General features: G+C 51.5%; 92 protein-coding genes, 2 tRNA genes and 1 other RNA gene (1 of these 95 running past the window's edge). 43 read left to right on the top strand and 52 right to left on the bottom strand.

The window, feature by feature from the left end:
- The 10 genes from EYB48_RS08955 to EYB48_RS08910 form a co-directional block, all read right to left on the bottom strand.
- Positions 1 to 483, bottom strand: partial view of a putative adenosine monophosphate-protein transferase Fic gene (locus tag EYB48_RS08955; protein WP_162020009.1) — the 5' portion only. The gene continues 111 nt to the left of window position 1, outside the view; 483 of the gene's 594 nt are visible here — the first part of the coding sequence; its start codon is at positions 481 to 483; its stop codon lies beyond the left edge, outside the window.
- The gene (locus EYB48_RS08950; protein WP_162020008.1) at positions 473 to 628 is read right to left on the bottom strand and encodes a YhfG family protein; all 156 of its coding nucleotides are present in this window, start codon (positions 626 to 628) and stop codon (positions 473 to 475) included. Before EYB48_RS08950 ends, EYB48_RS08955 begins: the two co-directional genes overlap by 11 nt.
- A gap of 1,310 nt (positions 629 to 1,938) precedes the next feature.
- Entirely contained in the window at positions 1,939 to 3,138 is a 1,200-nt protein-coding gene (locus tag EYB48_RS08945; RefSeq protein WP_162020007.1) for an acetate/propionate family kinase, read from the bottom strand.
- Complete coding sequence (locus EYB48_RS08940; protein ID WP_162020006.1) at positions 3,135 to 4,559, bottom strand: bifunctional enoyl-CoA hydratase/phosphate acetyltransferase; 1,425 nt, start codon at positions 4,557 to 4,559, stop codon at positions 3,135 to 3,137. Before EYB48_RS08940 ends, EYB48_RS08945 begins: the two co-directional genes overlap by 4 nt.
- A gap of 9 nt (positions 4,560 to 4,568) precedes the next feature.
- The gene (gene fabI, locus EYB48_RS08935; RefSeq protein WP_162020005.1) at positions 4,569 to 5,348 is read right to left on the bottom strand and encodes an enoyl-ACP reductase FabI; all 780 of its coding nucleotides are present in this window, start codon (positions 5,346 to 5,348) and stop codon (positions 4,569 to 4,571) included.
- Between the two features lie 49 nt (positions 5,349 to 5,397).
- A complete protein-coding gene (locus tag EYB48_RS08930) occupies positions 5,398 to 6,558 on the bottom strand; it encodes an ABC transporter permease (protein WP_202927740.1) in 1,161 nt (386 codons plus the stop codon).
- Between the two features lie 12 nt (positions 6,559 to 6,570).
- Positions 6,571 to 7,725 carry an ABC transporter permease gene (locus tag EYB48_RS08925; protein ID WP_162020004.1) on the bottom strand — a complete coding sequence of 385 codons (1,155 nt, stop codon included), beginning with the start codon at positions 7,723 to 7,725 and terminating at the stop codon, positions 6,571 to 6,573.
- Positions 7,722 to 9,812: an ATP-binding cassette domain-containing protein gene (locus tag EYB48_RS08920; RefSeq protein ID WP_162020003.1), complete on the bottom strand. Its 2,091-nt coding sequence runs from the start codon at positions 9,810 to 9,812 to the stop codon at positions 7,722 to 7,724. The genes EYB48_RS08925 and EYB48_RS08920 overlap by 4 nt, the downstream gene beginning before the upstream one ends.
- A 4-nt stretch (positions 9,813 to 9,816) precedes the next feature.
- The gene (locus tag EYB48_RS08915; protein ID WP_162020002.1) at positions 9,817 to 10,929 is read right to left on the bottom strand and encodes an HlyD family secretion protein; all 1,113 of its coding nucleotides are present in this window, start codon (positions 10,927 to 10,929) and stop codon (positions 9,817 to 9,819) included.
- Positions 10,930 to 10,946: 17 nt separating this feature from the next.
- Positions 10,947 to 12,389 (bottom strand): TolC family protein, encoded by a 1,443-nt coding sequence (locus tag EYB48_RS08910; RefSeq protein WP_162020001.1) that lies wholly within the window; start codon positions 12,387 to 12,389, stop codon positions 10,947 to 10,949.
- Between the two features lie 124 nt (positions 12,390 to 12,513).
- Between EYB48_RS08910 and EYB48_RS08905 the strand changes: the two genes are divergently transcribed.
- Positions 12,514 to 14,310: a PHA/PHB synthase family protein gene (locus tag EYB48_RS08905; protein ID WP_162020000.1), complete on the top strand. Its 1,797-nt coding sequence runs from the start codon at positions 12,514 to 12,516 to the stop codon at positions 14,308 to 14,310.
- Positions 14,311 to 14,411: 101 nt separating this feature from the next.
- Here EYB48_RS08905 and EYB48_RS08900 read toward each other — a convergent pair whose 3' ends face one another.
- From EYB48_RS08900 to dnaE, 7 genes are all read right to left on the bottom strand, one after another.
- Complete coding sequence (locus EYB48_RS08900) at positions 14,412 to 15,356, bottom strand: DUF808 domain-containing protein (RefSeq protein WP_162019999.1); 945 nt, start codon at positions 15,354 to 15,356, stop codon at positions 14,412 to 14,414.
- A gap of 103 nt (positions 15,357 to 15,459) precedes the next feature.
- Positions 15,460 to 17,520, bottom strand: coding sequence for an ABC transporter substrate-binding protein (locus EYB48_RS08895; protein WP_162019998.1), 2,061 nt, complete (start codon positions 17,518 to 17,520; stop codon positions 15,460 to 15,462).
- Between the two features lie 139 nt (positions 17,521 to 17,659).
- Entirely contained in the window at positions 17,660 to 18,253 is a 594-nt protein-coding gene (locus EYB48_RS08890) for a Crp/Fnr family transcriptional regulator (protein ID WP_162019997.1), read from the bottom strand.
- Positions 18,246 to 19,298 (bottom strand): lipopolysaccharide heptosyltransferase II, encoded by a 1,053-nt coding sequence (gene waaF / locus EYB48_RS08885; RefSeq protein WP_162019996.1) that lies wholly within the window; start codon positions 19,296 to 19,298, stop codon positions 18,246 to 18,248. The genes EYB48_RS08890 and waaF overlap by 8 nt, the downstream gene beginning before the upstream one ends.
- Positions 19,299 to 19,376: 78 nt before the next feature.
- Entirely contained in the window at positions 19,377 to 21,125 is a 1,749-nt protein-coding gene (gene msbA, locus EYB48_RS08880; RefSeq protein WP_162019995.1) for a lipid A export permease/ATP-binding protein MsbA, read from the bottom strand.
- Between the two features lie 204 nt (positions 21,126 to 21,329).
- On the bottom strand, positions 21,330 to 22,634 hold the full coding sequence (locus EYB48_RS08875) for an O-antigen ligase family protein (RefSeq protein ID WP_162019994.1): 1,305 nt from the start codon (positions 22,632 to 22,634) through the stop codon (positions 21,330 to 21,332).
- A complete protein-coding gene (gene dnaE / locus EYB48_RS08870) occupies positions 22,627 to 26,145 on the bottom strand; it encodes a DNA polymerase III subunit alpha (RefSeq protein ID WP_162019993.1) in 3,519 nt (1,172 codons plus the stop codon). The genes EYB48_RS08875 and dnaE overlap by 8 nt, the downstream gene beginning before the upstream one ends.
- A gap of 456 nt (positions 26,146 to 26,601) precedes the next feature.
- Here dnaE and EYB48_RS08865 point away from each other — a divergent pair, with 456 nt between their 5' ends.
- On the top strand, positions 26,602 to 28,347 hold the full coding sequence (locus EYB48_RS08865; protein ID WP_162019992.1) for a glutamine--tRNA ligase/YqeY domain fusion protein: 1,746 nt from the start codon (positions 26,602 to 26,604) through the stop codon (positions 28,345 to 28,347).
- A 484-nt stretch (positions 28,348 to 28,831) separates the two neighbouring features.
- Here EYB48_RS08865 and EYB48_RS08860 read toward each other — a convergent pair whose 3' ends face one another.
- Positions 28,832 to 29,068 (bottom strand): hypothetical protein, encoded by a 237-nt coding sequence (locus tag EYB48_RS08860; protein WP_162019991.1) that lies wholly within the window; start codon positions 29,066 to 29,068, stop codon positions 28,832 to 28,834.
- Positions 29,069 to 29,222: 154 nt separating this feature from the next.
- Between EYB48_RS08860 and EYB48_RS08855 the strand changes: the two genes are divergently transcribed.
- The 9 genes from EYB48_RS08855 to EYB48_RS08815 all read left to right on the top strand — a co-directional run bounded on the left by EYB48_RS08855 (position 29,223) and on the right by EYB48_RS08815 (position 45,206).
- Positions 29,223 to 33,212 carry an FAD-dependent oxidoreductase gene (locus tag EYB48_RS08855; RefSeq protein ID WP_162019990.1) on the top strand — a complete coding sequence of 1,330 codons (3,990 nt, stop codon included), beginning with the start codon at positions 29,223 to 29,225 and terminating at the stop codon, positions 33,210 to 33,212.
- A gap of 472 nt (positions 33,213 to 33,684) precedes the next feature.
- The gene (locus EYB48_RS08850) at positions 33,685 to 35,841 is read left to right on the top strand and encodes a multicopper oxidase family protein (RefSeq protein WP_162019989.1); all 2,157 of its coding nucleotides are present in this window, start codon (positions 33,685 to 33,687) and stop codon (positions 35,839 to 35,841) included.
- 118 nt (positions 35,842 to 35,959) lie between these two features.
- Positions 35,960 to 37,615 carry a tyrosinase family protein gene (locus EYB48_RS08845; RefSeq protein WP_162019988.1) on the top strand — a complete coding sequence of 552 codons (1,656 nt, stop codon included), beginning with the start codon at positions 35,960 to 35,962 and terminating at the stop codon, positions 37,613 to 37,615.
- Positions 37,616 to 37,640: 25 nt separating this feature from the next.
- A complete protein-coding gene (locus tag EYB48_RS08840; RefSeq protein ID WP_162019987.1) occupies positions 37,641 to 37,991 on the top strand; it encodes a hypothetical protein in 351 nt (116 codons plus the stop codon).
- A 48-nt stretch (positions 37,992 to 38,039) separates the two neighbouring features.
- Positions 38,040 to 40,193, top strand: a complete 2,154-nt coding sequence (locus EYB48_RS08835) for a LodA/GoxA family CTQ-dependent oxidase (RefSeq protein WP_162019986.1) — start codon at positions 38,040 to 38,042, stop codon at positions 40,191 to 40,193.
- A 5-nt stretch (positions 40,194 to 40,198) separates the two neighbouring features.
- On the top strand, positions 40,199 to 41,347 hold the full coding sequence (locus EYB48_RS08830; protein WP_162019985.1) for a tryptophan 7-halogenase: 1,149 nt from the start codon (positions 40,199 to 40,201) through the stop codon (positions 41,345 to 41,347).
- A 226-nt stretch (positions 41,348 to 41,573) separates the two neighbouring features.
- A complete protein-coding gene (locus EYB48_RS08825) occupies positions 41,574 to 42,923 on the top strand; it encodes a sulfatase family protein (RefSeq protein ID WP_235935040.1) in 1,350 nt (449 codons plus the stop codon).
- A 267-nt stretch (positions 42,924 to 43,190) separates the two neighbouring features.
- Positions 43,191 to 43,526 carry an energy transducer TonB gene (locus EYB48_RS08820; RefSeq protein ID WP_162019983.1) on the top strand — a complete coding sequence of 112 codons (336 nt, stop codon included), beginning with the start codon at positions 43,191 to 43,193 and terminating at the stop codon, positions 43,524 to 43,526.
- A gap of 204 nt (positions 43,527 to 43,730) precedes the next feature.
- Positions 43,731 to 45,206, top strand: a complete 1,476-nt coding sequence (locus EYB48_RS08815) for an aminoacyl-histidine dipeptidase (protein WP_162019982.1) — start codon at positions 43,731 to 43,733, stop codon at positions 45,204 to 45,206.
- An 82-nt stretch (positions 45,207 to 45,288) separates the two neighbouring features.
- Here EYB48_RS08815 and EYB48_RS08810 read toward each other — a convergent pair whose 3' ends face one another.
- Complete coding sequence (locus tag EYB48_RS08810; protein ID WP_162019981.1) at positions 45,289 to 45,462, bottom strand: hypothetical protein; 174 nt, start codon at positions 45,460 to 45,462, stop codon at positions 45,289 to 45,291.
- A 132-nt stretch (positions 45,463 to 45,594) separates the two neighbouring features.
- Here EYB48_RS08810 and EYB48_RS08805 point away from each other — a divergent pair, with 132 nt between their 5' ends.
- On the top strand, positions 45,595 to 45,978 hold the full coding sequence (locus EYB48_RS08805; protein WP_408058276.1) for a c-type cytochrome: 384 nt from the start codon (positions 45,595 to 45,597) through the stop codon (positions 45,976 to 45,978).
- 92 nt (positions 45,979 to 46,070) lie between these two features.
- Positions 46,071 to 46,574 (top strand): hypothetical protein, encoded by a 504-nt coding sequence (locus EYB48_RS08800; protein WP_162019980.1) that lies wholly within the window; start codon positions 46,071 to 46,073, stop codon positions 46,572 to 46,574.
- Positions 46,575 to 46,675: 101 nt separating this feature from the next.
- Here the strand turns inward: EYB48_RS08800 and EYB48_RS08795 are convergent, their stop codons facing one another.
- The gene (locus EYB48_RS08795; protein WP_162019979.1) at positions 46,676 to 47,263 is read right to left on the bottom strand and encodes an outer membrane beta-barrel protein; all 588 of its coding nucleotides are present in this window, start codon (positions 47,261 to 47,263) and stop codon (positions 46,676 to 46,678) included.
- A gap of 432 nt (positions 47,264 to 47,695) precedes the next feature.
- On the opposite strand from EYB48_RS08795, the gene EYB48_RS08790 reads away from it, so the two are divergent.
- From EYB48_RS08790 to EYB48_RS08780, 3 genes are all read left to right on the top strand, one after another.
- On the top strand, positions 47,696 to 48,448 hold the full coding sequence (locus EYB48_RS08790; protein ID WP_162019978.1) for an ATP-binding response regulator: 753 nt from the start codon (positions 47,696 to 47,698) through the stop codon (positions 48,446 to 48,448).
- Between the two features lie 361 nt (positions 48,449 to 48,809).
- Entirely contained in the window at positions 48,810 to 49,421 is a 612-nt protein-coding gene (locus tag EYB48_RS08785; RefSeq protein WP_162019977.1) for a TonB family protein, read from the top strand.
- 338 nt (positions 49,422 to 49,759) lie between these two features.
- Positions 49,760 to 51,022 (top strand): MFS transporter, encoded by a 1,263-nt coding sequence (locus EYB48_RS08780; RefSeq protein ID WP_162019976.1) that lies wholly within the window; start codon positions 49,760 to 49,762, stop codon positions 51,020 to 51,022.
- 19 nt (positions 51,023 to 51,041) lie between these two features.
- Here the strand turns inward: EYB48_RS08780 and EYB48_RS08775 are convergent, their stop codons facing one another.
- Positions 51,042 to 51,446 (bottom strand): PilZ domain-containing protein, encoded by a 405-nt coding sequence (locus EYB48_RS08775; protein ID WP_162019975.1) that lies wholly within the window; start codon positions 51,444 to 51,446, stop codon positions 51,042 to 51,044.
- Between the two features lie 188 nt (positions 51,447 to 51,634).
- On the opposite strand from EYB48_RS08775, the gene EYB48_RS08770 reads away from it, so the two are divergent.
- A complete protein-coding gene (locus tag EYB48_RS08770; RefSeq protein ID WP_162019974.1) occupies positions 51,635 to 52,081 on the top strand; it encodes a hypothetical protein in 447 nt (148 codons plus the stop codon).
- On the opposite strand, the gene EYB48_RS08765 is transcribed toward EYB48_RS08770, so the two are convergent.
- Positions 52,069 to 52,452, bottom strand: a complete 384-nt coding sequence (locus tag EYB48_RS08765) for a nucleotide pyrophosphohydrolase (RefSeq protein ID WP_328823325.1) — start codon at positions 52,450 to 52,452, stop codon at positions 52,069 to 52,071. The two genes, EYB48_RS08770 and EYB48_RS08765, sit on opposite strands and share 13 nt — an antisense overlap.
- Positions 52,453 to 52,664: 212 nt before the next feature.
- Here EYB48_RS08765 and EYB48_RS08760 point away from each other — a divergent pair, with 212 nt between their 5' ends.
- The 8 genes from EYB48_RS08760 to EYB48_RS08725 all read left to right on the top strand — a co-directional run bounded on the left by EYB48_RS08760 (position 52,665) and on the right by EYB48_RS08725 (position 59,639).
- Positions 52,665 to 53,717 carry a phasin family protein gene (locus tag EYB48_RS08760; protein ID WP_162019972.1) on the top strand — a complete coding sequence of 351 codons (1,053 nt, stop codon included), beginning with the start codon at positions 52,665 to 52,667 and terminating at the stop codon, positions 53,715 to 53,717.
- A gap of 234 nt (positions 53,718 to 53,951) precedes the next feature.
- Positions 53,952 to 54,839, top strand: coding sequence for a plasmid replication/partition related protein (locus tag EYB48_RS08755; protein ID WP_162019971.1), 888 nt, complete (start codon positions 53,952 to 53,954; stop codon positions 54,837 to 54,839).
- Positions 54,840 to 54,860: 21 nt separating this feature from the next.
- The gene (locus tag EYB48_RS08750) at positions 54,861 to 55,790 is read left to right on the top strand and encodes a fused MFS/spermidine synthase (RefSeq protein ID WP_162019970.1); all 930 of its coding nucleotides are present in this window, start codon (positions 54,861 to 54,863) and stop codon (positions 55,788 to 55,790) included.
- Between the two features lie 21 nt (positions 55,791 to 55,811).
- Positions 55,812 to 56,303, top strand: coding sequence for a hypothetical protein (locus EYB48_RS08745; protein WP_162019969.1), 492 nt, complete (start codon positions 55,812 to 55,814; stop codon positions 56,301 to 56,303).
- A gap of 262 nt (positions 56,304 to 56,565) precedes the next feature.
- On the top strand, positions 56,566 to 56,922 hold the full coding sequence (locus tag EYB48_RS08740) for a LiaF transmembrane domain-containing protein (protein ID WP_162019968.1): 357 nt from the start codon (positions 56,566 to 56,568) through the stop codon (positions 56,920 to 56,922).
- A gap of 60 nt (positions 56,923 to 56,982) precedes the next feature.
- Entirely contained in the window at positions 56,983 to 57,675 is a 693-nt protein-coding gene (locus EYB48_RS08735) for a LiaI-LiaF-like domain-containing protein (RefSeq protein ID WP_162019967.1), read from the top strand.
- Positions 57,676 to 57,814: 139 nt separating this feature from the next.
- Positions 57,815 to 58,879 carry a sensor histidine kinase gene (locus EYB48_RS08730; protein ID WP_162019966.1) on the top strand — a complete coding sequence of 355 codons (1,065 nt, stop codon included), beginning with the start codon at positions 57,815 to 57,817 and terminating at the stop codon, positions 58,877 to 58,879.
- The gene (locus tag EYB48_RS08725) at positions 58,872 to 59,639 is read left to right on the top strand and encodes a LytR/AlgR family response regulator transcription factor (protein WP_162019965.1); all 768 of its coding nucleotides are present in this window, start codon (positions 58,872 to 58,874) and stop codon (positions 59,637 to 59,639) included. Before EYB48_RS08730 ends, EYB48_RS08725 begins: the two co-directional genes overlap by 8 nt.
- Positions 59,640 to 59,678: 39 nt before the next feature.
- Here the strand turns inward: EYB48_RS08725 and EYB48_RS08720 are convergent, their stop codons facing one another.
- Complete coding sequence (locus EYB48_RS08720) at positions 59,679 to 60,530, bottom strand: HDOD domain-containing protein (RefSeq protein ID WP_162019964.1); 852 nt, start codon at positions 60,528 to 60,530, stop codon at positions 59,679 to 59,681.
- Positions 60,531 to 60,736: 206 nt separating this feature from the next.
- On the opposite strand from EYB48_RS08720, the gene EYB48_RS08715 reads away from it, so the two are divergent.
- Positions 60,737 to 61,012 (top strand): hypothetical protein, encoded by a 276-nt coding sequence (locus tag EYB48_RS08715; RefSeq protein ID WP_162019963.1) that lies wholly within the window; start codon positions 60,737 to 60,739, stop codon positions 61,010 to 61,012.
- Positions 61,013 to 61,017: 5 nt separating this feature from the next.
- Here EYB48_RS08715 and pyrF read toward each other — a convergent pair whose 3' ends face one another.
- Positions 61,018 to 61,845 (bottom strand): orotidine-5'-phosphate decarboxylase, encoded by an 828-nt coding sequence (gene pyrF, locus EYB48_RS08710; RefSeq protein WP_162019962.1) that lies wholly within the window; start codon positions 61,843 to 61,845, stop codon positions 61,018 to 61,020.
- 191 nt (positions 61,846 to 62,036) lie between these two features.
- Here pyrF and EYB48_RS08705 point away from each other — a divergent pair, with 191 nt between their 5' ends.
- Positions 62,037 to 62,498 (top strand): MarR family winged helix-turn-helix transcriptional regulator, encoded by a 462-nt coding sequence (locus tag EYB48_RS08705; protein ID WP_162019961.1) that lies wholly within the window; start codon positions 62,037 to 62,039, stop codon positions 62,496 to 62,498.
- A gap of 225 nt (positions 62,499 to 62,723) precedes the next feature.
- Positions 62,724 to 63,143, top strand: a complete 420-nt coding sequence (locus EYB48_RS08700) for an organic hydroperoxide resistance protein (RefSeq protein WP_162019960.1) — start codon at positions 62,724 to 62,726, stop codon at positions 63,141 to 63,143.
- Positions 63,144 to 63,267: 124 nt separating this feature from the next.
- On the opposite strand, the gene EYB48_RS08695 is transcribed toward EYB48_RS08700, so the two are convergent.
- The 7 genes from EYB48_RS08695 to EYB48_RS08665 all read right to left on the bottom strand — a co-directional run bounded on the left by EYB48_RS08695 (position 63,268) and on the right by EYB48_RS08665 (position 72,215).
- The gene (locus EYB48_RS08695) at positions 63,268 to 64,731 is read right to left on the bottom strand and encodes a DEAD/DEAH box helicase (RefSeq protein WP_162019959.1); all 1,464 of its coding nucleotides are present in this window, start codon (positions 64,729 to 64,731) and stop codon (positions 63,268 to 63,270) included.
- Between the two features lie 6 nt (positions 64,732 to 64,737).
- Positions 64,738 to 64,815 (bottom strand) — tRNA-Ile (locus EYB48_RS08690).
- A gap of 170 nt (positions 64,816 to 64,985) precedes the next feature.
- Complete coding sequence (gene rpoD, locus EYB48_RS08685) at positions 64,986 to 67,745, bottom strand: RNA polymerase sigma factor RpoD (protein ID WP_408058275.1); 2,760 nt, start codon at positions 67,743 to 67,745, stop codon at positions 64,986 to 64,988.
- A 416-nt stretch (positions 67,746 to 68,161) separates the two neighbouring features.
- Positions 68,162 to 69,958 carry a DNA primase gene (gene dnaG / locus EYB48_RS08680; protein ID WP_162019958.1) on the bottom strand — a complete coding sequence of 599 codons (1,797 nt, stop codon included), beginning with the start codon at positions 69,956 to 69,958 and terminating at the stop codon, positions 68,162 to 68,164.
- A 35-nt stretch (positions 69,959 to 69,993) separates the two neighbouring features.
- Complete coding sequence (locus EYB48_RS08675; protein ID WP_162019957.1) at positions 69,994 to 70,440, bottom strand: GatB/YqeY domain-containing protein; 447 nt, start codon at positions 70,438 to 70,440, stop codon at positions 69,994 to 69,996.
- 124 nt (positions 70,441 to 70,564) lie between these two features.
- Positions 70,565 to 70,777: a 30S ribosomal protein S21 gene (gene rpsU / locus EYB48_RS08670; RefSeq protein WP_005877634.1), complete on the bottom strand. Its 213-nt coding sequence runs from the start codon at positions 70,775 to 70,777 to the stop codon at positions 70,565 to 70,567.
- Between the two features lie 238 nt (positions 70,778 to 71,015).
- Positions 71,016 to 72,215, bottom strand: coding sequence for a BaiN/RdsA family NAD(P)/FAD-dependent oxidoreductase (locus EYB48_RS08665; RefSeq protein WP_162019956.1), 1,200 nt, complete (start codon positions 72,213 to 72,215; stop codon positions 71,016 to 71,018).
- Between the two features lie 399 nt (positions 72,216 to 72,614).
- On the opposite strand from EYB48_RS08665, the gene EYB48_RS08660 reads away from it, so the two are divergent.
- Positions 72,615 to 74,885, top strand: a complete 2,271-nt coding sequence (locus EYB48_RS08660) for a TonB-dependent receptor (protein WP_162019955.1) — start codon at positions 72,615 to 72,617, stop codon at positions 74,883 to 74,885.
- 134 nt (positions 74,886 to 75,019) lie between these two features.
- Here the strand turns inward: EYB48_RS08660 and ybiB are convergent, their stop codons facing one another.
- The 5 genes from ybiB to EYB48_RS08635 form a co-directional block, all read right to left on the bottom strand.
- Positions 75,020 to 76,030 (bottom strand): DNA-binding protein YbiB, encoded by a 1,011-nt coding sequence (gene ybiB, locus EYB48_RS08655; RefSeq protein ID WP_162019954.1) that lies wholly within the window; start codon positions 76,028 to 76,030, stop codon positions 75,020 to 75,022.
- Between the two features lie 7 nt (positions 76,031 to 76,037).
- Complete coding sequence (locus tag EYB48_RS08650; protein ID WP_162019953.1) at positions 76,038 to 76,496, bottom strand: EVE domain-containing protein; 459 nt, start codon at positions 76,494 to 76,496, stop codon at positions 76,038 to 76,040.
- Between the two features lie 179 nt (positions 76,497 to 76,675).
- A non-coding RNA gene (ssrS, locus tag EYB48_RS08645) (6S RNA) lies at positions 76,676 to 76,855 on the bottom strand.
- A gap of 67 nt (positions 76,856 to 76,922) precedes the next feature.
- A complete protein-coding gene (locus tag EYB48_RS08640; protein ID WP_162019952.1) occupies positions 76,923 to 77,249 on the bottom strand; it encodes a cell division protein ZapA in 327 nt (108 codons plus the stop codon).
- Positions 77,246 to 77,476 carry a DUF904 domain-containing protein gene (locus EYB48_RS08635; protein WP_230403723.1) on the bottom strand — a complete coding sequence of 77 codons (231 nt, stop codon included), beginning with the start codon at positions 77,474 to 77,476 and terminating at the stop codon, positions 77,246 to 77,248. Before EYB48_RS08635 ends, EYB48_RS08640 begins: the two co-directional genes overlap by 4 nt.
- A gap of 504 nt (positions 77,477 to 77,980) precedes the next feature.
- Between EYB48_RS08635 and trxA the strand changes: the two genes are divergently transcribed.
- Both trxA and rho read left to right on the top strand, forming a co-directional pair.
- Positions 77,981 to 78,307, top strand: coding sequence for a thioredoxin TrxA (trxA, locus tag EYB48_RS08630; RefSeq protein ID WP_162019951.1), 327 nt, complete (start codon positions 77,981 to 77,983; stop codon positions 78,305 to 78,307).
- A 215-nt stretch (positions 78,308 to 78,522) separates the two neighbouring features.
- Complete coding sequence (gene rho / locus EYB48_RS08625; RefSeq protein WP_162019950.1) at positions 78,523 to 79,785, top strand: transcription termination factor Rho; 1,263 nt, start codon at positions 78,523 to 78,525, stop codon at positions 79,783 to 79,785.
- Positions 79,786 to 79,884: 99 nt separating this feature from the next.
- On the opposite strand, the gene EYB48_RS08620 is transcribed toward rho, so the two are convergent.
- The 5 genes from EYB48_RS08620 to EYB48_RS08600 form a co-directional block, all read right to left on the bottom strand.
- A complete protein-coding gene (locus EYB48_RS08620; protein ID WP_162019949.1) occupies positions 79,885 to 81,513 on the bottom strand; it encodes a hypothetical protein in 1,629 nt (542 codons plus the stop codon).
- Positions 81,514 to 81,562: 49 nt separating this feature from the next.
- Positions 81,563 to 83,278, bottom strand: coding sequence for a PAT1 family protein (locus EYB48_RS08615; RefSeq protein ID WP_162019948.1), 1,716 nt, complete (start codon positions 83,276 to 83,278; stop codon positions 81,563 to 81,565).
- 282 nt (positions 83,279 to 83,560) lie between these two features.
- On the bottom strand, positions 83,561 to 85,009 hold the full coding sequence (locus tag EYB48_RS08610; protein ID WP_162019947.1) for an efflux transporter outer membrane subunit: 1,449 nt from the start codon (positions 85,007 to 85,009) through the stop codon (positions 83,561 to 83,563).
- Positions 85,010 to 85,011: 2 nt separating this feature from the next.
- Positions 85,012 to 88,170, bottom strand: coding sequence for an efflux RND transporter permease subunit (locus EYB48_RS08605; protein WP_162019946.1), 3,159 nt, complete (start codon positions 88,168 to 88,170; stop codon positions 85,012 to 85,014).
- A 91-nt stretch (positions 88,171 to 88,261) separates the two neighbouring features.
- Positions 88,262 to 89,599 carry an efflux RND transporter periplasmic adaptor subunit gene (locus EYB48_RS08600; RefSeq protein ID WP_162019945.1) on the bottom strand — a complete coding sequence of 446 codons (1,338 nt, stop codon included), beginning with the start codon at positions 89,597 to 89,599 and terminating at the stop codon, positions 88,262 to 88,264.
- A 432-nt stretch (positions 89,600 to 90,031) separates the two neighbouring features.
- On the opposite strand from EYB48_RS08600, the gene EYB48_RS08595 reads away from it, so the two are divergent.
- Complete coding sequence (locus EYB48_RS08595) at positions 90,032 to 90,673, top strand: TetR family transcriptional regulator (protein WP_162019944.1); 642 nt, start codon at positions 90,032 to 90,034, stop codon at positions 90,671 to 90,673.
- A gap of 33 nt (positions 90,674 to 90,706) precedes the next feature.
- On the opposite strand, the gene EYB48_RS08590 is transcribed toward EYB48_RS08595, so the two are convergent.
- Positions 90,707 to 91,336 carry a trimeric intracellular cation channel family protein gene (locus tag EYB48_RS08590; RefSeq protein WP_230403721.1) on the bottom strand — a complete coding sequence of 210 codons (630 nt, stop codon included), beginning with the start codon at positions 91,334 to 91,336 and terminating at the stop codon, positions 90,707 to 90,709.
- 316 nt (positions 91,337 to 91,652) lie between these two features.
- On the opposite strand from EYB48_RS08590, the gene EYB48_RS08585 reads away from it, so the two are divergent.
- From EYB48_RS08585 to EYB48_RS08550, 8 genes are all read left to right on the top strand, one after another.
- On the top strand, positions 91,653 to 91,919 hold the full coding sequence (locus EYB48_RS08585) for a type B 50S ribosomal protein L31 (RefSeq protein WP_162019943.1): 267 nt from the start codon (positions 91,653 to 91,655) through the stop codon (positions 91,917 to 91,919).
- 113 nt (positions 91,920 to 92,032) lie between these two features.
- A complete protein-coding gene (locus tag EYB48_RS08580; protein ID WP_162019942.1) occupies positions 92,033 to 93,754 on the top strand; it encodes an ArnT family glycosyltransferase in 1,722 nt (573 codons plus the stop codon).
- Entirely contained in the window at positions 93,751 to 95,136 is a 1,386-nt protein-coding gene (locus tag EYB48_RS08575; protein WP_162019941.1) for an MATE family efflux transporter, read from the top strand. The genes EYB48_RS08580 and EYB48_RS08575 overlap by 4 nt, the downstream gene beginning before the upstream one ends.
- Positions 95,137 to 95,224: 88 nt before the next feature.
- A tRNA-Leu gene (locus tag EYB48_RS08570) sits at positions 95,225 to 95,309 on the top strand.
- An 833-nt stretch (positions 95,310 to 96,142) separates the two neighbouring features.
- Positions 96,143 to 96,847, top strand: coding sequence for a hypothetical protein (locus tag EYB48_RS08565; RefSeq protein ID WP_162019940.1), 705 nt, complete (start codon positions 96,143 to 96,145; stop codon positions 96,845 to 96,847).
- A complete protein-coding gene (locus EYB48_RS08560) occupies positions 96,844 to 97,386 on the top strand; it encodes a GTP-binding protein (protein WP_162019939.1) in 543 nt (180 codons plus the stop codon). Before EYB48_RS08565 ends, EYB48_RS08560 begins: the two co-directional genes overlap by 4 nt.
- Positions 97,383 to 97,790: a roadblock/LC7 domain-containing protein gene (locus EYB48_RS08555; protein WP_162019938.1), complete on the top strand. Its 408-nt coding sequence runs from the start codon at positions 97,383 to 97,385 to the stop codon at positions 97,788 to 97,790. The genes EYB48_RS08560 and EYB48_RS08555 overlap by 4 nt, the downstream gene beginning before the upstream one ends.
- Before the next feature lie 79 nt (positions 97,791 to 97,869).
- Positions 97,870 to 98,229 (top strand): hypothetical protein, encoded by a 360-nt coding sequence (locus EYB48_RS08550; RefSeq protein ID WP_162019937.1) that lies wholly within the window; start codon positions 97,870 to 97,872, stop codon positions 98,227 to 98,229.
- A 549-nt stretch (positions 98,230 to 98,778) separates the two neighbouring features.
- Here the strand turns inward: EYB48_RS08550 and EYB48_RS08545 are convergent.
- From EYB48_RS08545 to EYB48_RS08520, 6 genes are all read right to left on the bottom strand, one after another.
- Positions 98,779 to 100,617: an AAA family ATPase gene (locus tag EYB48_RS08545; RefSeq protein WP_162019936.1), complete on the bottom strand. Its 1,839-nt coding sequence runs from the start codon at positions 100,615 to 100,617 to the stop codon at positions 98,779 to 98,781.
- Between the two features lie 559 nt (positions 100,618 to 101,176).
- Complete coding sequence (gene arsH, locus EYB48_RS08540; protein WP_162019935.1) at positions 101,177 to 101,899, bottom strand: arsenical resistance protein ArsH; 723 nt, start codon at positions 101,897 to 101,899, stop codon at positions 101,177 to 101,179.
- A gap of 39 nt (positions 101,900 to 101,938) precedes the next feature.
- On the bottom strand, positions 101,939 to 102,625 hold the full coding sequence (locus EYB48_RS08535; protein WP_162019934.1) for an aquaporin: 687 nt from the start codon (positions 102,623 to 102,625) through the stop codon (positions 101,939 to 101,941).
- Positions 102,626 to 102,654: 29 nt separating this feature from the next.
- A complete protein-coding gene (locus EYB48_RS08530; RefSeq protein WP_162019933.1) occupies positions 102,655 to 103,137 on the bottom strand; it encodes an arsenate reductase ArsC in 483 nt (160 codons plus the stop codon).
- 120 nt (positions 103,138 to 103,257) lie between these two features.
- Positions 103,258 to 103,587 (bottom strand): ArsR/SmtB family transcription factor, encoded by a 330-nt coding sequence (locus EYB48_RS08525; RefSeq protein ID WP_162019932.1) that lies wholly within the window; start codon positions 103,585 to 103,587, stop codon positions 103,258 to 103,260.
- Between the two features lie 118 nt (positions 103,588 to 103,705).
- Positions 103,706 to 104,827: a questin oxidase family protein gene (locus EYB48_RS08520; RefSeq protein WP_162019931.1), complete on the bottom strand. Its 1,122-nt coding sequence runs from the start codon at positions 104,825 to 104,827 to the stop codon at positions 103,706 to 103,708.
- Between the two features lie 99 nt (positions 104,828 to 104,926).
- Between EYB48_RS08520 and soxR the strand changes: the two genes are divergently transcribed.
- Positions 104,927 to 105,409: a redox-sensitive transcriptional activator SoxR gene (gene soxR / locus EYB48_RS08515; RefSeq protein ID WP_162019930.1), complete on the top strand. Its 483-nt coding sequence runs from the start codon at positions 104,927 to 104,929 to the stop codon at positions 105,407 to 105,409.
- A gap of 138 nt (positions 105,410 to 105,547) precedes the next feature.
- Here soxR and EYB48_RS08510 read toward each other — a convergent pair whose 3' ends face one another.
- The 4 genes from EYB48_RS08510 to EYB48_RS08495 all read right to left on the bottom strand — a co-directional run bounded on the left by EYB48_RS08510 (position 105,548) and on the right by EYB48_RS08495 (position 111,938).
- A complete protein-coding gene (locus EYB48_RS08510) occupies positions 105,548 to 106,858 on the bottom strand; it encodes a diguanylate cyclase (RefSeq protein WP_162019929.1) in 1,311 nt (436 codons plus the stop codon).
- A gap of 800 nt (positions 106,859 to 107,658) precedes the next feature.
- Positions 107,659 to 108,120 carry a GNAT family N-acetyltransferase gene (locus EYB48_RS08505; RefSeq protein ID WP_162019928.1) on the bottom strand — a complete coding sequence of 154 codons (462 nt, stop codon included), beginning with the start codon at positions 108,118 to 108,120 and terminating at the stop codon, positions 107,659 to 107,661.
- A gap of 174 nt (positions 108,121 to 108,294) precedes the next feature.
- Complete coding sequence (locus EYB48_RS08500; protein ID WP_162019927.1) at positions 108,295 to 109,497, bottom strand: hemin-degrading factor; 1,203 nt, start codon at positions 109,495 to 109,497, stop codon at positions 108,295 to 108,297.
- A 50-nt stretch (positions 109,498 to 109,547) separates the two neighbouring features.
- A complete protein-coding gene (locus EYB48_RS08495; RefSeq protein WP_162019926.1) occupies positions 109,548 to 111,938 on the bottom strand; it encodes a TonB-dependent receptor domain-containing protein in 2,391 nt (796 codons plus the stop codon).
- A gap of 362 nt (positions 111,939 to 112,300) precedes the next feature.
- Between EYB48_RS08495 and ccoG the strand changes: the two genes are divergently transcribed.
- Positions 112,301 to 113,728 carry a cytochrome c oxidase accessory protein CcoG gene (gene ccoG / locus EYB48_RS08490; protein ID WP_162019925.1) on the top strand — a complete coding sequence of 476 codons (1,428 nt, stop codon included), beginning with the start codon at positions 112,301 to 112,303 and terminating at the stop codon, positions 113,726 to 113,728.
- Positions 113,729 to 113,795: 67 nt separating this feature from the next.
- The gene (locus EYB48_RS08485; protein WP_162019924.1) at positions 113,796 to 115,211 is read left to right on the top strand and encodes an aminotransferase-like domain-containing protein; all 1,416 of its coding nucleotides are present in this window, start codon (positions 113,796 to 113,798) and stop codon (positions 115,209 to 115,211) included.
- Positions 115,212 to 115,343 lie beyond the last annotated feature (132 nt).

Genomic DNA, 115,343 nt, shown 5'->3' with positions numbered 1-115,343 from the left:
CAACGCATAGCCAGCATTGATACTGATGACCTCAAACAGCAAGCGCTGGGCACGTCCGTTTCCATCGCGGAATGGATGGATCACATTGAGTTCGCCGTAGTAGTGGGCCAAACGGGTAAGGAATTGATTGCGCGGCAAGTCGATAAGATAGTCTTCTTGTGCCAGAAGCCTAAAGAGCTTCTCCGCCTCCGGTTCGATCCGGCTGATGCTGGCGAACCGTGTGCTACCTTTACTGATGTCAACCGTGCGCAGTTCTCCTGCCCAGTCGTAGATATCCTGGAATATGTGGAAATGGATGGCGCGCAGAGCCGACAAGGAAATATCGTCGAAATCAGGCAAGAATTGTTCAATGCATGCCTGCGTGTGTTCGATTTCGGCCGCTTCCAAGCTATCCCCGTCCATCAAGCCAAGCTTATTGATTAAGACATCGGAATTGGGATAGCAGTACTGTTTGTCATGGCCTGTCCCGTATTTATCGGACATGCTTGGATTTGAGCACCACCGGTTTTGTCGTTGATTTAGTGGTGCTGACCGTGCGCGGTTCCAACCCTTCGAGACGCAAGCTGGCGCGATAATTCTCGGTACGTAACTTCAGGAACACCTGGCGCTTCATTTCATTTGTCAGCATCGCAATACTCCTAGATGATTAGTGAGCTTGTGCCTGTATTGTAACGTAACTCACTTGCTCCCTATTGTGTATACGAAATTAGGACGGCTATTTTGCTGAGACCTTAGCACGTAGGGCAATGGAATGGACTTCTCCTCGATGAACTGACTTGTTTGGCGATTCATCAGTTTGGCATAGTTGATGCCATAGGGGGAGGTGCCCATGCCATTGCCTTACTTGTGCGGGTTACGGCCCTTAATACACTTAACTATTACCCACCACCCAGCCATCAGTACCGTAATAGTGGCGAAAATTATTCGTATCACCTGATTCACCAACAACCATCGCAGCCATTTCGATTCAGCTGAGGATGCCGCTGCATATGTACCATTCTGCTTACATACTTCGACAGCATCAGGACAATAATCTGCATCTTCAGGCCACAATCCATCTTTGGGAATGCAACTTGGCAATTGTTGACTCACTCGTTGCAAGCAGTTCGTTAACAATTGATTGGATTCTAATACTTCTCGCTCGGCTAATTCACTCATGATTTGTATGAAATAGAGAGTCAAACCTGAAGTCAGAAAAAAAACTGCTATCCATCGATTTACAGGATTCCAAGTCATTTTTGTTTTTCTTTATGTGAGCTTATTTCCTCTTTCGGGAATAAACGTTTGATACATAACGCTTCCTGTTTAATCATTATGATCGAGGCCGATATTGTGTCCCGCTTCATGAGTAACTATAGAGGAAGAAAATGCAATCTAGAAATATCACAATTTGGAATATAGTATGCACACTGAGTTTCCCCAGAAATTTAAGGCCGTAAGGCGTTAGCCTTTGGTAGGGCGCATCAAGATGCGCCGTATGGAGGCCTGAGTAATATGTGAGACGTTTAAATTCCTGCTGATCTTCTTTGTTTTTTTTTGTTATGGTTTCCTCTTCAGCTGCTGAAGAGGAAACAGCACGAAAGGCGCATTGCAATGTGCCGCATGCATTAGCTATTGTCATCAAGTTTTTTCAAACCACAGCCCGCCCTGTCGTAAGGAAAAACGCCAGCTTCCACTCAACAATGAAAACCCGAATAAAGCCGATCTGAAACGCTATCGACTCAGTCATGTGTAACTGGGTGGCTGTAAACTTCATCCTCATACGGCGCATCCTGATGCGCCCTACCTCAGGATTGCACCTTACCGCGTTGGTGTTTTCTGGTGTCATGATCATTGACCTATTCGATAAAGACAAAGTGCGCAAAATCTAAGTGTTATCACATAACACCAGATTTTATTTCTTTAACTGAGAAACATGTTCACGCTCCTCAAAACGACTCAGACACCTGCCAACAACTGTGCCGCATCCTGCGCCGCAATGCGGCCTTCGTCGGTAGGGATGACCCAGATTTCTGCGCTGCTGTCGGGGCTATGGATGGCGCAGATCGCGTTGCCGTCGGCGGCGTGGTTTGCAGCAGGGTCAAGTCGCAGGCCCAGGTAATGCAGACCGGCGATGACGTCGGCGCGTAGCTGTACGTCATGCTCGCCGATGCCACCGGTGAAGGCGATGGCATCGATACCGCCGAGTACCGCAGTCAGTGCGCCGCATTCACGCAGGATGCGGTAGGCGAACATGCGTATTGCGAGCGCGGCGCGTGGATCGGATGAGGCGCGCAGGGTGCGCATATCGGCCGAGATGCCGGATACACCGAGCAAACCGGATTGCGTGTACAGCGTGTTTTCTATGCGTTTGGCATCCCAGCCATCCTGTAGCAAATGCAGCAGCACGCCGGGGTCGAGCGCGCCGCAGCGGCTGCCCATCATCAAGCCATCCAGTGCAGAAAATCCCATGGTGGTGGCGATGCTGATACCCTGCTGCATGGCGCACAGGCTGGCACCATTGCCCAGATGCGCCATGATCACGCGCTGACCGGCACGCGCCGAAACCTGCGCCAGATGGCTGGCGACATAACGGTAAGACAAACCATGAAATCCATAGCGTCGTATGCCCTGCTGACTCAGTTCTGCAGGCAAGGCAAAGCGGTATTCCAGCTCCGGCATTTGCGCATGAAAGCCGGTATCAAAACAGGCCACGTGCAGACAATCGGGAAAGGCGGTGCGAAAGGCTTCGACACCGTCCAGATTATGCGGCTGATGCAGCGGCGCCAGATGGTGCAGGCTGCGCAGATAAGTCAGCATCGCCTCATCCACCACCACTGAATCGGCGCAGCGTTCACCACCATGCACTACGCGGTGCGCCACCGCGACGATTTGCGCACCATCGCTGTGTAAGCCTATCTGTTCACGCAGCAGTGTCAGCATGGCGTGAAAAGCATCGCCCGTAACCGGTACTGCGACCAGCGTCAGCGCATGTTGTTCGCCTTCATAACGCAGGGTGGCACGTGGCTGTCCGCCCGGCTCCAGACCTTCGGCCAGACCAGACAATATCACCTCGCCGAGTTCCTGCTGCACTAACTGATATAGCGCGAATTTAATACTGGAGGAACCCGAATTCACCGCCAGAATTGCGCGACTCATGGCGCTTTTTTCCGGTATTGATGGGCCAGTAATTTGACCAGCGCAGCCGATGCGACTCGCGCACTGGCGCCATCGGCACGACTGGTCAGCGCAATCGGCACTCTGGCGCCAAGCACGATGCCGCAGGTGGCGGCACCAGCCAGATATTCAAATTGTTTTGCCATCATATTGCCCGACTCCAGATCCGGCACCATCAGAATATCGACGTCCCCTGCAACTGGCGACTGTATACCCTTGATACGCGCAGCCTCAGCAGAGATCGCATTATCAAAAGCCAGTGGGCCATCGATCAATGCGCCTGTGATTTGCTTGCGGTCTGCCATTTTGCACAGCGCGGCAGCATCGAGCGTGGATTGCATTTTAGCGTTCACACTTTCCACTGCGGCCAGCAAAGCGACTTTGGGCTGACTGATCTGCAATGCGTGTGCCAGTTCTATCGCATTCTGCAGGATGTCGGCTTTTTCATTGAGACCGGGTGCGATATTCAGCGCCGCATCGGTCAGCAATAAAACCTTATGGTACATAGGTACATCCAGATGGAATACATGCGACAGCCGGCGCTTGGTACGCATGGCCGTGCATTGCACGACTGCCGACATCAGCTCATCGGTATGCAGGCTGCCCTTCATCAGCGACTCGACCTCGCCATTGGCTGCCATCTGTACCGCTGTTTCTGCGGCTGCGTGACTGTGCGGCACATCGACGACACGTATGCCATCCAATGACAGCCCGGCTTCACTGGCCAATTGCTGCAACCTGGCGGCAGGCGCCACCAATACCGGAATGATCAAACCCTGACGCGCCGCATCGATTGCGCCTTTGAGCGATTCTGCATCGCAGGGATGAACCACGGCGCACAGCACCGGCGCCAGATCGGCCACGCTGTGTATCAATGCTTGCTGACGTGCCCCCAGGTCGAACATAGCCAGGGTCGGCAAATGCGCGCGCGGACGTGCGACCGCCAGCGTTGGTGCGATCACCAGCGCGGTGCCAGACACCACGGTCACACCTTTTTGATTCAGAATTTCACACGCGAGAGTGACGCGCTTTTTTTCATCATCTTTCGCGGTCACCGTCACAGACACCGTGAGCGCATCACCGATATGCACAGGCTTACAGAAATGCAGATTCTGTTCCAGATAAATCGTACCTGGCCCCGGCAACTGAGTACCAAGTACCGCCGAGATCAGCGCACCACCCCACATGCCATGTGCAATCACGCCATGGAACAGCGTGGCATCTGCATATTCCGCATCCAGATGCGCCGGATTGACATCGCCCGAGACAGTAGCGAAGGCCTGGATATCAGCATGCGTCAGGGTTCTTTCGGTACTGGCACGTTGTCCGATGTAGAGATCGTCATACACCACATTCACTATCTGTTGCTGGTCGCTGGCGACCGGATACACAGGATCATTCATCTTTTTTCCTCAATTCACGATGTGATAGCCGCCATCGACATACAGGGTCTGACCCGTCATGCCGGACGCTGCATCGCTGACAAGAAACGCCGCCAGCTGACCAATTTCATCCAATGTCACCAGACGACGCAAAGGTGCGCGCTGTCTGGCCTTGTCCATCAAGCCGTCAAAATCCTGCAAACCAGATGCGGCGCGGGTTGGTACCGGGCCAGGCGAGACCGCATGCACACGGGTTCCGGCCGGGCCCATCTCACTGGCCAGATAACGTACCAGCGATTCCAGCGCCGCCTTGACCGGCCCCATCAGGCCATAATGATCGACCGCTTCCGCCGCGCCCAGATAAGTCATGGTAATCAGGCTGGCCGATGGGCTCAGATGTGGTTCGCATAGCTTAGCCAGACGTGCGAAGGAATGACAAGAAATATCCATCGCACGGCAAAAACCTGTGGCAGAACTGTCGATCACGCGTCCGTGCAAATCGTCCAACGGTGCCCAGGCGATAGAGTGAATCACAAAGTTGATGCGCTGTCCGTCTGCTGTCGCCTGTTGCACCAGGTTTGCCAGTGCATCTTCCTGCTCCACATTACATACGATCAGCGGTGCCTCAACTTGCTGCGCCAGCGGCGCGACAAACTGCGCTGCTTTTTCATTCACACAACTGAGCACCAGTTGCGCCCCCAGGGCATGCGCCACTTTTGCGCAACCCCAGGCGATACTGTGCTCGTTGGCCAGCCCGATAATCAAACCACGTTTGCCTTGCAGGGACATTGGAGCGGAATTTTGATGCATAGCTTATCCTTTTTCTGTCAAAAAGCCTTGTGCAGTTTTTTTGCAGCGATCATTGAAATTGTTTTTTAAAGCGCAGCATGGTCACACTGCGTACCAGCAAACCAATTACGACTATGCCCGCGAACATGGGCCATAACACGGTCATACCCGCGCCCTTCATCAGGATGCCGTAACTGGCATTGATGTAGTAATACAGCGGCGACACATACATCCCCCAGCGCATGACGGCGGGCATGGCTTCCGGCGGCGTCCAGGCACCGGATAAAAACATCATCGGTGCCAGTATCAGGATCACCATCATGCCAGCCTGCGCCATATTGCGGGTGACGGTTGCAATGCCTATACCTATACCTGCCAGCGTACTCACATAAACCGTGGTCAGTGCAAAAAACAGCAGCAAACTGCCTGCCACCGGTATAGCAAACACCGGTACCAGTACACCAAACAGACCCAGTGCAGTACCGCCCAGGATCACCGCTACCATCGCAATAACCTTAGGCAGCATGATTTGCAGCGGCGACAGCGGCGACACCAGCAATTGCTCTATCGTGCCGCGTTCTTTTTCCCTGACCATGGCGGCCGCTGGCAACAGCATGGAAAACAGGGTCACGACATTCAGCAATTCAGAAATCCCCATAAACCAGGCATCGTTCTGATTCGGATTAAACCAGACCCGGGTGTGATTGCTAATCACCGGTCCGGTAGCCAGGCCAGCATCGAGGTCGACACCGAGCCGGCTGGCGCTTTGCTCCAGTCCATAGCGCGCAATGATCTGGGTCGCATCCACCGCTGCCAGAAAACCCTGTACCGAATTTGAAGCATCAATCTGCATCTGCACAGCAGTGCCATCACCTCGCGCGAGTGCAGCACCGAAGCCAGGCGGTATATCCAGCACCGCCATCGCCTTGCCATCATCCAGCATTTGCTGCCCCTGTTCAGGATGCGTCATGGCTCCGGCCCAGCGAAATTCCGGCGGCATGAAGCGCGCCGCCAGCTCACGCGAAGCAGCTGTGCGATCACTATCCGATAAGACTAATGCCGCATTATTTAACTGGAATGACACACCGGACGCTGCGTTATAAATATCGGCAGTAAATGCATACAGCACGAATACCAGTAAGACCGGATCGCGCAGCAATTGCAATAACTCTTTCCAGGTCATCGCCTGCACCCGACGCCACCAGACCCGGTTCAAAAAAAATAAAGTCACCGTGCTACTCCCTTAATTTGCAGGACGTTTATGGAAGGCCAGAAAACCCGCACTGAACAAGCCAAACGAATACAGGACCAGGATCAGCATATCCGGCCACAGAGCAGCAAAACCCACGCCTTTCAGGAAACTGCCAATTGCAATCTCGGCGTAGTACATGCCGGGCAAGGCATGCGCAATCACGCTGGCCACTGCCGACAATGAAGGGATAGGAATAATCATGCCGGAGTACAGCACCGCAGGCACCACCGTCACGATGGCCGTGCCTACCATAGCCGCGACCTGGGTATTGACCATCACCGACACCAGCAAACCTATGCCCGTGGTACAGACCACATACAGGATGGTGGCGAGCAGGAAAAACAGCAGATTCCCCTTGAACGGCGCACCAAACAGGAATAAGGCAAAAGCGGTCAGCAGACAGGCGTTCACCACTGAAATCGCGACATAGGGTAAGAGTTTGCCAACCAGGTATTCACCGCGCGACAGCGTGGACGAATAGACGTTGTAAATCGCGCCCGATTCTTTTTCCCTGACCACGCCGAGTGCGGTCAGAAACGGCGGTGACAGCATCAGGATCACCATAATCAGCTTGGGTGCGATAGACCAGATACTTTTGACTTCCTGGTTATACAAATAGCGTATTTCCACCTTAACCGGCTGAAACGCAGCGCGCAGCGTGGCTTGTGGAATCCCGCTGAGTGCAGATAAATGCGCGGATAACTGTTCGATATTGGCCGCTGCATTGATAGCGCTGACATAGCCCTTGGCGGTCAGTGCGCGGAATGGGAAAGTACCATCGATCCAGGTTTGCACATCGGCTGGCTGACCGGCTTTCAGGCGGACGCCAAACTGCGGTGGAATAATAATCACGGCGCGTATGCTGTTATCCATCACCAGTTTTTCGAGTTCGGATTCACGCTGACTGTAGGCCTGAAAAGCGAAGTAACGTGAATCACTGAACTGATGTGCATATTCGCGCGAGCTGACCGACTGATCGTAGTCGACGATTGCCAGCGGTATATGCTCCACATCGAGTGACAAGCCGTAGCCAAACAACAGCATCAGCAGTGAAGGTACCACAAACGCCAGCGTGAAGAACAAACGGTCACGCACAATTTCGCGCCACTCTTTATACGCGACGACACGGATACGACGCAGGTTCATGAGCTGCCTTTCTGATGTTGGGCATCCTGTTGTTCCAGGCTGGTCACGATATGAACAAACACATCTTCCATGGACAGGCGACGCGGCCTGAGTGCGCTCACCTCAAACGCCTGCAGACTGGTGCGCACACGCTGGCTGTCAGTCTCCGGGTCTTTCAGCAGCACATGCAGCTTAGGGCCAAACAGACTGGCGCTGGCAAAACCGGCTTGCTGTAATACCTGTAAGGCTTGCGGCGCATCTGTGCAATCGACTTCCACTAACTGACCGGCTTCCTGCTCCAGACGGTTTTTTAATTGTTCCGGCGAGGCATCCGCCACCACCCGCCCTGCATACATCAGTGCGATATGATCGCAATGCTCGGCTTCCGACATATAGTGGGTGGTGACCAGTATCGTTACATGTTCTTCACGCGACAAACGGAACAGCACATCCCAGAATGCGCGCCGTCCCAGCGGATCAACGCCTGAAGTCGGTTCATCTAAAAATAAAACCTGAGGCCGGTGTATCAGCGCGCAACCCAGCGCCAGCCGCTGCCGCAAACCCATAGGCAGGCTGGCGGTCAGCGCATGACCAAAGGGACGCAAGCCAGCCATATCGAGTATCCAGTCCATGCGCTCGGCAGTCTGTTGCCGGCTCAGTCCATAGATACCCGCATACAGCCGTATATTTTCCAGTACGCTCAGATCCAGATACAGGGAAAATGCCTGCGACATATAGCCTATGCGTTCGCGTATCTGCAAACCCGCAGTCCGCATATCGGCACCGGCCACCATGCCTTGCCCGCTACTCTGGGTCAGGATGCCGGTCAACATTTTGATGACCGTGCTTTTGCCCGCACCATTCGCCCCCAGCAGACCAAAAATCTCACCCTGCGGCACTTGAAAACTGACCTGATCGACGGCTTTGAATTCGCCGAAATGGCGACTCAGTTCACGCGCCTCTATCGCCAGCTGCTGCGTTGCTGGCTGCGCCACAGAGACGACAGCAGCGGTATTTGCAACCGTAGCAACGACAGGCTCAGCTACATTCGCATCCGCAGCGGCGCGCTGTCTGAGCAAAGCGATAAACACATCTTCCAGCTCCGCATCCAGCACCTCAGTCTGCGCCTGGGCAATCGCGGGAGTCTGCTGCAAAGTCTGCAGCACTTGCTGACGCGCCGCGTCGGCATCGGCATCGGCACTATCCACAAATACGCGGATTTCCTGGCCCAGTGCTTCCAGTTGTGGAAAGCGCTGGGTCAGACGCTGTACCGCTGCCATCTGCTGCTGCGCATCCGCACAGATGGTGCTGACGATGCAACCGGCCGCCAGATCCTTCATGCGTGCGGGTTCGCCCGAGGCCAGGATTTTCCCTTCATGCATCAGCGACACGCGGTGAAAGCGGCTGGCTTCATCCATATACGCAGTCGAGACCAGCGCGGTAATGCCTTTTTCCTGCAACAGACGTGACAAGATGCTCCAGAATTCACGGCGCGATACCGGGTCCACGCCGGTAGTCGGCTCGTCCAGGATGACTAATTTGGGTTCGTGGATCAGCGTGCAAACCAGACCCAACTTTTGCTTCATGCCACCCGACAGATTTTTCATAGGGCGATCACGAAAACGTTCCAGGCGCGTGCTTTTCAGCAGCGCCTCTTTACGCTCGCGCAAAGCCTCAGCGCTCAGCAAACGCAGGCCACCGAAATAATCGATGTTTTCTTCGACCGACAAATCGCCATACAGATTCTGTCCCAGCCCTTGCGGCATCAGGCCTATTCTGTCCTTGATCAGTTCACTGTCGGCCTCATTGCGTATCAGTTGCGAAAACACGCGCAGCTCGCCCTCATCATGCGCCAGCACACCGGCAACCGCTTTTAGCAGACTGCTTTTGCCAGCGCCATCGGGACCGATCAGGCCATAGATTTCACCGGGCCGCACTTGCAGGCTGATGTGATCCAGCGCCAGATGAGCGCCATAACGTTTGACCAGATGATTCGCTTCGACCAGCCAGGGCTGAGGCGCACCGGGCACTTCAGCTGCAGCGGTGGCGGCGGTGGCAGTGCTGGCATTGGTCGCAGCAGCGCCATCCTTGTTAAATAACAGCGGCATAGGCTTATTTCCAGCGCGGTTTTTGCCACGCCACGTCCTGCTTCCAGCGTATCACTGCATCGGCTGGTATGCCCGGTGTCAGCTGATGTTCAGGATTGTTGGTGATGCGCAGTTTGACTGCATACACCAGCTTGGTGCGTTCATCGGTAGTCTGGACTTCTTTCGGTGTGAATTCAGCGCGTGCAGCGATATAGCTGACCGTCGCGTCAAAGAACTTGTCGCCAGCCGCATCGGTGTAGACGCGCACTGGCAAGCCCAGTTTAACTTGTCCGATTTTGGATTCCGGCACATAGACTTTGAGGTAGAGCCGGTCCAGATTCACCATTTCCAGTATCGCGCCGCCCGGCATCACGACTTCACCCGGTTCGCGCAAACGGCTCAGCACCACGCCGCTGTCGGGGGCGGTGATTTGCAAATCTTTGAGTACAGTTCCGGCTTCGCTGACGCCAGCTGCTGCCCGTTCACGCTGCGCACCTAAGGCATTCACCTCCTGTTGACGGGCGCGGATTTTTTCATTGCCCAGATTCGCTTGTGCCACACCCTGCGCGGCGCGCTTCACCGCTTCTTCAGCCGCATGCACATCAGTACGCGCGACCTGCCAGGCCAGATCCGCCTGTTCATAGCGATGGCGCTCAATCACGCCGCGCTCAAACAATTCCTTGTGGCGCTGCGCATCACGCTGACTCTGCTGCTCAACGGCGCTGGCTTTACTCAGCATGGCGCGCGCCTGACTCAGGCTGGCCTCAGCCAGTGCCAGTCCCATAGGCACTTCTTTTTGTGCGACATCCAGACTGGCCTGAGCCGACTTCCATTGCGCCTCGGTGGCATTCAGCACCTGCCGCGCCTGTTCGGTTTTAGCCTGAAAACTCTCGTCTTCCAGTTGCGCCACCAGTGCACCGGCAGCCAGCGTATCGCCCTCTTTCGCCAATACCTTCAGCACACGGCCCGGATACTTAGCCGCAGCGATGATGCGCTCGCCCTCTACCCTGCCGCTTGCCACGATCAGGCCATCCGGCATGGGGCGGCTGCTACTGAAGTAATACGCGAGACCGGCGACGATCGCCACGCCAGCCACACCCAGCAAGACCGGACCCAGATTTTTTTGTTTGCTTTGCATAGTCATTCCTTGCAGATTTATTGGTGGTGAGCAGCCAGCATGCCGGCCGCATAGAGCAGTTGCAGGCGTGCCAGTTCATGGTCGTAAATGGCGTTATCGCGGTTGGAATAGGCTTGCAGACGGCGCGTCTCGGCATCCAGCACATCACCGTTCGGTGCCAGCCCTGAGCGGTAGCGTTCACGCGCCAGGTTCAGCACCTCATCGGCCTGTTCAACCGCAGTTGCCACCAGCCCCAGCCTTTGCCGGGTTTCCTGCTGATTCATCCAGGCCTGTCTGACTTGCAGCTGGATTTTTTCCTGGTGGTCCTGCGCCAGTTCAGCCACAGCGCGGGCGTTGGCAGACAATTGCGAGGATTGCTGGCGTACCTGACCGCCATCAAACAACTCCCACTTCATCACAAGCCCGGCCCACCAACCCTTATCCTGCGCCAGATAGCGGTTTTCCAGTTTGTTATAACCGGCACTCACGCCTAGCTGCGGCAAGTGGCTGGCTTTCACGCTGGCGGCCTGATGCTGCAAAGCCTGCGACTGTTGACGCAGCGCCTGCAATTCAGGACGCTGCTCTTGCGCGGCCAGCAAATAGGCGCTCAGGCTCTGATGCAAATCTCGCCGCTCATGACCGGGATCGGTGACCAGATCCTGCAGTTCAACTTTGTCGTCATAGGCGCGGCCCAGCCAGCGGTTGTAGGCGGAACGTGCCAGCGACAAGCCATTCTCTGCCTGCAATTGCCACTGCAAAGCATTGGCCAGCGCGACTTCGGTCGCCAGCACATCATGTCTGGCCACATAACCGCGTTCATGCAAAGCCTGCACATCAGCGCGGTGTTTTTGCATGGCCTGTACATGGCTGTGGCTGACCTGCAGCGCATGCTCTGCTCGCAATACCTGTACATAGGATTGTGCAATCGCGAGTTTCAGCTCGCTGTAAGTCAGCCGGGTCTGCGCTGCACTGGCCTGCTGTTGTGCTTCCGCCGCCGCCACGCCTTGTGCGATACGGCCACTGGTGAATAAGGGGGCACTGACTGTCACGCCACCGAAATAACTGGCATCCTGCGCAAATGGCAGCGATGCGCCTTTAAGCATAGGCAGTGCCGGAATACTGATCTTGGCGGCTGGTTCGCTTTCTGTGCGCAGATAGCCCGCTTCCAGCGCCAGCTTAGGAAAGTAAGTCGCTTTGGCGGCTGCCAGCTGGGCATCCGCTGCATCCTGTCGGGCGCTGGAAGACGCGAGTAAATGGTCGCGCTTTAAGCCCTGCTCCCAGGCTTGTTGCAGGCTTTCTGCAGCGCTCGCCAGTGGGCTCAGCATCAGGCCATTGATGCAGATCAAACCAGCTGCAATTAAGTGAGTAGCGCCATCATTACGGCGATTTTCAGCGCAACAATGCGATGCAGGCCTTCTGTGCGGCAGCGCAAAATATTGTCGGATTCTGTCTGTTCGCAGAGTGAAAACGGAGTTTTTCATGAGACTATCCAGGAATGTTTTTTACAGTGTATTGCTGCAAATGCACTATCCAATTGATTCGAATCAATCGTGATCACTGCCAGGTTCGCCACAATGAAACTACAGCACGAAACCGGAGCCCACCATGAATCAGCCCAAAAGCAGCGCGCCATCCACATCTGCCCAGCCCGGCAGCATTTGCTACCTGACCCGTGAGCAGTCGGTACACCCGCTAGACCTGGCCTTGCACAATCAACTCGCACAATGGACAGGCGGCATTTCACCGGCCAGCGTGATCCTGGCCTGGATGGACTGGGGCTTACATTTGTCCTTCGCGCCGGGCAAGCAAATGGAGTTACAGCGCTTATGGCAACAGCAAATGGCGGAATGGCCTTTATTCCTGGGTCAGGCAGTACAGAACGGTACGACTCAGCCCGAGGCGGGCGACGATAAACGCTACAGCCACACTGGCTGGTCAGCCTGGCCCTATAACGCACTGGCGAAAAGTTTTTTGCAGAATCAGGCATGGTGGGACAGCGCAACCACGGGTGTACGTGGCGTACAAAGCCATCACGAAAACGTCGTCAGCTTTATGGCGCGCCAATGGCTGGATGTCCTGTCGCCAGTCAACTACCCGGCACTCAATCCCGAAGTGCTGGAGACGGCCCGCACTACCCAGGGCAGCAGTCTGCAGCATGGCATGCAACACTGGATGCAGGATGCAGCTGTTGCCTTGCAAGGAAAGCTACAAGCCAAGGCTGCTGCACCGGATTTACCCTATCAGCCCGGGCGCGATGTGGCGCTCACAGAAGGCAGTGTGGTATTCCGCAATCATCTGATAGAACTGATCCATTACCGGCCACTTAGCCCAAATACCTATGCCGAACCGGTGCTGATCGTCCCTTCCTGGATCATGAAGTATTACATTCTTGATCTGTCGCCGCAGAATTCCATGGTACGCTATCTGTTGGAACAGGGACATCAGGTATTCATGATTTCCTGGAAAAATCCGGATGCGGCTGACCGTGATCTGGGCATGAATGATTATCTGGAATCCGGCTTGTTTGCAGCCTTACAGCAAGTCAGCGACATAACGCAGCACGCGGCGATCCATGCGACTGGCTATTGTCTGGGCGGCACCTTGCTCGCCATTGGTGCCGCTGCACTGGCGAAGCGTCAATCCGATAACAATGCCCCCAAACTGGCCAGCATCAGCCTGCTGGCGGCACAGACTGACTTTAGCGAACCCGGCGAACTGGGCCTGTTCATCGATGAAAGCCAGCTCGCCATGCTGGATGCATTGATGTGGAAGCAGGGTTATCTGGATGGAAAGCAAATGGGCGCGTCTTTCCAGCTATTGAATTCACGCGATCTGATCTGGTCGCGCATCATGCGCCACTACATGCTGGGTGAAGACGATACGACCAATGATCTGATGTCCTGGAATGCCGATACCACCCGTATGCCTTACCGTATGCACAGCGAGTATCTGCAGCATCTGTTCCTGCACAATGATCTGGCGCAGGGCCGCTATCTGTACGAAGGGCAGCCGCTGCATCTGCAAGACATACAGGTGCCGCTATATGTGGTGGGCACGGTCAAAGATCATGTCTCCCCCTGGAAATCCGTTTTCAAGATTCATCAGCTGACCGACACCACGGTAGATTTCATCCTCGCCTCAGGCGGACACAATGCCGGTATCGTGTCCGAACCCGGCCATGCCCACCGCAGCTATCAACTGGGTGTAAGCAGCGTGCAAGGCGCGATCAAACCCGATGCAGAGAGCTGGTTGCGGGATGCAGAAACAGTACAGGGTTCATGGTGGGAGCACTGGCATCAGTGGCTGGCGAAAAACAGCAGCGCAGCAAAGTCAGCAGCACAACTACCCGATGCCGCAGCCAGTCTGTGCGCAGCTCCTGGCAACTATGTGATGCTGCGCTGACTGGGTAATGAAAAAAGGGAGTCGCTCACATGAGGACTCCCTTTTTTTGATTTGCGTTTAATTTGCGTTTTATTTGCGTTCTTCCGCGCGAAACTCAATCTTCAGGCACGGCGGCTACGGATTTTACTCACAATACTTACCCCGGCTAACACCAGCGCACCGGCAATCACACCCAGCACAGTGTCAAAACTCATAGGAGTAATCACCGCCAACAGCTGACCACCCGGCAAGCCTTGCGCCAGATGAGTCAGGTTTTCACTCCAGTGGTGAGCAAATGGCAGGCCATGGGTCAGGATGCCACCGCCGACCATAAACATCGCGACTGTACCGATCACCGTCAGCGACTTCATCAGCAAAGGAGCGAAGGCTAGCAAGCCGCCACCGACCAGCTTTTGTATGCCGCCCAGTCCACCCGGAGACGCATGACGCTGCAGATACAAGCCCATATCGTCGAGCTTCACAATCGCTGCTACCAGTCCATACACGCCGACCGTCATCACGACTGCGATCAGCGATAGCACTGTCAGTTGCGACATGAAGGGCGCGGTCGCAACCGTACCCAGCGTGATGATCATGATCTCGGCACTGAGCACAAAATCGGTGCGGATCGCGCCTTTGATTTTTTCTTTTTCCAGCGCCAGGATATCCAGATCCTCTCTGGCCACGGCCGCCAGTAATTCATCCTGTTCCTGCTGCTCTTCTGCATCGGTATGCAAAAATGAATGCGCAATTTTTTCAAAGCCTTCATAGCACAAATAGGCGCCACCTATCATCAGCAAAGGCATTACCGCCCATGGTGCGAGTGCATTGAATAACAAAGCCAGCGGCAACAAAATCAGCTTATTTCGTATCGAGCCCACGGCTACTGCCCAAACCACCGGCAATTCACGCGCAGCACGCACACCTGAGACTTGCTCTGCATTCAGCGCCAGGTCATCACCGAGTACACCTGATGTTTTTTTTGCCGCGATTTTCGTCATGGCAGCGACGTCGTCCAATACAGTCGCAATATCATCAAACAAAGTCAATAAACTGGCACCAGCCATAAAACGCTTTCAAAAAAAATTAACATCCAAAAATTAGCTGTCAGGCTTGGCGAAAAAGCTGCCAGCCCTGATGCCACCATCATCTATGATTTCACCCTACGAATTACTGCCTGGGAGAAGCTGGCATGACGCGGGTTTCAGTATCCGCCAGCAGATAATTATCCTGCATTTCAGTCTCAAAAATGCGGACCGCATTCCTGCCACCAGCTTTGGCATGATACATGGCGATATCGGCGGCACGCGATAAACTACGCTCATCTTCACCATGATGCGGGAACAGTGCAACACCGATACTGGCAGTGATCTCATGCTGTACACCGGAAAACTCAAACGGACGACTGAGCGTTTGGCAGATTTTTGTCGCCAGTTGCTCGGCCACCGTGACCGATCCTATATCCATCATCAGGCCGACAAATTCATCACCGCCGATTCTGCCTATGGTATCGGATTCGCGCAGCAATTCAGACATGCGGCGCGCTGCCTCCTGCAAAATCGCATCGCCAACCGCATGACCGTAATTATCATTGATAGGTTTAAATCTATCCAGATCAATAAACATCAGTGCCAGCTGACTTTGCTGACGACGGGCAAGCGTCAGGCCGTACTGCACCCGTTCAAAAAATAAAACCCGGTTCGGCAAATTGGTCAGGCTGTCGTGATGCGCCATATGCGCCAGCTTTTCATCAGCCCGCTTACGTTCGGTAATATCGCGTTTTACCGCCACAAAATGGGTGGTTTCACCTTGCTGATTACGTACCGGCGCGATCAATGCCTCTTCCCAGTAAATCTGGCCAGACTTGCGGCGGTTAATTAATTCGCCTGACCACAACTTACCCTGATTCAGATTCGCCCACATCGATGCATAGGTCTGCTGGCTGGTCATACCGGATTGCAGCAATTTAGGCGTTTTACCAAAGACCTCTTCCGCACTGTAGCCGGTCTCCTTAGAAAACTGCGGATTCACATATTCGATACGGGTATCCGGCCCGGTAATCAGCACCGATGCCGGGCTGTTTTCGACCGCCATAGATAACAGCGTTAAGCGCACGGATTGCTCTTGCAATTCGTGCATACTAAGCGCCAGGCGGCGATTAACCCGGAAAATGTATAGGGCCAGCATGGCTACCCCGGACGCAATCAGTAAAGTCAGCCCTATCCAGAAATACAGCAAACTATTTTTGTGATCATGCGGATCATCATAAAGAAAACCATCCAGCGCATACCCTTCAGGCAGCATACCCATGCCGGCATAGGTATCGGCGATATGCCGCCATCTTCCCGGATGCATATAGCCAATTGCGAGTAAATCCGTCCTTAACAAAGCCTGCATTTGCTGTGCTTCAAACTGCAAGGCAGCTTTGGCTTGCGGACTGCTCATCCGTTCCGGATAGCTGCGCAAGATCAGCGCGATGATTTCAGCAGGATGCGCCATCGCATATTCCCAACCGCGCAGACTGGCGTCCCGAAAGGCTTGTACACGCTCAGGATGTTGTTTGATTTCCTGTTCTGTGGTGAACAGGTTGTCACCATAAAAGTCTATGCCCACAGAGCGCGGCGTATAGATCTGATAGTCGACTGGAGACTGATTCAGAAAAAATGGTTCATTCGTGACATAAGCTGACATCACATCTACTTTGCCATCGATAAAATCCTGAGTGGAGAAACTATGGTCTACCGTTTTCATGGTCGCATCCTTAATACCGATGCTGCGCAGGTAGGCAACCAGCTCATCAGACTGCGGCTCCAGCATTAAACGCTTACCACTCAAGTCATGCACGGATTGCAGATCCGATTTTTTTCTTGCTATGAGGATTTGGGGCGAATGTTGGAAAATCACGGCCAGCGCGACCACAGGCTTACCCGCTTTTCTGGCCAACAGCAGGCTGCTGGTGCCAACACCAAACTGAGCGCGTCCGCTGACGACTTCATCAAGCACATTCAAGCCTGTAGCCTGCGGACTGACTTCACGCAATTCCACGTCAAGTCCGGCCTGACTATAGTAACCCTGCTGTTGCGCGGCATAATAGCCAGCGAATTGAAACGCGTGCGTCCATTTCAATTGCAAAACCACTTTTTCCAAAGCATGCGCCTCCCCTGTCAGCATCGGGGACAGTTGACTGGCTATGCACAGACAACACAGCAGCACACGAAATTTCAAGCTCATGGCAAATCACCCAGGACCAGTGTGGCCGTGTAAAAAGGTGAAGCAGGGTTCAGGGAAGGTACAAAAACAATTGGAATTTTATAATGATTCTATCTTTCATTGTACAGCAATACCAACAACAATCCTGCGCTAAAGCAGCTCAGCCATGCAGCCGTTTTCGTATCCGGCTCAGCGCCTCAGGCGTCACTCCCAGATAATGGGCAAGATCACGCAATTGTACGCGCGCAGCCACCTCAGGATAGTGCTGCAAAAATGACAGATAGCGCGCATCCGGCGTCATGGTCAGCAATTCGCGTTCACGTTGTTCTTTTCGGACGATATGCGATTCCAGCAAGCCACGAATTGCTTTTTGCCATTCGGGATAAGTCTCTGCCAGCGATTTCAGCAGCGCATAATCGACTTGTTCAATCTGACTATCTTCGATCGCTGTCACAAAAAAATCCGTTTTCAAACCACTGATGAGTACGTTCGGGCAGGCAAAAAAACCCGCTTCTCCGATAAAAGATTTGATCCACTCCTGCCCGTTTTCGGACAGATAAGTCAGTTTAAAAATCCCTTTACTGACCACATACACATAGGGCTGCCATTCACCAGCTGCAAATACCTGCTGGCCTTTATGAATTTTTCTGAGGCTGACCGCCTGTTGCAACTTCGCGGCCGCTGGTAAGGTACAGCCAGCCGCTTGTTCCATCAGACGCAATAGCTGACATTTCTCCTGCACGGCTTCAGTCATGTGCACTCCCTGCCTGCAGTATTTGCTGCAAAGGCTGCCATATCTGAGCCGGTAACAGCTTTTGCATGCAATCCTGATGACCGAGCGGACAGACGCGCTGGCGGCAAGGTGCGCAATCCAGACGCAAAGAGAAGGAATGCGCGACGCTGGAAAATGGCGGCGCATGATCGGGATCCGTCGGGCCATAGATCGCCAGCACAGGCCGGTTAAAGGCTGAAGCGATATGCAGCAAGCCGGAATCATTACTGACCACCGCCGTTGCCGCTGCAATCAGCGCGACCGCCTGATACAGGCTGGTTTTACCTGCCAGTTGTGTCACCTGCGGTGCCAGCGCTGCGATGCTATCGCAGACTTCAACATCTTTGCCGGAACCCAGCAGTACGACTTGGGCTTCCTTGTCGCTTTGCTGTATCTGCTGCGCCAGTGTCGCGAAGTGTTGTTCCGGCCAGCGCTTGGCCGGGCCAAACTCTGCACCGGGTGCCATCACGATTAAGGGTTTACTGGCATCCAGCTTAAGCTCAGCCAATACTGCAGCGATACGCTCTGCATCCAGGGTCAGCTTAGGTTTAGGCAGTTGCGCCGGTAATTCCGGTGCGGGTGGAAAAGCCAGAGCAGCATAAAAAGGCACCATGGGACGCGGCTGCGATTTATCGTCAAGATGCATGCGGTTGATCAGGCCATAGCGGCTTTCACCGCGATAGCCCACGCGCAGCGGTATACCCGCCATCCAGGGGATCAGCGCAAATTTAATCGTGTTAGGTAATACATAGGCGGCGCTGTAGCCACGCGCGCGCAATTGCTGCGCAAAACGCCAGCGCTCTTTCAGTTGCAAAGCCCCATGCTGAAACGGCGTTTGTATGATCTCATTCACCTCTGCCATCGCACGCAAAACCGGCGCAACCCAGGCTGGCGCCAGCACATCGATGATGGCATCGGGCTGCTGCTGTCTGAGTAGCTGCAATAAGGGCTGCGCCATCACGGCATCGCCTATCCAGTTCGGAGCGATCACCAGCAGACGCGGGGCAAGACTGAGTTTCTGTTTCATGCTGCTACATACCGGAGGCGCCTGGCCGCGCTCTGCTTATTGGCCAGGTGCATCCTGATCTCCCATTGATTGATCTTGTCAGGCTGCAAATTGTAAGCGATGCAGGTTGGCATACACAGCTTCTTTTTTCAGTAACTCTGCGTGAGTGCCTACTTCAACGATCTGCCCCTCCACCATCACCGCGATACGGCTCGCGCGTTCTATGGTCGACAGGCGGTGAGCGATCACTAAGGTAGTGCGGCCCTGCATCAGCTCGTCCAGCGCAGCCTGTACGGCACGCTCAGATTCGCTGTCCAGCGCAGACGTGGCTTCATCCAAAATCAGGATAGGCGCATCTTTGTAAATCGCGCGCGCAATCGCCAGACGTTGACGCTGGCCGCCGGACAAGCGCATGCCGTTATCACCGATGCGGGTCTGCAAACCTTCTGGCAATTCCGCTACCACGTCCGTCAGATGCGCGGCCCTGACCGCATTATCGATTCTGGCCTGATCCGGTGCTGTATCGCCGTACGCGATATTGGCGGCGATACTGTCATCAAACAGCACCACATTCTGACTCACCATCGCGATCTGGCTGCGCAGGCTATCGAGTGCGATATCCGACAAGGCGATGCCATCGAGCAGGATACGGCCCTGGGTCGGTGCATAAAAACGCGGCACAAGATTCACCAGCGAAGTTTTACCGCCACCCGACATACCGACCAGCGCAATAGTTTCGCCAGCCTGTACATCCAGATCGATATGCTTCAAGGCTTCCTGCTCTTGCCCTGCATAGCTGAAGCCAACTTGCTCGAAACGCAGCGCGCCCTGGGCACGCTGGGGCAAACGCTGTCCAGCCATGTCTTCACCGGCAGTATCGACCATGCCAAATACCGATTCCGCAGCCGCCATACCGCGCTGCATAGGGCCATTCAAATCAGCCAAGCGTTTCAGCGGAGTCAGCAACATCAGCATCGCCGTAATAAATTCCACAAAATGTCCGACCGTCGTGGTGTCGGCCCTGCTTTGTATCAGCGCGAGTACGATCACGATAGAAATGGCGACCGACGCCAGCAACTGCGTGAGTGGCGTGGTAAATGCAACCGCCACCGTGGTTTTCAACGCGTAGTTACCGAGTTCGCCGTTCTTTTCTTCAAAGCGCTGCTGCTCATACTGTTGCCCACCGAAGATGCGTATCACCTGATGAGCACGGGTACTTTCCTCTATTACCTGGGTCAGTTCACCATTCAAATCCAGCTGCTGCTGGTTCAGACGGCGTAAGCGTTTACTGACTGAACGCACCAGCACAGAAATGCCGGGTATAAGGATCAGCGTGACCAGGGTCAGCTTCCAGTTCAGCCAGATCAGATAAGACATCAGCGCCAGCACGGTGAGTGAGTCGCGGAACAAGGTAGTGATCGAGACCTTGATCATTTCTACGATTTGCTGCGCCTCGAACATAATGGTGTTGATGATGCGGCCGCTGGATTCTTTGTGATAGAAGCCGATCGGTACCTGCATCAGCTTGCGAAAAATCTGGGCACGCAAATCATTGAGCAAATTGATCGCGATACGGCTCATCAGATAACTGGTGATGAAAGTACAGATACCGCGAAACAAAAAAATCCCCATTAATGCGGCAGGCACATACCAAAGCGGAAATTGCTTAACTGGTGCAGAAGCTCGGGAATGAAAGCCATTATCCAACAGATAGCCAAGTGCCTTAGGCAGTGCGACCTCCGTCAGTGCTGTTCCTATCATAGTCAGTAGTGTCAGTAACAGATAGGGCTTGTACTGCCACAGCGCTTGCCACAGGCGGGTAGTGATCGATTTATTGAGTGTTGCCATAATGTGTAAACCCTGAGAAGGCTGCTCATCAGCGTGACCCGGACAGCAAGTGAAGCGCAAAAATATGCTTCACCAATGCGTCACAGGATAGCGCGGGCTGCAGCCTTCCTGAAAAAATAAAAGACGGGGCGCTGCCCCGTCACCTGAATTCTGCTTTTATCTGCGTTCCGGTTTGCTGCTGCGTTTCCACGCTGGCGTTCAGCCTCAGGCTGGTCGCTTCGCACCGGCCAGCAAGACTGCCAACAGTACCAGAAAAGCCATCGCAAACACCCCATCGCGCAGGATCGCATTAAACGCTGCACCGCAAACCATACCAAGCGTCAGCATCGCCAGCGGCATCGCCAGGCTACGCTGATCCGACGCTGCACTGCGGCTGTAGCGCCATGCCAGGCGCGCTTGCTGCGCATAGATCAGCAACAAGGCCAGCATGCCCAGCACACCGGTTTCTGTCAGGTACAGCAGATAGTCGCTATGCGGCGTCGTCATGGTAGAACTCGACAAGCCCTGCGCACGTTCGCGATACAAGGGCATCCAGCTGCCTATGCCGTGGCCGCTCCACGGTGCTTCCGCAATCAAACCTGAGGTCACCCGATACAGCTCAGTACGCATGCCATCATCATCACCAGTACGTCTGCCCTCAGAAAAATCCCGTATCTGCTGCAGAGTACAGACGCCGCGCAAACGCACTTTTTCCCACGGTGCAGCCTGCACCGCATTTACCACACAGCTGGGCGGACGTGGCTGGCTGAGCGCATATTGCCACAGACCAACAGTTGCCAGCAATGGTAAGGCCGCAATCAGCAGGCTGCGCCAATTCCAGCGCAGACGACTCAGCATCATCAATAACAGCATCAGCACCCAGATCACCAGTGCGGTACGGGTTTTGGACAGCAAGAGCATCGCTGCCGTGATAAACAAAAACTGCAGCCATTGCACAGCACTGTTTTTCTCTCTGGCTACCAGTCCGCTTAACAGCCAGGCACTGGCAATCGCCAGCAACATACCGAGCAGGATAGATTTATTGCCGAGGTAGACCACATAACTGCGGAACAAGGTCACGTCGGGCAGCAGATGCAGACTGGAGAGTACAAACAAAAAAGCCGCCAGCGTGGCACCGCCGAAAAACACGTTCAGCGCCCTGCCCTGCCAGGCACCGGCTTGCAAAGTCAGGAAGGGCAACAGAAACAGATAGGTCTGGTAATGCCCAAACGCGGGCCAGAATTCCTGTTGTGCCCCGTCTGGCTTCCCGTGCAGCGCAGCCACCACGGCGGTCACCGCCGATAAGCCCAGGATGGGTAACAGCATGGGGTGCTGACGCAAGCGCTGCCATTTTTGTTGCCAGTTACCTGACACCAGCAGGCTCAGATAAAACAACACCACGCCGGTGTACATCCAGGCCACAGGAAAAAACAGCGTCAGCGGCAGCCACACCGCAACTTGCTCGGGCCAATCGCTGCGCGCTGTCATTGGCGTATTGGTGCTGGCCGTGCTATGGATAGCGTCACGCATAATCAATATTCACGTTCTTAGCCGATAGCCACTCCGCCAGATTGGCGCGCAGCGTGTCATCCGGATTCACGCGCCACTGGTCAGACAGATACAACTCCGCGCTGGCCTGGGTATTCTGGTAATTCACCACCACCGGGCAACCATCAGGATTCAGGTGTGGCTTGAGCAGTTCCTGTAATTTTTTAGTGTCGGTGCTGGCATCCAGATTTAAACGCAAGCCTTGCGAGAACTGCACGCGCGCGCGGCCTATGTCCATCAGCTTTTCTGCCGAGATGCGCATACCGCCTGAAAAACGATCTTCCGATACCTTGCCCAATACCGCTAAAAACTCATCTTCTTTCAGCAGTGATTTAAACTCCTCCATCAGCTCGCTGTAGACCGTGACTTCCACCACCGCAGTGCTGTCATCCAGCGTCACCACCATCAGCTTGCCGCGCTGGGTCATCTGGGTACGTACACCGGTGATGATGCCGCAAATCATACGCAAATCGCGCGAAGGTTCAACTTTGGCGAGTGTGGTCTTGATGAACTGACGGACTTCCGGCGCATAGGAATCAAACAAATGCCCAGACAAATAAAAGCCCAGCGCCAGCTTCTCTTCGGTCAGCCGTTTTTTATCAGTCCAATGCGGCACACTGATGTATTCCGGTGGCGGGATCAGATCATCATCGTCACCAAACAGGCTGACCTGATTGGCGGCCGCATCGGCCTGCTCTGCCGCTTCTATCGCGAGTGTCACGGTAGCCAGTAAGACCGCACGGTCTTTACCCAGACTATCCATAGCACCGGCACGTATCAGCGATTCTATGGTGCGGCGGTTGACCTGGCGTTTATCGACGCGTTTGCAGAAATCGAATAAATCCTTGAATGGTCCGTCGGCCTCACGTGCAGCAACGATGTTTTCAATCGCGTTTTGGCCAGAACCCTTGACTGCGCCCAGACCATAGCGGATCTGAGTCGCTTTTTTACCTGGCTCACCAACTGGCATAAAACGGTAGTCAGACTGATTGATATCCGGCGGCAGCATTTTGAGCTTGCAGATATCCATCGCATCTTCGACCAGGATTTTCACCTTGTCAGTATCATCCATGGCGAGCGACATATTGGCTGCCATGAACGCGGCCGGATGATGGGCTTTCAGATAAGCGGTGTGGTAAGACAGCAGCGCGTAGGCGGCCGCATGGGATTTATTGAAGCCGTAACCCGCGAATTTTTCCATCAAATCGAAAATCTCGTCGGCTTTTTGCTCAGACAAACCGCCCTTGGCCGCACCTTCACGGAAAATCTTACGGTGCTCCGCCATTTCCTCGGCTTTTTTCTTACCCATGGCACGACGCAGTAAGTCAGCGCCACCCAATGAGTAACCACCAACCACCTGCGCCATCTGCATCACCTGCTCCTGATACACCATGATGCCGTAAGTTTCAGACAAAATGCCTTCGGTACGCGGATCGGGATAATCAAATTTTTCGCCGTGCTTACGTTTGCAGAAGTCGGGTATCAGATCCATAGGACCCGGACGGTACAAAGCCACCAGCGCGATAATGTCTTCAAAGCGGTCTGGCCGCGCATCTTTCAGCATGCCCTGCATGCCGCGGCTTTCCAGCTGGAACACGGCTACGGTTTTTGCCTTGGTCAGTAAGTCATAAGAAGCACGGTCATCCAGCGGCAGCTTGGCCAGATCAAAGTCTTGCAGCGCCGGGTCCAGCATTTTGATGTAACGCACCGCACGGTCCAGAATGGTCAGCGTAGTCAGACCCAAAAAGTCGAACTTGACCAGACCGACTGCTTCCACGTCGTCTTTATCATATTGCGAGACCACACCGGAATCGCCGCCCTGGGTGTACAGCGGACAAAAATCGGTCAGCTTGCCCGGTGCGATCAACACCCCCCCCGCATGCATACCGATGTTACGGGTGATGCCTTCTACCTGCTGTGCCAGATCGAGCAGGGTTTTGACCTCTTCCTCGTTTTCCTGACGCTCAGCCAGCAAAGGTTCTTCGACGATCGCCTCAGCGATGGTGACTTGTTTTCCCGGTTTGAAAGGAATCAGCTTAGACACGCCATCGCAGAACATGTAGCCAAAATCCAGCACCCGCCCGACGTCACGGATTGCGCCTTTGGCCGCCATGGTACCGAAGGTCGCAATCTGCGAAACCGCGTCTTTACCATAGCGGTCTTTCACGTACTGAATCACGCGGTCACGGCCTTCCTGACAGAAATCGATATCGAAGTCGGGCATGGAAACGCGTTCAGGATTCAGGAAACGTTCGAACAGCAGGTTGTATTGCAGCGGATCGAGGTCGGTAATCAACAGCGAATACGCCACCAGCGAGCCCGCGCCGGAACCACGGCCTGGCCCCACCGGTACGCCATTATTTTTGGCCCACTGAATAAAGTCTGCCACGATCAGGAAGTAACCGGGGAAACCCATCTTGATGATGGTATCGGTTTCGAACTTGAGGCGGGCTTCATAGCGTGGCCGCTCTTTTTCGCGCTTTTCTTCGTTAGTGAACAAATGCTGCAGACGGAATTCCAGCCCGCGCTGTGCTTCAAACACCAGGAAATCATTCAGGCTCATGCCATCCGGCGTTGGGAAATCCGGCAGCTTAGGCTTACCCAGTTCCAGCGTCAGATTGCAGCGTTTGGCGATCTCTACCGAATTTTTCAATGCCACCGGCAAATCAGCAAACAAGACCTGCATCTCTTGCTGGGTTTTAAAGCATTGCTGATCATTGAAGCGGCGCACCCGGCGGCCATTGGCAAGCATATCGCCTTCCGCGATACAGACCCGCGCCTCATGCGCAGTGAAATCATCTTTGCTCAGGAACTGCACCGGATGGGTTGCCACCACCGGCAGACGCAAACGGCCCGCCAATGCGACCGCAGCGCGCACATGGTTGTCCATATTCGGCTGACCAGCCCGTTGTATCTCGATATAAAAGTGGCGCGGGAAGATGCTTTCCCACTGAAGTGCCAATTGCTCGGCCAGCGCGATATTGCCATTGTCAATCGCAGTACCGACATCACCAAAATGCGCGCCGGACAAGGCGATCAGGTTGCCACCGGCACCGCTGTCCTGTAATTGCTTCAGCCATTCTATGCGCAGCTCGGCGCGACCACGATGCTGATTGGTGAGCCAGGCTGTCGCCAGCAATTCACACAACTGCAAATAGCCTTGACGGTTTTTTACCAGCAGCAGCATGCGGGTAGGCTTATCGCGGTCATTGTCATTTGTGATCCAGACATCGCAACCGGCGACAGGCTTCATGCCCTTGCCACGTGCGGCCTTATAAAACTTCACCATACCAAATAAATTGGCCAGGTCGGTCACCGCCAGCGCAGGCTGCTTATCCTTAGCCGCCGCCTTGATCACATCGTCGATGCGCACCAGACCATCCACGATAGAATATTCTGAGTGGACACGTAAGTGCACAAATTGGGGATCACGCGGGCCGCTGGCCTCAGACGTCACTGTCTGGTCGGGAGAAATTATCAATTCTGTAGTCATCCCGCTATTCTACCGCGCCAAGCTGCAGTTACAGTAGTCCGGCGCAGATTTCGGCCAGCTTTCCTGAACATTCTCCAGCATGCGCAGTAACAGGCTGCGACCGACTTATTGTTAGGGCGGCACGGATAAGCTGAAACTTAGCTTTTCAATAAAATGATGTGCACTCAGTGCTGTGACTAGCCTGCCAGACGCGGCTTTACTGCGCTTTTCCCCGCCAGAAGCGCAAACAAACGCACTTTCTGTGCTGCGCTACGGTAAAATACTTGACATCCCACTATGGATGCACACGCCTCGCAGCGCTGGCCAAATGGCCGAGGCGCAGCCTGTGTGTGCCTCCATGTATATATGGGCGCGGCAAAACAGTTTGCTGTCAGCCCTTAAAAAAATCACCGTATTAAATTAAATTTTTGATATTTAATACATAAATAATCACGTATCGTCCTGAATGGCCAGACTATGAGCAACGACAACAAAAATAAAGCAGCGGCAGCCGAAGCCGCACCGGTATCTAACTTTTTACGCGCCATCATCGATAACGACCAGGCCGCAGGTACTTATCAGCGCGATGGCATGCCCAGCGTGATCACGCGCTTCCCGCCTGAGCCTAATGGTTATCTGCATATCGGCCACGCTAAATCGATCTGCCTGAACTTTGGTCTGGCACGCGACTACGATGGCCGCTGCCATCTGCGTTTTGATGACACCAATCCGGAAAAAGAAGACCAGGAATACGTAGACTCCATCATGGACAGCGTGAAATGGCTGGGCTTTGACTGGCAGGAATCCGCAGCCAAAGGCGGCGGTAATCACCTGTATTTCGCGAGCGATTATTTCGACAAATTCTATGCCATCGCTGAACACCTGATAAGCACTGGCCACGCCTATGTAGACAGCCAGTCGGCTGAAGACATGGCAGCCAATCGCGGTGACTTTTCCAAGCCGGGTGTGAATTCACCTTTCCGTGAGCGCAGCGCCGCTGAATCGCTGGACCTGTTCCGTCGTATGAAAGCCGGTGAATTCAAAGACGGCGAGCACATCCTGCGTGCCAAAATCGACATGGCTTCGCCGAACATGAATATGCGCGATCCGGCCATCTACCGTATCCGCCATGCGCATCATCACCGCACCGGTGACGCCTGGTGCATCTACCCGATGTACGATTACGCGCATCCGCTGGAAGACGCGATAGAAAATATCTCGCACTCTATCTGCACCCTGGAATTCCAGGATCACCGTCCTTTCTACGACTGGATTATCGAACGCGCCGCAGAAGGCGGTTTTGTACAACGTCCGGTACCGCGTCAGTATGAATTCGCGCGTCTGAACCTGACCTATGTCGTGACCAGTAAGCGTAAATTGCGCAAGCTGGTCGAAGACGGCATCGTCAGCGGCTGGGATGATCCGCGCATGCCTACCGTGGTCGGTATCCGTCGCCGTGGCTATACACCGGAATCTATCCAGGCCTTCTGCGAACGCATAGGCGTGACCCGCTCCGACGGCTGGATCGATTACAGCACGCTGGAAGGCTGCCTGCGCGAAGATCTCGACCCGAAAGCGGCACGCGCCACCGCCGTACTGCGTCCACTGAAACTGATCATCGATAACTTCCCTGAAGCTCAGAACATCGCCTGCAGCGCACCGGTACACCCGCATCATCCGGAACGCGGCAACCGCGAATTCACCATCGGTAAAGAACTGTGGATAGAACAGGAAGACTTCATGGAAGAGCCGGTCAAAGGCTATTTCCGTCTGTTCCCCGGCAATAAAGTCCGTCTGCGTTATGGCTATGTGGTCGAATGCACAGGCTGCGACAAAGATGAAAACGGCAACGTGATCGCGGTACATTGCAACTACTTCGCCGACAGTAAATCCGGCACCGAAGGCAGCGCCAACTACAAAGTCAAAGGCAATATCCACTGGGTCAACGCAGCCGATGCAATGGAAGTGGAAGTACGCCTGTACGACCGCCTGTTCACCGACGCCAACCCGGACGCAGGCGGCAAGGACTTCATGACCCTGCTCAACCCGGCCTCCCTGGAAACCATACGCGCCTACGTCGAACCCGGCTTACACAACATCGCCCCCGACACCCGCCTGCAATTCGAACGCCACGGCTATTTCGTGACCGACCGCGTTGACAGCAGCGTCGGCAAACCGGTGTTTAACCGGATTACGACTTTGAAGGATTCGTTTGGGAAGTAAGTTGTTTTAATCTGAGAGACAGGGCTAATTGCCCTTTCTCTCCATCTTCGACACTCAAAGTGCAAGCAACACGCCCACGTAAAAACTCAGGTCTATAGCTGACTGAGTCTTTGCAGAAAATAGGCGTCATCCCTGCGCAGGCAGGGATCCAGTGTCTTTGTTTTTTTCGTGCTAATCGCCTCAATTCAACGACGCTGGATTCCCGCCTGCGCGGGAATGACGATTTTTTCTCCATCTTCATTGAGCAGCGTTGCGGCAAGGCTGACGTCACATCTGCCACTTGCACAGCCTGTGCAGATTTCATGAGCGGCTTCGCTCTGATCAATATCGCGAACGCGCCAGCGCAGCGGTCAAAAAAGAATTAAGCATCGCGCTACTTTGCATACTGTGCGTGATATGTACGCATCCGGCATACGCGCATTTCCGTATTTCCTGGCTGGGCTCACTTGTCTTCAAGCCCATTATTGACACGTCATCGTCCAAGTTACATGTTGGTGTCATGTAAAAAAATCAGGTGCAAGATACCACTGGTGTTGACATGAGCATGCCCGCCGCCTGAGTCAGGAACAATTGCGGCTGAGTGCTTCACTCCCTTCCCCACACAAAAAACGATGGCATGTAATTTGCTGACAGCAAGTTTGTGCTGATCTGTCACTTCATTTGGATTCACTGCGCTAAGCAGGTGTACTGCCACAGACAGCGCGCTTGTCAGGCCGCTCATCGCAACAAGGTCAGCGCAAGGTTACTTTCTCATTGTTTTTCTGTTGTTTAGCTAACAGGCCCTAAAGCTGTAGTGCCATTGTCTTACCCCGATTTTGCCTTACCAAGCACGAGTATTCTTCTATTTTCCTGAAACACTCAATCTGGATGACATCATGAGCTATCTCTCTTTTAAAGCGACTGCCGCGGCAGCGCCCGCTACAGCCGGAACTTTACGTGGCGCATTCTCACAATGGTTATTGACGAACCACGGTGCGAATTACCGACTCAGCTTACAGCAACAACGATCGCGCAAACAGGCGCAGCGCTTTAAAGCGGAGATGGAATCGAGTACGCATGACAATCCCAGTCATATTCCTATGGTGGGTATCGTTGGCGGTGGTTTCGCTGGTTTGTTTTCCGGATTAATTCTGCAATCGCTGGGCATAGAGTGCGAAGTGTTTGAAAGTTCGGAACGGGTAGGCGGTCGCATACGCACCTGGTATTCGACGAATTATCACAGCGATGAGCGCAATCAACAGGGTTTGTATGGCGAAATTGGTGGCATGCGTCTGCCACAGTTTTCTGCTGATATGCTGCCGGTTCAACAATTAGCCCTGGCGGTCAATACCGTGTTAGCCCGCAACGGCCGGGAACATGAGCAAGTCAACTGGCGCAAATTTTATTACAGCTCGCCCGAGCAAAGACTGCGCTTCAATAATATGCCGGCGGCGATTACCAATACGCCAGAATATGCCTTGAATGATCTCAATTTTGGTCGGCGCAACGGCGGTGATATACCTGACTTCTGGGTCACGCCACAACAAGATGCCAACGGTGGCGCTTATTTGCCAGTGAATATGGTGCTGGACCAGGTGAATGGCCCATTCCTGAAGGCATTTGACCAATCGTTCGCCAACGGTTTCGAACTCTTGATGCAGTTTGATCAGTATTCGATGTGGGATTACCTCACCACGCAATTCAAACTGGGTGATATGGGTGAGTACTACAACCCTGCGATGGGCCCTAAGAACGCCTTACTGCCGTGGTCTGTCGCGAGCTATCTTGAAACCACCAATGTCGGCAGCGGTATGTATGCGGTCTCCTTCGTCGAAATGGTAATCGCCGTGTATGACTGGGGTGGCAGTAAAGATCCGTATCGCCCAAATGACCCTGGCGTATATATGCTAACGGTAGATAAAGGCATGCAGCATTTTCCTGATGCCTGTCGTGCGGTTTTGGATTTGGAAAAAGGCGTGCGGCCCAAAGATGGTGTGATCGCACAAATCCAGGTTGGTATGCTGCCGTCACCAGACACCGGCACCTATATTTACAACCCACCCAATCTCACCGATGATGCGCGCCCCTTACCACCAACGGTGTCAGCCAATTCAGCATCAGCATCGACACCCAAAGCCGACACCCAGGCAGAACGTTCGCGTGAAAAACGCCGTGTCCATTTAAAACATAAAGCCATAGAACTCAAACACGATCGCAGTTTGTTCGATGGTCATGGTGGCATGCGCCTGAAGTTGCAGCATCATGACGAACATGGTCATGAAAAACTGGTCGATAAGGTTTATCCCTATGTCATCACCACACTGCCTATGGGCGCTTATCTCAATGGTGCGGATAAACTGAATTTACTCAACGATGTTTCATTCTCGAAAGCGCAAGCTATCCGTGAATGTAATTACATGTCGTCGTTCAAAGCCTTCCTGACTTTTAAAACGCAGTTCTGGACTAAAGTAGGCGAACGCCAGGAAGGCGGTTATGGCGCAGCCACCACCGACAGACCGAATCGCCAGATCATTTATCCTTCTTATGGCTACGACAGCAAACCCGGTGTGTTACAAGTCTATTGCTGGGCTGGTGATGCACGTAAGCTGGGCGCATTAGGCGATAAAGAACGGATAGAGGAATGCCTCAAGGGCATACAATATCTGTATCCGGATGTCGATATTTACCAGGAATTTGCCGGATACCACGATGGTAAAACCACTAAGACCTGGTTCTGGGACGAACATGCCGGTGGCGGCGCATTTGCGCTGTTTAATCCAGGCCAGTTCAATAATTTGTACCCGACCCTGCTGACGCCGGAATTTGATGGCTGCTTAAATTTTGCGGGTGAATGCTGCTCGGTGCATCATGGCTGGATAGTTGGCGCACTTGATTCTGCCTACAACGCCGTGCTCAATATTTTGCAACAGGCTGGTGCGACAAAAAAAATTCAACAAATGCGCGCAACCTGGGGCAGCTTTACTTCACCCGATGTAGAAGGCGACCCGGCCATGGCGAATCAATTGAGCTATGCGTATCTTTACAATCAAACTGATCGCGAAGCGGCTGCAATTCCTGCCAATGCCAGCGCCAGTATTTACGGTGACTCCACGTATGTGTTCGATGGTAATGTGCCCGCCTTTATCGCCGATTACAGCAAAGTGCCGCAAGCGATGAAAGCTGTTGAGCAAGACAAGCAGGTACTGCAGATGCTCAATAATCAGTGGAATGACAATGTCGCACAGCGTGCCAAATTGCCCCCGGTTGAAGTGGACATGAGCAACGCAGTCGCGATGCTGGAATCGATTTACTACGGTAATAATTTCCAAACCATACCCGCCCCCGCGTATTGGTTAAAAGACGATGATGAGTTTGCCCGTCAGCAGTTAGCAGGCTTTATGCCCAACTTACTCAGCAGCGTGAATCAAAGTCAGTTAAAAGATTTGTTAGCGTCCGCAGGCCTGGCCGGGCATAGCAAATTAAGCCAGTCAGATATTCGTTATGTCGCTGACTATCGCCAGTACTTACAAGCCTGTACTGTGATTCCAAGTGGCTATTATTTAGCGCAACCCATCGTCTTCTTCACGGTCAGTGCGCAAAACGAATTACTGCCGGTTGCTATTCAATTAGAGCAGGACGGTGAAGTGTTCACACCAGATATGGCGAATGCGGAAAACGCCTGGTTACTCGCAAAAATGCAAACCAATTGCGCCGGACAGACCTTGCATGATGTGGGCTTCCATCAGTTGTTGACGCATCAGATAGGCGCGATGGTATCCATCGCCTTGTTCTCGGAAGAGGTGTTCAATCCAGCCACCGAGCCACGCAGCACGACGCCATTTCAACAGCATCCTGTTTTTAAATTACTGAGCCCACACCTGAGCAAAACGGTGGAATTCCAGCAGACGATTTACGACAGCAGCTACCATCCTTATGCCCAGAGTTTTCCAAATAGCCGCGAGGTGAATGGCAAGGCCGGCGTCTACAACATCGGCTTCATTTACGACTTAATTTTTTCTTGCGGCCGGATTGGTAACTACCAATTGCAGGACAAGATGTACAACGACGATGGCAAGTTCCGTTTCCTCGATTTGGCGATTCCTAAAGATACACAAAAACGCGGTGTCACCAATACGCCCTTCTCTTACCCCTATGTACATGATGCGACTTTGTGGTACGAGGCCATGCAAAGCTTTATCAGTCAGTTCGTCGATACCTGTTACCCGAATGGCGATAGCGATGTCGCGCACGATGTGCAATTACAGCGCTTCTTCAACAAATTGATACCCGCATTTAATTATGTGGATGGCGTCGAACAGGCACAACGTTTCCCAGCCAGCGTGACCACGGCGGCGCTGTTGAAAGAAGTGTTAACCATGTTTGTCTGGCAGTTCTCAGTGCAGCATACTGTGATCAACGACGGTGCTTATAATCAGGCCGCCTTTGTGCCAAACGCCTCAACACTGATGTATGCACCACCGGCAGATACACCATCCAGCCAGTGGACACCTGCCGACATACTGGCCTGCCTGCCATCACAAACGCAGACCTATCCCGACGTCGGTGGCATGAATTTTCTGGACATCCAGCTCAACGCTTCCGTCACCGGTCAGGGGCCTTACCCTGAAACCGTGTTTGGACGTGGCGTACTGGAGCCGTCGATTGACTACCTGCAGGACACCTATAGCTTTACCGACCCTGCCTTACGTACGGTGGCAGATCAGTACTACCAGGACGTACGCAAAATCGCACAAGCCATACAGCTGCGTCAGGCTAAAGACATCGCTAACTATTTTACTTTGCATCCGCATAGCGATGCTGTGCCTGCGACGGTGTTGTTTGACTTGATTACACCGGTCAATGTCATGAACACGATACAGACCTAGTCAGTACGTGTGTTGGGGCGGCCATCAGGCTGGTGTCGCAATCTGATCGAGGCACTAGCCTGTTCGCCCCAACTTATGTCCCCTGCGCCAATGGCAAAAGCGCAGGATCGCGGACTTGTCGGGATTGAGACAAATTTCTGCAACACATTGCCACAATAAAATTAATTGCCTTAATGGAATTGTGCTATCGTTGCCTTTGTGAAATGTAAATTTAATAATTTATACCATTAATAGGACTTACGCAAAATTGTCCCGGCAAGGCCTGGCGACGCAGGCAGTACGCAGTGTACGACAAGGAGCCATAACGCAGCTGGGGCGGTTTTGCGTAAGTCCCAATGAAAAAAACTGAAGTAAAGCAGCACGAATGAATGCTTCAAGCGGAAAGCAGCACTGGTGTAAGGCAAGGAGCCATAACGCCGCTGGAGCAGTTTTGCGTAAGTCCTCAATCATTATTAACGAAGGATAGCCAGTGATGTCACACCAAACTAAATGCCCGCATCGCCACTCCATGCTTTGGCTCGCCGCGATGAGCCTGTGCAGCTCTACCGCCTTTGCCTACGATGCGACAAGCGCTAACGCCTTGGCTAAGCTTAACCAACGTGTGTTACAAGTGCCGCCATTGCTGACGCCAAATGCCTTTCCTGCGAATCACACGCCTGGCCCCAGAGATCAGTTTGAGAAGTCCTACGATCTGTTTATTCGCTATACCGACGGTAGCATTTACAACCCGGTGACAGGCACAGCGGATAAAGTCAGACTGCGCGCTTATCAGCAAAGAAAAGATAAATCATGGGATGCCAATACACTCGGTGCCGCACGCTTTCAGGCTCCCACAGTGATGATGGTGCCTGGTCAAACAGTACGTTTTAAGTTGCATAACCAATTGCCTGAGCAGGTTGAGAAACTCTCTGCACACACGGATCAAACCGAAATTCAGTGTGCGCCCACGGAATTGAATGCGCCTGCCAGCCCTGGCTGTTTTAATATCACCAATCTGCATTCGCACGGCTTGTGGATTTCGCCCAGCGGGAATAGCGATAATGTATTGCTGTCCATTGAGCCTAATGTCAGTTTTGAGTATGAATACAATGTTCCTGTCGATCACCCGGCAGGAACGTTTTGGTACCATCCACATGTGCACGGCACGACTGCGATGCAAGTAGCCAGTGGCATGACGGGCGCATTAATCGTCAAGGGCGAACGCTACCCTAACCCGGCAAAAAATGGTGATCTGGATACCTTGCTCAAAAAATTCGAACCTAAAATAGGCGGCAGCAGTGCTGAAGTGATGATGCTGCAGCAAGTGCCGTATGCCTGTTTCAAAAACACGCCGGGCAAGCCCTATTCCAGCTATCACAGTGTGTACGATAAAGATGGTAAAGAAATTGGCCCTTGGTCGTGTGCTGAGGGTGAAGTCGGCATGGTGGAGAATTTTGATCAGGTAGAAAAACCTGACAGTTGGCGTGCTTCAGGGCGCTACACCATGATCAATGGCCAGGTACACCCTAAAATTGTAATGGCCCACAACACCGTACATCGCTGGCGTCTGATTGATGCGGGCTTTCAGGATACGGTGAAATTGCGTATCAAACAGGTCAGCAAGCCTGAGGAAGTTGAAGCCTTATTGAGTGGAAAAAAATCGATAGAAGACGTATGCAATGGCAGCGATGTGTGGCAATTTGAGGTCGCCAGCGATGGCTTGACGCATGCCAAAGCGATTTCAAAAATCACGAATTATCTGCAACCCGGTTATCGCAGCGATATTCTCTTTGCACTTCCGAATGCAGGTCAATATTGCGTCTACGATGACAAGGCAAGTGCTGCGCTGAATAGTGATCAGGCCAAAAATGCGCGCTTGCTGGCTGTGATTGATGCAGGCAAATCAGGACAAACTTCTGCTAACACCACGCGGGTAAGTGATGAAGCCAGCCAAACGCAATTCATGACTCAGCAATTGTTAGTCGCCGCGAATGCCCAACCTGCCCTTGTGCGCGAAAAAATCAAAGCAGATTTAAAGAACGGCTTACAGCTCAATAAATTTGTTCCACATAAGAGCTTTACGCCTGAAACACTGGCAAAACTGAATAATCAGACGAAAGAATACGTTACCTTTGATATCGCTACAGTCAGCGACAAAACCCGTTTTATGGTTGAAGGGAAATTCAATCCCAACCTGCAACCTAGTCTTGAATATACCTATAAGCCAGAGCGTATTGACCATACGCTGATTTTGGGAACTGAACAGATTTGGACACTCAGATCCAAAGTAGGCAGTCATCCCTTCCATATTCACGTCAACCCTTTTCAAATTATTGGAATCAAATGGGTAGGCAAAGACCCGGAAGATAAAACCTCAGACTTCTATCAGCAGTACCGGAATCTGGTCGGTACGTGGAAAGATACCTTGTTAGTTGCACCAAACTACGAGATCGAGGTGGCAACCCGCTATCAACGCTACATCGGTGAATACGTCTTACATTGCCATATCCTCGAACATGAAGATCAGGGCATGATGCAAAACGTTAAGGTTGTTGTGCCAAACAGCAAAGGTGGTGCGTCTTCTGGCGCCCATGGTGGACATGGTGGACATGGCGCTCCGGCTAAGCAGAATGAGCACGCAGGGCACTGAGTCACATTAAATCACGCACTTATGCAAACGAAAAACCTCTGCCTCATCACCTGCTCAGGTGTTTGAGCAGAGGTTTTTTTTCGCTCAATGACGAAGTGCATACCAAGGGAATCTACCAATGAAACACTCGCTCTGTCGATTGCTGGGAGCCGTCATCTGCCTGGGCTTTAGCGGTCAGCTTACCTTCGCACAAAAAGCGGATCTGCCTGCGCAAAAAACTATTCTCCCATTTACAGAAAACGTAAATCAGCAAGTCAGGTATAGAAAGAACATCGATGACTTAAGTCCCGCAGAGCTCGCAGCCTATGAACATGCGGTCAAAATGATGAAGCAAAAAAGCGAGCAAAATGTATTTGATCGCACAGGTTTTCTGTGGCAGGCATGGGTACACAATTGTGCGGCGACAGATGTGTTCGATCAACGCACAGCCTCACTGTCTGCGGAAAAACTGACCAAGTTATTGGGCAATTCCAATCTCGATAGCTGCAATGTGCGCAATTTCCTCTATGTCCCCAACACTACCAGGATGCACACTGAACATCCTGGTGAATGCGAGCATAGAAAAAACACCTTCTTACAGTGGCATCGTGCAGAACTGTATTTTTATGAACTCGCCTTGCAAGCGGCAGATCCTGAAGGGTTGTTCGGTCCTAGCACCAGGAATGTCACTCTGCCGTACTGGAATTTCACAAAAAAACCAAGTGGTGTGCGCTACCCCAAAGCATTTGAAAACAGCAATTCGCCACTGTATGACTCAACCCGAACGCGTGAGCCATTGCTACAAAGTTTACCGCAAACCTCGCCCTATTTAATGGCGTACCAGATTTACTATTTAGACTGGAATGCTTTTGGTGGTGGTGAACTTGGACAAAGCTTAGGCGGAAAATTAGAAACCCAGATTCACAACAAAATGCATCTTGGCTATGTGAATGGCAACATGGGCAATAACACGAGCGCTGGCCTGGATCCTATTTTTTATGTCTTTCATAATTTCCTTGATTACAGTCTGGACAAATGGATGCAGGAACACGGCACACAGCAATTGGGAGAGAGTAATCGCAGCACCTATTTACGCGGCGAGCAAGATGATAGCTTGCGTAAACCTCCGGGTTTTAATACTGGCAGCGGAGCTGAGAAACGCACAGATTCGGGGGCCTATACCGAAAATATGGGGCCGGCCGGTATTTACTTAAACACGATTAAGCTGGGCTATGGCTTTCAATCACAAAATGCCGATGAATTTATACGCAGAGATGAGATTCAGGCATTGATAGATGGACATGCGCAAGCTGGTTATGTTTTTGGCGACAATCAGATCAGTCTGTTCTCTGCCCTGTTAAGCCATAGTACCAGCGAAGCTGCCGCTAATCCGCAGCTTACGCGTACGGGCATCTACACGATACCAGACACGATAATCACCAGTCCAAACCTGGCGAACGTCACATTTTCACGATCCGATCAGTCCAGAGATTACAGCTTTCAAGCCGATGTTTATCTGTATCCGGGCGATATGGAAGTAGCCATCGCTAGCAAAGAATTTCGCGACCGCTATTTGATTGCCAGCACCGCTTACTGGGCCTTGAATGGCCATCACATGCATGACAGTGTTCAATTCGAAGAAGAGGTCACAGGCATCATTAATAGTCTGGTGAGTAAAAAACACGGCCAGGAATGGAAGGTGACTGTTGCAATCAGCGGTAACTCCACTGCGCCTATTGATGAAAAAGATTTCAGTGTGCCAAAGATAGTTCCTGGATTAAAAGGCGCGAAATAGTCACCAGCATGACGGGGTAAAAAAAATGAAAAAACTCAGCTTTAAAGACGATATCAAATGCCTGTTCTCAAAATATGCGACAGCAATGAGCGGAGTAAAACTGGCCTCTGAAAGTGGCACGAAAATACTGCAACTCGGCGATTATGAGAGCGTGAAATTTTTTTATTACCAGATACAAGTGGCGATTCATGGTTATGACTACGACAGGAAGAATAGTAAGTGGGTGGTGAAACCTGAAGAACGTCTGCCTGTCAGGGGTGGCCAGCAGGGTGAATTCGTTAAAGAGGTGGCGCATCCTATGCCGCCCGCTGGCAAACTGCCTCAGGAGGCGATTAATCTTTATGACCAATGGGTCAGAGAAGGCATGCACCCCTGACTCACCATCAACAGAAATCAGGCCGCATCTACACATCAGGAGCCCAAGATGGCAACAAGGAATTTACGCATCCATCCCGTTATCGGTATCGCCCGCGTGGGCAACAGTGAGGAATATTATCTGGGCCCCGAAAGCATGGCAGGGATAGATATTCCGGGTCAAACGATGAAAGGTGGTTTGCCCATCAAACCCGGAACTGAACACAGCACGATCATGAGCAGTGACTTGCGCGATGCCAGCGGCAAGCTAAAGCGTCAGGCTGCGCGCTTCAGAATCTATCAATATGATTTTCCAGAACAGCACAGTATTGAAACTTACCCTAATGGTGGCGGCCATGAAATTCAGATAGGCAGTAAGGTCGATGGGAAGCGCGTCAAAGATATCGTGTGGACGGTCCACCTGGCGAATAAAAAAGCCAACAGCTGGTTAGGTGACCAGGGGATTAGCCCGTTCGAGCAGGGTAAGCTTCCCCAATTACGCAATGCCACATTCGCAAACAAAACCGACCCTGCTGATCCCTTACGGCTCAAAAAGCTGGTGATCGATGCCGGGCCACGCGCCTTGTTTGCGGCGAGCGGTGCTGACATCCATTTCGACACGCAGACGCTGCCCTGCTATGGTCAGGCGAGTAGCGGAGAAATTATCCGTCTGCCTGACTACCCGACCTCATTTCCAGCCAGCGGAAACGCACAAACCGAACCGGATAGGTATAGCCGCAGAATACAAACTCTGGGCGCCTTGCGTTCTGAAAGCAATGGACGCCTGCTGGTCTTGGGTGGCTATGGTTTGGCCTGTGGTTTCGACGAAGAAGGCAATTACACAGCAACTGCGAGTCTGAATCAAAACGTCAATAATGACCATTGGCTGGACGATACAGCCGATGGCCCAGTGACTGCCTTTTTACTGTTTGAAGATGGCAGCACACGCGCAGTGGATGGCAGCGCCTGGGTGATTTCTACTGATCCTGCCTATGCACCACAAACCACGAACGTCGTCACCTTGTGGGACGAGTTGTACACCACCTGGTTAGAAAAATTTGCCTTGCAACCCGCTGTATATAGTGATCAACAATATCAAACGGGTTTTAAACCCAATTATGTACAGGATGTATTCCCTGTTTTGCGCGCAGCGTCATTACAGAAATGGAATGTCAGCTTGCCGGAAAACGCAGTGTATATGCATGATTTTCTGTGGGATATGCCTGCAGATGGCTTGAATTTTCCTATCATGAACTATATTCGCGATCCGAATAATTCCGATAGTTCGCAACTGGGTTCGCCGCTGATGCCGCTTTCTCTGGGTGATGAAGGAAAAAGCTTTTTAAGCCTGACCACCAGTCAATACTTTTTTATGTCGCAGTGGGCTAATGATATTTATCAGCGCCCTGGCGATACACCATCAGCGTCCCTGGGACCAGGTGAACTCCTTGATAAAACCATTCTGTTCAATTGCCTGGGCGGACGATTTGGACCCGGAATAGAAATGGGGTTTATTGTTCGCGACCCGCATCTCTATCAGGCAAATTGGTCTGCACCTGGCAGCGCGGGGCCATTTCGCATCAATATGGACGTGCTGGATTACAGCAAAGCGAATAAGAACAGCCCATTCTTAGGTGTCGGTTATACACCGCTACGCGATACACCTGTACAACCGGGAGATTTTTGTAAATTCATGGCACTGCCTTGGCATACCGATTACAACTCATGTGCAACTCACCTTCCTGCCCCCAATCCCGGCGGTGAATTGTCGAATCAAAATATCGACACAATCACAAATTTGTATCCGACCCAGCGCAACACCTTTACCTACGCCTCCTGGCCAGCACAAAGGCCGGTGGCGGTCTATACCTATCGCGATGTGGTTGCAAACGGTGGTGAGATTACTGATGATGCGAGCGTACAGCGTTTTTCTGTACGCGGCTCAGGTACCAAGGCGGAGCAGATTGCAGACGGAAAATTTGATCGCGCAGCGATGAATGTCGGACGTTATCAGGACCGTAAGGAATTCTTATTAAACTGGAGCCGGATCGGCATCATCATGCAAAGCCCAGCCATTGTGCAAGAGGCAGGCGATCCCAAGCTGAAATCTGAGAATTATTTTTTAGAAGTCAGTAGCCAATTCGATAGCGATGAGAGCAATCTGGTTGAATATTGGCCCAATACGGTGATCGACAAACTCTATCCGCCTGCACCTGAAAAGTAAAACAAGTGTCGCCAGAAAAATCGTCTCACTTCCAAGTCGCCATTATTGGTGCTGGCCCGGCAGGTAGTGCCTGCGCGCTGGCTTTGGTGCAACGTGGCGTGTCGAATATTGTGCTGATTGAAGCGAGTGATTTCAGCCAATTCTGTATCGGTGAGAACATTCCACCGGAAAGCCTGCGTCTGTTTCAATCACTCGAAATTGATCAGGCATTTCTGCGTGAAGGGCATGCTCCTTGCTATGGCAGTTGTTCCTATTGGGGGAGTGAGAAGCGCGGCTATAACGATCATTTATTGAACCCGCTCGGACATGGCTGGCATTTAGACAGACGCAAATTCAATCAGTTTTTAGCAAGGCAGGCACAAATGCGTGGCGTAGATTTACGCATCAATACTACGCTCAAAGAGGTGGTAACTACAGCATCCTCAGCTTATGAACTCCATTTAGCAACGCAAACTGCCGGGAAAGCTGGTCTTAGCCAGATCTATGCAGATTTTGTGATTGATGCGAGTGGATCACGCGCCGTTTTCGCGCGTAAATGCGGCAGTCAAAAACTTAGGGCAGAGGCGTTGATTTGCTTAGCAAGGCGTTTTGCCATCAAGGATGCACAGCTTGAAAAAAATGGCCTGACACATCTCGAAGCTGTGCAACATGGCTGGTGGTATGCTGCAAATTTGCCGGATAAAACCCTGCTGCTGGCCTTGTATAGCGATGCCGAAACAGTCAAGCGTCTGCAATTACAACAAGTCCACGCTTGGGAGGCGCAATTAGCCCTTGCACCACATACGCATCAACTGGCTCGAAGTGGCAAGCCCTTGTCCGCACACATACTCAGTTATCCTGCCCCGGCTTATTGTCTGGATCAACTCCATGGCGCAAATTGGCTCGCAATCGGTGATGCCGCATCAGCCTGCGACCCACTCACCTCGCAAGGTATATACAAAGCCATCAGTAATGCTATTGCAGCTGCGGATGTCATCGTGAATAAGAGAGAAATACACGAATTTAGCGATTCAATACGTATGCAGTACCAACAGAATTCAGCTACGTGCCAGCATTATTACCGGCTAGAACAACGCTGGCCTGAGGCCCCATTTTGGCGGAGATATCATGCCAGCGTCGCGGCAATGCGAATGCCAGTCCTGCCACATGCATAGCCCTTACAAATTTCACTGCATGTCCACTCTGATCATGTCGACAAGCGCGCCTGTTCAGCCACTACAGACGATCAAGCATATGAATTTATAAAAAAAGAATCTAGCCAGCCGATGGAAGCTAAGTGCTGCTTGCCGTTAGAATCCAATTTTCAATTTTGTATTTGCGCGCACTATGCCACCCATCTCACGTCGTCAGTTTTTAGGAAGCTCAGCCCTGGCTGCCAGTATGTTATCCGGGCTGGTTCAGGCCAAGCCGCAGCAGGCGCGGCCGAATATTCTGTTCATCATGGCGGATGATCTGGGCTGGGCCGATCTGGGTTGTTATGGCATGCGGGACTTTGCCACGCCGGCGCTGGATCAACTGGCGAGTGAGGGCGTGCGGCTGACGCATGCGTATGCGAATTCTCCGGTCTGTTCCGCCTCACGCACTGCGATCATCACCGGACGTTACCAGTACCGTTTGCGGGTCGGGCTGGAGGAGCCGATACCGGATGCAAAATCCAGACATGGTTTATCGCCTGCACATCCTACGCTGCCTTCTCTGTTAGGGAAATCCGGTTACCACACTGCGCTGCTGGGAAAATGGCATCTGGGTGCGGCGCCTGAATTTGGTCCGCTGAAAAGTGGTTATCAGTATTTTTTTGGGAATATGCAGGGTGGGATAGATTATTTCACGCATAAAGCCGGGGTGGGTGCGGACGAGCCAGTGGACTTGTGGGAAGGCGAGCAACTGGTGCATGAGCATGGTTATTACACCGATATCCTGAGCCAGCGTGCAGAGCAGTATGTGCGGGCGCAGGCTAAAGAGGCAGCACCTTTCCTGCTAAGCCTGCATTACACGGCGCCGCACTGGCCCTGGGAAGGCCCTATGGATGAGGCCGTGGCTGGCACGCTGAAAAAATTGATTCACGCAGATGGCGGCAGTCTGGAAACCTATGGAAAAATGGTGGCGGCAATGGATAGCGGCATAGCTAAAGTCTTGCAGGCGCTAAAAGAAACCGGTCAGGCAGACAATACCATCGTGATTTTTACCAGTGACAATGGCGGTGAACGCTTTTCTCATACCTGGCCTTTGTCCGGACAAAAGACCGAGTTGCTGGAAGGTGGTATAAGGGTACCGGCCATCGTACGCTGGCCCGCCGCACTCAAGCCTGCTGTGTCCGATCAGATTTGCATAGGCATGGACTGGCTGCCGACTTTGCTGGCGGCCGCTGGCGTTGCGCCCGACCCGGATTTCCCCAGTGACGGCGTGAATCTGTTGCCGGTACTGACGCAACAAGAAAAAGCAATTCCACGCACGCTGTATTGGCGTTATAAGTCGTTTCAACAGCGCGCGGTAATCGATAACTATCTGAAGTATTTAAAAATCGGTAATAACGAATTTTTGTTTGATCTGCGCCAGGATCCACGTGAACGCGCGAATCTGGCCGCACACCAGCCAGCACAATTTCAGCGTCTGAAACAGCAATGGCAACAATGGGATGCGACGATGCTGCCTATCACCAAAGAGGTGTACAGCCACCGGGTCCCAGGACAGCGTCAGGCGGATCACTATGCGGTCGGGCTGGACGACTAAGTCCGCCTGAGGAGCTGGCATTGCACATGGATGCAATGCCACTTCAAATGCCAGTATCAATGCAAACAATACCAGTTGCAGTCAAGTTGCACTATTTTCGTGCAAAACATGGTTTTCTGTTCAATAAATAGGCAAATTTTTGCAAAATTAATTGCCACTCAGAAAGTAAATACGTAAAATCCCGCATGTTTATTGCGCTGCACAAATTTGCGCGCCTGCACGGATTTTTGATTTATTTTTACTTTTATCTGTATTGAGCATTTTCCCATGAAAAAAATTCTATTAGCTACTGCGTTGCTGGCTGTGGTATCCAGCGTCTCTGCCAACGAAATTTCCCCTGTGATGGATAAAAACACTTGCGAAAAAGTCGTTTATCCAAAAGCAGCGCTGATTAATGAGGAAACCGGTTCTGTCACGCTGGCAGTACTGGTTGGCACAGATGGCAACGTGATGGATTCTAAAATCGAAAAATCCAGCGGTTCCAAAACCCTGGACAAGGCAACTGCCAAGATTTTCTCTTCCTGCAAATTCAAACCAGGCAGCAAAGACGGTAAAGCACAACAAGTCTGGACGAAACTGGAATACGTCTGGAGCCTGTCGTAATTCAATCTGCGCACTGAAGCTGAGAAAAAAGGATGACCGTGTGTCATCCTTTTTTATTGCCTGTGCTGCTGAGCGGCCGCTGTCGCTAAGGGTTCTGAGCACTATGGTAAACTGTGGGCCTTCTTTCCGCACCCGTCGGCTGTCAGCCTTGCTGCACATAGCCAGCCAAGACCGCAGGTGCGATGTTTTTACAGGATATCTATCGTGACCACCACTACCGAACTGAATCAGCTTTTCCCTCGTCCTTTATGGCACTGGTTTGAACAAATCTGCGCAGTCCCACACCCATCCAAGCACGAAGCTGCGCTGAGCCAGCTGATCCAGGACTGGGCGAAACAACGCGGCCTGCCGGTGGTAGTGGATCAGGTGGGTAATCTGATTATCCGCAAACCAGCTACGGCTGGTATGGAAGACCGCAAAATGGTGGTGATACAGGCGCATATTGATATGGTGCCGCAAAAAAATGCCGATAAGGTGCATGACTTCGTGACCGATCCTATCCAGCCACGCATAGATGGCGACTGGGTTAAGGCGACCGGCACCACACTGGGTGCCGACAATGGCATCGGCATGGCATCCGCACTGGCGATACTGGGCGCGGATGATATCTGTCATGGCCCGCTGGAAGTGCTGCTGACGGTCGATGAAGAAGCCGGCATGACAGGCGCATTCGGCCTGCAGCCTGGCATGCTGGAGGCAGAAATCCTGATCAATACCGACTCCGAGCAGGAAGGCGAAATTTACATGGGCTGCGCCGGTGGCGTGGACGCAGAGATTTCATTACCGGTCAGCTGGCAGACTGCAGCCGCAGATCAACCGGCGTACACCCTGAGTTTGTCGGGCTTAAAAGGTGGTCACTCGGGCGTGAATATTCATCTGGGCCGTGGCAATGCCAACAAACTGATCGCACGTTTTTTGGCAGGCCATGCGGCAGAGCTGGGTCTGGCGCTGTCAGAGATCAAAGGCGGCTCGCTGCGTAATGCGATCCCGCGTGAAGCACAATGCAGCTTTACCTTACCAGCCACACAAGCAGACTTGCTGCAACAGCGCGTAGCGCAATATCAGGCCATACTGCAAGCCGAACTGGCGAGTGCAGAGCCAGCATTGAAACTGCAATTAGTCGCCAGTGCAGCTCCGGCACGAACCCTGCAGGCGGACTGCCAGCGCACGCTGATCAACCTGATCAACAGCTGCCCTAACGGCGTAATCCGCATGAGCGACGAGATCGCCGGTGTGACTGAGAGTTCTCTGAACGTCGGTGTGATCAGTACCAGCAGCGACAAAGTCACCATCCTGTGCCTGATACGCTCGCTGATCGACAGCGGTCGCGAAAACATAGAAAGCAGCCTGCAAAGTCTGAGCGACCTGGCTGGCGCGCAGATCGCTTTTTCCGGTTGCTATCCGGGCTGGAAACCAGACACCAGCTCGCCGGTGATGGCGATCGTACGTCAAACATATGAGAGCATTTATCACAAAGAACCCGTGATCATGGTGATCCATGCGGGTCTGGAATGCGGCCTGTTCAAAAAACATTATCCGGATCTGGACATGGTGTCGATAGGCCCGACTATTCGCTATCCACACGGCCCGGATGAAATGGTCAACATCGAAACCGTAGGTCAATACTGGACGCTGTTGCTGGCGGTGCTGGAACGGATACCGGCTAAGGTGGCAAACTAAGTCAGCAAACTAATTTGCCAGACTACAGCTTGAGCAAAGCTGGCGCAGACAGCGGCTCACCTCACCGGTGCGCCGCTGTTTTTTATTTGGTATTCGTTGCAGGTTTCAGTAGTGGTGGCGCAGCATCAGTATTACCATCAGCTGGCAGGCGTGCCACCAGCGTCTGCGGCACACTGGTTTTCTGCTGTTGTTGCACCTGTAAAGTCGCGACTTCTTTGCGTGGCCGCACTGGTTGCGGATGATGTAATACAAACATACGTATGCTCCTGATAAGTCAGGCTATAGTGGCTGCGAACGCTGGGAATACAAGAGCCACGGTGCAGACTTTGTGATTCTGTCGCACAATATGCAGTTAATCCGTTCACACAGCCCTGCCATGCACTACGCCATGATGAAATCCCTGCGCCCCGCTTCACTGCTGCTATTGGCTGGTTTTGCGCTGCCTGCCTGCGCGGCTTTACCTGCGGGTGATGCCAAAGCGGGTAAAGCCAGTTTCCGCATCTGTGTTTCCTGTCATCAGACCGGGCCTGCTGCACGCGCCGGATTTGGCCCGCCGTTGTATCAGGTAGTAGGACGTAAAGCCGGATCGGTGCCGGACTTTGCCTATTCCAGTGCGATGAAAAATGCAGGCTTTGTGTGGACCGACGAGAAACTGGTGGCTTTTATGCGCGCTCCGGGTGAAGTGGTGCCGGGTAATAAGATGCGCTTTTATGGCATCAGCAATGAGCAGCAACTGGCCAATATCCTGGCTTACCTGCGCCAGCAAGACTGAGCGCCCACACCTGAAGCGCCGAACAGTGTAGGATGGCGCCTTCGCAAAATTTGCCAAGGCTAATTTGCAAGCAGCCCTGAGAGAGAATTAACTTGTCACAAGCATCCAACAACGCCAGTTCCGGCGACATCCCCGACACCATACAGGAAGCGCGCCTATGGCGTGATAAAGGCTGGACCGCCCGTGTCATCAAAAATGAAGATGACGATGGCTGGGCGGTTGCCATGATCAAGGATGGTGAACCGGAACCCGCGCTGGTCGGCCCCTGGACCATGGGCAGAGATAAAAAAAATCCTAAACCGCTGGATGGCAACGCCTTCCGCACGCTGGTGAAAACAGCCTGCGAAGTGATACGCCGGCACGAACAGCAATTGCATGCGCAGCTACATAAAAGCGTACAACTCAGCCATGCCGATAACGATTACACCGTGCGTTTGCAAATCATCCCGGATGAATATGAACCGTATGCCGAGCTGAGCGCTGCCGACCAGTTCGGCGAAGAAATTGCACGCGTGCGGGTTGCGCCGCATTTCAAACTGAGCCGCCAAAGCGCACTGCACTGGATAGAACAAGACTTCCGCCGCCCGGCAGAATAAATCAGAACAGCAAAAAGATCAGCCCCGCACTACCAGATGGAAGTACGGGGCTGAGTTTTGAGGCGGTGCAGCGTATTCACACTGCACTTTACAGCGGGGGATTAGAATGCGTACTGCAGACCTACCGACAGGTTATTTACAGCAGACTTATCACCACCAAACTTGACTTTGCGTGTTTCGAATTCACCGCGCAGTGCCAGTTCTTTGGTCAGCTTATAAGTCAGCCCCAGACCAAACACAGGTTGCGTAGAGGTAGTGGAATCTGTGCCAGTGAAACTGCCCAAACCAGCAACACTACCACTTGCGCTTCCTTCTGCCTTCACGCTGGCGATACCCAGTTTGGCAAAGCCAGTCAGTTCATTGTTGAAGTCATATTTAGCGATACCGGCCAATTCAAACGCTTTGCCTTTCAGACTTGCTGTGCCGCTGGATGTGGCATCGCGGTAAGACGCGTCTATCGTGCCCAGCGAGTAGTAACTGCCTTCTACCGCAAACGTATTATTGATGTTGTAGCCACCCAATAATTTGTAGGTATTGGCGTTTGTGCTGCAGCTTGTGGTGCCACTGCAATCGTTATTCCATTTTGCTTTACCGATGGTGCCGCCCACATAGACCTGGGCAGACGCCGCTGCGCTCAACAAAAGACCAGCTGCTACCAGGCCTGCACTGATTAATTTATTTTTCAACATAGTCATATCCTTAGTCATTGTGTATAGAGTCTTCGACTGAATCCACAGGTGCTACGCAAGTTTGCGTTGCGCTTACTCCTGTTTGCTTCACCGTGAACACAGTCTGACAGCCCGCACACTTGAAGAAAATCAATTATCTCAAAGTGCATCTCAACTAGAAGAAAGGTACTGCAAATCAATACCAAAAACCATAATTGGTAAATTTATGGTTATTTTTTTACACCAGCCTACTGATGTCCGCTTAAAAAATCAGCATACCTGACGAACGTTCGTGCTATTATTTTTACAACAATTTATAAGAGAAACATGTTTTTTACGACACTGGAATTGACGTAAAGAAAAGCTACGCTCAAACTGCAGCAGGAAACGCATCAACGCCAGAAAGAATGCGTCACGGATACTGACCTATACTCAAAAACAGGCTCGCTCCCTATGAAAAAGGCTCAGGCAATGCTGGATGCATTGCGCGCACACTACCTCAATGACCTGCCTTCCCAACTGGATGAACTGGAAAATCTGATACTGCACATGGATACGCACTCCTTCAATCTGGAGACGTGCAGAGAGTTATACCGGCGTATCCATAGCCTGAAAGGCAGTGGCGGTACCTACGGCATGCATATCGTGTCTGATGTTTGCCACCCGTTTGAAGATCTGATTTCTGCATTGATAGAGCAGCCGGGCTTACTACGTGAGCGTTTCACGCCGACTGCACTGGAGTATCTGGATCTGTTGCGGCGCGTGACACTGCATTATCAGCAACAAGAAATGCCCGGTGATGATATCCGTGCACAATTGAGCCATATCCGGCTGCGTACTGCGCAATGTAGCTATTCGGCACTGATCGTAGAGAGTTCTGATGTGATCATCAGTGTAGTACGCGACGTCCTGATTCCTTACCGCTTCAGGGTAGAAGTCGTGAATGATGGTTATCAGGCCCTGGGCCGCATTTTGTCTGAACCATTTGATCTGGTGGTCACCGGACTGGAAACGCCGCGTTTAAATGGGCTTGCCTTAATCAGCGCTATGCAAAAGTCCAGCCCCAAACACCGGCACACACAAAGTGTGTTAATCACGGCATCTGAGCTCAGGCATGATAAAGAATTACCTGATGCGATACTCAAAAAAGATGCGCATTTCAAAGAGAGTTTTGGCCAGTTTGTACATCATCTCATCAAATCTTAATTTTCCATTACAAGCAAGGCTTACTTACACTGCTTAACACCCGGTGCAATCAACATAGCAGCGGATTTGCGGCAAATACATCACCACAGTAGCGAAGCGAAACCACCTTAGCGACGTTCAAACTCCGTACTGAACAATCATTAGCTCTCGTCGTCACTGATTTCCAGGTCACGTGCTTACGTCCTGCGTTTGCATTTCTTAAGAGAAAGTCATGCTATGATCACCGGCCTTGCTTGAATGAAAACAATATGTCAGCAAGGACCAGCTTTAGGTTCTGATTTTCCTCTTCTGATTGAAAGTATTTCACTATGCGCGGTTTGCTTTTTCTGCTCTCACACTCTGCCTGAGCAGCTCTATTTGTTTGGCGAACGAACCAAATTCCAGTAATACCCAGGAACAAGCAGTTGCGGCCGATATGCTGCTGAAAAAAGTCAACATCCACGACCACTGCATTCCACCCAAATATCCAAAAGCAGCGCAGTTAAATCATTTTCATGGCAGCACCAAGGTCACATTGAAAATTGATCCAAGCGGCAGAGTCACTGCGGTAGACTTTTTACGTAGCAGTGGCTGGTGGATATTGGATGAAGCCCTGGCAAAGTCCGTCATCGGCTGCAAAATCCTGGATGAAGCGCCGGGCAAAGAATTAAGTGCTGCAATTCAATACAATTTCCGCCTGGATGAGAAAATTCGCTTCGATAAAGATCCGGAACTCATCGCGGACAGTTGTGAAAAATCCGATCTTGTCAGAATTGCCGATCCCACAGAAAATGGCTTAGGCATTGTGGTCGGCAGCCTGGTCAGCAAAACCGGCGAAGTACAACGCACTTCTCTGGAATGGGCCAGCGGTGATGAAGCTCTGGACCGCGAAAGCATACGTGTAGTCAAAAGCTGCAAATTCCATCCAGCTACCACCGCCGGTAAGCTGTACAACGCGCCCTATTCCTTACGCCTGCTGCCTGTCAGCAAGTGATGGATAAACACGCGTATCTTCAGTAAACGCTTCAGCACCAGATCTGACCGCCAGCACAAAGCTGATGCGGTCAGACTGGAACAGTGACAGTTGGCACAGAATTTCTGTGTCAGGACTTACGCAAAATTGTCCCGGCAAGGCATGGCGACGCAGGCAGTACGTAATGTACGACAAGGAGCCATAACGCAGCTGGGGCGGTTTTGCGTAAGGCCTATGTGTAATTTGTGCTGCACACAGGAACTAACGGCAGGTAAAATAGCCACTGTCCATTCTGCTATCTGCGTGGCAGCAGCCAGCTCAAGGAGAGAAATAGCTCCCATCTACCGGCCACTTGCTCCATGCATAAACAAACTCTGAACTCCAGCCTGAATGCCTATTTGATTTACCTGGGTGTAGCGATTGCATCTGGTGGCGTGGCCTTGTACACGCCATTGATCGTCTCTGAAACCGGGATCAAATTTTCGGGATTCTGGGCGGCATCTATCTTGTGTGGGTTGAACCTGGGACGCGTAATCGGTTCCTGGTTAGGCAGCCGCTTTCCCACTACAGCGAATCATCCACTGGCAGTGTCGGGCAATATTTTGCTCGAAGGCGTAGCCCTGTATTGCATGGCCTTCCTGGAGCAGGCATGGGCCTTAGCTGTTTTCGCTGTGCTGGCCGGGCTGGGCAGTGGCTTGTCGTTTCCGGGTCTGAAGTTTTACCTGCTGAAATTGCGGGATCTGGATCAGACTTCTTTATTCAGCCGCTTATCTTTCGCTATCAGGATAGGTCTGGTGGCAGGCTATCTGCTGGCGGGCTGGATTCCACATCACACCATGAAACTGGTGTTCCTGATCGTACTGATCACCTTTATCAGCTATGGCTTACTGATGTTAGCAGCCATGCGGGCTATCGTGCGCCATGAAGCCAGCTTACTGAAGCAACAGTTTGAGCAGGAACAGCAACATAAACTCGCCTGTGATCTGGTCGCTGGCAATGAAAAGCTAAGCCATGAGCGTAGCCAGCAGTCAGAATTGCCCTTGCTGTTTTATTTGTCCAATGCTGTGTTCTGGTGCTTTGCAGTACAGCCAACCATAGGCTTCAGTCTGCATATCCCGAAGTTCACCCCGGACCTGTCTGTGTCTACCCCATTCTGGGTCGCTGCCGTGGTGATCATCGCGTTTCAAATCCCGGTATCCAAACAGGCCGTGCGCAATAAAGATCATTTCCGTTTCCTGCAATTTGGTTACCTGAGCCTGTTTCTGAGTTTCCTGTGCATGCTGGCATTTCCGGCTTACGCTGCCACGGTGATCATCGCCTCGGTGCTGCTGTCTTTTGCCCAGATTTTTTATGGCCCATCGCTGGACGTGCTGACCGCACGCTATGCGGACCGTGTCTCAGCCGATACCGGCCAGCTGATGTCGCGCCAGATGCTGTATCAGAGTATGGGAAATATGACGGGCAGCCTGGCCGGTGGTCTGTTGTTTGACCTGGCACAACGCTGGAACACTCCCGCCATCAACTGGGGATTACTGGCTGCAGGCAGTCTGGTGATGGTAATTTTGAGCCAGCATAAAATTCCTTCGCTTTACCGCAATGCCACCCGTCACGCCACGCACTGAACCCTAAGCGCAGCTGCGATCATTGTGCCGGCGACAGACTGCAGCGTATGAAGGCGACTGGATTTTTATGCATTTTGTCTTGCATCAGATCCAGCGTCAGTCTGTCGATAGCATCGAGCCTGAATCCGCTACGGACATACAAGCCCTGCTCATTTTCTGACCAAACGCGTTCTACCTGCATGGCTGGAATATCCAGCGCATTTCCTTCATCGCACAGAAAATTGAGGAAATAATGAATAGCTTCCGGTTTTTCCTCGGCGCTGGTCAGCACCTGCATACCAGTTTCACTCATATCTATCACCAAAGCTGCAATGCTACTGCCTGGTGATACGCTATTGAATACCCAAACTGGGATCAGTTCCTGATCTTTGACTAAACGGAAAAATTGTATGCGTTGATACTGGCGTTTTTCTGGCTGATTCATACGAACTCAAGAAGTGAGCAAAGACGATCTGAGGATCGCCGTGAAATGGTGCCGCAAAGATATAGAAAAATTATGACGCGCCAGTGACGCCAGGTCGTGACGGTCTTACTTAAAACAATTACTTTCACTTGTTTTGATTGGGAAACACTGCCAGACTACGGTCTAACAAAGTGAGTCGGGAAAGTAACATGAATATCCACGGTCAGTGGCAGATTGACCTGGTCGGCGATGTGCTGGTCAGAACTTTCGGTGGTAGTTTTAATCAGCAGGGAACAGAAGCTATATTCGCGGAATTGCAAGCCAAGGCGCCTAAGGACAGGCCTTGGGCAGGATTAGCACACGGTGCCATGTGGGAAATGTCGACCCAGGATTCCCTGCAGTCGTACACCAGCATGAGTGACTGGGTGTTTGCCAATGGCTGCGTTTGTGTTGCCTTTATTTTGCCCAGTAAATTGCATCTCGATGTCATGCGCCGTCAGGCCGGACTGGCAGAAAACCCACGTTACCAATCCTGTAGCAGTCTGGAACAAGCCTGCGCGTGGCTGAACCAGCGCGGCTTCGCCATCACACCTGAACTGTATCCTCACCAGACATTTTTAAATAGCCTGGAACAGCAATTACATCATTGCGCCTGATGCTGTGAGGTATCTGGCTGCCCGGCCTGATCGTATTTATCGGATTTTCCTGCAAACCTGGCAACCGGGTACTTCAAGGCATTTAATCTGATTTTTTCCTGCGTGACGGCCACCAGATCAATTTGCAGTCGGTCTGCTGCCATCAGCAAATAACACAATACATCCGCCATTTCATGTCCGGCCGCCTGATATTGCGCAGGGCTCAATGTGTCCTTCTCACCGCTGGGCAACCACTGAAAAATTTCGAGTAACTCGGCTGCTTCTACCGTCAAGGCAGCGGCAAGATTTTTCGGTGAGTGGAATTGCGCCCAATCGCGCTCAGCAGCAAATTCCCTGAGTAACTGTTGTAATGTGGTTAAACTGTCCTGCATCTTTTCCATCCTGTGTTGATCCGTTCATCCATAAACTGCCATCCTGCCCTGCAAGCTGTGCATACAAAAAAACCAGATGCTCATACAAAATAATTTGCTGACTTTTTAAGCACTCCCAGAGTAAAATCAGGATTGCTGCAATGCGTCAATCATCAAACTCTGGCCCGACGCAGCCCGCCTGAACCGTCTTACCTACTCTGAAGGAGAGCTTCATGCCGTTGCCACACCCCGATGTCACCGCTGCTGCTGCGCAAGAGCAGCTCAGCCAACAATTTACACTACTGCAAGGATGTGCGGCATTCGCATTTCAAAGTCTGGAGCAGATTCTTGCACTGCAATTTCAATATGCGCGTCAATCTCTCGATGACTACAGTCAAACTACGCAGCAGTTGTTACAAGCAAAAGATGCGCAGGAATGGTTAGAGCTCAGCCAGCAGCGTACACAAACCCGCGCAGATCATTTGCTGGCCCATCGACAAGCGCTGCAACAATTTAGCGCTCACACCCGCGAACAATGGCTGCAACAGTGGCAGCAGGCTGGCAGTCAATGGAAAAACCAGCTGGAACAGCAACTCGCTGATCAGGGTCATGGCTTGAGTTTTCACAGCAATACGGTGTTCAATGTACCAGCCAGTCTGATACCGGATACCCTGAGTATCACCGTCAGCAATCCTTTGAACACCCAGGTGCAGGCGACCACGACCCTGGTACCGATTGCAGAAGAGCGTGTGACTGAAATTGATATCACACCCGCAGCTGCAGTAGCAAACCCGGCGCCAGCGCCAGCCAGTCAGTTATCCCTGCTGACGGCAGAAACTACTACAGCGGCTAAGACAGCGCCCAGCCCCAAAACAGCACCCAAAAAAGCCGTCAAAAAGTCAGTGCAGCCGGCCGCCAAAACAGCAGCCGTCTCCTCTAAAAAAACCACGCCGCAATCTGCAAGCGCCAGCAATACCACGAAAGTCGCACCCGATAGCAAAACCGGCGTTAGCGCAGATGCCAAGCTGACACCCAGTCCAGTATCGCAAACGAAGCCCACAGCCGCAGCAAAAGCAGTGACACCGGTGGCCAAGCGCGCCAGCGCCAAGCCAGCAACCACTAAGCCAGCAGTCGCTAAGCCCGTCGCGCCTGAGCTCACTACTGCAGCTCCATCCGTCGCAAATGCCAGCGCACAGAAACCAGCGCAGAAGTTCCCTTTCCCAGCGGCTAAACTGCAGGCAAAAACTGCCCCTGCCGCTAAAAAAACCAGAACCACCAAGTCCTGATACAGCAGGCCCGCAAGCCTGTGTACCTGCTTTCTGCCCTTTCGTTCTTTTTACAAACGAGGGGCAGATCGCGACTTCCCCTCCCCCTCTGAATTAACACATCATTGCCGCAGGCTGATCTGGTGAACGCGGTTCTCGGCTACAATGCGGCCTTTCGCTTTACCCATCGCACCATCAGTAATCTGAGCATTGATGGCGCATGGAGCCAACTACGATTTTGCCGCAAGGATTTTTATGAGCATCGTCATCCACGAAGCATTACGCGCCTACATTGATCCACTGACAGAACATGAATATGAAGCACTGGAACGCAGCCTGTTGACCGAAGGCTGCCGGGATGCATTGGTATGCTGGGGCAATGTGCTGATCGATGGCCACAATCGCTATGCGATTTGCCAGAAGCACCAGTTACCTTACAAAGTGGTACAAAACGATCATTTTGCCAATATCGAAGAAGTCCAGTTGTGGATGATCGATAATCATCTGGCACGCCGCAGTGTGTCTGATTTCCAGCGCGGTATGCTGGCCTTGCGCAAGAAGGAAATTCTGAGCATCAGAAACCAGCAACAAAATCAACAGCTGGCCACCAGTGCAGAGCCTGAGCAACAGGAAAGCGAACAGGCCATCCCTGTGATCAAACCGACCCAAAGCCGTCAGGAAATCGCACGCGTAGCAGGCATCAGCAGCCATGCAGTAGTGCAGATAGAAAAAATCCAGCGTGCTGCGTCACCGGAGTTAGTCAGGGCGGTACGTGATGGCAGTATCTCCATCAGTGCGGCCGCCACCATCGCCAGCCTGCCTGCAGAAGAACAAAAAGCAGCGGTTGCCGGTGGTCGTAAGGAATTGCAGGAAGTGGCGCGGCAAGTGCGAGAAAAGAACCGCGTACAGCGCCAGCAAGCTAAGCCTAAACCAGAAACGTCAGCATCCGAAGTGGAGTCACCACCTTGGGAGAACGACACAACACAGAGCACGGCAGAGACTGGCTTAATTGCAACTGCAGGCCATCCTGCGGCTCCACAGCAGGAATTGCAGCAACGTCTGCGTGAGCTGGAAACAGAAAACCAGCGCCTGAAAGATGAAATTGAGCAGTTGCGCAGCGCTTTACAGCAAGCACAGGCATAAACAACTCCCGATAGAACACCGATGGCAAACCGCAGACCAAGTTTAAGTCAGCTATTTTTAAACAGCTCGCCTGATCCGGCTGAGCAGGCCCATCAGAAGCGCCTGCGCACGCTGGCCAAAACCAGTGATGGTAAGGCCTTTGTGCTGGATGATGCGCCGCTCAGAATGATGTATCTGACGCCCAAATGCATGCAAAGTGTGATGCATATGGAGCAGCCAGATGCATTACTGTGCGCATATTCGCAATGGATGATGGGATTTCGTTTGTTTCAGGAACAGCCGCGCGAGTTTTTGCTGATCGGTCTGGGTGGCGGCTCGCTGGTCAAACATATACTGACTCATCTGCCAGATTCGCACATCACTGCGTTGGAAATCAATCCGGATGTGATTGCACTGCGTGACGCCTTTGCACTGCCCGCCGGTGACGCCCGTTTGCAAGTGATACAGGCAGACGGCGCAAGCTATCTGCCTGCGATGACGCAACAGGTGGATGTGATTTTTCTGGATGCTTATGACAAACAAGGCCTGGTTCCGGCATTGAATACAGCAGAGTTTTACCGCAGTTGCCAGCAGCATTTGCGCCCACAAGGCATGCTGGTGGCCAATGTCTGGGGCAAACCCAGCAGCATCGCCCACATGCTGAATAGCTTACGCAGCCAATTTACCGAGGTCTGCTGGGCCCGTTCTCCCGACAGTTATAACCTGATCGTGTACGCCAGTCAGCAAACACTCGAACAGACAGTGCTGCAACAGCGAGCCAGCCGCTTACAGCAAATACAGCCGGAATTACCTTGGCTAAGCATTGCTGCATCACTGGACAGCCTGCCCGGCCCCGCCACAGAGCAAGACCTGGAAACGCTGACAGAAAAAATGCGTGAGCTGCTCGTGCCAGATCAAAATGTGCCGACCACTTATGCAGCCTGGAGATCCCAGGTACTCGCCAGTCCCTAAACAACAAATCTGCAGCAAACTGTGGCAGTTTGCGCAGCCGGATTGTCAGCCGGGCGTATTTCTGGCAAGCTGACTGCATCATCGTTTCAGCGCCAAAGTCAACCGTTTGAGGTGCTCAGAAACAGGCTAAGGGATCAGACTATGTACGATAAAAACGACTTCACAGCAGTGTCTAAATTTCTCAAACTTGGCGTCAAAATCACGTTCAAAAACCCGATGGGACAAAGCCCCAGTTTCGATACCAGCTTTCCTAACCCTAAGGGCGGCATGGTGACTATTCAGGAAAAAAGCCTGTACGACGTGGAGCGTAAACTCAGGGCACTGATCGGTGACGATACGCCGGTCAAAACTAAACTGGCCCCTTTCACTTATCTGGGCACCAATTTCCGCGGATTATTGTATTGCACCCGAGGCTCTAACGACTTCATCGTACAGGAGACTCACAATGCATTTGGTGTGGAAACCAAACGTACGGTGCGCCAGGCCGATGAATTTGTTTTACTGCTGAGCTAAACCCCAATCTCCTCAATTGCGCTGCACTTGCAGCGCAATATACTGGCTGCTGAGCGCCACCCGACTTGGGAACGGCGCATCTGCCAGAATCCGCCTGCATCACTGCTTTCACAGCGAAAATCAACACTGTTTCTGCCTCCCGGCGTCATTCACCGACCAGCCGCCGTCATTCGCCGATCAACACAAGACAGACTGATCAGCCTGCTCTATTCTGAACATGTCAGAAAAACAAACGAGCGCACCCAATACTAAGGAGATCAACATGGATACTCAGCAAGTCAATACTAAGTCTGGTAACAAATCGAATAGCCTGATGATAGGTCTGACGATGATCGTCATCGGCAGCCTGTTCCTGCTTGACCGCATGGATATGATCAACGCACTCGAATGGTGGTATGTTGCGCCAGCGATGATTGCATTAGCAGGCGTCATCAATCTGTTTTCCCGCGAAAATCCCGAAGATCGTGCCAATGGCGTATTTCAAATCGTTTTAGCGTTCTGGCTGTTTGCCTCCGCAGAACAATTGTGGGGCTGGACTTTCCGCACCAGCTGGCCTGTGCTGATTATAGGTGTAGGACTGCGTCACCTGGTGATTGCGATGTCCGCACCCCGCCAGTAATCCCCGACTTAACTCATTCTTCATTTCTGACTGAACTTTATCTTCGACAGGAGTCGCATCATGCGCCAACGTAACCCACAAAACCGCCTGGTATTCGGTGCCATACTGATGATCTTCGGTGCCTTAGCCTTGCTCGATAATCTGAACATTTTCAACACGCTCAATATTTTCCACTTCTGGCCTATGGTATTCATTGCCGTCGGTGCTTTGAAAATTTCACGCAGCGATACCGTTTCCGGACACCTGATCGGCGGTATGTTTATCGCCGTAGGAGCAGCGATGACTTTACAGCACATGGGAATTATTGACTTCCGTATGCGTAACTGGTGGCCAATCTTTCTGATCGCCGGTGGTATGGCCGTCATCTTTAAAGACCGCTTGATTACTGAAAATAATGTGAATCAGCTTAATCCGGAACAATCACCACAAAATATCTGCAATGTGTCTGCCATGATGAGTGGTGCCAAAATCAATAATGCTTCGCCTGACTTCAAAGGCGGTGAACTGACTGCAGTGATGGGGGGCATAGAATTGGATATGCGCGGCGCCTCGATACAGTCTGAAGCAGTATTGAATGTGTTTGCGATTTGGGGCGGCATTACCGTACGTGTACCAAATGACTGGACCGTGGTTTCACAAGGCGTGCCACTGTTGGGCGGTATCGAAGATAAAACCGTACCGCCTATGGATAAAAGTAAGAAGCTCTACATCCAGGGATATGCCATCATGGGTGGAGTGGAAATCAGTAACTGAAAATGCACCAGGCAATGCCACCATCATCCTCACGGCAGATGGTGGCATTTTGCTGCTGTCATTTTGTGGCTCTCAATTTGCAGCTATCACTTCGCCACTGTTCAGCTTTGCGTCTCACTAGCTAACTATTGTGTACACTATGCATCCACTCTTGTCAGACACCAGACGTTTTCTGTGGTACGCCATGATTTGGCTGTTACTCACGCTATTACTTGCGAGACTGATGGTGACGATGGCGTATGCCAACTGGTCACAAGCCTTGCTGTTCCTGATACCAGTCGTCGTTATCTACAGTTTTCTGTCTACCTCTGCCTACTATATTTGCCGCATCTTTCCGCATCACAAACGCGCTGTCTATCTGGCCTTCCTGATCTTTGTCAGCGCTGCTTTTCTTTCTGCGCTGGCCTGTGTACTGATCAGCAATCTGTGGCTGCAAATCCTGCATAGCCTGTATGAAGAGGCATTCGCGGTCAGTCTGGATGAGCATGTTAGCTTGATTATTTTTGGCATCGCATTCGCGCTTTATTTGCTGAATCTGTTTGCTTACGATGTGTTGATCGCGCTGGACCATATGCATGCAGCCGAGCGCAGTGAAGCAGACGCGAGGCTACTGGCACGTGACGCAGAACTGCAGGTATTGCGTTCTCAGATAGATCCGCATTTCCTGTTCAATAGCCTGAATTCCATCAGCGCCCTGACTGCCATCGATCCGGCGGCAGCGCGCGAGATGACGATAGCGCTGGCCGATTTTTTCCGTCTGACGCTAAGTTTGTCCGAAAAAGAAAAAATCACAGTACAGCAAGAGACTGAGTTGTGCGAACAATTTCTGGCAGTAGAAAAAATCCGCTTTGGAAAAAAACTGCAGAGCAGCATTCAAGTCGATGAACTGGCGCGAGCCGCGCTGATCCCGCCCATGATCCTCCAACCCTTGCTGGAAAACGCCATCAAGCACGGCATACGGAATCTGCGTCAGGGTGGTGAAATTCAGGTCAGGATACAGGCTCAGGCTGGCTGGCTGCATCTGCAAGTCAGAAATCCGGTAGCCCAGCAAGACCTGCCCGGCAAAGGAAATGGTTTAGGTTTGCAAAACCTGAAGCAACGCTTTGCGGCGCTGTATGCGGACCAAGGCCGCGTCAGCTGGAGCCGGACTGAGACAGAATTTTTAATCGAAATTGCCTTACCGCTGGAGTTAGCGTATGAATGAGCCCTTACGTGTCGTCATTGCCGATGATGAAGATCTGGCGCGACGCCTGATCACAGAATACCTGAAACCGCATAGCGATCTGCATATAGTCGCAGAATGTGAAACCGGAACCGAGGCGGTGGATGCCATCGCCAATCTGCAGCCTGACCTGGTGTTTCTCGATATCCAAATGCCAGAACTGACCGGACTCGACGTACTGGAAACCACGGGCCGCCAGCATGGCGTGATTTTCACTACCGCTTACGACCAGTACGCGCTGCGTGCTTTCGATTTGCATGCGATCGACTACCTGCTCAAGCCTTATTCGCAACAACGTTTCAATGAGGCGCTGAGCAAGGCCAGGAAGCTGATCAGTGGTCGCAGTGATGCACCCGCTACGGCCAAGGCACAGACTGCAACAGGCTTGCCAGGCATGCTGGCAGCACAGACCGCGCAAACACAACGTCTGTTGATACGCGACCGCGGGCAAACGCATGTGGTACCAATTGCAGACATCGATTTTATTGAGGCCCAGGACGATTACATCCTGATCCACGCCGGCCAGAAATCCTGGATGAAAACGCAAAGCCTGTCCGATCTGGAAGCACAGTTAGATCCGGCTCAGTTCATCCGCGTACACCGTTCTTACCTGCTGCACCTGCCTGCGCTGCTCAGTCTGGAAAAAATCAGCAAAGACAGTCAGCTGGCGGTACTGAGGAATGACCACAAAATCCCGGTCAGCCGCTCAGGATTGGAGCGCATTAAGCCCAGCCTGCTCTAAGCAAACTTGACCTGGCAGGCAGTTTTATGTGAAACCGCTTTATTGAATTGCATGCAGCACTATGCTGAGCTCCGTTTTCGTTTCCAGCATTAGCGCCGGCAGATTGTCTGCATCAATATGCAAGCGCTGCAGGCTGGCCGGAACCTGGCTCCAGTCCAGTTGTTCCGGCTGATTATGGACAAATACCGCATCCAGAAAATCCGCTGTTGTCAGTACATCGGTCAGGCTGATTTTATGCTGGGGTGCGGCTTGATAATGTTTGAAATTCACGACCGCATCGCGGATTTCGTCGGGTACTTCCCAGTCTTCGAGTATCGCTGCACCGATGCTGGCATTCCAGTCATCAATCAGATTCCATAGTACGGCTTCTGAGGTAAAAACATCCTGATACTGATGAGCCCGGTTAAGGATGTAGAATTTCCCGATATCATGCAGCAGGCCAGCGAGCATGGCCTTATCCGGGCTCATACGGGTCTTGCTTCTGGCAATCACCATCGCCAGCGCAGCCACCCGCAGGCTGCGCCGCCATAAGCCATCCATTTGCACCGAAAAGCCGCCTTTGTATTTGTTCTCTGCAAGCTGTTTCATGCCGACAGAAATCGCGATATTTCTGACTGCCGCAAAGCCCAATAATAAAGTGGCAGAACGCAGGTCCGTAACCTGACGGCCTGATGGATTGAAGCTGGCGGTATTACTCAGATGTAAAACCTTAGCCGATAACACCGGTTCAGCACCGATAATCCTGGCCACCTGATCATTTGAAATATCCGGCTGGCTGAGCGCCTTGCGTATCTTCATGGTGGCACCGAGCGAAGTCGGAAAAACGAGTTTTTTCGCCGATAACTCCGCTGTGAAATCTTCCAGAAAAGTGAATTCTGTCTTTTTGTCCATGATGCAGTTTCCTTACTCAGCTAAGAGAAGCTTCCATCACGTCAGGAGACGCTTTGGCTATCATTTTCCACCATTGATCGCAAACTGCTGGTGTCGACTCCCCCGCGACCTTACTCTGACAGCTAGAGAACTGAGGCAAAGCCAGATTTGATCAACATTGCGTTCTGCCAGTTCTATGTATCTTAACGTTTTCCAGGGAGAAAATCATGACTACAAACAATAGCAACAACATCTATCTGTTCTTCAAGCTGTGCGTGGAAGAGTTTGCTTACCTGATACGCAGTGGTCTGCGTTTTCTGGAGCGCACTCCAATGCCACGCCTGCTGATCGTCTGCCTTGCCCTGGCGATTTTTATCAGCGTATTACCTCTGGCTTTAAGCCTGTTTGTGCTGTTTGTTTTGCTCAAGCTATTAGGTGCACTGACGGTATTCAATGTCAGGAAAAACCGTCAGGCACCTGCGCGTCTGAGTCAACCAGACTAATCAGATCAGGCTGAAACGCGATGCAGATTAATTGCATCGCGGGTTTCCAGGGCGACCCGGCGTGCAGCGGCGGCAAAGCCCTCATCCGCTACAGGTTTAGCGTACAGAATTGCACGTGAAGAGTTAATCATCATGCCGCCGCCATTCGCTGTCTGCCCTGCTGTCACAGTCGCTGCGATATCGCCACCCTGCGCACCGATACCGGGAACCAGTAAAGGCATATCGCCGACGATTTTACGGACTTCCGCCAATTCGTTCGGGAAGGTCGCGCCAACCACCAGCGCCGCCTGCCCGTTCAGATTCCAGCGTTCTGCCACCAGTTGCGCCACATGCTGATACAAAGGCCTGCCATTCACTTCAAGGAATTGCAGATCTGAACCGCCCGCATTGGAAGTGCGGCACAAAACGATGCTGCCTTTGTCTTTCCATTCCATGTAAGGCGCTACTGAATCAAAACCCATGTAAGGATTCACAGTAACTGCGTCGGCACCGTAGCGTTCAAACGCTTCACGTGCGTACTGCTCTGCTGTCGCACCGATATCACCACGCTTCGCATCCAGGATCACTGGAATATGCGGGTAAGTCTGGCGGATGTAACGGCAGATATCCAATAACTGATCTTCTGCTGATAAGGCTGCAAAGTAAGCGATCTGTGGCTTAAATGAACAAGCCAGATCTGCGGTGGCATCAATGATGGCTTTGGAAAACTGGAAAATCGCATCCGGTTTACCGGCAAATTCAGCGGGGAAACGACTGATGTCCGGGTCCAGGCCTACGCACAGTAAGGAGTTATTTTGTTGCCATACGGCGTTGAGGTTTGCAATAAAAGTCACGGTCTGCCCCGGTAAAATTAATCTGTATACCGCCATTATACCGCGCCCGGCAGCGGCTCTATTTCGCGCCAGTCAGGACATTATCAGGATTATTGATTATTATCCTTGTTGTAAAGGCGGCGTCAGCCTGGCTAGCGCCACTGCAAACACCGCCACCTGCTACTAATAAAGCGCTCACCGCTCAGACTGATATGAACGACACTATTGATACCAGCCAGGACCTACTGGCACTCGACAAGCAATTTTGCTTTGCACTTTACTCAGCTTCGCTTGCGCTGACCAAAACCTACAAACCTTTGCTTGATGAGATAGGACTGACTTATCCGCAGTATCTGGTGATGCTGGTACTGTGGGAAAAGGATCACATCTTGGTCAAAGATATAGGACATGCGCTGTTTCTGGATTCAGGCACACTGACCCCCTTATTAAAACGGCTGGAAACAGCTGGCCTGCTGCTACGTCAGCGCGACAAAGAAGATGAACGTCAGGTCAGAATCCTGCTGACGCAGGATGGGAAAGCATTACGCAAACTCGCGCGCAGCATACCGGAAAAAATCATGTGTGCGAGTGGTCAAAATCTGGCCAGCCTGATGGCGCTCAGACAGCAGTTAAGCGGCTTGCGCGATGAATTACATCAGCAACAGGACGTATAGCCAGCGGCAAGTCAGCGCATTTTTTTGCCAGCAGTCGGTGCTGCTGGCAAAAAGCAGCACATTTAGTAAGAATCTATCGCAATCATAGGAATATACAATAGGCATTTAGATTGCACGCAATTTAATTGCGAACTATAATTTATTCATTGGAGCGATCGACGGCGCAACAAACAAGAGCAGATCGGCACTCCAGTTCTGCCCCCAACTCTATAAAGGAAACTGATCATGCAAATTCTTTACACAGCAAATGCAACTGCAACCGGTGGTCGTGATGGCCGCGCTACTTCTGACGACCAGCAACTGGATGTGAAACTGACGACACCAAAAGAATTGGGTGGCGCTGGTGGCGCAGGTACTAACCCTGAACAATTATTCGCAGCTGGTTACTCTGCCTGCTTTATCGGCGCAATGAAATTTGTTGCAGCCAGCCAGAAAAAAGCATTGCCGGCAGATGTATCCGTTAATGGCCTGGTCGGCATAGGTCCAAATGGGAAAGGTGGTTTTGGTATCGCTGTCACACTGAATATCTCTTTACCTGGGATGGAGAAGGAAGCGGCAGAAGCATTGATACACCAGGCACACGAAGTCTGCCCATACTCCAACGCGACACGCGGTAATGTGGAAGTGAGCCTGAATCTGGTGTAAGCCCGAAGCCGGCCACCGCTGACCGGCTACATGCTGCGCCTAAAATAAAAAAAGGAGCTGGGCATATTCATGCAGCTCCTTTTTTATTGGCAGTCGGGCGATAAGCTCGCACGACCTATGAAAATTAGGTACGGGCTTTGAGCAAGCCACCGAGTAAAGCGGCGCGCTTTTGCGGTTTGGCTGTACTTGCCTCTTCTGCCTGCGCGCTTACTGCCGTCGGTAAAGTTGCTGTCGTACTTGGCGTGTAGGGCTTCAGGAACCAAGGATCTACTTTTTCACGCGGTGGCTGATACCCTCTGGCTGGACGCGCATCATGTCTGCTGCCAGATTCGTGTCTGCTACCCGCATCAAAGCGTTCGCGCGCTGGCTTGGTACGCTCAGTATGCACTGAAGTCGCAACAAATCCGGATAATTGCAAACGTACGATTTTCTGTTTGATGAGCTTTTCTATATCGACCAGCAAACGTTCGTCCTGATCGGTATGCAAAGAAATCGCATCCCCTTTGGCACCGGCACGACCGGTACGGCCAATACGATGCACATAATCTTCGGCGTTGTAAGGCAAATCAAAGTTGATTACGCATGGCATTTCAGAGATATCCAGACCACGCGCAGCCACATCAGTCGCGACCAGGACTTCAACCTCTCCGCGCTTGAAATCTTCCAGCGCCACCATGCGCTCATTTTGCGATTTGTCGCCATGAATTGCGGCTGCTTTGACGCCCTGCTTCACCAGATGAACCGCCAGACGCGAAGCACCTATCTTCGTGTTAGAGAATACAATAACCTGTTTCAGGCCACGCTCACGAATAATAAAAGAAACCGCATCACGCTTTTCTTCCTCTGAGACTTTATACAGTATCTGCGTCACATTATCGGAGGTCGCATTGCTGCGTGCGACTTCGATAGTTTGCGGCTGATTCAGAAAACTCGCTGCGAGTTTTTTAATCTCAGGCGAGAACGTCGCAGAGAACATCAGATTCTGTCGCTGTTTTGGTAACAGATTAATGATGCGCTGCAGGTCAGGCAAGAATCCCATATCCAGCATACGGTCAGCCTCATCCATCACCAGTATCTGGGTCTGCGACAGATTGATCGTTTTTTGCTGCACGTGATCGAGTAAACGTCCCGGCGTTGCAATCACAATTTCCACGCCAGCCCTTAATGCAGCCGTTTGCGGATTCATGTCGACCCCGCCGAACACCACAGTAGAACGCAAAGGTGTGAAGCGGGAATACGCTTTCACATTTTCAGCCACCTGATCCGCCAGTTCACGGGTCGGTGTCAAAATCAATGCACGTACCGGATGGCGCGCAGGTGAGGCACTGGAGTTCGCATGCGCCAGCAAACGCTGGATAATAGGCAAGGAAAAACCGGCTGTTTTACCGGTACCAGTCTGTGCGGCACCCATGACATCCTTACCTTGCAGCACTACAGGAATCGCCTGCGCCTGAATCGGGGTAGGATGCACATAGCCTTGCTCGGTCAATGCGCGCAAAATATCTGGCGACAAGCCAAAATCTTCAAACCGGACTTGTGCCGCTGTTTGATCTGTGGGGGATGGTGTGTGGGACTTCGTATCGGTCATGATAAATGGTGGGCCTCCCGTGAGTCGAACACGGTACCAACGGATTATGAGTCCGCTGCTCTAACCAGCATGAGCTAGAGGCCCAATTCTTTCTGCAAGCAATGCCTGCTGTAATCTGAGGTTAATCCAGGTTTGGAAAAGGACTTCAGGATTTGCAGGTAAAGCCAGATGCTGCCGCCTGCAAATATTGTACTGAAAACTCAGCACAACATATTAAACGGGCACCGAAAAAAATCAGCGCCCATTATATACGATTAATTACCTTCTAGGAAGCTCTTGAGCTTATCAGAACGCGATGGATGGCGTAATTTTCTTAAAGCTTTTGCTTCTATCTGACGAATACGTTCACGTGTCACGTCAAATTGTTTACCGACCTCTTCCAAAGTGTGGTCAGTCGACATTTCAACACCAAAGCGCATACGCAGCACTTTAGCTTCACGTGGCGTCAATGAATCCAACACATCCTTCACCACATTCCGCATCGATGCATGCAAAGCTGCGTCGGCTGGTGCCAGGGTGTGATTGTCTTCAATGAAGTCGCCCAGATGGGAATCATCATCGTCACCGATCGGTGTTTCCATGGAAATCGGCTCTTTAGCGATCTTCATGATTTTGCGGATTTTATCTTCCGGCATTTCCATTTTGATCGCCAGCGTGGCCGGATCCGGCTCCACACCGGTTTCCTGCAAAATCTGACGCGAGATACGATTCATTTTATTGATCGTCTCTATCATATGTACCGGAATACGGATAGTACGTGCCTGATCTGCGATAGAGCGGGTAATCGCCTGACGTATCCACCAGGTTGCATAGGTCGAGAACTTATAACCGCGACGGTATTCAAATTTGTCGACGGCTTTCATCAAACCGATATTCCCTTCCTGAATCAGATCCAGGAATTGCAAACCACGGTTAGTGTATTTTTTAGCGATAGAAATCACCAGACGCAAGTTAGCCTCGGTCATTTCACGCTTCGCTTTACGTGCCTTCATTTCACCGGCAGACATGCGCTTATTGATATTGCGCAGATCAGCCAAAGGCAATACCACACGCGCCTGCAGATCGATCAGCTTTTGCTGCAACTGCTGCACAGCGGGTACATTACGGCCGAGGATAGCGCTGTAAGAATGACCGGAATTCACTTCACCTTCGACCCAGGATAAATTGGTTTCATTACCCGGGAAAACTTTGATGAAATGCGAGCGTGGCATACCGCAACGATTGACTGCCACTTCGAGAATTTGCTTCTCGATGTGACGCACTTCGTCGACCTGGCCACGCAAAGTGTCACACAGCTTCTCAACGACTTTTGCAGTGAAGCGTATACCCAGCAATTCATTCGAAATTGCTTCCTGCGCTTTTACATACGACTTCGAGTTATAACCCTCTTTTTCATAAGACTTGCGCATTTTTTCAAAGTTGGTCGCAATAATCTCGAACTTAGCGAGCGCATCGCGCTTCATCTGCTCGAGCTGCTCAGAAGAAATCGCTGCAGCACCTGCGGCACCACCGTCTTCTTCTTCCTCTTCTTCCTCTTCTTCCTCTTCTTCCTCTTCATCAGAGTCTTCATCGGAAGGCGCAGCCACCGCAACCGCGGGCGCATCTTCTACAGCATTCGGATCAACTAAACCGTCAACGATTTCATCTATCTTGATTTCATCTGCCGCAATCCTGTCGGCAGCGGCCAGAATCTCGGCGATCGTGGTCGGACAGGCGGAAATCGCCTGTATCATGTCTTTCAGACCTTCTTCGATTTTCTTCGCGATGACGATCTCGCCTTCGCGCGTCAGCAACTCAACCGAACCCATTTCACGCATATACATGCGGACCGGATCGGTGGTGCGACCGAAGTCGGAATCAACCGTCGACAAGGCGGCTTCAGCAGCTGCCTCAACTTCATCATCGTCTGTGGTGACTGTTACTACATTATCAGACAACAACAGGGTTTCCGCGTCGGGAGCCTGCTCGTACACTGCAACGCCCATGTCGTTGAAGGTGCCAATAATGCCTTCAATCGCTTCCGGATCAACCACGTTTTCCGGCAAGTGATCGTTAATTTCTGCAAAGGTCAGATAGCCGCGGTCTTTACCCAGTTTGATCAGGGTTTTTAACTTCTGACGGCGGCGCTCCAGTTCTTCTTCTGTCGCTTCCGGATCAGAAGAGAACGCATCTTTTAACAATGCTTTTTCTTTCGCCTTACGGTCTTTTGCTTTCGCCTTATCAATGGCTTTCATCTCTGCGCGTTCAACCGCATTCAGAGCTGCAATTTCTTCGTTTTCAGGCTGGTATTCTTTAGGTTTGCGTCCACGGCGCCCAGGCACTTTCACACCAGGCAAAACATAGCCCGAAGTGTCTATCGTCGCGAGCAAAGCAGCATCGGTAGTCTGGCTGACAGCGGGTGCTGATCCGGTTTTAATTTCCTGAACCTCAGGCACAGCTTTTGCCGGCTTGCGCACAGATTTTGGCGCTGCTTTCGCTTCAGCTTTTTCGACAACAGCCGGCGCTTCCGGCGCAGCAACTTCAGCCTTGGCTACGGCAGTTGCTTTACGCTTTTTAGGGGCAAGGGATTCCAGATTCTCTGCAGCCACATCGGCTTTCTTAGATTTGGAGGATGACTTGGTGCTAACTTCTTTCACAGGCGCTTTCTTTGCTGAAGTCGATTTTGCTGATTCGGTCATAGACTTTTTCGGACTGGCTTTTTCAGTGACTTTAGCTTCCGCAGTAACTGCTACGGCAGATTTCACTTTAGGCGCTTTCACGTCTTTCGCAACCCCTTTTTTCTCTGCAGCTTTGAGCTTAGGATCATGTTGAGGGGCATCATTTTTTAAGGCAACTCGTGCAGCCGCACTGGCTGCCGTTTTCGTCTGCGCTTTTGCACTGACACTGACTGCTTTAGCTGCAGCTGATGGGCGTGCTGCTTTTTTTACGGGTACATCGCTGGCATCTTTCACAGACGCCTTAGCCGCTGTTTTTTTTACCGTTGTCGGCATCAGGGTTTTCGCGGGTTTCTTCATTGCGTTAGCCATTGAATCAAACCATCCGGTACTGAGGAAGTCGTCTGTCTATACTTCTCATACAAAAGGAAGAACAGCTTACAGACTCTGCATCTGCAAGCCCTGCACCTCATTTTGTTTCAGACTTCCCGAGTCTCAGCGCCAGCGTTTTGGGTTACTCGGAGGAGCATCTGCTCACCTAAACAACACATTCTGCACAGAAAAACATCAAAATTTGCAGAATGAAACAACCTAAGACCTTGAATCGAAAGCTTTTAATTATACCACGCGGACATCACATTCTCTAGCCTGACCAGGTCTGCGACAGCCCAGAACTGATAAAAAAATAGGCAAAGCTTTCATTTAACCCATTTCTAAGGCGATAAGCATTTATACAAAAAAGACCCGCAAAAAACAAATGAAGCTAAAAAAAAATCTTATTGACGGTTCGCCGCCTCAGAAATCGCCTGCTTACGCAATTGATCTAGTGCCAACATAATATCCCGCCAACGATTCTTTTCCTGCTCACCATGCAAACCAGCGGCGACCAGTCGCTCAGCCTCTATCTTGAGTGCCTGAGTACGTATCTGGCGCACTGCCCCCAATAATTCAAGCCTGACCAGTTCAGGCTCAGTATCGGTCTGCTCGGCAACCTCAGCAATCAGACCATCAAAATCTGATCCTGTTCCCCGCAATTGCTCAGCAAGCGCGACGAATTGCGCATTTTCACCCAGCGACAAACAAACCTGTACCAACTCTTTGAGCATAGCGGCGCCATCCGGCGCCAATAATGCGGCATCTTGCAACACATGCTCATCGACATAGACTGCCAAGGCAGGATACGCGACTAATATGCGCATAATCTGACGCTCCAGGCCAACCGGTGCACTACGCTTAGTGCGTGGTGGCGCTAACTTCACCCTGGCAACCGGCTGACTTAATTCAAACAAGGCCTCGATTTCTGACGGAGCCGTCATGGTCTGCTGCGCCAGGCTGCGAACTATCTGCAAGCGCAAACCCGAAGCCTGCATCGCCTGCAGCAAAGGCTTGGCATCAAACTGCGTCTTAGCGCGACCCTCTGCCGAATTGAGGTCATTAACACCAATCACTTCACGCATAAAAAACTGCGACAAAGGCATCGCATCACGCACCTGCTGCTCAAATGCGTCGGCACCAAATTCGCGGATGTAGCTATCAGGGTCATGCTCAGGTGGCAAAAACAGGAACTTGATAAATTTATCGTCATTCGCATGTGGCAAACAGGCTTCCAGCGCACGTCGTGCCGCACGGCGCCCGGCCGCATCGCCATCAAAACTAAAGATCACATGATCAGTCTGCCGCAACAGCTTTTGCACATGGGTAGGCGTACACGCCGTGCCCAGCGTGGCAACCGCTTGCGGAAAACCCATTTGTGCCAGCGCCACTACATCCATATAGCCTTCCGTCACCAGCACATAGCCGGCATCGCGGATAGCCTGTCTGGCTTCAAACAGTCCGTACAACTCAAAACCTTTTTGAAACAGCGGGGTCTCTGGCGAGTTCAGATATTTGGGCTCGCCCTGCTCCATGATGCGACCACCAAAACCAATAATCTGGCCTTTGGTATTCCGGATCGGGAACATCACGCGATCGCGAAAACGGTCATAGCGCTTGCGCCCGGCACCCTCCTCATCGCTTTTATCAATGACCAGCCCTGCCTCAACCAGTTCCGGCGCTGCATAATCCGGATACACACTGCGCAGACTATCCCAGGCATCAGGCGCAAAACCCAGCGCAAAACGGGCTGCAATTTCACCCGTCAGACCACGCTTCTTGAGGTAAGCGATCGCTGGCGGTGCATGACGTAATTGCTGCTTGTAATACTCCCCCGCTTTAGTCATTACTTCGGATAAAGCCAGACTTTTAGCCTGCACTTCTGCACGCTGAGCTGGCAGCATACGATCTTCTTCCGGCACCACCAGTCCCTGGCTTTGCGCCAGATCGCGTATCGCATCGACATAGCTGAGCCCGGAATATTCCATCAAAAAACCAATGGAACTGCCATGTGCGCCGCAACCAAAGCAATGGTAGAACTGCTTGGTCGGGCTGACGGTAAAGCTGGGAGATTTTTCGTTATGGAAGGGGCACAAACCCATGTAGTTTGCACCACCTTTTTTTAACTGAACGTACTTACCCACCACGTCGACAATATCAACGCGGGCAAGCAGATCCTGAATAAAACTTTGCGGTATCAATGCATACAGCCGGAAGGTCCGGCGTTCGTATTCAATTATTTAGACAAGGCAGCTTTGACCAGACCGGATACCTTACCCATGTCGGCACGACCAGCCAGCTTCTGCTTCAATACATCGATGACTTTGCGCATATCCTGAGGACCGGCAGCACCCGTCTCAGCAACAGCAGCATTCACCGCCGCCTGCACTTCTTCATCGGACAAAGCCGCCGGCATATAAGTCGCCAGCACTTCGATTTCTGCTTTTTCGATATCTGCCAGATCCTGACGTCCACCAGCTTCAAACTGCTGAACCGAGTCCTTACGTTGCTTGATCATTTTTTCTATGATGGCCAGCACCATGCCATCATCCAGCTCAACCCGCTCATCGACTTCTTTTTGCTTCATTGCCGCAGTCAGCAGACGTATCGTCGCCAGCTTACTTGCTTCTTTAGCGCGCATTGCTGCTTTCATGTCGTCGGTGATTTGGTCTTTTAAGCTCATTACTTACCCCTGAATACTGAATCAGATAAAAACAACAAAGCCCGCTGCGGCTTACCGGAGCGGGCATGCAAACCTAAGCTATACAACTCTGAAAGCACCTGGCATAACCAGACACCAATCAGGATTAGTACATCTTCTTAGGCAATTGCTGACTACGAATGCGTTTGTAGTGACGCTTAACTGCGGCAGCCAGCTTACGCTTACGCTCTGCAGTTGGCTTCTCGTAGAACTCGCGAGCGCGCAATTCGGTCAACAGACCGGTCTTTTCGATAGTGCGCTTGAAGCGGCGCATGGCGACTTCGAACGGCTCGTTTTCTTTAAGGCGAATTGTGGTCATTTAAGTTCAAACCATGGAAAAATTATAGGAAGACAGAGATATTAACAGGAATTCTTAAAAATGGGAAGAATACTGATTAAATCTTACGCAAATTTTGAGGCTCTGTAGCAACAAAAACCACAAAACCTTTCAGAGTCTATCCAATTTTCTTGAAATTCCGGCCTGACCGGAGCTAACCCTGAAGGCCGCATTGTACACCAAAGCATGAACGCTGGCACCTTAAGAATTACAAACTGACTCAGACCGCCGATCCGGCAGCAAATCCGGATGCCCAGGCCCACTGAAAATTATAGCCCCCCAGCCAACCCGTCACATCCATCGCTTCGCCGATAAAGTACAAGCCTGGTACCTTAGTCACCATCATGCTTTGCTGCGACAATTCACGGGTATCCACACCACCGCGCGTCACCTCGGCTTTCTTGTAGCCCTCCGATCCGCTGGGTATCAATTCCCAGCGATTTAGCTTCTCGCCCAGCAAACGCAAGCGTTTATCCTGCATCTCGGCCAGTTTCGCTGCACCATCAAATCCATGAGCTAGCAATAAACCATCCGCCAGTCGGGCTGGCAGATACTGCGCGAGAAAATTCGCCAGATTCTTCTTACTACTGTTTTTTCCACCCAACAATTCTTCTGCTAAATCAACTTCCGGCAAGAGATTAATTCTGATCGCAGCACCCGGCTGCCAGAAGCTGGATATTTGCAATACCGCAGGGCCAGACAAGCCCCGATGGGTGAACAGCAAATCCTCGCGGAATTGCATTTTCTGTTTTTTATCACCAGTCGCGATATCCACTTCCAGCGAAATACCCGCCAAAGGAATAAACGGTGCCCAGGATTGCGCATCAAATGTCAACGGCACCAACGCGGGTCTGGGTTCAACCATCTTTAATTGAAACTGACGCGCAATCTGATGCGCGAAATCGGTCGCTCCAATTTTAGGAATCGATAAACCACCAGTCGCAATGACGACGGACTCCGCCATCAACTCCCCCTGCGAGGTCCTAACCAAAAAGCCCTGATCAGGCAGTTTCTCAACGCCGCCTACACTGCAAGGCATACGCCATTGCACCTTAGCCGCATCACATTCCGACTTAAGAACCTGAATCACATCCTCCGCCGAGTTATCGCAAAACAACTGGCCCTTATGCTTTTCATGCCAGGCAACGCGATAGCGCTGCAATAAAGCAAGAAAGTCTTGCGGGGTGTAACGTGACAGCGCACTTTTACAAAAATTCGGATTTTCTGACAGGAAATTAGCTGGTCCCGCCTGCAGGTTGGTAAAGTTACAGCGTCCACCACCAGAGATACGTATCTTCTCGGCCAGCTTACCGGCATGATCAATCAGCACTACGCGCTTACCACGCTTAGCTGCTGTTGCCGCACACATCATTCCGGCAGCACCGGCACCAATCACCACCACATCGACCTGTTTATTCATAGCATTTCCATTTTTCACAAGGCGCGATTGTAGCGGATCACAGACGAACACTCATCCGCACAGGATTAAACTTGTACCAAAACTTACTCAAAACAAGGCTGCATGCGGCTAAACACGGCATTCTTCAGTCAAACTGTGCCTAATAATTTCAGTTACCAATTAATCATTAATTTGTTTGATATACACAACATTTTCATAGAATTACTTTAAGTATTCATATAAGAAAATAATATGTTCTTGACGAAGCTCAAGCACTAAGAGTTAACTGCTGGACATAGGCCGCAAACGTTTGCGCAATGCGCTCCATATGTCTCTCTGAGTGCACGGCATCAGAGAAAGACGGCATCATGTTGAAGCTCTGCAATTCCAGATTACCCATCAACTTTCCAAGGAAAACCCATGACTGCGAAATCCAAGCGCCAGTTTTACAAAGGGACTACCCAAACCCTGATCGCACTGGCTGTGTCCACAGCCTTCCCTATGCACGCCGCCTGGGCTCAGGAAGCGAAACCAGAGGCAGCAAAAAATGACGGCACCAAGCTGGAAACAGTGATAGTAACCGCCAACCGTCGTGCAGAGAACATCAAAGAAGTACCGATGTCGATTTCTGCCATTAAAGGCGATGCACTCGATACTTACAATGCCAGCGGCCAGGACATCCGTTTCCTGGCAGCGCGCGTACCTAGTCTGAACGTCGAATCCGACTTTGGCCGCTCCTTCCCACGCTTTTATATCCGCGGCCTGGGCAATACTGATTTCGATCTGAATGCATCCCAGCCTGTTGGCCTGGTGTATGACGATGTCGTTCAGGAAAGCCCTATGCTGAAAGGCTTCCCGGTATTTGACGTGGAACAGGTTGAAATCCTGCGCGGCCCGCAAGGTACTTTGTTCGGCCGTAACTCACCGGCTGGTGTGATCAAGTTTGACTCCGCAAAACCTAGCCGCCGCTTTGAAGGCTATGGCAACATCGGTTACGGTAACTACAATGCCGTCAATCTGGAAGGCGCGATCAATATTCCTTTAAACCAAGACTGGGCAATGCGCTTCTCCGGTCAGGCACAAAGCCGCGACAATCGCGTGACCAATCCACGTGCCACTGGTGAAAAAAATCTGGAAGGCTACCGCGATAACGCCGCACGTCTGCAATTCCTGTACAAAAACGGCAATTTCAGTGCTTTGCTGAATCTGCATGGCCGCGACATGTCCGGCAATGCAACCCTGTTCCGCGCTAACATCATTCAGAAAGGCTCGAATGAGCTGGTACCTGGCTTTGACTACGGCAGCTATCCTACCGATGGCCTGAACAAGCAAACGCTGACATCTTCAGGCGCCAGCGCACGTCTGCGCTGGGATCTGGATGGCATCACAGTCCATTCCATCACTGGCTACGATAAAGCGAAGTTCTACAGCCGCGCTGACGTTGACGGCGGTTTTGGCGCCTCCTATGCCCTGCCTATGGGCCCAGGCTTCATTCCTTTCGCGGCTGAGACAGCTGACGGACTGCCATATCTGAAGCAATTGACCCAGGAGGTCCGCGTAGAATCAAATACCAAAGACAAGCTGCAATGGATCGCCGGCCTGTATTACTTCAATGAGAAACTCCAAGTCGACAGTTTTGACTTCAACTCGACCGGTGGAAATGTGCAAGATGGTTATGCGGTTCAGCACCAAAATGCGACGTCTTACGCTGCATTCGGAACGATCAATTATGCAGTCAGCGATCAGTTCAAAGTGCGCGCCGGTTTGCGCTATACCAGCGACAAGAAAGATTTTGACGCGCAACGCACCTGGACTCCAGGCAAAGCACCTGGCGTAGGCATCACTCCACTGTTCACAGCCAATCCATCCTCCAGCAATCTCACCTGGGATCTGAGCGGCAGCTACACTTTGGATAAAGAAACCAATGTGTTTGCGCGCGTTGCAACCGGCTATCGCGCACCTAGTATCCAAGGTCGCGTCTTGTTCGGCGATTCTATCTCTGTTGCCCAGTCTGAGAAAAATCTGTCTTTCGAAGCAGGTATCAAGAAAGACATCCTGGATAACACAGCACGTGTAAGCGCAACTGTATTCCAGTACACAGCAAAAGATCTGCAACTGACCGCTGGTAGTGGTGCAGTCAATCAAAACCGCCTGGTTAATGCAGAAAAAGCAACCGGCCAAGGTTTTGAACTGGATCTGCAAGCCAACATCAACCGTAACTGGAAAGCAATTGTAGGCATCAGCTACAACGATACACAAATCAAGGACTCCGCCTTGTTTGTTTCTCCTTGTGGTAACGGATGCAGCGTGAGCAATCCAGCAGGCCCGGTTGCCGGCACAGTTCTGATCGGCGGCAATCCACTGCCACGCGCTCCGAAATGGGTAGGTAACTTCGCACTGAAGTACACCACACAAATCGGCGAAGGCACGCTGTATGCGAACACCGACTGGTCGTACAAAGACACGTACAATATGTTCCTGTATGAAGCCAAAGAGTACAAGGCGAAATCCTTGCTCGAAGGTGGCGTTCGTATCGGTTACATCTGGAACGATGGCAAATATGAAGTGGCTGCTTACGGTCGTAATATCACCAACAAGCAACAAGTCATTGCAGCGATCGACTTCAACAACCTGACAGGGATCGTCAATGAACCACGCAACTACGGCGTACAGTTCAAAGTCAATTTCTAATTACCTGATGGTTCAGCCCGCTCAGTACCGAGCGGGCGCAAAAAAAAATGCACTGGCCTTAAAACCGGTGCATTTTTTCATTGTGTAAAAATAAACACACTTAGACGAGTAGCGCGCCTTGATTGGCCTAAGCCTTACTGTACTGAATGATCAGCGCCGTTCGCTGTCAGCCCATGCAAGCGGCGACTGATGCTCACGCACAGTCTGACTTGCTCTGCGATATTCGCCGGAACCGGCAACTCCTGATTTAAGACCTTATGTATCCAGGCTGCGGTGGAGGCGGCATCAATGTCTTCAGGCAGTTCAGGCTCTGTAGCAGTCAACAGCTCTTGCTTTTCCAAAAGCGTCTCACGCATACCTTGGGCAAATCTGTCTATCTGCTGCGCGCGGCCAGTGTTAGCAACTGCCTCACCTTCAGTTCCGCGCATCATCAACACCTCGCCCTGCGCGGAGCTAAGATGGGTAGAAAAGTAAAGTCCCAAAGACTGCAAATACTCAGGATGGGTATAGGAATACAAGCGTAGCGCGGGGATATCGAAGGGCTGCAACATCTTGACCAGGGTATGAGAAGAATTGCGCACGCCCAGAATACGCCTAAGCATCAGCAGCCGATGCAAAGCGGGTGACAGACAATCCAGACCTGTCATTGCTGGCAGACCGGACGCAAAGCGCTGGCTGACTTCCTGCGCCGACAGACAAAGAGGCAAATCCATGGCCTGAAAAATTTCGGCACTGGTCACACGTCCAGGATCTTCGGCAATCCCATGTACCAGTACCGGAATACCCTCGCGCGCCAGTAGGCTCGCCAGCAGCGGCGTCAGATTGGCTTTTTTACGGGCACCGTTATAGCTTGGTATCAGTACGGGCGCAGCGGTCAGACCGGATGGCAGTTGTAGCTTCAGCATGGCTGGCGCTAAAGCATCCATGAAGCCCGCCAGTTCGTCGATGGACTCCCCTTTAATCCGCATAGACAACAGGATCGCGCCTAACTCCAGATCGCTGACTCGCCGCTCCAGCATTGCAGTAAACAAGCTGCAGGCATCCTGCCGTGACAAATCACGTGCACCGTCTTTACCGCGTCCGATTTCCTTAATAAAACGGGCGGCTGGCAATGGCTGGCCACTATTCAGTTTTTGCTCACTCATGCTGCTCTCATTGCGTATCCAGCAGTGCCAATACGGCCTGCCATTCTGCGGTGGTGACTGGGGTAATCGACAAGCGGCTGCCTTTTTGTAAAACCAGCATATCCGCCAGCTCAGCGTGCGTTCGCATTTCAGCCAGACTCAGCAAGCGGGTCTTTCTGATTGCCCGCACATCGACCATCATCCAGCGCGGTGTTTCCTGAGTGGATTTCGGGTCATAATAATGACTTGCAGCATCAAACTGGGTATGGTCGGGATAGGCGCTGCTGCACACCTCAGCTACGCCAGCGATACCTGGCTCAGCACAACTGGAGTGATAGAACAGTACGCCGTCGCCTAATTGCATCTGATCACGCATGAAATTTCTTGCCTGATAATTACGCACACCAAACCAGGGAACGCTGCCGGCCGCTAATGCATCATCGATACTGACTTCATCGGGTTCAGACTTCATTAACCAATACGCCATCATCCTCTCCTGACTATCAAAAAATTTTCAAAAGCATATTGTGGCACAGCGCAATCCAGACAGCGCACAACGGGTAGGGACGGGATTCCCTATCAAAGGCTGACAACTCCGTACTACCTGAGCGATTCCCGAGCAGCAATGCAAAAAAAATGGCTGTCATTGCTGACAGCCATTCTGTATAAGTCCCCACCAGAGCCGCTATGCCGGCATCCTGAACCTGATGGTTCAAGTTGGCCACAGTCAGTTCAATTTCGGGTTCATCGGACTAGCGACGCTCACGCCCATCGAACTATGTTCCGCAGCCTATGCACATAAATGGTTCAAGGAATATATGACATTGGCGAACACGGCAGGGAATTAAAGTTTACTCCTAAAACCGGCGCAAGGGATAGTTGTTTTGATGAAATAATCTAATAAATTTCAGGCTCAGAATAGCTTTTCTTGCGGCGTCAGTGCCTGATCCATGATTTGGTGCATGCCAGTGATTTTCTGTCTGACTTCAGAAATTGACATGCCGGACAACGGGCCTTCTGAGGTCTTAGTCGCCAGCAATTCGGTGGTCATACCCAAGGCCGCCATGACAGCTATCCTGTCCGTACCCTTGACCTTGGAAGTATCACGGATAGCACACATTTTTGCATCCAGATAGGCAGCGGCTTCGCGTAAGGCGCGATCTTCACCCTCGCGGCAGGACAGCTTATAACTTTGCCCCATGATCATCACATCTACCTGTATGACTTTTTTCTCGGTCATGCCGCATCTTCCTCTTGATCTTGATTAACAATTTCTGGTGGCAATAACTGTATCAGCGCCAGCACACGATCCTGTGCTTGCTCTATGCGTTGTTGCATATCCAGATTTTTTGCCGTCTGGCCAGCCAGTTCATTGCGTAAGGCCGCGTTTTCTGCGCGCAATGCATGCGTCAGCTCAGCGAGTCTGGCGACTTTTTCGGCGAGTAATTCGAATTCGGGAATCATCATAGGCTAGGTTTTGGATGCAACAAATCTGAGCTCTTATTATACGAGCAAATTTCCAGCAGCCAAGCTGAGTCAGACGCGAAATTTCGTTAAATCCCGCAAACCAGGCGGGAAACCAGCAGCAAGTCGCAAGCATATTCAAAAAAGTGCAGGTCTAAGCAGTTGAGAATTTTCCAGACCAGACTGCCCCCCCTCTGCCTGGCACCAAAGTGTCGTGCCAGGTGCACTTAACTCTAGCTGCTAAGCGGCAGACAGCACGGGATTAAGTGAGTGACTTACAGATTTTTATGTTCAACGACCCACTTTTTAAAAAAATAGGTTATTATTTGCTGTATAGCTAACCACGCCTGACTCCTCGTTGGCATAATTCTGGTACATTCTGCACGTCACCATTGAATTCTGGCCAATCGCCTTCAGATACAAATTTGAATTCGGCAAATTCCAAATAACCGACCGACATTCTGTGGCGCTGTTACCCCTTAATTTTTCCCTCTCAACGAGGATTCCATGAGCGAAAACATCAAACATGTAAGCGATGCTTCCTTTGAAGCTGACGTATTGAAATCTGACAAACCAGTACTGGTTGACTTCTGGGCTGAGTGGTGTGGTCCTTGCAAAATGATCGCCCCTATCCTGGAAGAAGTCGCAAAAGAATATGGCGATAAAATTGTTGTTGCCAAAATGGACGTCGATGCGAATCAGGCTGTGCCTGCCAAATTCGGTATCCGTGGCATTCCAACCCTGATCCTGTTCAAGGACGGCGCAGCAGCTGCACAGAAAGTCGGCGCGCTGGCAAAAGGACAGCTGGTTTCCTTCATTGATAGCAATATCTAAGGTATCATCACCGCGCTGTAACTGCTGATAGCGGCAGCTACAGCGCGAATTAAATACGATTACCGAATACTGAACGACTAAGTAACAAGAACCGAAACTGGCTGTGTGTCAGTTAAGTACTTAAGTACACAAGAGTACATAATAACTATTCTGTTTATTCTGTCATTTCCTCCGTTCACTCCCCCACCTCATTTTCCCATCCCGGGACACTCACCATGCATCTATCTGAATTAAAGGCCCTGCACGTATCCGCTTTGCTGGACATGGCCATAGGACTTGAAATCGACAACGCTGCCCGTATGCGCAAGCAGGAATTAATGTTTGCCATCCTGAAAAAACGCGCCAAAGCGGGCGAGCAAATTTTCGGCGACGGCACTCTGGAAGTTTTACCAGACGGCTTTGGCTTTCTGCGTTCGCCAGATGCAAGCTACATGGCTTCGACCGACGATATCTACATCTCACCTTCCCAGATTCGCCGCTTCAATCTGCATACCGGCGACTCTATCGAAGGTGAAGTCCGTACCCCGAAAGATGGTGAGCGTTACTTCGCTCTGGTGAAAGTAGACAAAGTCAACGGTGAGTCACCGGAAGCGTCTAAACACCGCATTCTGTTTGAAAACCTGACGCCACTGCATCCGAACAAGGTGCTGACGCTGGAACGCGAAATGCGCGGTGAAGAAAATACTACCGGCCGCATCATTGATATGATTGCGCCGATAGGCCGTGGTCAACGTGGTCTGCTGGTCGCATCACCTAAGTCGGGTAAATCTGTGATGTTGCAACACGTAGCGCATGCAATTACCACCAATCATCCGGATGTGACGCTGATCGTATTGCTGATCGATGAACGTCCGGAAGAAGTGACCGAGATGCAACGCTCGGTGCGCGGCGAAGTGGTTGCCTCGACTTTCGATGAACCAGCCTTACGCCATGTCCAGGTTGCCGAAATGGTGCTGGAAAAGGCCAAGCGTCTGGTAGAAATGAAGAAGGACGTCGTGATTCTTTTGGACTCCATCACCCGTCTGGCACGCGCCTACAACACAGTGATTCCGGCGTCCGGCAAAGTATTGACCGGTGGTGTCGATGCGAATGCACTGCAACGTCCGAAACGCTTCTTCGGTGCCGCCCGTAACGTGGAAGAAGGTGGTTCGCTGACCATCATCGCCACCGCGCTGATCGAAACCGGCAGCCGTATGGATGACGTGATTTACGAAGAATTCAAAGGTACAGGTAACATGGAAGTTCACCTGGAACGTCGCCTGGCAGAAAAACGCGTTTATCCTGCTATCAATCTGAACAAATCCGGCACCCGCCGCGAAGAATTGCTGATCAAACCGGATCAGCTGCAAAAGATCTGGATTTTGCGTAAGTTGCTGTACTCGATGGATGAGATCGAAGCGATGGAATTCATTCAGGACAAAATGAAAGCCACTAAAAACAATGCAGAGTTTTTTGAAATGATGCGTCGTGGTGGTTAATCTGTCTGCCTGAGACAGAGAAAGGGCTGGCAAATTACTTTGCCAGCCCTTTTTTATTTATTCAATCAAATTCCGTATCAAATTCAGTGGTGGCTGATGTCAACGCCACTCCACCTCTTTCATTTCCCCCAGCCACATCCAGTTGCCATTACCGCGACGGAAACGCAGCCACATTTTTTCACAGCCGTTGAACGGAATGAAAATCTGAAAATCCTGTTCCATCTCTTTCGCAACCAGCATGCCGGAGCAACTCCCTAATTGCGCAACTTCACGCACGGCATAGGCCTTGGCACGCCCATCCGGATAGACTTCCAGCCAGCGGTTCTGAGTCACCATACGCCACTCACGCCGGCCAGGTGGTTCAAACTCATAGTCCCATACAAAGCGCGCCAGTATCTGGGCATCAATGCTTGCGTTCTGCTGCTCCATTTTTCCCAGTGCCTGCCGTGCCAGCTCGGCCACCATGCCGTCTTGCTGCAGCTGTAGCACGCGACGGTAAGACTTCATGGCGGGAATTTTCTCATCCATTTTCTCCTGGGTCTGCGCCAGGAAATACCAGGCCATTGCATTATCCGGAGCGGACTCGAGCAACTGCCGGTATTTCTTCGCCGCGATAGGATAGCGGCCAGCCTCATACTCTTTGACCGCTGCTTCCAGCAAGGCTGCTTGCGGATCCGCAGTTGCCACTGCTGCTGGAGTGAGATTATTTTTCTTACCCTTGGGCTCAGATTTTTTTTCAGCTACGGCCACGATCTGAGGCTCAGGTACGATCAAGCGTCCGGCCTGCCAGTTTTGCGCAGTTTGCCTGCCATCGGCAGCAATCAGAATTCCTGCTCCGTCTTTCTGGCCCTGGACAAAATTTCCCTGATAACTGCTGCCACTCTGAAACTGCTCGACGCCAGCTCCCTGGAATTTGCCGTCTTCAAAACCGCCCTCATAGCGATAGCCTTTATCGGTAAATACGCCTATGCCGGTACGCAAATTATTGACGAAATCCCCCTCATAACGGGCACCTTCCTTCCACTGATAGACGCCTTTACCATGCCGCATACCATTCTCAAAATCACCGTCGTAGCGCGCGCCGTCTTTCCAGAAATAACTGCCCTTCCCTTTCAATACCGCATTCAAAAAACTGCCTTCATAACGATTGCCATCACTGAAGAAAAGCTTACCGCGGCCTGTGCGTTCATTGTTCCTGAATTCGCCGACATAGCGTGCCCCGTCAGGCCACAGAAAAGCCCCCAGACCGGTACGCTGATCCGCCTCGAAATCGCCTTCGTAACGCTGCTGATTCGCCCACAGCAGCATGCCCTTGCCCTGCTTTCGCCCATCAACAAAGTCACCTTCATACACATCACCGTTTTTCCAGCGATAGATACCGCTGCCGGTACGCTGACCGTTGACGAAATCACCTTCGTAACGATTGCCGGTCGACCAGGTGAAACTACCTTTGCCATGCAGGACATTATTCAGGAAGTCACCCGTGTATTCATCACCACTGGCCCAGCGGTAAGTCCCTTTTCCGGTTCGTAATCCATTGACGAAGTCGCCTTCATAACGACCACCATCAGCCCAAAGAATGAGACCTTTGCCATGCATCTTGCCATTCAAGAGCGTGCCCTGATAGCGTGAGCCATCAGGAAAGACTTGCATCTCCTGCGCCACGACTACTGAGGAAAGGCTCAGTGCCAGACTCGCCAGACAAAATGGTCTGAGTAAATTCAACATCTTGAGAAATTTCCATTTAAGGGCAGCATCAGAGACAGCTGCGCACAGTTCACTTGCAATCACCCACGGAGGTAACAACCACAGTCACCTCTTTCACCGGACAAGCTGGCTTGGGTTCGATTTTGTAGGTATCGCCAAAACAACCGCTCATGCCGATGAAATTGGATGCGACACCTTTAATCGGAATCTGACCAGGGCAGCGTGCCTCATACGCGACGTCGACACAATAATCTCCTTTTGGAGCAGGTTTAGGGTTAGAGCCAGTCGCATAGTAATGTCCCTCTCCATCCGGACATTTAGTTGCGTGCAAACGCACCCCATTTGTCATTGCTTCCATAAAGATGCGTTTCTTTTCATCTTCCTTGGCTTTGCGTTCAGCCTCTTGCTGCAAATACTCTGCGCTGTGGCTGCTGCGCCCCTGAGCGGAATTAGCTGGCACATGTTGCTGAGTGCCATAGCCCGTCGCCTGTGCATAGCCTTGCTGCTGGCTAGCTGTAGCATTGCCTGCATAGCCGGAACTGACTGGCTGGCCTGGTCGCGGATTCGCGTCATGACGATTAGCGCCCGGTGCCGGCAGCGTTTGTGCCTGAGCTTGCGGCTGCGGCGGCACTTGCCCACTGCGTTGCATCTGCAAGAGCTGCGCCTGCGATACCGGTGCCTTGGGTGCATATCCAACCTGACTTTGTGTGCTGTGCTCGACCGGATGCAGCGTGCCTGTCACTAAGGGGCTACCCTGCATACCAGTTTGCCCAGGTTGACGGATGCTGCCATTATTTACCATGTGAGACGGTGCATCCAGTTGACGGAGTGGTGCCCCCTGCTGCAGATGCGATTGCGCCGCGCTTGGCAGGGGCTGCCCGTTCGACTGGGTGTGTACCTGTTGCGCTTGCTGATATTGCGGTTGCGCTTGCTGTTGCTGAAACTGCGGTGGCACTTGCTGAGAATGAGGTGTCGCCTGATGAGGTGCTTGCTGCTGAGTCTGGAACTGCACCGGGTGTGCTGGCTGCACAGGCTGCTGCGGCGCTTGGCGCATCTGATTCAATAACTGATGCTGACCAGTCTGCTGCGCTGGCTGTTGATAAGCTGGTTGAGCGGTCTGCTGCTGAGGCTGCTGGTAAGCCTGCTGCGGCTGACCTGGCTGCTGCACTGGTTGAGCCTGAAATTGTCGCTGTTGAGATTGCTGCTGTAATTGTTGCTGATGAATTTGTTGCTGCTGACGCTGCTGATTTTGCTGTTGCTGAATCTGTTGCTGCTGTTGCTGCTGTTGCTGAATCTGTTGCTGTTGCTGAATTTGCTGCTGACGCTGCTGATTTTGCTGTTGTTGTTGTTGTTGTTGCTGTGCCTGACGCTGGCGCTCCGCAGCTTCTTGTTGCTGACGCAGACGCTCTGCTTCCTGTTGTTGCTGCTGTTGGCGCTGACGTTCTGCCGCTTCCTGCTGCTGGCGGTGACGTTCGGCCTCCTGTTGCTGGCGTTGCCGCTCCTGCGCTTCCTGTTGACGCTGGCGTTCCGCTTCCTGTTGGCGCTGTCTTTGCTCAGCCTCGGCCTGACGACGGCGGTTTTCTGCGTCTATCTGTGCCTGACGCTCTCGCTCCAGACATTGCTGCTGTAAATAAGGAGGATTAGTTGGCGGGCAATATGCCTGGGCACTTCCTGCAAACAAAAGACTGAGTGCCAGGCCGCCGCCTCCCAGTTTCGCCACGTTCCTGGCTGATCTCTGTTGCGTACCGCATTGCGGCTCAGACTGCCTGATTTGTTTCGTTTTCACACTGCTCTCCCCCCTATTCATCTAGCGGACATTGTAAGCGCTGCTCACGCAGTCTCACAATTAATCACAATTCAAAAGTAATGTTTTTTGCAGGGAAACATCAACTATCTTTCATTAATTGTAGATAACTTAATACAAATACACCTTCACCACCTGACCCGCACGCACCCCACGGAAAATTGGACAGGCAGGAATATGTACAAAAAAAGCCCCTGCAGCAGACGCTGAGGGGCTTGCAGACTGATCCAGAGGGAAAATCCAATCCAGATCATGAGCAGCTTTTTACTGAGCCGTCACAGTCTGATTCCAACCACCACCCAAAGCCTTATACAGGCTGACAATGGCACTCAGATGGGCGCGCTGAGTTTCGATCAAACCAGACTCAACCTGAGCCAGATCACGCTGCGCATTCAGCACTTCCAGATAGCTGGAATAGCCATTTTTATAGCGTAACTCGGCCAGACGCTGACTGTCTTTCAAGGCCAGCACGCGCTTCTGATTCGCCGTGTAAAGCTGGGCATTGGCCTCAGCATTGTTCAGCGCATCATGCACATCGCGGAATGCCCCCTGTACCGCTTGCACATATTGTGCCGTAGCCTGGGTTTTACGTGCTTCTGCACCCGCTACCACCGCCCCGATTGCACCGGCCCTGAATACTGGCTGTACCAGATTCGCACCCAGATTCCACAACAGGGAAGACGGATCGACCAGGTCTTTAAACACGCGCGATTCGTAACCGATACCGCTGGTCAGTTTCAGACTCGGGAAGTAAGCGGCTTTTGCCTGACCGATGTCTGCATTCGCTGCCACCAGCGCCTGCTCCGCGGCCAGAATATCCGGACGGCGATTCAAGACCTCAGACGACAAATCAGCAGGTAATTGCAAATGCTGGTAAAGGCTGGAAATCTCGCTACCGCGTGCAATTACAGGATGCGCGATGCCAGCCGGGCTACGGCCTATCAATACTGCGATGGCAGATTCCAGGTTGGCGACATTTTGCTTAGCTTGCGCAAGGCTGGCTTCAGCGGCTGCAGTTTCTGCCTCGGCCTGATGTAAATCCAGCTCGCTGATGGCACCGGCGGCACGACGCTTCTGTTGCAGGCGCAGATTCTCAGAACGGGTCTTGCCGGTTTCCTGCGCCAGCTTTAACTGGGCATCGGCTGCACGTAATGCGAAATAAGACTGAGCCAGATTACTGAACAAGGTCGTTTGCACTACATTGCGGTTCTGTTCCTGCGCCAGTAAACGTGCTTTGGCGGCCTCATCGGCACGCGACAACTTGCCCCACACATCGACTTCATAGGAAGCTGTCAGACCAAGCTGAAAATCTTTACTGACAGGATTGGCACCGGCCGCCAGTTTGCCCGCATTTTCACTGGTGCGGACTTTGGTTCCGGCCAGTGTGGCATCCACTGTAGGATAACGGTTAGAAGTCGCACCAACAGCCAGTGCACGCGCTTCTTCTATGCGTCCGGTAGCCAGCAATAAATCCTGATTATATTTCGCAGCTTCCAATATCAGGTCGGTCAGCACCGGGTCCTGGAACTGTGCCCACCACTGGGTCAGATCAGCGGCAAGCAGGCCAGGCTTGCCTGCGCTCGCCAGGTTTTCTGTTTTCACAGATCCTGGCAATTCCAGTGCCGGACGTTGATAATCCGGGCCTACTGAAGCGCAGGCACTCAGCATCAAGGCACTCAGCACTGCGCTATAACTCAACGATAATTTCAACATAATTATTCCTTCCCTTGTGCTTGATGCGACTGGCTCAGAGGAACATGATCCGGATGATGGAAATCTTCTGCTGTTGTTTTAAAGCGCTTGTCATTGATCAGCTTAAAGAACAAAGGCACAAAGAAGATCGCCAGGAAAGTCGCTGCCAGCATACCGCCCAACACACCGGTTCCCAATGACTGACGGGCTGCGGCACCGGCACCATGCGAAAACGCCAGCGGTACCACGCCAAGAATAAAGGCCAGCGAAGTCATCAGAATCGGACGGAAGCGCAGACGCGCAGCTTCCACAGCAGCGGCCACGGGTGCATAGCCTTCATGTACCTTCATCACCGCAAACTCTACAATCAGAATCGCATTTTTCGCTGATAAACCGAGCAAAGTCACCAGACCGATCTGGAAATACACGTCATTATTAAAGTGACGCAGATACACAGCCAGCAAGGCACCGAAGATACCGAAAGGCATAGCCAGTAATACTGAGAATGGCAGTGACCACTTTTCATACTGAGCAGCCAGAATCAGGAAGATCATCAGCACACCGGCACCTAAAGCCAGACCCGCTGCATTGCTGCTGCGTTTTTCCTGGAATGAAGCACCGCCCCAGTCATACACCACATCAGCTGGCAACACGTTTTTCGCAGCACGTTCCATCGCTGCAATCGCCTGTCCCGAGCTAAAGCCTGGTTTGGCATCGCCCATCAGTTTAATCGCTGGCATCGCATTGAAACGCTGCACAGAATCCGGTCCGGTAATGAACTTGATGGTGGTGAAAGCACGCACCGGTATCATCTGTCCGGAAGCGCCGCGCACATACATATTGCCGATGTCTTCCGGCTTGGCACGGAACTGTCCATCTGCCTGCAACTGTACCGTGTAGATACGACCATTTTTATTGAAGTCGTTCACATAGTAGTTACCCATAGTCGCTGCCAGCGTGTTGTACACATCTGGTAAAGATACGCCCATGGACTTGGCTTTTTCATTATCTACGTCGACATACAACTGTGGGGAATTAGCTTGCCACAGCGTTTTCACACCAGCCAGCTCCGGTTGCTTATTCGCTTCTGCGATCAGCAAAGGCAGTATCTGCGCTAAACGTTTAACACCACCTTCACCGGCGTTTTGTAAATAGAATTCAAAACCACCGGTTTGTCCCAGGCCTTGTATCGCAGGAGGTGCAAAGAACAGCGGCAAGCCTTCCTTGATATGCCCGGTCTTCATATAGCTTTCACCGACCAGCTGCTGCGCCGACTTAGAGCGCTCATCCCAGGATTTCAGCGGGAAAAACATGGTTGCTGAAGAGGATTTCAGACCGCCGCCACCCAGAAAATCCAGACCGACCAGCGCGAACGTCGTGTCTATACTCTCATTCGATTTCATCGCGGCTTCGACTTGCTTCACCATCGCATCTGTACGGTCCAGCGACGCGCCGTCAGGCAGGATAGCAGCACCAATGAAATAGCCCTGATCTTCATCCGGTACCAGGCCGCCAGGTACCGTCTTCCATAACACGCCAGTCAGTGCCACCATGCCCAGCACCAGCGCCGTGCCCAATACTGCGCGCTTGAGGAAGAAGCTCACACCGTTGGTATACCGCTTTGTCAAACGCAGGAAAGCCGCATTAAACCAAAGGAAGAAAGGATGATGATTCTCTGCACCCGGTTTCAACAAGATCGCGCACAAGGCAGGGGTGAGTGTCAGCGCGACGATACCGGACAGTACAACCGCAATCGAAATCGTGACCGAGAATTGACGATACAACTCACCTGCCAGACCACCGAGGAAAGCAATCGGACCAAACGCGGCTACCAGCACCAGCACAATCGCAATCACCGGCCCGGTAACTTCATGCATCGCTTCGATGGCAGCCTCTTTGGGAGACATGCCCTCTTCATTCATCAGACGTTCTACGTTTTCCAGCACCACAATCGCATCATCAACAACGATACCAATCGCCAGCACCATGCCGAACAGGGTCAGCGTGTTGATCGAATATCCGAGTAAATGCAGACCCGCCATCGTACCAATCAGCGAGACTGGAACAGCGAGGGTAGGAATGATGGTGGCACGCCAGCTTTGCAGGAAAAGGTAAACCACGATAAATACCAGCACCATCGCTTCAGCCAGGGTCTTAAGCACTTCTGCAATCGACTCCGTCACAAACGGTGTGGTGTCATAAGGAACCGCGTAAGTCATCCCTTCAGGGAATTTCGCCTTCAATTCCTGTAAAGTTTTTTCTACTGCTTTACGGGTTTCCAATGCATTGGCACCGGTCTGCAGGAAGACACCGACGTTGGCAGATGGATGACCATTCACACGTCCATACAGGTTGTAATCTTTCGATCCCAGTTCTACCCTGGCCACATCTTTGATGCGGATAGCAGCGCCGCTTTTATCTGTTCTGACGATGATATTGGCGAATTGTTCAGGCTCCAGCAAACGTCCTTTGGCCGTCACCGTCATGGTCAGCTCTTCAGTGGTGTTCGGTGTCGCACCGACTTTACCGGCCGCATACTGCGCATTTTGCTCATTGATGGCGTTAGAAATATCCGCTACCGTCACACCCAGTTGCGCCATACGGTCTGGACGCATCCAGATCCGCATCGCATAGTCTTTGGCACCAAAAATCTGTACATTGGTGGTACCCGGAATACGTTTGATCGCATCCAGTACGTTCTGCGTAGCGTAATTTGACAGGTAGAGGGAATCGTAGCGATTATCCGGCGAATACAAGGCGGCTACCACCAGGAAGTTCGACGAACTCTTGGAGACGGTCACCCCTTGACGGCGTACCTCTTGCGGCAACTTGGCATCAGCCTGGCGCACACGGTTGTTCACGTTAACCGCTGCAATATCGAGATTGGTGCCGACTTCAAAAGTCACGTTGATAGAAACGCGGCCATCTGCCGAGGACACGGAGTCCATATACAGCATGTGCTCCACACCATTGATCTGTTCCTCAATCGGTGCCGCAACTGTACGTTCTATCACTTCCGCCGAAGCACCAGGATAAAACGCTGTCACATTCACGACTGGCGGAGAAATCTCCGGATAGCGTGAGATCGGCAGCACACGCAGTGCGGCCAGACCTGCCAGCACGATGATCAGCGACACCACAGTCGCGAAAATCGGCCGGTTAATAAAAAATTTTGAGAACATGAATATTTCCTTATCGCCTGCCCCAATTTAGGACAGGATGTTCATGAAAAAGTAACTGTCTGGCTTGGAATTGCCTTTACACAGGCTCAGCTTATTTTGCTGCTGAAGCAGATGCTGCCGATGCTGCCGCCGGGGCCGATGCAGAAGCACTGGCTGATGCAGGCTTGCCTGCAGGCGCGCCTGGCATCGCTGGCGGCGGGTTCAGCGCAGCCTGCGCGGAAACGACCAGTGGCTTGACGGTCATACCTGGGTCATGCGCCTTGATCACACCGTCGACCATCACTTGCTCACCGGCCTGCAAGCCCTTGGTGACTATCCATTGCCCATGCGTCCAGCCGTCCAGCTCCACCGGTTTAGGTACCAGCTTGTTATCCGGCGTCACTACAAAAACCATCTTGCCCATAGGCCCGTCAATCACGGCACGTTGAGGAACAGCCAGTGCAGCCGTACGCTTGGCACCGGACAAAATCACACGTACAAATTGCCCAGGACGCAGGGTACCTTCGGGATTGGCGACCTGTGCACGTGCATCAAAGCCACCATTAGCGGTATTGATGCGTTCGCTCACAAAATTCATTTTTCCTGTAGTTGGGAACATGGAGCCATCTGCCAGTTTCAGCTTTACATCAAAACCGATACTGCCGTTATTGGCACGCTTACCCGGAACTGCAACTTTGCCGCTACCAACTTCTTTTGCTACTTTCAAATAATCCGCTTCCGGAATACTGAAGTTCACATACAGCGTGTCGGTCTGCACGATGCTCGTGAGCAGACTGTCAGCCGCTGTCACCAGGCTGCCGTTGGATTTAGCTGCCATCCCGGTGACGCCATCGATAGGTGCGACGACTTTCGTGTAACTCAGATTCAGACGTGCTTCATTGACCTGAGCACGCACCTGCTTCAGGCTGGCTTCAGCTGTTTCCAAATTGGATTTAGCGTCATCAAATTCTTTCTGGCTGATCGCTTTTTCTGCAGCCAGTGGCGCTAAACGCGCATATTCACGCTTAGCCTGATTCAGCTTAGCCTCGGAGACCGCCGCAGCCGCTTCGGCAGAAGCGAGTTGGCTTTGATAAGTGGATGGGTCTATCTGGAACAATACGGTTCCGGCTTTGACGCGCGAGCCTTCTTCGTAGAGACGGTTTTCCAAAATGCCAGGTACACGCGCACGGATTTCAGTCTCTTTAGAACCTGCGGTTTGGCCTACATATTCATAGTCCAGCGCCAGATCGCTGCTTTCCAGCTTGACCACATTAACCTCAGGTGGTGGCATGCCGCCCGCACCTTGCGGCGCACCTTGCTTGCCACACGCAGCCAGTGCCAGCAAAGGCAAACTGACTGCCAGCACACGCAGGGAACGACGGGAAAATAATTGCTCTATCTGAGCGGACAGGTCGGATGACCGGGAGGAAGGGATGCCTGTAGAGTGCATAGTAATTCTTTCTGATTGATGAAAGGATGGTGTGCTATTATATACATACACGAATGTTTGTAAATAAAGTTCTGCAATACCCCTATAGATTAACAAGACATTGCGCTAGCACAATGACAATGCAATGACGAATAGGGAAATTGTTGGATTTTTAGGTAAATGCAGGATAACAGCAGTCAAACACCAGAAATCCTTAACATGTTCTGACTACCATCTGGATAAAATTAGTATTTTAATAAATGACTGTTGCTCTATAACAAAATTTCGCCGAAGAAAATCGCATATCTGCATTTTTTTGTGATTCGATGGCATACGTACATTGCGCAAACCGAAGCCAACTTTTAAGATGCCGTCCGTACCAGTTTTGAAGTAAGGAAACGCTTTACTGCAGGCAGTTCGTCATATACCGAGATCAGAAAGCAAACACATATCATGGCAAGAAAGACCAAAGAAGAAGCATTAGAAACCTATGCCGCATTATTAGATGCAGCAGAGGAGGTCTTTGCCAGCAAAGGTGTGACCAACACGACGCTCAATGATGTCGCCAACGCGGCGGGCATGACCCGTGGTGCAATTTACTGGCACTTTAAAGATAAAAATGCCTTATTTCAGGCCATGTGTGACCGCGCCTTCCTGCCCATGGAGTCGCTGCTGAACGAGATTACTGCAGCACCAGACCGTGATCCCATCGCTGCTTTGCGCCAGTTGAATATTCACTTCTTACGCCAGGTTGCCAGTGATCTGCGTCAGCGCAAAGTATTCGACATCATCATGCATCGCTGTGAAAAGAACTCTGACCTGCCCTTCTTTGTCGACGAAAGAGAAAAGCGCGATGAGTGCCTGGCCAAAGTCCAGGGCATTATTCAAAATGCAGTGAATCAAGGGCAATTACCCGCCCAGACTGATACCTGGATCGCGATGCAGGCCAACCATGGATTCCTGATCGGCCTGCTGCGTGAATGGCTGGAAGATACGCGCGCTTACAACATGAATGAGCATGCAGAAGCGATGGTGGATATGTTCCTGGCTGGGCTGGTGGCGCGCCCGCCGCTCAAAAAACCTGCTGCAGCCTGATTCTGCAAGCCAGCCCCGACCACACTTGACGCTTCAGGCCGGCAATTTCAAATCGAATTTCACCGCCAGCATACGTAAAGCAAAGGTACTGATGATCCCGGCCGACAAGGCAGCAGCATCGCTAAATTCAAAATACGACATACCCAGATAGACCCAGCAACCGGTGAAGGCGCAGGTTGCATACAACTGGCTGCGACGGAATACCAGCGGGATTTCATTGCAGATCACATCCCTGAGCACACCACCAAAAATACCGGTCACGACGCCCATCATCACACAGACAAACATAGGCATGCCGGACTCGAAAGCCAGCGATGTGCCGGTCACGCTGAATAAGCCCAGACCCAGCGCATCAGCCCATTCCAGAATATTCTCAGTCACGACATGGCGCAAACGGCGCAATAACGGGACAGCGATCAGAGCAAAGATAAATATCAGTATCGGATATTCCTGATTTTCCACCCAAAACAAGGGCCGCCGGTCCAGCAACAGATCGCGCAAAGTACCACCGCCAAACGCCGTAATAAAGGCGACCGTAAATACCCCGACAAAATCCATACGCTTACGCCGGGCTTCAATAAATCCCGAACATGCAAATGCCAGCACACCGACGAACTCTATCGTGTGCAACATGGCATTCATTCCCAATGTCGTACTTGCCATTCCCAGCTTTCTTAACTAAAACCTCGCGATTTTACCTGTTAGAAGTCAGTTCTGTAGCGATGCAATTCTTATATGCAACATAGACGCCAGCATATAGACTTGGAACATCTCTGTACAAAGCACCATAAAATGCCAGTCTGATTGCCTGCGCTGGCATTCAATCCGGTTTGCATTGTATAATCGCTGGCTTGGCAACTTGCATGTGCAGGTTACCAATTAATTTAATTCAATTCTGGCAAGTGATACGCAATCGGGTCAAGAAGCTGTGCGACCGACGAAGTGCTTATTGGCTACCAACTTTTATTTCGAGGCAAGCATGAAAGACGGCATCCACCCAAATTATCGTGAAGTGTTGTTCCACGACGTTTCTAACGATTTCAAATTCGTAACACGCTCTACAATTCACAGCAAAGAAACTGTTGAATTCGAAGGCAAAACTCTGCCACTGATCAAGATCGAGGTTTCTGCAGAATCCCATCCTTTCTACACTGGCAAACATAAAATCGTTGATACCGCTGGCCGCGTTGAAAAATTCCGCCAAAAGTTCGGCAAAGTCGGTTCCAAAACCGCAGTTGCCAACTAATCAGCGCAACGATTTCCATAAAAAAGGCAGCTCAGGCTGCCTTTTTACTGCGGCTTTACTTACAATCTACCATCCCCTACTGTTAAACAACCGCTCTGCTTACTCACCGAATTATGAAGCCAGTCCGTCTGCCTGCTGCTGCCACCATTGCCTTACCACGCTGGGGAATTTTTGCTCTTTGCCTGCTGTATATCCTGCCGGGACTGATAGGACGCGATCCCTGGAAAGGCGATGATGCGACCAGCTTTGGCGTGATGTGGACGATGGCTCACGGCACGATCGCAGACTGGTTATGGCCACATATCGCTGGCTTGCCATTGCCGGAAAAAGGCCCGCTCGCCTATTGGATAGGTGCTGTGAGCATCAAGCTGTTAGGCGGCATCATGGGCGAGCCTATGGCCGCACGCCTGATGACAGGCATATTTTTTCTGATTGGTGCCGTTTCAGTCTGGTATGCGACCTATTTGCTGGGCCGAAGACCAGAAGCTCAGCCCCTCAAATTAGCCTTCGGCGGCCAACCGGAGCCACGTGACTTCGGACGTACGCTGGCTGATGGCGCTTTGCTGATTTATATCGCCAGCCTGGGTTTGCTGTTACACAGCCATGAAACTGGGGTGGAAAGCCTGCAAATGGCGCTGGTCGCCTTCACTTTTTATCTGTGCGTGCGTTTGCTCGATGAACCTAAAATCCGCTACAGCCTGCAACTGGGGCTGGTACTGGGTTTGCTGATCCTGAACCGCGGCTGGGTGGTACCTGCAGCTTTGACACTGACCTTGTCCGCTTTATGCATAGTGCGCGAACAGTCTGCAAAGATACGCTATGTGCTTGGCGCACTGCCGCTGGCATGTCTGCTGCCTATAGGCTGGATGCTGGTATTACGTCAGCATCACCCCTTCGACAGCAGCCCTTTTCCAGCCTGGATGGAATGGAATTATCGCCAGATCAGAATGCCTAACCTGGATAGCATCAGCTACTTCTTTAAATATGCAATCTGGTTTGCCTGGCCGGCCTGGCCGTTCGCGGCCTGGGCTGTATTTGCCTGGCGCAGACAGGAAAAAGCGCTGCACATCTCCTTACCAGCGGCATTTTTGCTGTGTTTTGCGATGCTGGCATTCATCAACCACAATTCTGAAGAATCGCTGTTACTGCCGCTGTTGCCCGCAATTTCCATACTCGCCGCATTCGGCCTGCCGACCATGAAACGCAGTGCCATCAATGCGGTCGACTGGTTTGCTGTGATGGTAATGACAGGCACAGCCAGCCTGATCTGGCTCGCTTATATCGCTTTGCAAACCGGCTGGCCAGATAAGCTGAGTCTGAAGCTGCGCCTGCTTGCACCGGGTTTCGAATCCAGCTTTCAGCCCCTGGTTTTTCTGATCGCCTGCGCCGCCACTATCGCCTGGTTCATGCTGGTCTACTGGCGCATTTCACGTCGCCCGTCTGTATTGTGGCGCGCCGTGGTGCTCTCAGCCGGTGGCGTGATTTTATGCTGGCTGTTATTGCTCAGCATAGGCCTGCCATGGATTAATCACCGCATCAGTTACGCCGCCCTGTCTGAAGACTTGCAGCAACATCTGCCGACTCAGAACGCCTGCGTGGAAGCCTATGTTGGCCCGTCTCAGCGCGCCAGTTTTGCCTACTTTGGCAAATTACGCTTTGCCGGTTTTTCTGATCACAATTGTAAATACCTGCTGCTGCAGCATAGCCGACGATACAGCTTCACACCAGAGATGCCAAGTCACTACGACGGCAAAGAATGGGAGTCAATCTGGATAGGGCACCGTGCTGCCGACAAGGATGAATTGTTCACACTGTACCGCCGCAAACGTCCATGAGTGGCACTGAAGGCGGCGCAAGACAAGCTATGCGTCGCATTGGCGCGCTGGCCTGGCCGGTTCTGGTCGGGCAGCTCGCCACCGTCAGTAACGGCGTCATTGATACCGCACTGACTTCACGTTATTCCGCCACTGACCTGGCCGCGCTGTCTATCGGTGTATCGATTTATATCAGCATTTTTGTCGGGCTCAATGGCGTACTGCAGGCACTCTCTCCCACCATAGGCCAGCTATACGGTGCACAGGAATTCCGCGCGATTGGACAACGCGTTAAACAGGGTATGTGGCTGGCCGCCCTGCTGACCGTAATCGGTTGCCTGGCCTTACTGTTCCCGCAGACTTTACTCAGCATTGCGCATGCCGATGCCACACTGACCGATAAGGCGGCGCAATACCTGCACATACTCGCCTATGCCCTGCCCGCCACTATGGGCTTCAGGATTTACAGCGCACTCAATAATGCGATAGGCAAACCCAAGATGGTGATGGCGATACAGGTGCTTAGCCTGGGTTTAAAATTCCCTTTAAACAGTTTATTTATTTTTGGCGGTTTCGGCCTGCCTGCCATGGGTGGCCCGGGCTGTGCCGTGGCAACCGTCATCATTTCCTGGCTGACGCTGCTGATCGCGTGGTTCATACTGCGCCACGCCACGCTATATAAACAATTTTCTCTGTTTGGCAGTGGTTTTGTCTGGCCGCACTGGCCCAGCATGAAGCAATTGCTGCGACTTGGCATCCCTATGGGCCTGAGCTATCTGATCGAAGTCACGGCCTATGCCTTTATGGCTTTATTCATTGCACGCTTTGGTGAGATCGCCGTCTCCGGCCATCAGCTGAGCGCGAATTTTGGCACCGTGCTATACATGCTGCCCCTGTCTATCGCCAATGCCTGCGCCACGCTGACCGCACAAGCCCTGGGGGCCGGTCAGCATGAACAGGCCAGACTGACAGCCAGCGCAGGCATCAGGCTGGCACTGTGCCTGAACCTGCCACTGGCGATACTGATCGTACTGGGCAGAAGCTGGATACTGCTCGCCTACACCGATAATCCCGCCATCATCGAAGCCGCCATGCCCTTGTTTATTCTGGTTGCGGTCTATCAGATATTTGATGCGATCCAAGTCATCATCGCCTTCATCCTGCGCGCCTACCACGTCGCCATCGTCCCCACCCTGTTGTATGCGCTGACGCTGTGGGGTTGTGGCCTGGGTGGTGGCTACCTGTTAGGCATCGATCCAGGCGGCTGGTTTCCGGCAAACGTACATGGCGCAAGCGGCTTCTGGATCGCCAACACACTCAGCGTCGTACTGATCGCCATCAGCCTCTGGTGCTATCTGCGACACGTACAGCGCCAGCACCACAAAACCAGATCCTGTTTCTGATCCGGCAAGCGACGCAGCACATTGCATAGCAAAAACGATGTCGGCTTGCAAAACACCCTCCATCCTGTCATAATATCGCCTACGCGTTGCCGAGATGGCGGAATAGGTAGACGCACGGGACTCAAAATCCCGCGCCGCAAGGCGTGCCGGTTCGATTCCGGCTCTCGGCACCAAAAGAATACAAGCGGCTTACAGAAATGTAAGCCGCTTTTGTTTTATGGTGATTTAGTTCCGCAATTTCGCTCCCATCCGCGCGCGCCCTTCCTTTAATCGTGCCTGCCGAATCGTCCTGTCAGGATCTGATAGATCCTCATTTGATTCCCCGCAACACGGCTCCGTTAAGAATCTCAGGAAAAACCTCGATCGCGTAGCTCAGCTGTGCTTGTATCCAATCGACATTGATGGAAATAGTTCAATTCTGATTCACTCAGGATGGAAGCGACTGCATACAAATTCATCCCCCTCTGATCAGAGCATACTTAACAAGCGTACCCAACGCTCTGTGGAACTCTGCTCCTGCGATAAGGATTTCTGCATTTCTCCGCATTTCCGAACTGTCTTAAGAAAAAGTTTCCAGCAAACTATTTATATGCTTATTTTCAATAGGAAATTTTTTTACTCAATGAAATATCAGAGTTTCCACAAAAAATAATACTCGCATAAACGTCTTGCACTCCCCCTCGAAAGAAATGTAATGAATCCACGTTACTCGAATCAACGAACTAGTTACAAATTAGTTACATAATCATTTTGACAATTTTTCACATATTAATTGTGTGTTATGCCACTCCTCAAAAAAAACTTGCGGTTATGCTTTCGAGAATTAAATTCTATCCAATGATTGAAATTTGAAATCAGTTTCCGAAAGAAAAATTCCTTAGAAAAATGGTCGTCCGATACTTTTCGAAACGGTAGAAAAAAGAGCTGGCAATATCGTTTCAAGTAACTGCGAAACCGTATTACACCCAGTTTCTTTCATCAATGAAATCTATGAATGCAATAGACTATGGATAAGCGTATCAGGACTGGTATCGTTAATTTTGAAATGCTTTCTGAAGCTTCAAATCAACGCATACGTACATTGTTTTCTGTGGCCCAGAAAAAAAGTATCTCCATCTGGAAAGAGAGCTCTCTCCCTTCAGCGGAACTGATTTTTTTCGACGACAAAGACACCAAGTTTCCATTAAAAAGCAATCAATGCATCGCCTTCATAGGCGAAAAAACAGATATGGCGCAAGCCTTCCGGCCATCAATGGGATTTTTCCAGCTGGCGCCGATGTATACAGTGTCGCAATTACTGGACCTGCTTGATCTTGCCGCAGTCAAATTACTGGCTGCGCGCGAGTCCACCGGCAAAGCTGTGCGTGAATCTGACAAAGCCAGCTCCTATATTCACAAACTGAAGCGATGGGTTGTACTTCCCACCGGATTCGAGGCACCTGAATATGTTAGGGCAATGGCGCTAATGACATTGGGTGGTGTGACGCTGGAAGACTTATATATGCGAAGCAGTCTGCAGGAGGAACAGGGGCGCGCACTACTCAATGAACTGGGGAAACAGAATGCGCTAATGGTGACACTGGCTTCTCCATCTCAGAAAAATTTGCCATCTGCGCCTGCCACTCCTGAGGTGAAGAAAAGTGCTGGCCTGCTACTCAAATTATTTGGCTGGCTCTCTGAAAAACGCTCTGCTTCAGGCAAGCAAAAATGACAGATAACTCAACACGAATTGCCTTAGTAGGCTGCATGGGCATAGGGAAAACGACTGCTATCCGCTCAGTATGTGGCACAGCTGTCACTGACTGTGACGTTCCTAACCTCGATACAGCGCAACACCAGAAAGAAACCACAACTGTAGGGGTCGAATTTGGCGAAGTTGATCTTGGTGATGGCGACAAACTGCAACTGTATGGATGCCCTGGCCAGGAGCGATTCAACTTCGTCCGCTCCTGGGTATTGTCTCTGTCTCATGGCGTATTTGTGATGGTCGATGTCAATGACCGGAATGCACTTGAACAGGCAGCGAGCCTGCTCACTGAGATTAACGACCACCATACCCATTGTGTGGCAGCCATACTTTCATCCAGACCAACCACTTCCACACAGTTTTCCAGCTTTGCCACCAAACTCGAGCACCGGCAAGGTTACGTTACTCCGATACTGCAAGCCGATGTACGCAATCGCCAAGAAATACTGGAAGCGCTACAAGTGCTCGCCTCTATGCTCATGTTTAGGAATTCAATATTGTGAAGAATCCCCGCTCTCCAACATCTTTCGCTCCCAAAGAGTTCGCGCAAAACGCAATCAATGCACTCAACAAATGGGCTGCACCATTGGATGGTCTGAATGTAGCACTACTCGTTACGCCTGATGGCTTTGAGATTAGCTCGATTGTGCAGGCTGAAATGAATTTAACCAGACTCGGTGCCATGACCAGTTCACTGATTGCCATGACCCGCGCCGTCGGTCGGGAGTTGCACTTTTCCAATTGCCGGCGTCTGGTGATCGATACCGAGCAAGGTTCGGTCATCGTGCAACCAATAGACGGAAAATATCCCTGTCTGCTATGCGTGGTCATGAAGTCGGATGCTGTACTCGGCAGTGCACTCTGGTCTATCGGTGAGATAGCGCGTTCTTTATCTGGCGTTAAATAATTTTTGTACCTTCGTATTGCTGGTCGACTATGCGAATGGAATTTCCCCGACTAATTTCAACAGATGATAGGAATAACACATGGCAAATTTAAAAGACTCCGTCAATGAATTGTTAGCAATCGATGGCGCACTGGTTTCTGCAATTGTAGATAGTAATAGTGGGATGGTGCTTAGCCATGCTGGATCAGGTATCGATATCGAGCTTGCAGCGGCTGGCAACACAGAAGTAATGCGTGCCAAGTTGAAGACCATGCATATGTTGGGTCTTGGCGATCAGATCGACGACATACTTATCACTCTTGCGAAGCAGTACCATATCATTCGCCCTATTTCGAAACACGAGGGCCTATTCATTTACCTGGTGCTCGATAAAACGCGCTCCAATCTGGCACTTGCACGTCGAAAAGCACAGGACATTGAAACAAATATTGAGGTCTAAATGCAGCCCATTTGATCTGATTTGCTTTGGCATGATCAGATCAAATTTTTGTTGTTTCGCCCTCACATTATTTTCGCATTCTTCATTATCCTCATCCCATACCTTTAACAAATCGGGTGGAATGAAATGAGCGACTTCGGAAAAGCGTTTTCCCCATAGGCGTTCAGCATGTTTGAGCAGTACCGCAACTGGACTGCTGAGCTCATTTCTTTTTATCCAGATACGAGCCTGGCTGAGTAATTGACGGTTACCTGATCATCAAATAAGAGCCAGCAGTCGCTGGCCATACCTCACTCCCATCTAATTTCGCGGCTTTGCTGGCAAAGTTTCCACATGGCGCCTCAGCACACAACCACAAAGGGCTGCGCAGTAATGCAAACTCATTATCATATCAGGAACCCAATACAGCTTGTGCCAGAGCATGGGCTATTTCTGTTTTACCGACACGGACGGACCGGCGAATAAAAAACACCCAACCAGCTTTTCGGGATCACACTAACAGGCATTGGGCATTTTTATGCTAGCTGCAATTTGCCACATAGCAGCAGCTTACTCAACTACCCGCTTTTCTAATTGCTCCGCTAATTCCATGACGGCGCTGACTTCATCGCGGACCATACGACCAACCGGTATGCCGGTCCAGTCGGCGACTATCGCCGCAATCACAGATTCATCCACTTGCGCGTAGATGCAGGCATTTTCTCCTTGCAGATTCAACAGTTCATTCTGAATTTCAGCTAACTGTTTACGGTTCGCTTGCTGTGATTCTGTTAAGCCTGTATCCGCCGGTCCCTCTTCATTTTCTATACGGCTGTAAAGACTGGCGTCTTGCTGGCTGTCTTCTTTTAATAAGGATTCCCGTGTTTGCTGCAAGCGCTGTACCAGCGCCAGCTCCGATTTCCAATGGCTTTCCCGCTCGCTCAATTTTGCATCTGAATCTCTAAGGTCCCGTGTCACCTGCAGCAAACTGGCTGCATTCGACTGCCCCAGTTGCGCCTCACGCAGATGCTGCGCATATTCAGCCATCAACACTTGCAGTTGCTGACGCAAATGCACAATGTCAGAGGGTGGTGTATACAAAGACATGGCAACACGTGCGCAAGCGGTGTCTAGCAAACTGATTGCCTTGTCTGGCAACTGGCGGGATGGAATATAGCGATGGGATAGTGTGACTGCGGCACGCACAGCCTCATCCAAAATTTCGACCTGATGATGGCGCATAAACACGGGCACCAAACCACGCACCATCGATATCGCTTTTGACAGTTCTGGCTCCATCACCTGCAATACCTGGAAACGACGGGTCAGCGCGGGGTCTTTCTCTATGTGCTTCTTGTATTCGCTCCAGGTGGTGGCACCGATAGTTCGTAAATTACCGCGCGCAAGAGCCGGTTTCAGTAAGTTAGCAGCGTCACCGGTTCCCGCCTGCCCGCCAGCCCCGACCAGCGTATGGATTTCATCAATAAAAAGAATCACAGGATGTGCTGCGTTGTCCGCTTCTTTCAGCACAGATTTCAGTCTGGCCTCAAATTCGCCACGCATACTTGCACCAGCCAACAGCGCACCGACATCCAGGCTCAGTAAACGCACTTGCAATAAGGGCGGTGGCACATCAGCAGAGACAATGGCACATGCAAGCCCCTCAACCACAGCGGTCTTGCCGACGCCTGCATCACCTGTCAGCAATGGATTATTTTGCCGACGGCGTAACAGGATATCGGTGAGCGTACGGATTTCGTATTCACGTCCGACTACCGGATCAATTTTTCCGGAGCGTGCTAACGCCGTCAAATCAGTACAATACTTTGCAAGCGCAGATTGTGCGCCAGGCTCATGTTCTGTTAAAGCCTGACTAGCTTCACCCGGTGTGACAGCAGGCAAACCTGAACTATCCTGTGCGACGTCCGCATTTTCACAAGAGTGTTGTAACACTGCAGTTAATTCCCCCATATCGACGGGAAAAACTATTCGCTGAAACTGTACGGAGATATTCAGCAAGACTCTGCGTAATTCAGCATGTTCCAACATCGAAAACAGCAACCAGGCAGACCGTATGCGTTGATCCGCCATGTTCAGACTTGCAAATATCCAGCCTCGCTCTACAGCTAATTCAATAAGCGCGGAGAAATCACTGAGGTGACTGGCGCCATCAGGCAGTCGGGACAAGGAATGAATCAATTCTTTTTCTAACTGCGCAGCATCGAGCTTCCAATGTGTGACCACGCAATGTAAATCCGAGTTGGGCAACTGCCACAACTGGTGCAGCCAATGCGCCACCTCGATGTAAGGATTTCCTCTGAGTTTGGCAAAGGCAGTTGCAGATTCCAAAGCTTTGAAAGGCACTATGCCCAGCTTACCAAACAGTACACGTCGCGAAATCGATGCCAAGCGAATCTCCCAGAAAGCGATTTTTTGTCATTTTTCGAAAACTAATATCGGTTGATAAAAATATTAATTTTTTTTATCAACCGATTATTTGGAAACGTAATTTCCTAAAAATGCATGAAATAAATACCAATTATTCTTTTTTTGATAATGGCATAAAATCATTTCAAAAAATGAATCAGAATGCTTTTTTGACATTTATTCACTATTTGGGTAATTCGTAATTTTTTAAGTAAGGACTGAGATATTTACTTCTGCAAATATAGCTATGAAGGCAGTATCTGCATGCGCTATTTGGCATGCTGAGGTGGACTAACTTATGTTTTGATAGTAAAGTTTTTAGCAATGTGAACTTATCGTACCGGTCTTAGTTGACTGCACGAAGTTGCTAAAGGAAGTTGCCAGGTGATGTGAAATATCTTGCCTGTCTCAATGAGATACTGGCGTTGAAGTCGCGCTTCTTTGATACAAAAAAACCGCAAGCCTTCGCGACTAAGGTTTGCGGTATAACTGAATGCGAAGTGAGCCAGCGCATAGCTGGCAGAAGACAAGCTCAGTGTGCTTAGATCCGATTCTGATTCAGCCGTGCGGATAATGCCTCAGCACTCTCTTTACGCTCGCTGTAACGATCGGTCAGATAAGGGCCAAGATCACGTGTCAGTAAGGTGAACTTCATTAACTCCTCCATCACATCCACCACACGGTCATAGTAAGACGAGGCTTTCATGCGCCCTGCTTCATCAAATTCTAAATATGCTTTCGGTACCGATGATTGATTTGGAATCGTGAGCATACGCATCCAGCGCCCCAAAATCCTTAATTGATTGACCGCATTAAAAGACTGGGAGCCGCCGGATACTTCCATTACAGCGAGCGTTTTCCCTTGCGTGGGACGGATTGCACCGGAGGATAAGGGTATCCAGTCTATCTGTGCTTTCATGATGCCAGTCATTGCGCCATGGCGCTCCGGTGTACACCACACCATGCCTTCAGACCACATGACCAGTTCGCGCAACTCTTTGACTTTAGGATGATCGTCGGGCGCCGCATCAGGTAAGGGCAAGTCCTGCGGATTAAACACCTTCACCTCCGCCCCCATCGCTGACAGTAAGCGTGCGGCTTCCAGTGTCAGCAACTTGCTATAGGAGCGTTCTCGTAAAGAGCCATACAACAATAGAAAACGCGGTGCATGAGTGGAAGGAGATTGACTGGTTAAATTGGATAGATTTGGAATTTTAAATAACGCCGTATCCAGATTAGGTAAATCGTCATACATTAAAGACATAAAAAATTTCCTTAATTTGCATCTCAGTTCAGAAATAAATCAGGCACTGACATCTGATGCAGCAAGCTGACTGACATCAGGGTATAACCAGCCAAACAGCCAGTTCGCTGCCACAGTGCCACTGCATTGTGCGATGATGAAGGCAAGTACATCACCCGGATAGATACCGGCAAATGTATTGCTGGCGGCGCGTGCCAGCGTGACCGCAGGATTGGCGAATGAGGTCGACGAGGTGAACCAGTACGCCGCAGTGATATAAGCTGCGACTGCGAATGGAGTGACTGCAGGACGACTTCTGGAGGTACTGATAATGACACCTATCAACCCGAAGCTGGCCAGGAATTCGCTACACCATTGCGACCAGCCAGTTCTGACATGTTCTGATGCGAAGAACAGCGGTTCGCCAAACATCGTATGTGCCATCGCGACACCGGCGAATGCACCGAGTATCTGAATCAGGATATACCAGACACAGACTGAATAACTTAACTGACGCTGCCAGACTGCTGACAGGCTCACCACGGGATTGAAATGCGCTCCTGACACTGGACCGAACATCAGTATCAGCGCGACTAATCCACAACCGGTCGCAATCGCATTGGCCAGCAAAGCAAGCGCGACATTTCCTGCGGCCAGACGCTCAGCCATGATGCCGGAACCGACCACTACGGCTAACAGCAATGCTGTACCCAGACCTTCTGCCACCAGGCGTTTTTGCAAACTCATACAAACTCCTTTGAAGCGGAAGCTGCCAATCAGGCAGGTATCAGTTGGCCGATCTTGTCCAACTCACTTTTCAGTAAGACAGGATCATGTTTCAGGCTGTCGATTGGCAAGGCAAGAAACGCCTCAATTCTGGCGCGCAAAATCCGGTAGGCCAGCATGAACGCAGCGTCGATTTCTTGTTCGCTACCGCTCGCATGCGCAGGATCTTCAACTCCCCAATGGGTACGTAATACCGGTCCCAGATAAAGCGGGCAAGTCTCGCCTGCGGCGCTGGCACAGACTGTGATCACCAGGTCTGGCGTGGCAGGTAAATGACTCCAGGATTTACTGAAGTAACCCGCTGTCGATATCCCTTCCCTGGCCAGCAAAGCCAAAGAACGCGGATGCACCTGACCGGTAGGCTGACTGCCTGCACTCATGGCGGACCAGCTGGCAGGTGCCAAATGATTAAAGGTCGCTTCTGCCAAAATAGAACGGCAGGAATTGCCAGTACAAAGGAATAAAACGTTCATGAGTTAACAATCAATAAGTAGACAATGAGTCAGGGTCAATAAGTAAGGGCACGACTACAGTCACGACCAGGCATAGCGAAACAGGTGCAGAACATCTCGTTGCAAAAGACGTCAACCATATCAGTCACATGTACCGGGCTGACAGGCAATACCAGAGGAGCAAGGCTGGCCACCACAGCAGTTTTCAGTCAGGTAGCCGATCAGATTATTCATCGTGTCGAAGTTGGCTGAATAAATCATGAAACGCCCATCCTGCCTGACTCTGAGCATATCAGCGCGACTCAACTCCTTGAGGTGAAAAGACAGCGAAGAAGGTGGAATGCCGAGTTGTTCGCTGATTTTGCTCGCAATCAGTCCATCCGGTCCGGCCTGCACCAATAAACGAAAAACAGTCAGCCGCGACTCTTGCGCTATGGCAGCCAAGCCAGCAATAGCCTGTGAGGTATCCATATTTCACTCCAACTTCAATTCTATATTTCGATATTATTCGAATTATAGAATTGAAGCAGCTACGCTGGCAAGCATTAATACCCATTTGACTTCAGTGTGACTGGCCTTGTATAGCAATTCAACTAGCGTACTGCGTCGATAACACAGCCAGATAATCCTGATTACCACTCAATTGAAACTCTTCAAAACAGGCATGAGTGAGTTTGATCTGATGATCGTCCTGACTCAGTAAGGCATTGTGAATTACGGCTTGCCAGCTGGCCTCTGCGTCTGCATTCGCCAGCAACTGTGCTTTTGCTTCTGCCAATGACGCAGATTGCTTAGCAAAGCCTGAGGGCCGTTTTTCTGTCAAGGCCGGAGCACCAATGCTGGTGTAAGCAGCACAGCAGGATAGCCAGAATTCCTGCGCCAGCACTTCTTGGTTCAATGCCGGGTCAAACGCCAGCAATTGGCGCCAGGCATGCAAACCTGTGAGCAAATGCAGCGCAGTGAAATCTTTGGTTTGCACATACAGCTGTAAAACCAGTTCGCGCAGAGCAGGCCATTGGCTTTGCGGTTCGTGCAACCGGGGACAGTGGGTCAGGAACACAGGATCTTTGAGCACGGCACGAATTTTTTCGGTAATCATTCTTCCTTCAAAAACCCGTCCTTTGAGCGCGGTCGCAATACGACTAAACCCTTCAGCCGGTGAGCCACAATACGCCAGGCTGCTGCTGTCTATTCCACTTGGAAGATGTCCACAAATCAGCGCTGCCAGCCCTGAAGCAATCTCGCCCGCATGGCCAGTCCGCAGTGCATAGGCAAGGCGTATGATGGCGTGGAAAGCCAGTGTCAGTGGTGCAGGTGGAAAAGCCTGTAGTAGCTGACTGGCCAGATCATGAGCATCGTGTTGTTGCATCTGATTCAGGATGGATTCACGTATGCTGGCAAAGTAAGCCCCCTGCCCACGCACTTCGGCCAGCTCGTGCATGCCGATAGCCGGTGTGCTCCTTGTTAAAGGCAGCGCATAATGTTCAAACCAGTGTTGATACAAAGCCTGCAGCTTTGATGCATCCGCACCCAGTGAGCAGGCCGCGCTTAGCATCATAGGGCAATGATTGGTCGTGCCCTTACAACGCAAATCGATTGTTTGGCACAATTCCAGTAAGTCCGGCAAGGCTGTGGATGTTATCGGACTCAGAGATGATGTGCTTGCTGGTGTGCATATTGGTGCGCTGATGGAGGACATTGTCGGAGTCATTTTCTTATTCCTTTATTTGAAAAACACCATCGTAAAACTTCAAGTAAACTTGAAGTCAAGCACCAAACACCGAAATATGCATCCGTCAGGAGCCACATCATGAAAACTTTAACGATAGGCGAATTCGCCAGCAGAGCGGGTATCGCCAGCAGCGCAATCCGGTTTTATGAAGAGAAAGGTCTAATCTTCAGTCAGCGCAATGCAGGTGGGCAAAGGCGGTTTCAGGCAGATCAGTTACGCAGAGTCGCGTTTATCAAAGCGGCGCAAACCGCCGGTATCAGTCTGGAAGAAATTCGGGACGCCTTGAATACGCTGCCCGCGCAAAGAACACCAAACAAAGCTGACTGGGAAAAAATATCGGCTGGCTGGTGCGACCAGCTCAATCAGCGCATCGCGAATCTGACCGCCTTACGTGACCGCCTGAGCAGCTGCATAGGTTGCGGCTGCCTGTCGTTGTCAGCCTGCGCCTTGTATAACCCTGAAGATAAAATCCGGCATTTCGGCAGCGGCGCACGCTATTTAAGCGGGAATCATCCCGATGATTTACAAGGCCTGCTTGCACAGGACAAGGTGAGCAGCTGATCTGCCACATCGGATAAACACGATAGCGAAAAGAACGTAGCGAATAAAGATAAGGCAGCAAGAACCAACAGCATTTACTCAGTCAGACATTCTCTAAGGACACTGTCACATTGACGGCTATCCAGTACGAGGCGGGATTTATGCAAAAACAATACGGTTACGCCCTTCAGCTTTCGCCTGATACAATTTGCTGTCTGCTGTTTTCATCATAGTGTGCAAATCATCCTGGCCACTGGCGCAACCTATACTGACCGTTAAAGACAACTTCTGAGATCCGTCATTCGCATTCTGTCCGCTTTGATTCATATAAAACGGAGTTTGTTCCAGATGTACCCGGAACTGTTCCAACGCGGCACTGACCTGTGTCTGATCCTGAGATAGAAACAGCAAAGTAAATTCCTCACCACCGATACGCGCCACTAATTCTTTGCTAAAAAAAGCTTGCATGGTGCGTGCCAGAAAATTGATGGCGAGATCACCAACATCATGACCAAACTGATCATTAATCCGTTTAAAATGATCAATGTCTACTAAGGCGAGATGATAAATTTGATGATTGCTTGCCGCTTTCTGTATGAGCCCCTGACCTGACTCGAAAAAATACCTGCGGTTATACAAGCCTGTCAGATAATCGGTATTGGAGATATACAGTGTTTCCCGGATCAGATCCAGCATCTGTAAATTTTGGGTGACCCTACACAAAAATTCTTCATAAGAAAATGGCTTGGGAATAAAGTCATTTGCCCCGGATTTCAAAAAATGGGCAACCAGAGTTTTATCTGAAGATCCGGATATTCCTATAATCGCCAGCTTTTCCTTACGATGTTTTTTGCGTATCTGCGTCACAAATTCCACGCCACTCATATGTGGCATTTCATGATCACTGAGTACTAACTGTATATCCTTTTCCTGCTCCAGTATGGTCAATGCATGAACCGGATCTTTAGTACAGATAGCTGTGATCTTTTGACGTGCCAGATAGTGACGGATAATGGTCAGCGAAGACTCAGAATCATCCACGACTAAGGCCTTAATTTGCAGATTCCTGGTCACACGCTCCACCAGACTAGCCACATACTCAAGTGAATTCAGACTTCTTTTGAGCACATAATCCACCACGCCCCGCCGCAACAAAAGATTACGTAAGGGTTCAGAAAAAGTCCCGGTCAATGCGATCACAGGAATTCCATGCGCCTGCACCGCATCAATCACCTCTTCATTCGAACCATCCGGCAAAGTTAAATCACAGATTGCAATGGAGATCGCTTCATGGGATTTAGCCAACACTTCCCTGGCTTCCGCCAAGGTGGCACAGACCACGGTGGGACAAACCATTTTTGCATTCAACACTGAAACCAGCATGCTGGAAAACGTTTTTTGATCTTCGACGATCAGTGCTACGCCTGGTATCGTGTTTGAATTGAAGCCATGATCAGATAGATTCAGCATGCCGAGATTTCTTTATTCAGATTGAAGCTAAAAGCTTGAGAACCGATATCAAACCCTTACCATTAGCATACAAATTACAAGCTAAGGCTTCTCAGATTAAGGCTTTTTCCTATATTGACATTACCGACTTTAATTGACAACTGGCAACCAATATCTTGATGAAAAAGTCCTGACAGAAAAACAGAGTATAAAAATATTTCTTTACATTCTGTGACTGTTAGCGAGGTCTGTTTACATTCATTTTTCATCTACATCCTAAGGTAAAACGAGTCCGGATTGGTGAAACCCCGGCTTACAACAATGACACTTCATTTTTTTCAGATAGATAGAAAGCTTGTGGGCGCTTGCCTAATATGAATACGGCAGGCTGAACAATTTGTGATGGCTTAAAAAAACAGACTGGACGTTGGCCTCTGGATTTCAGGTGTTGATGTAACGAGGTCCACATCACTGCTTAGCACCGCTTCTCTGCTCATGCTGGTGGAAGAATTTTACTCAAAATTCAAGTTTATCTGCACCCAAACTGCTGTGGCAGCAAAACCACGGGATGTTGCATTTTACTTACATACCATCACAGACCAGCAAGGCTTGAAAACTGTGGCTACTTGTTGATATCTGCTACAGAGCTCTTGTTGTGCTAAACGCGAAGATGAACTGGCCTGGAATTCGGATCAGGCTTGCTCAAGGGATTCAAGAATAGGCGACACAGCTTTTTATCACACTCGCGACTTTATCCCAGTATGTATGAAGATAATCCTGTCGCTGGGAAAAAAGAATATAAAAAATCTGTAGAGAGACGGCTAGCCCGCGTCAGACGAATAAAGGTATTCCAGAATTTCATCATATTGTCCGGACAGTTGACCGGTACTGCGCCAGCCAAGATGGCGGTAGAAGCCATACGAACGTACCGCCGGATTACGCGAGCAGGCTAGAAACAGGCGCTGATGCCCGTGCTGCCGCAACGCTTGCATTGCGCGTTGAATTAATTGCTGACCTATGCCCTTGCCTTCCGCTTGCGGTAACAAGGCTAATACTACGATTTCACCTGACTGAACATCGGCAAAACAGTAACCCAGTATTTGGCCTCCCTCTGCAATCCAGCCAGGCAGACTGCCGTTGCTGACTTGGGCCGCCCACGATGCCTGTGTGACGCCCAGCTCTGCCAGACGCTCAGCGCTGACCGCATTTTCACGCGTGAGTCCGCGCAGTTGTATGCACTCGGCAATATCGCTGGCAAAGGCAGCGCGAAAATTCAATGTCATGATGCATACCCGGTGAAAGTTAACTTAGCCAGTGAGCATACATGGGCGAGCTGTGCGCCGCAAATAAAAAACCGGATGCTGCCAATCGCAACATCCGGCTCCTCACTTACATTACCAGCTCAGTAGATCAATTCGGCTTACCGAACCTGAATGCCTGACCTGAAGCAGCTGACTTTATTGCGCAGCACGCGGCAAAGCAGCTGCGAGTGCTATCCAGCTGGCAGGCTGAGGTTTCGCGCGTTCACGGACACCAAAGAAGCTAACGACCAGTTTGCCATCACGATCAAAAAACTCCACAGAAGTCACGCCCGCGCGTTGCAATACCCAACCCTGCGTCAGTGCCGATTCGCGCACATGCAGATTGAAAGCGGGATCGAGTACGTTATACCACTCGCCACTGGCGGCGGTTTTCTCTATTTTTCCGCTGAAGATCTGCGTCACACCGGCATTACCGAGGAAGGCCATAATACTGATTTGCTGTTGCGCAGCCTGATCCAGCAATGTACGTAAAGCGGCTGGGCTGACTTTTTGCGCCATACCTGCAGGCGCGAGGCGGAACGCCTGTTCGCGGCTCAGGCCGAACTCACGGACGATCTGATTAAACTGATGCACGTCGCTCATTTCTTTCCAGGCTAACTGGAACTCTTTCACATCCACCGCCTGGTCAGGTTTAGTCGCCAATGCTGGCAGCGTACCTTGAATTTGCAACGCAAGCTGTTGTTGCGGGTGACGGAAGTCTTGTACCAGTTTGTCATAGACCGCGATACTGGCCTCATTTCTGAGGTAGAGCTTATGCACAGACTGGCCATAGGCATCAAAGAATTGCAGGCTGCGGCTGATGCTGCCGTCACGACCTGGCTGCACCACAGCAAATGCATATTTCCAGTCTAAGAAATGGAAGCGCAGATCGATCTCCCCACCCAGGTAACCACCTGCGATATTACGCAGCCTTTCTTCGCGCTCGCGCGCATTTTCCGGTGTCAATGCCTGGGCTTGCTCATCCTGCAAAGACTTTAAACGCATCGCGGTACCGGTACGCTCCAGCACGCCATGTTCATTCCTCGTCGTTGCCATGACCTGTCCCAGATCCAGTGCACGGCGCATGATTTCACGGAAAGTATGCTCATCGTTTTGCAGTCTGGTGACGCCTTGCCCGATCTGACTTGCCAGCAGCTCCGCTTCTGACACCTTGAGTTTGGCAGCCGCATCACGTATCTGCAGACGTGGCTGCTCTTTGCGTAGCTCTGCCCAGCGAGTAGCTAAATTAGATGTATCAGACTGATCATCAGCAGCATAACTGAATTGGGTTGCATGGCTCAGGATCAGCGCAGCAATCAGTGTGAATAATGGGTGTTTTGATTTACGTGGTGTTTTCATTTTTTTCCTTTTCGGATTCAATACAATTCAATGCAGTGCAGTGTTCATACTCAGAAGCTCAGGTTCATGCTCACAGAGAAATGACGTCCTGGCTGCGCCTGGCGCTCGATATCAGCCAGCGCTGCTGCAGTCGTTCCGGCAGCCAGGCCACGTGCGGAGGCGTAATCCCAATACTTGCGGTCAGCCAGATTGCTGATCGCTGCCTGCACGCGTAATTGCTGACTGATACGCCACCAGCTGCTGACATCCACCACGCTGTAAGCGGGCACCGCAAAACGTGCAGTCGCAATACCGGAGATCACATCGTCCGGCGCTTGTTTGCCAGCCACATGACGGGCATAGACAGCGATGCCAAAACGACCGGCCGGATCATCGTAGTTCAGACCCGCGCTGAACTTAGCCGGCGCAATGGAAGCGAGTGCCGCGCGTTGGCCAGTCTTCTTATTCAAGGCATCGCCACGCGTATAGCCCGCTGCCAGATCCAAGGCATAACCAGTCAAGGCCGGTGCCCACGCACCCAGTTCAAAGCGGCTGCTGGCTTCGATGCCACGGGTAGTGACTTCGCCTATGTTTTCAGGACGAAATAAGCCAAAGGTGATGCTTGGATAATTCACCGGGTCTGGCGCTTGTGCCACATACTCGATAAAGTCGTGATAGCGCGTATAAAACAGTGCTGAACGCAACTGCCAGCCACGTACAGGGCTGCCGCGCAAACCCAGCTCAGCAGCATCGCTGCTTTCTTTTTTCAGCCGTGGATTTCCCAATACGGCATAACCATTGCCAGCGCCGGTGTAGCTGAAAGAATCAAACGTACCGGTACGTTCTGCGGCGCTGGGTAAGCGATTGCCATGCTTGTATTGTGCGTACACATCCAGATCACGTCCGAGTCCGATAGCGAGCTCGACGGCAGGGGTCAATACGGTTTCGGTCTCTGTGCGGATTTCACGTGCAGCTGCAGGTACCGCGACGACATACTGCTGTAAATTCACAGGCTTCAGTTTGCGATAGTCGGCGCGCAAGCTTGGTGTCAGGCTGATCCTGTGCTGATTCCACATCCATTGCTGCTCATCTTTAACAGTCAGAGCAAGCTGATCCGTGTCCATATCTGCCATGCGATTCTTGCTGGTGATCTGATGTCCGCCTGTCGCCAAAACGGTGCGATCTTCCAGCCACGGCCGCTTGCTGCTGATGTGCGATGCCTGCACATTGATATAGGTTTGGTGCTGCGCCGTCCATTGCTTCATGAGCTGAGTGCTCACGCCATAGCTGTTGTTATCAAAGCTGGTCAGGATCTGACGTTGATAAGCTTTACCGCCAAACAGATAGCGTGCCTGGGTATTTTCACTAACCTTTGCGTCCTGCCAGTAAATCTGACTATTAACACTGTCCAGCCAGCCACTGTCGATTTGTGCGCTATGTTCCAGACTGATACGCTGGCGTCTGGTCACACTATCCTGCGCGGCGCCATCAGGATACAAGCCTCCCTGTTTATTGTTTAGCTGACGCGCGTGCTGTCGTTCATAACCATCCAGTGTGAAGACATATTTTTGTGTAGCTGTAGGCTGGTAAGCCAGCTTGGCCAATAAGGCACTGGAATGCCATTGATCCGGATTGACGGGTACATCGCCTTTACTGGACGCCTCTTGCCCTTTACGGTAGACAGCGACCGCCATGTTCTGCCAGTTACCGGATTGGCTGGCACCAGTCAGTGTATGAAACTGACTGCGGTTAACGCTCTGGTATCCATTACGATAGCTGGCATAGCGGTCCCCATCCTGGGATACAAAATCAGAGGGCGATTTACTGGCGAAACTCACGCCACCACCGAGGCCAGCGCCATCCGCTGCGCTATGTCCTATTTGCACAGCGCGTAAAGTCTCCACATCCACATATTCACGGCCACTGGCAAAGCTATTGAGCGTCACGCCATCTGGCTTAGGTGCCGCTTCCGGCATTGCGATGCCATCCATGTCCATACCGATACGGTTACCCTCTATGCCACGAATATGAAACCCGGTACTGCCCGCACCATCCCAGATATTGCCGCTGCCACTTAAGGCGGCAGGTACACTGATCAAAGGCTCGTAACGCACGATGTCAGCCATGGAGATCACATTACGTGCAGCCATTTCTTCGCTGGTGATACGTTTTTTTTGCTTGTCCGCCAGCGATTCTTTTCTGGCCTGAACATGGATGTCTGGCAAACGTCGCTGCGCAATTCCAGTCTCAGGATAGACCTCTGTTTTCTCTTGCGCCTGTGCGCTCGCGGCCATGGACAGCATGCCCGTCAATAGTGCCTGTACAGCCAATTGCATAGTGCTCAGGCCAGGCATGCGGTGCTGGGAAATTGAGTTGCTGTGTTTTTTTGAAACGAAAGATGGAGCGGACATAGCTGAAGTCAGACCACCGTCTGCCAGCGACCGCAAATGAGATTTCATCATGAAAATCCGAAAGTTGGGAAGTTTAAAGCTGGCGGTGAAATCCGGGAGGCGTGATCAGACGTTCGAAGCTGGTCAGACGGATAAGACAAGTGCTGGCGACGCACACACTTTATCACGAATGATTCTCATTTACAATAATAATGACATCCAGCCTGGCATCTTGAAATCAGATGCGGGGTGTTCAGTGTGGTCTGTTTCATGCAACTGGTTTTGACACTACCGTTCCTCGTTCCAAACCCATCTGCTCTGGTTTTTCAGAAAAATCTGCTGCTGTTTTTGTGATGCAGTGCCGCAGACAATATGCGGCATCCTGCAGGTGCCAGTGGGCACCGGCGCTCTACTCTCAGCCCTGGGCCCAGTCTATGAAAACCTCCCCTCCTGCCGTTTCCGTCATCAGCATGTACACCAAATTTGATGATGTCTATGTGCGTGAATCCAAGGGACGCTACACCAATCTGCGCTGGTTGTTTGTGTGGCTGACGCAAGCTGTTTTCTTTGGCTTGCCCTGGCTACACTGGGACGAACGGCAGGCGGTACTGTTTGACCTCGGTGCGAGAAAATTCTTTCTGTTTGGCCTGGTCCTGTTCCCACAAGATCTGATCTACCTGGCGGTTCTGCTCATCATCTGTGCCTATAGTCTGTTTTTATTCACCGCGGTCAGTGGCCGGGTCTGGTGTGGCTTCAGCTGCCCACAAACGGTCTACACTGAAATTTTCATGTGGATAGAAAACAAGACAGAAGGCAGCCGCAGCGCCCGGATGCGTATGGCTAAGCAGGGACTAACAGCAGAGAAACTGCGTAAGAGATCGTTAAAGCACCTGCTCTGGCTGGCGTTCGCTGGCTGGACCGGGCTTAGTTTCGTCGCATACTTTATTCCGGCACATTCCTTGTTGGCGGATATACAGACTGCTCAGCTTGGTTCCTGGCAGTGTTTCTGGATCGCGTTTTATGCTTTGGCCACTTATCTGAATGCGGGATTCATGCGCGAACAAATATGCCGCTACCTGTGCCCTTATGCACGCTTTCAGGGTTCTATGCTGGATCAGGATACGCTGATCGTCAGCTACGACCAGCAACGCGGAGAACCACGTCAGGGCTGGTCCGCAAAAGAAAAACAAAGCAGCGAACGACAAGGCAGTTGCATAGATTGTTCTTTGTGCGTACAGGTATGCCCGACTGGCATTGATATTCGCAATGGCTTGCAACATGACTGCATAGGTTGCGCTGCCTGCATCGATGCCTGTGACAGCGTGATGGATAAAATTCAGGCACCGCGTGGTCTGATACGCTTCACCACTGCCCGCGCACTGTTGAATGGCGAAGGTAACAAAGCAATCCTGCGCAGGATCTGGCGTCCACGTGTAGTCATTTACAGCCTGATTCTGGGTCTGATCGTCAGTGCTTTCAGCTATGCCCTGCTCACCAGGACTGATTTACGCATGAATGTCATGCGTGATCGAAGAATCCTGAGCCGTGAAGTGGAAGATGGCGCACATGAGAATATCTATCGACTGCATCTGATGAGTACGGCTGAACAAGCGAGAGATTTACGTATCGCAGTGACTGGCCTGGATGGTCTGCAATTACAATCACAGAGCCTGGTTCATTTGCAGCCAACTGAATCCAGAACACTCCCTGTTACACTGCGTCTGCCAGCGAATCATCAGGCAGCTGGCAATCTGCAGTTTGAGTTTGTGGTGTATGCGATAAATCCGGAACATCAGCAGGAACAAGTGATACTGCGCGAAAGTGCGAGCTTTCATCTGCCAGCATCTCTGAATGAAAAATAAAATCAAAAATATGCGATTTGCAGCAGAATTGCACCATTAGGCATCAATAGGACACTCAGCGCTAACTATGAAACGTTACGAAGCCCTGGCAGAAGATATCGCCTTATCGATACGCACAGGCATACTGAAGCGTGGTGAAAAACTACCGTCGGTTCGCCAGACCAGTGAGCGTCGTGGCATCAGTCAGGCCACGGTCTATCAAGCCTATTATCTGCTCGAAGCACGCGGCCTGATCCGTGCCAGAGAGCGCTCAGGCTATTATGTGATCGCAGGTGCGAGCAAACTACTACCAGAACCGGAGCTACTCAGCAGTACCAGCGGTGATTCAACCACAGTGGATGTGAGTGAGCTGATCTTTGAAGTGCTGCAATCCACCAAGGCCAGGGACGTGGTGCCGCTGGGATCGGCCTTCCCTTGCCCCTCGCTCTTCCCCTATGACAAACTAGCTTCCAGTATGCACAGCAGTCTGCAACAACTGGATCCATGGGCTACGGTTGCAGATCTGACGACGGGCAGCAGTGAGTTGCGACGTCAGATTGCACTACGCTACCTGTTGGTGGGTATGCATGTGAATCCTGACGATATCCTGATTACCAATGGTGCGCTCGAAGCCCTGAATCTGGCTCTGCTTGCAGTAACACGACCGGGTGACGCCGTTATCATTGAGTCACCGGCATTTTATGGCGCATTACAGTCCTTAGAACGCATGGGCTTAAAGGCCATCGAAGTGGCGACGCATCCACGCGAAGGCATAGATTTGAATGCCTTAGAATCCGCTTTACATAAACATCAGCCCAAAGCATGCTGGTTAATGACTAGTTTCCAGAACCCCTTAGGCTGCTCTATGCCCGAGCAGAAAAAACAAAATCTGGTCGCCCTGCTTGAAAAGTTTCAGGTACCGCTGATCGAAGACGATGTCTACGCTGAATTGTATTTTTCCAGCCATCGTCCTCTGCCAGCCAAGGCCTTCGATCAAAGCGGCCTGGTCTTACATTGTTCTTCATTCTCAAAATCACTGGCACCCGGTTTCCGTATAGGCTGGATACTCGGCGGGCGTTATCTGCCTAAACTGATACGGCAAAAACTCAGCAGCAGTTTGTCCGCCTCCCTGCCTGCACAGGAAGCGATCGCCCATTATCTGTCGAAAGGACATTACGACAATCACTTGCGCCGGCTACGTCATACTCTGTCAGTACAGCAGAGTGTCTACACCGAAGCAATTGCACGCTACCTGCCTGCGGGAACATTGGCCACCCGACCGTCGGGCGGTTACGTGTTGTGGCTGGAATTGCCCACCCATGTTGATGTACTGCGTTTACAAAGATTAGCGATTGCGCTGGGCATTAGTATCGCACCGGGACCGATGTTTTCAGCCCAGCGTCAGTTCAGACATTGTCTGCGCCTGAATTATGGGCATCCATACAGCGACAAAACCGCGGAAGCTATGCAAACATTAAGCAAATTGATACAGCAGCAAAGCTGAATCACTATCTAAGCTAAATGACTGCTGCTGTGGTTTCCAGAGCAATTGCGCCATTCAGCGAGTGTATTTACTTCACTGTCTTAGCAACAGATACGGCAAAGGGAGAACGCGCGAGCGTTCTCCCTTTGTTTT

The organism is Cognatundibacterium crateris, assembly GCF_010078235.1.
Lineage (GTDB): Bacteria > Pseudomonadota > Gammaproteobacteria > Burkholderiales > Burkholderiaceae_D > Undibacterium > Undibacterium crateris.
The sequence above is the reverse complement of the archived record's forward strand: the minus strand, read 5'-3'. Positions and strand labels throughout refer to the sequence as shown.

Excerpts from the sequence above, each read along its gene's own strand:
- EYB48_RS08950 (WP_162020008.1), bottom strand. The coding sequence starts at position 628 with ATGCTGACAAATGAAATGAAGCGCCAGGTGTTCCTGAAGTTACGTACC.
- EYB48_RS08945 (WP_162020007.1), bottom strand. The coding sequence starts at position 3,138 with ATGAGTCGCGCAATTCTGGCGGTGAATTCGGGTTCCTCCAGTATTAAA.
- EYB48_RS08940 (WP_162020006.1), bottom strand. The coding sequence starts at position 4,559 with ATGAATGATCCTGTGTATCCGGTCGCCAGCGACCAGCAACAGATAGTG.
- fabI (WP_162020005.1), bottom strand. The coding sequence starts at position 5,348 with ATGCATCAAAATTCCGCTCCAATGTCCCTGCAAGGCAAACGTGGTTTG.
- EYB48_RS08925 (WP_162020004.1), bottom strand. The coding sequence starts at position 7,725 with ATGAACCTGCGTCGTATCCGTGTCGTCGCGTATAAAGAGTGGCGCGAA.
- EYB48_RS08920 (WP_162020003.1), bottom strand. The coding sequence starts at position 9,812 with ATGCCGCTGTTATTTAACAAGGATGGCGCTGCTGCGACCAATGCCAGC.
- EYB48_RS08915 (WP_162020002.1), bottom strand. The coding sequence starts at position 10,929 with ATGCAAAGCAAACAAAAAAATCTGGGTCCGGTCTTGCTGGGTGTGGCT.
- EYB48_RS08910 (WP_162020001.1), bottom strand. The coding sequence starts at position 12,389 with ATGAAAAACTCCGTTTTCACTCTGCGAACAGACAGAATCCGACAATAT.
- EYB48_RS08905 (WP_162020000.1), top strand. The coding sequence starts at position 12,514 with ATGAATCAGCCCAAAAGCAGCGCGCCATCCACATCTGCCCAGCCCGGC.
- EYB48_RS08900 (WP_162019999.1), bottom strand. The coding sequence starts at position 15,356 with ATGGCTGGTGCCAGTTTATTGACTTTGTTTGATGATATTGCGACTGTA.
- EYB48_RS08895 (WP_162019998.1), bottom strand. The coding sequence starts at position 17,520 with ATGAGCTTGAAATTTCGTGTGCTGCTGTGTTGTCTGTGCATAGCCAGT.
- EYB48_RS08890 (WP_162019997.1), bottom strand. The coding sequence starts at position 18,253 with ATGACTGAAGCCGTGCAGGAGAAATGTCAGCTATTGCGTCTGATGGAA.
- waaF (WP_162019996.1), bottom strand. The coding sequence starts at position 19,298 with ATGAAACAGAAACTCAGTCTTGCCCCGCGTCTGCTGGTGATCGCTCCG.
- msbA (WP_162019995.1), bottom strand. The coding sequence starts at position 21,125 with ATGGCAACACTCAATAAATCGATCACTACCCGCCTGTGGCAAGCGCTG.
- EYB48_RS08875 (WP_162019994.1), bottom strand. The coding sequence starts at position 22,634 with ATGCGTGACGCTATCCATAGCACGGCCAGCACCAATACGCCAATGACA.
- dnaE (WP_162019993.1), bottom strand. The coding sequence starts at position 26,145 with ATGACTACAGAATTGATAATTTCTCCCGACCAGACAGTGACGTCTGAG.
- EYB48_RS08865 (WP_162019992.1), top strand. The coding sequence starts at position 26,602 with ATGAGCAACGACAACAAAAATAAAGCAGCGGCAGCCGAAGCCGCACCG.
- EYB48_RS08860 (WP_162019991.1), bottom strand. The coding sequence starts at position 29,068 with ATGAGCGGCCTGACAAGCGCGCTGTCTGTGGCAGTACACCTGCTTAGC.
- EYB48_RS08855 (WP_162019990.1), top strand. The coding sequence starts at position 29,223 with ATGAGCTATCTCTCTTTTAAAGCGACTGCCGCGGCAGCGCCCGCTACA.
- EYB48_RS08850 (WP_162019989.1), top strand. The coding sequence starts at position 33,685 with ATGTCACACCAAACTAAATGCCCGCATCGCCACTCCATGCTTTGGCTC.
- EYB48_RS08845 (WP_162019988.1), top strand. The coding sequence starts at position 35,960 with ATGAAACACTCGCTCTGTCGATTGCTGGGAGCCGTCATCTGCCTGGGC.
- EYB48_RS08840 (WP_162019987.1), top strand. The coding sequence starts at position 37,641 with ATGAAAAAACTCAGCTTTAAAGACGATATCAAATGCCTGTTCTCAAAA.
- EYB48_RS08835 (WP_162019986.1), top strand. The coding sequence starts at position 38,040 with ATGGCAACAAGGAATTTACGCATCCATCCCGTTATCGGTATCGCCCGC.
- EYB48_RS08825 (WP_235935040.1), top strand. The coding sequence starts at position 41,574 with ATGTTATCCGGGCTGGTTCAGGCCAAGCCGCAGCAGGCGCGGCCGAAT.
- EYB48_RS08820 (WP_162019983.1), top strand. The coding sequence starts at position 43,191 with ATGAAAAAAATTCTATTAGCTACTGCGTTGCTGGCTGTGGTATCCAGC.
- EYB48_RS08810 (WP_162019981.1), bottom strand. The coding sequence starts at position 45,462 with ATGTTTGTATTACATCATCCGCAACCAGTGCGGCCACGCAAAGAAGTC.
- EYB48_RS08805 (WP_408058276.1), top strand. The coding sequence starts at position 45,595 with ATGATGAAATCCCTGCGCCCCGCTTCACTGCTGCTATTGGCTGGTTTT.
- EYB48_RS08795 (WP_162019979.1), bottom strand. The coding sequence starts at position 47,263 with ATGTTGAAAAATAAATTAATCAGTGCAGGCCTGGTAGCAGCTGGTCTT.
- EYB48_RS08790 (WP_162019978.1), top strand. The coding sequence starts at position 47,696 with ATGAAAAAGGCTCAGGCAATGCTGGATGCATTGCGCGCACACTACCTC.
- EYB48_RS08780 (WP_162019976.1), top strand. The coding sequence starts at position 49,760 with ATGCATAAACAAACTCTGAACTCCAGCCTGAATGCCTATTTGATTTAC.
- EYB48_RS08775 (WP_162019975.1), bottom strand. The coding sequence starts at position 51,446 with ATGAATCAGCCAGAAAAACGCCAGTATCAACGCATACAATTTTTCCGT.
- EYB48_RS08770 (WP_162019974.1), top strand. The coding sequence starts at position 51,635 with ATGAATATCCACGGTCAGTGGCAGATTGACCTGGTCGGCGATGTGCTG.
- EYB48_RS08765 (WP_328823325.1), bottom strand. The coding sequence starts at position 52,452 with ATGCAGGACAGTTTAACCACATTACAACAGTTACTCAGGGAATTTGCT.
- EYB48_RS08760 (WP_162019972.1), top strand. The coding sequence starts at position 52,665 with ATGCCGTTGCCACACCCCGATGTCACCGCTGCTGCTGCGCAAGAGCAG.
- EYB48_RS08755 (WP_162019971.1), top strand. The coding sequence starts at position 53,952 with ATGAGCATCGTCATCCACGAAGCATTACGCGCCTACATTGATCCACTG.
- EYB48_RS08750 (WP_162019970.1), top strand. The coding sequence starts at position 54,861 with ATGGCAAACCGCAGACCAAGTTTAAGTCAGCTATTTTTAAACAGCTCG.
- EYB48_RS08740 (WP_162019968.1), top strand. The coding sequence starts at position 56,566 with ATGGATACTCAGCAAGTCAATACTAAGTCTGGTAACAAATCGAATAGC.
- EYB48_RS08735 (WP_162019967.1), top strand. The coding sequence starts at position 56,983 with ATGCGCCAACGTAACCCACAAAACCGCCTGGTATTCGGTGCCATACTG.
- EYB48_RS08730 (WP_162019966.1), top strand. The coding sequence starts at position 57,815 with ATGCATCCACTCTTGTCAGACACCAGACGTTTTCTGTGGTACGCCATG.
- EYB48_RS08725 (WP_162019965.1), top strand. The coding sequence starts at position 58,872 with ATGAATGAGCCCTTACGTGTCGTCATTGCCGATGATGAAGATCTGGCG.
- EYB48_RS08720 (WP_162019964.1), bottom strand. The coding sequence starts at position 60,530 with ATGGACAAAAAGACAGAATTCACTTTTCTGGAAGATTTCACAGCGGAG.
- EYB48_RS08715 (WP_162019963.1), top strand. The coding sequence starts at position 60,737 with ATGACTACAAACAATAGCAACAACATCTATCTGTTCTTCAAGCTGTGC.
- EYB48_RS08705 (WP_162019961.1), top strand. The coding sequence starts at position 62,037 with ATGAACGACACTATTGATACCAGCCAGGACCTACTGGCACTCGACAAG.
- EYB48_RS08700 (WP_162019960.1), top strand. The coding sequence starts at position 62,724 with ATGCAAATTCTTTACACAGCAAATGCAACTGCAACCGGTGGTCGTGAT.
- EYB48_RS08695 (WP_162019959.1), bottom strand. The coding sequence starts at position 64,731 with ATGACCGATACGAAGTCCCACACACCATCCCCCACAGATCAAACAGCG.
- rpoD (WP_408058275.1), bottom strand. The coding sequence starts at position 67,745 with ATGAAGAAACCCGCGAAAACCCTGATGCCGACAACGGTAAAAAAAACA.
- EYB48_RS08675 (WP_162019957.1), bottom strand. The coding sequence starts at position 70,440 with ATGAGCTTAAAAGACCAAATCACCGACGACATGAAAGCAGCAATGCGC.
- rpsU (WP_005877634.1), bottom strand. The coding sequence starts at position 70,777 with ATGACCACAATTCGCCTTAAAGAAAACGAGCCGTTCGAAGTCGCCATG.
- EYB48_RS08665 (WP_162019956.1), bottom strand. The coding sequence starts at position 72,215 with ATGAATAAACAGGTCGATGTGGTGGTGATTGGTGCCGGTGCTGCCGGA.
- EYB48_RS08660 (WP_162019955.1), top strand. The coding sequence starts at position 72,615 with ATGACTGCGAAATCCAAGCGCCAGTTTTACAAAGGGACTACCCAAACC.
- ybiB (WP_162019954.1), bottom strand. The coding sequence starts at position 76,030 with ATGAGTGAGCAAAAACTGAATAGTGGCCAGCCATTGCCAGCCGCCCGT.
- EYB48_RS08650 (WP_162019953.1), bottom strand. The coding sequence starts at position 76,496 with ATGGCGTATTGGTTAATGAAGTCTGAACCCGATGAAGTCAGTATCGAT.
- EYB48_RS08640 (WP_162019952.1), bottom strand. The coding sequence starts at position 77,249 with ATGACCGAGAAAAAAGTCATACAGGTAGATGTGATGATCATGGGGCAA.
- EYB48_RS08635 (WP_230403723.1), bottom strand. The coding sequence starts at position 77,476 with ATGATGATTCCCGAATTCGAATTACTCGCCGAAAAAGTCGCCAGACTC.
- trxA (WP_162019951.1), top strand. The coding sequence starts at position 77,981 with ATGAGCGAAAACATCAAACATGTAAGCGATGCTTCCTTTGAAGCTGAC.
- rho (WP_162019950.1), top strand. The coding sequence starts at position 78,523 with ATGCATCTATCTGAATTAAAGGCCCTGCACGTATCCGCTTTGCTGGAC.
- EYB48_RS08620 (WP_162019949.1), bottom strand. The coding sequence starts at position 81,513 with ATGTTGAATTTACTCAGACCATTTTGTCTGGCGAGTCTGGCACTGAGC.
- EYB48_RS08610 (WP_162019947.1), bottom strand. The coding sequence starts at position 85,009 with ATGTTGAAATTATCGTTGAGTTATAGCGCAGTGCTGAGTGCCTTGATG.
- EYB48_RS08605 (WP_162019946.1), bottom strand. The coding sequence starts at position 88,170 with ATGTTCTCAAAATTTTTTATTAACCGGCCGATTTTCGCGACTGTGGTG.
- EYB48_RS08600 (WP_162019945.1), bottom strand. The coding sequence starts at position 89,599 with ATGCACTCTACAGGCATCCCTTCCTCCCGGTCATCCGACCTGTCCGCT.
- EYB48_RS08595 (WP_162019944.1), top strand. The coding sequence starts at position 90,032 with ATGGCAAGAAAGACCAAAGAAGAAGCATTAGAAACCTATGCCGCATTA.
- EYB48_RS08590 (WP_230403721.1), bottom strand. The coding sequence starts at position 91,336 with ATGGCAAGTACGACATTGGGAATGAATGCCATGTTGCACACGATAGAG.
- EYB48_RS08585 (WP_162019943.1), top strand. The coding sequence starts at position 91,653 with ATGAAAGACGGCATCCACCCAAATTATCGTGAAGTGTTGTTCCACGAC.
- EYB48_RS08580 (WP_162019942.1), top strand. The coding sequence starts at position 92,033 with ATGAAGCCAGTCCGTCTGCCTGCTGCTGCCACCATTGCCTTACCACGC.
- EYB48_RS08575 (WP_162019941.1), top strand. The coding sequence starts at position 93,751 with ATGAGTGGCACTGAAGGCGGCGCAAGACAAGCTATGCGTCGCATTGGC.
- EYB48_RS08565 (WP_162019940.1), top strand. The coding sequence starts at position 96,143 with ATGGATAAGCGTATCAGGACTGGTATCGTTAATTTTGAAATGCTTTCT.
- EYB48_RS08560 (WP_162019939.1), top strand. The coding sequence starts at position 96,844 with ATGACAGATAACTCAACACGAATTGCCTTAGTAGGCTGCATGGGCATA.
- EYB48_RS08550 (WP_162019937.1), top strand. The coding sequence starts at position 97,870 with ATGGCAAATTTAAAAGACTCCGTCAATGAATTGTTAGCAATCGATGGC.
- arsH (WP_162019935.1), bottom strand. The coding sequence starts at position 101,899 with ATGTCTTTAATGTATGACGATTTACCTAATCTGGATACGGCGTTATTT.
- EYB48_RS08535 (WP_162019934.1), bottom strand. The coding sequence starts at position 102,625 with ATGAGTTTGCAAAAACGCCTGGTGGCAGAAGGTCTGGGTACAGCATTG.
- EYB48_RS08530 (WP_162019933.1), bottom strand. The coding sequence starts at position 103,137 with ATGAACGTTTTATTCCTTTGTACTGGCAATTCCTGCCGTTCTATTTTG.
- EYB48_RS08525 (WP_162019932.1), bottom strand. The coding sequence starts at position 103,587 with ATGGATACCTCACAGGCTATTGCTGGCTTGGCTGCCATAGCGCAAGAG.
- EYB48_RS08520 (WP_162019931.1), bottom strand. The coding sequence starts at position 104,827 with ATGACTCCGACAATGTCCTCCATCAGCGCACCAATATGCACACCAGCA.
- soxR (WP_162019930.1), top strand. The coding sequence starts at position 104,927 with ATGAAAACTTTAACGATAGGCGAATTCGCCAGCAGAGCGGGTATCGCC.
- EYB48_RS08510 (WP_162019929.1), bottom strand. The coding sequence starts at position 106,858 with ATGCTGAATCTATCTGATCATGGCTTCAATTCAAACACGATACCAGGC.
- EYB48_RS08505 (WP_162019928.1), bottom strand. The coding sequence starts at position 108,120 with ATGACATTGAATTTTCGCGCTGCCTTTGCCAGCGATATTGCCGAGTGC.
- EYB48_RS08500 (WP_162019927.1), bottom strand. The coding sequence starts at position 109,497 with ATGAAAACACCACGTAAATCAAAACACCCATTATTCACACTGATTGCT.
- EYB48_RS08495 (WP_162019926.1), bottom strand. The coding sequence starts at position 111,938 with ATGATGAAATCTCATTTGCGGTCGCTGGCAGACGGTGGTCTGACTTCA.
- ccoG (WP_162019925.1), top strand. The coding sequence starts at position 112,301 with ATGAAAACCTCCCCTCCTGCCGTTTCCGTCATCAGCATGTACACCAAA.
- EYB48_RS08485 (WP_162019924.1), top strand. The coding sequence starts at position 113,796 with ATGAAACGTTACGAAGCCCTGGCAGAAGATATCGCCTTATCGATACGC.